Below are 113456 nucleotides of genomic sequence, written 5' to 3' on the forward strand. Positions count from 1 at the left end.
GTGGGTTTCGCCGCTCTGGTGCGGGGGGCATGGTGGTGGGGGGGGGGGCGGGTGGTGTTGTGTTGGCCCTTTCGGGGTGGGGGGGGGCTGACCGGGCGCCCACCACGACCCACACGAGAACTGGGAGAGTTCGATGCGGACGGTAATCATCTCCGGTGCCTCCAGCGGCATCGGCTGGGCCACGGCCCAACGGTTCGCCGCAGGCGGGGACCGGGTGTTCAACCTGGACGTGCAGGCCCCCGCCGATCCGCAGAACCCGGCGGTGCAGTGGATCGAGACCGACGTCGCGGACTGGTCGGCGGTCCGCGACGCGGTCATGCAGGTCGCCGAGACCGCCCCGATCGACGTGGTGATCGCCAACGCCGGCATCAGCGTGCGACACGGGGTGCTGGACCTGGCCGAGGCCGACGCCCGCCGCGTCGTCGACGTCAACCTGCTGGGCGTGCTCGGGCTGTGGCAGGCGGCGGCCCGGGTGATGGTGCGGCAACGGGCCGGCGTGCTGCTGGCCACCGCCTCGGTCAACGGCGCGCGGGGTTACCCGCTCTACGCCGACTACAACGCGACCAAGGCCGGCATCGTGGCGCTGTGCCGCACGTTCGCCCTGGAGCTGAGCCCGTGGATCCGGGTGGCCTGTGTCAGCCCGGGTGCGGTGCTGACGCCGATGCAACTGGCCGAGTACACGCCGGCCATGCTCGACGAGGTGAACGCGAAGATCCCCGCCGGACGGCACGCGTCTCCGGACGAGATCGCGGCGGCCTTCCACTACCTCGCCTCCCCGGAGGCGAGCTTCCTCACCGGGCAGGAACTGGTCATCGACGGCGCGGAGACCGCCGGAGCGACCACCGCCGTGTTCGGTGTCGACACGAGCGAACGGAGTGAGCAGATCATCGAGGCAGACGCGCCCGGGGACGGCACGCAGGGCGGTGCCGGCCGCAGGGAGCAGGGGACGACGCGGAGCGGAGTGCCGGCATGAGGAAGCGGGAGTCGGAGCAGACCAGGAAGACGGTGTTGCTGGTGGTGATCGGTGCGGTCGTGTTGCTGGTGCTCGCCGGGGCGGGTTCGGCCGTCTTCCTGACGGCGCGCAGTGGTGGTGTCGCCAAGGACGTGGTGGACGACTACTACCGCGCGTTGGAGGAGCGGCGTTTCGACGACGCGTACGGGTCGCTCTGCGCCGAGGTACGCGCCGACCAGTCCCGGGAGGCGTTCACCTCGGCGGCCGAGGCGCGGCTGCCCAGTTCCCACGAGATGACCGGTGAGCTGCGGGTCAACGGCCTGCCGTGGAAGACCACCGGCACGGTCGGGGTCAGCGTCAGCTACGCCGACGGCACCACGCAGGCGCGGATGGTGTCGATGCTCCGCGAGGACGGCGACTGGCTCATCTGCGAGCCGTCGGTGTGACCTGCCGCGCCCCCGCCCCGGTGCACCGCGCCGCGAGACTTCCCGGGGCGGGGCGCGGACCGGGTCACAGCCAGCGTTGCCGTACGGCGTTGGCGCCGGCCTGGAAGCGGCTCTCCGCGCCCAGCCGGGTGGTCAGGTCGGACATCATCCGCTGCACGGTGCGGACCGACAGACCGAGTTTGCGGGCGGTGGCCTCGTCGGTGTAGCCGTCGCCGAGCAGTTGGAGCAACTGCCGCTCGGTCGGTTCCAGCCCGTTCTCGTCCGCGCTGGCCGCGGAGCCGAACGGTGTCGCGGTGGACCAGGCGTGGTCGAACAGCGAGCTGAGGGCGGCGGTGATCCCCGGGTTGTGGATCTCGACGGCGCCCTTGCGGGCGTCGGTGGGGTCGACCGGCAACAGCGCGATGCGGCGGTCCACGATGATCATCTGGAACAGCACCACCGGCAGGCAGCGGGTCTCGCCGCCGAGGCTGTTGAACCACCGGGCATAGGCGAGCGTGTCCGGGTCGTTGCGGAAGCTCTCCTGGTAGATCGACTTGATGGTCACGCCCCGCTCCAGGGCCTCCTGGTTGACCGGCTTGCTGGCCGCCATCGCGTCCGGCCGGTGTGCTCCGCCCGGGTTGAACGAGAGGCACTCCACCTGCGTCAGCCGGGCGAGTTCCTGGAGGCGTTGGCGTACCGAGTCGAGCTTCACGATCTGGATCAGTTGGTGCTGCTGGTCCGGCTGGTCGACGTGGTGCGCCTCGGAGAGCGCGTCGATCGCCGCCTGGGTCGCCTCGATCTCGTACTGCTGTTGGGCGATGTCCGCCTTGGCGCGGGCGAGCAGCGCCGCGAGGCCGACCTTGGGGCTGGTCGGCGTGATCTTGCCGGGGCTGACCGGCGACTCGCGGACCAGGGCGAGTTCGATCAGCTCGTCGAGTGCGTCGTGCACCTGCCGCGCGTCGATCCGCAGGGACTCGGCGATTTCGGCGACCCCCCAGGTCGACTGGCGCAACATGGTCATGTAAACGGCCTCTGCGGTGGTCGATATGCCCAGGGTGCTGAACACTCTGCTCCCTCCCACTCGTACTCCGTGCCCGACCGGTGGCCTGCCGGGAAAGAGATTGTCAGATGGCAAAGACGGCTGGCAAGATCCTGCCACCCTGACGTGAACCCGCCTGGCGCGATCCCGTCACTTGGATCTTGTTGACCGTATCCGGGCGTCGCAAGAGACTGGCTTCGCCGACGCGGTAATCGGGGAAACCGTTAGGCAGGTTGCCTGATTCGGGAAGGAAAGTGGCTGTATGTCTCGTCGCCTGAAGTTCGCCCTTGCCGCCCTGGCTCTTGTGGTCAGCGCCTCCGCTCCGCTGCTCGGCGAGCGTGTTCCCCTCAACAAGACCGAAGGGCCGACCGCCGGGTACTCCTGGGGAATGCCGCTGCGCTAGGTCGCGGATGCCGTTCGCTGAACGTGGGGGCGTGTTGGCGGGGGGATGTCTACGACACATTGGATGGAAACGTGCAGCTGTCAGCCGTAACGCTCATTCCGGTGACGACGGCACGGACGCCGCTGACGCCCGAACGGCTAAGGGACCTGATTCTCGGCTGTCGTGTGGATGGCGACCGAGTCGAACACGTCAAGGTAATAGAACGAGCGGGGTTGATGTGGATAGGGGCCTATGTCGCTATCTGTGACATGAGATCCGCCGAACTGAGTCTGGCTGATCTCTGTGTGCGGGCCGCCGCGCGACTGGACGGCTGGGAAGTGATCCGACAGTGGGAGCTGTGATCATCGTCCGGCCGCGCGGCGACCGACACCCGCTCTGAATGGGCACGGAGAGTCTGTCGCTGACTCTCCGTGGCCCGGTGGAAATGCAGTAGGACCGTGCCGGCCTATGGCTGGTCGGTGACGCGCGCCGTTATCGATGGGCATATAAGGTGATATACGATAGCCCAAGCTCAATACCCGTCCGTTCCACCATCACTGACAGAAACCTTGTGCAGCGGGCCGCCTATCAGGACCGGCGTGTACTCAGCGCCGACATCAGCGCCCTGCTGCTCAGCGCCGAACTGACCGATCTGACCCGGACCGAGCTTCTGGTCGTGGCGCCGATACCCGGTCAGATGCCGCTGCCGGCGGAGGTGTTCGCCGAGCTACGGGCCCGCAACCTGACGGTCCGCCTGCTCTTCACGCCCGGCCGGGAGCCGCTGGCCGAGCCGGTGGCCGCCCTCGCCCGGGACGGGATCGCGCTGCCGGCCCCGGTGGACCTGCCCTACTTCCTCGTGGTGCGGGACCGGGCCGTGGTCTATCTGCCCCACCAGGATCCGGTGCATCCGGGCAACGGTCGGCTGACCCGGATCCGCAGCGTGGTGATGGGTGACTCGCTGGCCACGGTGTTCGGCCTGATGTGGGACACCGCAGTGCAGCGCACCCGGGCCGCCCGGACGACGACCGCCCGGGTCGACGAGGGCGAGGAGCTGATCCGCGCGCTCGGCGAGGGGCTGACTGACGACCAGGCCGCGGCGACGCTGCACATGAGTCGGCGGACCTTCGCGCGGCGGGTGTCCGACATGATGCACCGGCTCGACGCCAACACCCGATTCCAGGCCGGTGTCCACGCCGCGCGACGCGGCCTGGTCTGATCAGACCGCCAGGTATGGCACCGGCCAGTGCCGCATCCGGAACGGGAGTACGAGCGTGCGGCCGTCGGCTTCGACGGCCAGACCTGCCTCGACCGCGTCAGCGACCAGCTCCGCGTCGTCGGCCTCCGGGCGGCCGTCCGCCGACTCGGCGAGATGTTCGAACCGGTCGGCACCGTCCTCGATGACCATTCGCGAGGCCGGCTGGCCGGGCCGGACGTCCTTGATCGTGACGATCCCCGGCCCCCGGCGGTAGTAGAACGACCCGTAGCGGTAGTCCCGCGCCCAGGCAACGGTGTGGGTGACGTCGTCCAGCTCCACGCCCAGGCACGGCGGCAGCAGGTGCGAATAGGTGTGCAGCGGGAACGCCGGGCGACCGCGCAGCGTCCACCGCAGCCGTACCGCGTGGCTGGTGACCGCGCGGAGCATCCGCAGCAGGTCGAGGTCCTCCGCCGGGGACTGCCCGAACCGCAGCGGCTCGGGCAGCTCGACCGCGAGCAGGCTGTACGCCGCCGGGTCGGCCCGCAGCGCGTCGAAGTCGATCACCGCGCTCGTCGCCGTCGTCATGGGAATCAGCTCACCTTCAACGGTTCGGTGGGGGTGGCCAGCGTGATCCAGTGGCCCTGCTCGGTGAAGAGCAGCCCGTCACCGGCCAGCTTGTCCAACCAGTCCTGCAACTCCTGGGCGGTCAGGCCGTACTCGGCGACCCGCGCGGCCAGGGCCTTCGCGGTCCGTCCGTTCTCCAACTCGCGGTACGCGGCCACGAATGCGGCTCCGGTGATGCGGTGGTCCTGCTCCGGCCAGCCGACCCGCCGGTCCTCGATCACGATCTCCTCGTCGTCGGCGCTCAGGATCCGCAGCGAGCTGGACGGGTAGGCGTCGATCCAGATCCCGATGAGCTTGTGCAGCCCCTCGGCGTCGGTCTCGGAGAGCCCGGCCGGATCGGTGTCGAACAGATAGACCATGTCGGTCAGCCGTTCCGGCGCGAGCGCGTAGACGTGGTCGTACATCTTGGCGGGCCGGCGGTTGGGGAAGCCCAACAGCGGGTTCTCGAAGTACGGGCTGAAGCGTTCCAGCAGGATCCGGGCCGCACCGGCCGGCGGTTGCAGGTGCACCAGGGCCGGCAGTTGCCGCAGGACCGCCTCGTAGTCGGCGGTGGACTCGGTCGGGAAGCCGTAGAGCCAGCTCCAGGAGACGGTCAGCGAGGCGGCCTCGCAGTCGCGCAGCGTCCGTACGTTGCGTACCCCGGTAACGCCCTTGTCCATCAGCTTGAGCACCGGGCTGACCAGCGACTCGATGCCCGGTTGTACGTGGGTCACACCGGCCTGCCGCAGCACCGTGATCTCGTCCGGGCGCAGGTTGGACTTGACCTCGTAGTGGATGCGCAGGTCCCAGTCGAGGGCGGCCACGCTGGGCAGCAGGTCCCGGTAGTAGCGGTTGTCGATGATGTTGTCGACCATGATGGCGTCCAGCGTCTGGTGACGCCGGACCAGCGAGGTCAGCTCCTCGATGACCGTCTCCGGCGCCTTGGCACGGAACTGCATGCCGGTGCCGTTGAGGCCGCAGAAGGTGCAGTGGTGCTTCTCGCCCCACCAGCAGCCCCGCGCGCTCTCCAGCACCAGCTTCGGCTCCACGTACTCGCCGACCGGCGACTCCGCGATCAGCGCGAACCAGTCGTCGTAGTCCGGCACCGGCATCAGGGCGGGCGGGATCAGCTTGCCCTGCGGGTTGTCGTGCCGCCCGTCCTGGTCACGCCAGCACAGCCCGGGTACGGCGGCCAGCTCGATCCGGCCGTCCAGCGCGTCGAGCAGGGCGGGGAAGGCGATCTCGCCCTCGCCGCGTACCACGTAGTCGATGAACGGGAAGTTCTCGTGGATCGCGGCGCCCATCATCCCGTCGCAGTTGCCGCCACCGAGCACGATGGGCACGTGCGGGGCCAGCTCCTTGATCCGCTTGGCGGTGGCGAGGCTCGGCGCGTTCTGCATGAACGTCGTGGTGAAACCGACGAGGCTGGGCTCGGTGGCGAGGATCTCGCGGGCCGCGGCGTCGACGAAACCGGCGGCGTACTCGCGCATCCGGGTGACCCGGTCGATGTCGAGACCATGCTTCTCGGCGTACCGGCGCAGCTCCGCGACGCCGAACGAGTCGTCGCCGCGCAGGACCCCGGCGAACACCCAGTCGCCGAGCCCGTGGAACAACCCCTCCTCCGCGACCTCGGTGTACTCCGGCGGCCCCAGCTCACCGTCGGTGGCGTCGAGGAGGTACTCGGCCCAGCGGATGCCGCCGTGGTAGCTCAGTGGTTCCGGTCGGCCGGCGGCGACGGTGACGGCCTTGAGTAGTCCGATGGGCAGCGACGGGCAGTCCAGGGACTGCCACGGCATGGCCGCGAGGCAGATGGTCATCGTCTCGTCTTTCGCAGATCCGGCGCGGGTGGCACGAACTGGTGGGGCACCGCAGGCTGCCGGTGGTCCGGGTGGGTCACCCCCACCCGGACCACCGGGATCACTCACCTGCTGGTCACAGGATGACGGCGTACTTGCAGGAGCCGTGCGTGACCTTCTTGATCGCCACCTTCTTGATCTTCATTTCCGTTCACCTCCTTCGAGGTCGAGAAAGGACAGACCGGCGGCCCGCAGTCGGGCCCGGTGCCGCCGGACGAACCAGGACCGCACCTTCTCGGGGTCGCGGCCGGTCAATCTGGCACAGGACGTCGCGATGCTGTTCAGCGCCGTGACGTCGAAGCCGATGTCGTGCCACTCCTGGCCGTGTTCGCGCCAGAGTTCGGCGCCGGCCGGGGTGGCGGAGACCCGGGAGAGATAGTTCAGACCGATGGCGATGTGCTGGATCTCGTCGGTCCGCACCGCCTCGTACAGGCGGGCCAGCGGATCACCGGCGAAGATCTCGCCGAACAGGATGAACTCGTCCGAGGCGAGGCCTTCGAGGATGGTGTGCACGAGTGCCCGGCCCATGTGCGGCAGGCTCAGCAGCATCTCGTCGAGTGGCTCCATCGCCTCCTGCGCGTCCGGTTCGACGTCGCCGCCGATCGCACGGGCGTACTGGTAGAAGGCGTCCGCGTGGCGGGCCTCGTCCGCCGTGGCCAGGGCCAGGCTGAAGCGGAACGGCGCGTCCTCGGTGTTCGCCGCCAGCGTGGCGGCGGCGACCAGGCCGGCCTGCTCGGCGTAGTACCCGCGCGAGGCGGCCCGCCAGGCGATCTCGGTGCGGTCCCAGTCCTTGCGGCGCAGTCCGTCACCGATGATGTCGCTCGCCCGCCACGCCTTCTTGTCCCGGGTCACCCCGAAGACGCGGTACGCGACGGCGTCGTTGTCGAGTTCATCGTGACGAATGAGGACCATGGCCAGCTCCACTACCGACAGGGGAAGGGATCTCGGCGCCACGTCCGGCACGGTGGCCCGGCGGCGAACCCGTGGGTTCGGCTGGGACCGGCCAGGTGCCTCGTGTCCTGCCTGCGGCCGGTGCTACCAGCCACTTCTCCGCCCGGAGCTTGGCGAAACGGTAACGGCGGTGTGCACCATGGTCAAGGTGCACGTCGGGCGGTGGCACGGACGTGCCACTCGGACGGCATACCCTGCGCTGATGTTTGCGGGACTGGGGCGGCTGCGGCGCCGGGTGGAGGGTCTGGGCCCGTTGGTCGCGGCGCACGGGACCGGGGTGATCGGCACCGAGATCACCGCGCTGGCGCTGCCCACGCTGGCGATCCTCCACCTGGGAGCGTCGCCGTTCGTCGCCAGCGCGTTGTTCGCGATCGAGTTCGGTACGCACGCCCTCGCGTCCCCGATGCTCGGAGTGGTGGTCGACCGGACCCGATCGCCGCGCCGCCTGCTCGTCGGCGGGAGTCTCGGCTACGCGGCCGTGGTCGCCACGGTGCCGGTCGCCGGCCTGCTCGGCGTGCTCTCCATCCCGATGCTGGCCGTGGTCGCGGTCGTCGCCGGTGGACTCGGTGCCCTGGTCACGATCGGCCTCCAGGCCGCGATACCGCGCCTGGTGCCGGCCGAGCGGCTGGTGCAGGCGAACTCGGCGATGGCCGGGGCCCGGTCGGTCGGGCAGGTGGCCGGTCCCGCCCTCGCCGGCTGGCTGATCCAGGTGGCCGGTGCCGCCGCCGCGATGGGCGTCGACGCGCTGGCCCGGCTGCTCAGCGTGGTCGCGTACGCCCGGCTGCGGATCGGTGCCCGCACCGGTCCCGCCGCCACCTCCGACGGTACGGCGGGCAGCATGCTCGACCAGCTGCGTGAGGGAGTGGCGGCGATGCGCCAGCGCCCGGTGCTGGTCCGGGTGGCGGTGACGGCGGCGGCTCTCAACTTCGGTGGGTCGGCGCTCGGCGCCCTCTATCTCGTCTACGCCTACCAGCACCTGCACCTGTCACCCGGGCTGATCGGCATCACCTACGTGGTCAGCAGCGTGGTGTCCCTGCTGGCCGTCACGGTGGCGGGCCGGGTGATCCGCCGGCTCGGCATGACCCGGGTGGTGCCGGTCTTCGCCCCGCTGGCCGGTGCCGCGCTGTTCCTCATCCCGGCCGCCACCGTCGCCCCGCCCTTCGTCACCCTCGTGGTCTACGAGGCGATCTTCGCGTTCTGCGCCACCGTCTGGTTCATCGCGACCACCACCCTCCAGCAGTCGCTCGTACCCGCCCACCAACTGGGCCGGGTGATCGCCCTCGGGCGGGCCGCGACGACCTTCGCGATCCCGGTCGGCGCACTGCTCGGCGGAGCCCTGGCGCAGTGGTGGGGGCTGGTGCCCACACTGATCCTGTTCGCCTCCGCCGCGCTGCTCGGCGGCTGCGTGAGCAGCCTGCGCGGCGGCGGTACCGAACTGCCCGGCCCGGAAGATGGCACGATCTCGCCAATCGACGGATCCGACGGTGACGACCAGGTTGGCAGCATCGCGCCATCCTCGGGGCCAGCCGTTGACGCCGCACCTCGCCGACCCGAAAGTTGAACCGGCATCACGTTTGGCACACCGCGTTCTGCGATCTCCGCCCGGGACCGCACTCGCTGAGAAGCCAACGACGGGAAGCACCATGGACCTGTTGTCCGCCTACCGTGACATGCTCACCATCCGACTCTTCGAGGAAAGTCTGCTGCGGTGCGCGGAGCAGGGCCTGGTGCCCGGCGCGATCCACCCGTACACCGGCCAGGAGGCGGTCGCCGTCGGTGTGCTGGGCGCCCGGGACCCCGCCGAGTGGGTGGTCAGCTTCTACCGCTGCCACGGTCACGCCCTCGCCGCCGGTTGCCCGCCCGAACGGGTGATGCGCGAGGTCCTCGGTCGTCGTGGTGGCCTCTGCGGCGGCAAGTCCGGCTCGATGCACCTCGCCGACCGCACCCACCGTCTGCTCGGCTCGACGTCGATCGTCGCCGCCCAGATCCCGATCGCCGCCGGTGCCGCGATGGCCGCCCGGCTCGACGGGGACGGGCGCGCCGTGCTGGTCTTCTGCGGTGACGGCGCGCTCGGTGCCGGTGGTGCCTACGAGACGCTCACCATCGCCGCCGCCCAGCGGCTGCCGCTGCTGGTGGTCTGCGAGGACAACGGCTGGCAGGACCAGACCGCCAGTGCCCTGGTACGCCACCTGAGCCCCGTCGAACTCGTCGCCGGGCTGAAGCTGCCGTACGTCGAGGTCGACGGCAACGACGTCGAGGCGGTGCACGACGCGGCCGACACGGCGTTGGCGGCCTGCCGCGCCGGCACCGGACCCCAGGTCGTCGTGGCGCACACCTACCTGCGGGACTTCCACACCCAGCTCGGGCAGCACCCGCCGGCGCAGTACCGGCCCGAGGAGGAACGGCGACGGTGGGCAGAACGTGATCCGCTGACCATGGCCGCCGGACGGCTCGCGGCCGACCTGAACGCGCTGCACGCCGAGGTGGCCGCCGAGGTCGACGCGGTGTTGCGGGCGGCGCTCGCCGCCGAGGACCCGGATCCGGCCACCGCGACCACCGGCGTGACCGTCACCGCGGACCTGATCGGGGCGGGCCGATGAGCCGCCGCCACCCGATCGGCGAGGCGGTCCGCGAGGCGTTCACCGAGCAGCCGACCCTGAGTCACTTCAGCACCTTCCAGCAGGAGGACCTGGTCGCGCAGTTCGGCCCCGAGCGGATGGTCCGGATGCCGATCGCGGAGAACGCGATGCTCGGCATGGCCCTGGGCATGGCCCTGGTGGGCCGGCGGGTGCTGTTCAGCGTCAACCGGGTGGCGTTCCTGTTCAGCGCGTTCGACCAGCTGGTCAACCAGGTCACCACGTGGCGGTACATGAGCGACGGCCAGTTCTCGGTGCCGCTGGTGATCCGGGGCGTCACCCAGGGCGGCGAGCACCTCGGCGCGCAGCACGAGCACGTGCCGTACGGCATGCTCAGCCAGATCCCCGGCCTGGTCGTCGCCGTACCCGGCTCGCCGAACGCGGTCGGCGGCCTGCTGCGGACCGCGTTGCGTCACCCCGACCCGGTCGTTCTGCTGGAGTCACCGCGCCTGTTCACCCCCACCTGGACCGACCTGCCCGAGCCCGAGCCGTCCGCGGACCCGTTGCCGTTCGGCGTCGCCGGTCTGGCCCGGCCCGGTGACGACCTGACCCTGGTCGGGATCGGCAACACGCTCATCGAGAGCATGGTCGCCGCGCGGCGGCTGGCGGAGCACGGCCTCCAGGCCCGGGTGGTCGACCTGCGGACGGCGGCGCCACTGGACCGGGACGGGGTCGCCGCGATGGTGGTACCCGACCGGCCGGTGATCCTGGTCGACGAACAGCCCCGCGCCGGGTCCGTGCTGACCGACCTGGCCTATCACCTGGTACGCACCGGCGCCGCCCGCCCCGAGCACGTCGAGCTGCTCACCGGCGTCGCGGTTCCCGCGCCGGTGAGCCCGGCGCTGCTCGACGGCCTGCTACCCGACGCGGACCGCATCGTCCGCGCGGCACTCGACACCTCGGCCCCCCTCACCCCGCGGAGATGACCATGACGAACAGCGAGTACGCGGTCTGGCACGGCCTCACGCCGATGGGCCCGCACCTGCGGGAGAACGGCCCTGACCTGTTCCTGGTCAGCGGTGCCGGCAGCCACCTGGAGGACGCCGCCGGGCGGCGCTACCTGGACGCCCGCTCGTCGATGTGGAACGTCACGCTCGGCTACTCGTGCGAGTCGGTGAAGCAGGCGATGACCCGTCAGCTCGACGTGCTGCCCAGCGGCACCGTGATGCGCTACGAGCATCCGCCGCAGGTCACCGTCGACTACGCCGCCGCGCTCGTGGCGCTGCTGCCGCAGCCGCTGCGACACGTACGCTTCGGCAACACCGGCAGCCAGATGACCGAGGCGGCGGCGATGCTGTCCCGGTTCTACCGGCGGATGACCGGCGAGACGGACCGGCACACCGTGATCGCGCTGCACGACGCGTACCACGGGACCGGACCGTTGGCCACGGCGCTGACCGACGAGCCGATCCTGCACGACTACTCCGCCCCGATCGACGGGCACGTGGTGCACGTGACGACGCCGCCGCCGGTGACCTGCGACCCGGACGCGTGCACCGGCGAGTGCGTACGCCCGGTCCTCGACGCCATCGAGTCGGTCGGCGTCGAGCGGGTGACGGCGGTGATGTTCGAGCCGGTCTCCGGCACCTCGTTCCTGCCCGCGCCGGAGCACTACCTGGAGACGCTGATCGTCGAGTGTCGCCGCCGGGGCATCCACACCATCGCCGACGAGGTGACCACCGGCGCCGGCCGGGTCGCCGCGATGACGTACATCGAGCGGCTCGCCGAGGTGCCCGACATGCTGGTGCTCGGCAAGGGCCTGAGCGCCGGCTACTTCCCGCTCGCCGCCCTGGTCGTGGCGACCGACATCTACGACGCCCTCGCCGACCCGCCCGTGCGGCTCGGCTTCCCCAACGGCTCCACCACCGACGGCCACCCGATCGGAGCGGCGGCCGGCCTGGCGGTGCTCGACATCCTCACCGCCGACGGCTTCCTTCCCGCGGTACGCCGACGCGGCGCCGAACTGGTCGAGATGCTGGACGCCGCGTCGCAGGCGGATCCCCGCATCGGTGCGGTCCGCGGCATCGGCATGATGCTCGGCGTCGAGCTGCGCGATGCCGACGGCGAACTCTGGTCGTTGCGCGACGTCCACAACCTGCGCGGTGTGTGCCGCGAGTACGGGCTGCTGACCAGCTACGCGAGCGGCGTGATGCCGTTGCTGCCGCACCTGACCGTCTCCACCGACGACTGCCGTGAACTGGTGGAGAGGTTCGCCAAGGCGGTGGCCGCGTACCGCTCCTGACGCCGGCCGTCCGGCCGACCCGCCAGATCCGGGCCGCAGAGATCGAACTGTCGACGCCTGTGGCCCGTACTGGTGCGTGGGAGGTCCGAGAACATGGCCGTACGTCGAGTTGTCGTCGTCGCGTTGGTCGCCCTCGTCGGGACGACGGCCGGTGCGCTGCCCGCCGCCGCGCAGGGTGCCCCGACGTACCCGGTCAGCCGCTCGGCCGCGTGCGCGCCGGACGGCCCGCACGTGGGCACGGCGGCCTGCCTGGCGGCGGTGCAGGAGGGCGCCGCGCTGCGCGAGTGGGACAACGTCCGGGTGTACGGCGTCGACGGCCGGGACCGGGACGTGATCCCCGACGGTGAGCTGTGCAGCGGCGGCCTGTCCGCCTACCGGGGGCTGGACCTGCCACGCACCGACTGGCCGGCGACGCCGCTGACCGCCGGCGCGGAGTTCGCCTTCCAGTACCGTGCCACCGCCGCGCAGAAGGGCACCTTCCGGCTCTACCTGACCCGCGAGGGCTACACCCCGTCGAGGAAGCTGACCTGGGCGGACCTGGACCGGCTGCCCTTCCTGCGGATCACCGACCCGCCGCTGCGGGACGGGACGTACCTGATGTCCGGCCGGTTGCCGGCGGACCGCAGCGGCCGGCACGTGATCTATACGATCTGGCAGCACTCGGATACCGCCGACACCTACTACTCCTGCTCGGACGTGGACGTCGTGGCGGTCGACGCGTTGCGGCCGGGCGGCATCACGCCGGCAGGCTCCGCCGGTGGCACCCCGGAGGCCGAGAACGGGCTGCCGGGCGTCGGTGCCGACGCGACCACCGAGGTCGCCGAGAACGTACCGGTCGCCGCGGTCACCTACCTGGACGGCCGCCGCTGGCCGCTGGTCGCGGGCGGCCTGCTGGTCGCGTTGCTGCTCGTGTCGATCGCCCTGCGGCTGCGCGGCTCGCGTGGCGGGCCACCGAAGGGACCCGCCTGCACCGTCCGCAACCACCGGGCCAACCCGCGCCCCTGGTGACCGTCCGGCGCGCCCTCGCCCGCCGGACCGGCGGTCGGGGAACGACGCGGCGGGTACGGTCGACGTCATGCGCTACGTGCAGCTCGACACCCCGAAGCCCCTGTCCAAGATCGGTCTCGGCACCTGGCAGTTCGGCTCGCGGGAGTGGGGCTACGGCCCCGACTACGAGCGGTTGGCGGCGGACATCGTCCGGCGTGCCATTGAGCTGGGGGTGACCGTCTTCGACACCGCCGAGATCTACGGGTTCGGTCGCAGCGAACGGATCCTCGGCGCCGCGCTGGCCGGCGACCGGGACAAGGTCACCGTGGCCACCAAGATCTTCCCGGTGCTGCCGGTGGCGGCGGTGGTGCAGCAGCGGGCGGTCGCCTCGGCGGCCCGGCTCGGCGTCAGCAGCATCGACCTCTACCAGGTGCACTCGCCCAACCCGCTCGTCGCCGACGGCACCACCATGCGGGGCATGCGCGCGTTGCAGGACGTCGGCCTGGTCGGCGAGGTCGGGGTGAGCAACTACAGCCTGCGCCGCTGGCAGGTCGCCGAGACCGTGCTGGGTCGGCGGGTGCTGAGCAACCAGGTCCGCTACAGCATGGTGGACCGCAAGCCGGAGCAGGACCTGCTGCCGTACGCGGAGCAGGCGGGTCGGGTCGTCATCGCGTACAGCCCGCTGGCCCAGGGGTTCCTCTCCGGCCGGTACGACGTGCGACACCCACCGGTCGGCGCGATCCGCCGCGCCAACCCGTACTTCCTGCCGGAGAACCTGGCCCGGGGCACCGCCCTGATCGAGACGCTGCGTCAGGTGGCCGCCGCCCACGACGCCACGCCGAGCCAGATCGCCCTGGCGTACGTGCTGCGGCACCCGAACGTGGTGGCCATCCCCGGGGCGTCCAGCGTGGAGCAGATGGAGCGCAACGCCGCCGCCGCCGAGATCGACCTGACCGAGGACGAGTACGCCGCCCTGGTCAACGCGGCCCGGGCGTTCCGCCCACTGACCGGCCTGGCCGCCGTACCACGCATGATCAAGGCCCGCGCCGGCCGCTGACCGACTCGCCCCGGTGCCCGCCGGCGGCGCGGCGGCGGTTCCTCAGGGCAGGTCTCGGGCGTAGCAGACGGAGAGCGGCGCACCCTGGTACGGGCCGAAGTTGTCGATGCGCCGGTAGCCCTCGCGTTCGTAGAAGCGCTGCGCGTCGGGCTGGGCGGTGCCGGTCTCCAGCAGCAGGGTGCGCACTGCGGCCTGGCGGGCCGCGTCCTCCAGGGCGCGCAGGATGGCGACGGCCACGCCGGTGCCCCGGGCCGGCGGGACGACGTACATCCGCTTGATCTCGGCCGATCCGGGGTCGAGCAGGCGCAGGCCGCCGCAGCCCACGGCGGTGCCGGCGGCGTCGCGGGCGACGAGGAAGACGCTGACGGTCTCGGCGGTGGGCGGTGCTCCCGGCTCGTGGTCGTCGCAGCCGTAGCGGGCGTCGAGTTCGGCGCGCTGCGCGGCGCGCAGGCGGGTGGCGTCGATCGAGTCCCACGGCTCGTGGTCGATGGAGACCATGGTCGTCCCCTCTCCGGTGATCCGTAACAAGCGTTACCGTAACGTACGCTACGGTATGGGGCCACGGCCAGGGGAGGGGACGGATGCCCAGACGGCGCGACCTCGCCGACCAGCGGCGTCGCCTCTCGGCGGCCACCTGGTCGGTGCTGGCCGAGCGGGGGCTGCCCGGCCTCACCCTGCGCGCGGTCGCGGAACGGGCCGGCTGCACCACCGGCATGGTGTTGCACACCTTCGCCGACAAACAGGCGCTGCTGGTGCACGCCCGGGAGCTGTTGCATCGGCGTACCGGCCAGCGTGCCGACGCCGCCTCGGCCGACGCCGACTCGCCCCGGGCGGCGCTGCGTGCCGTGCTGTGGCAGGCCGCCTCGCCGACCGAGGAGAAGCGCGAGGAGGCACGGGTGTGGGTCGGCTTCCTCGCCGCCGCGTTGGCCGACCCGGTCCTCGCCGACCTGCACCGCGCCTACAACCGGCGGTTCCTGGACCGCGTCGGCGGTCTGGTCGCCGAGGTCCGCCCGGACTGGCCGCCGGCCGACTGCGCAGACACCGCGATCAGCCTGGTCGCGGTGGTCGAAGGGCTCAACGCGCTGGCGGCGGTCGATCCGCAGACCTACTCGGAGGAGTCGCAGCGGGTCGCCGTCGACGCCGCGCTCACCCGGCTGGGCCGGGGATCCGACGGGGAGAGCTGAAAGCCGTCCGAGCGCGCTAGCGTTGGGCGGGTGACTGCACCGACCTCGATGACCCCGGTCCCGCCGGCCGACCTGCCCGGCACGCTCGGCGCGCTGCGCGCCGCCGGCCACCGGTACCGCAGCGTCAAGCAGGAGCTGCGGGACAACCTGCTGGCCCAGATGCGCAGCGGCGCGCCACGCTTCCCCGGCATCGTCGGGTACGACGACACGGTGCTGCCGGAGGTGGAGCGGGCGCTGCTGGCCGGGCACGACATGGTGCTCCTCGGCGAACGGGGCCAGGGCAAGACCCGGCTCATCCGGTCACTGGTGAGCCTGCTGGACGAGTGGACCCCGGTGATCCCCGGGTCGGTGCTCAACGAGCATCCGCTGCATCCGGTCACCCCGGCGTCGCGGACGCTGGTCGCCGAGTCCGGCGACGACCTGCCGATCGGCTGGCTGCACCGCTCGATGCGGTACGGCGAGAAGCTCGCCACCCCGGACACCAGCGTCGGCGACCTGATCGGCGACGTCGACCCGATCCGGCTCGCCCAGGGCCGTACGCTCGGCGACCCCGAGACGATCCACTTCGGGCTGGTGCCGCGCACCAACCGGGGCATCTTCGCCGTCAACGAGCTGCCGGACCTGGCCGAACGCATCCAGGTGGCGATGCTCAACGTGCTGGAGGAGCGGGACATCCAGGTCCGTGGCTACCAGCTCCGGCTTCCCCTGGACCTGCTGCTGGTAGCCAGCGCCAACCCGGAGGACTACACCAACCGGGGCCGGATCATCACCCCGCTCAAGGACCGGTTCGGCGCCGAGGTCCGTACCCACTACCCGACCGACCTGGAGCGGGAACTGGAGCTGATCCGGCAGGAGGCCGACCTGGTCGCCGAGGTGCCGGAGCACGTGCTGGAGGTCCTCGCCCGGTTCGCCCGCGCGGTCCGCGAGTCGCCCTCGGTCGACCCGCGTTCCGGTGTCTCCGCCCGGTTCGCCGTCGCCGCCGCCGAGACGGTCGCCGCCGCCGCGCTGCGCCGAGCCGGCCTGCTGGCCGCCGCGTCTCCCGCGCCGGGCGCGTCTGCCGCGTCTGCCGTGACGGGCGCGTCTGCCGCGTCTGCCGTGCCGGGCGCTGCTGCCGCATCGGGCGCGTCTGCCGGGCCGGGCGCGTCTGCGGCGCGGGGTGAGGTGTTAGCAGGGGACCCCTCCTCTACCGCAGACGTTAATAGGGGGCCCTTCCTTTCACTCGACGCGGTAGCGCGGGTGGGCGACGCGGTGTCGGTGACCTCCACCCTGCGCGGCAAGGTGGAGTTCGAGAGCGGCGAGGAGGGGCGCGAGATCGAGATTCTCGGCCACCTGCTGCGCACCGCCACCGCCGACACGTTCCGGGCCCGGCTCGCCGGGCTGGACCTGTCCGGGTTCACCACACTTGTCGAGGAGGGCGAGACCGTCGAGACCGGGGAACTGGTGTCGGCGGCCGAACTGCTGCGCCAGGTGGGCACCGTGCCGGGGCTGGCCAAGGTGCTCGACCGGCTCGGTGTCGGTGATGCGCCCAGCCCCGGGCAGGCCGCCGCGGCGGTCGAGTTCGTGCTGGAGGGGCTGCACCTGAGTCGTCGACTGGGCAAGGACGTGACCGACTCGGGGCGGACCCGCTACGGCGGCCGGGACTGACCATGACCGGCAACCGGTTCCGGTACGGGCAGTGGCGGGGCGGCCCCGATCCGCTGGCGCCGCCGTACGACGTGCAGGCCGCGGTGGACCAGGTCGGCCAGGAGGTGCTGGCCGGCGGCAGCCTGCGGGACGCGCTGCGGGAGCTGCTGCGCCGGGGGCCGCAGGAGCGGGGCGGGCTGGACGCGTTGACCGCCCGTGCCCGGCGGCTCCGGCGGGAGGCCCTGCGTCGGGGTGATCTGGACGGCGCGGTGACCCGGGCACAGGCCCTGCTGGACCAGGCGCTCGCCGCCGAGCGCGACGAGTTGTCCGGCCGCTCGGACGAGGCGGCCCGGTTCGCCGAGGCGACGCTGGACAACCTGCCCCGGTCCACCGCACGAGCGGTGCGGGAACTGTCCGACTACCGGTGGGCCAGCGAGGAGGCCCGGCAGACCTACCAGCGGATCCTCGACGGGTTGCGGGACGACGTACTCGGCCAGCGTTTCGCCGGGCTGCGGTCCTCGGCCCAGATGGCCGCGGACCCGGCCGTGCAGGAGCGGCTGGCGGAGATGATGCGGGACCTCAACGCCCTGCTGGCCAAGCACGCCCGCGCCGAGGACACCACCGACGCGTTCGCCGAGTTCATGCGCCGGCACGGCGACTTCTTCCCGGAACGGCCGGCCGACGTCGACGAGCTGATCGACCTGCTGGCCCGGCGGGCGGCGGCCGGGCAACGGCTGATGAACTCGCTCTCCGACCGGCAGCGGGAGGAACTCGCCGGCCTGATGCGCCAGTCGCTCGGCGACCGGCTGGCCGGTGAACTGGCCGACCTGGAGGGCAACCTGCGGGCGCTCCGTCCCGACCTGCGCTGGGGCCGGGGTGAACGGATGCGGGGCGAACAACCGCTCGGCTACGGCGAGGCGACCGGGGCGCTGGACGAGATCGCCGAGCTGGACGACCTGCTGGACCAGTTGGGGCAGGAGTACCCGGGGGCGAGCCTGGACGATATCGACGTCGAGTCGGTGGCCCGTACGCTCGGCCGCGACGCCGCCGACGACGTACGCCGACTGCGGGAGCTGGAGCGGGAGCTGCGCCGGCAGGGCTGGGTGACCCGGGACGCGGAGGGCCTGACCCTGAGCCCGAAGGCGCTCCGCCGCCTCGGTGGCACCGCGCTGCGCCAGGTCTTCGCCGAGTTGACCGCCGGCCCGCGGGGACAGCATGACCTGCGGTCGGCCGGCGCGGCCGGCGAGGTGACCGGCGCGTCCCGCCCCTGGGCGTACGGCGACGAGCAGCCCATCGACGTGGTGCGGACGCTGACCCGGGCGGTACGCCGGGCCGGCCCCGGAGTGCCGGTGCACCTGGCGGTCGAGGACTTCGAGGTGGTGGAGACCGAGCGACGCGCCTCGGCGGCGGTGGCGCTCTGCGTGGACCTGTCGTACTCGATGATCTCGCAGGGCCGGTGGGGTCCGATGAAGCAGACCGGCCTGGCCCTGGCCCACCTGATGGCGACCCGGTTCCCGCAGGACGCGCTCCAGATCATCGGGTTCGGTCGGCGGGCGGCGACACTGACCCAGCAGGAGCTGGCGGCGGTCGAGCCGGACATGACCCAGGGCACCAACCTGCAACACGCCCTGCGGCTCGCCGGCCGGCACCTGCGCCGTCACCCGGACGCCGAACCGGTGGTGCTGGTGGTGACCGACGGCGAGCCGACCGCCCACCTGGACCCGGCCGACGGCGAGGCGGTGTTCCACTGGCCGTCGTTGCCGGAGACCGTCGAGGCGACCATCCGCGAGGTGGACCGGCTCGGCCGGTACGGCGTGACGCTGAACCTGTTCATGCTCGGTGACGACCCGGGGCTGCGCCGCTTCGTCGACGCGGTGGCCCGGCGTAGCGGCGGACGGGTCTTCACCCCGGACACCGAGGACCTCGGCGAGTACGTGGTCAGCGACTACCTGCGGTCACGGCGCGGTCGCCGCTAGGCTCGGCCGGGTGGAGGTCGACGGGTTGCGGCATGCGTACGACGCGCTGCTGACCGAGGTCGACGCGGGCGGGTTCGGGCCGCCGCCGACCGGAGGCTACAGCGCCGAACAGATCGTGGCGCACCTGGTCACCAGCGACGAGCTGATGAGCGAGGCGACCGAGGCGGTGCTCGCCGGCTCCCCGTACGCCTTCTATGAGCTGGACGAGATCCACCGGCCGGAACTGGACGCGTTGGTCGCCGAGGCCGGTGGCCTGGACGGGCTGGCCGTCCGGCTCCGACTCAGCAGCGACCGTCTGGTCGCCCTGGTCGCCCGGCTCGGCGCGGGGGCCGACACGCCGGTGGAGACGCACCTGCGCGAGGGCTTCGACCTCGTCGTCGACGAGCCGCTGCCCTGGGGTCGCGTCATCGACCTGCACACCCGCGTCCACCTGCCCCGGCACCTGACCGAGCTGCAAGCCCTGCGCCCCTGACACCCCCTCGCGCGCCGCCCGGCACTCGCTGTCCCGGGAACTGTTAGCAGGGGACCCCTGCTATACCGCAGGCGTTAACAGGGGGCCCTTCCTTTAAAAGTTCGGCGGTACGCGGACGGGGCGACGCCGATGCGGAGGTGCAGTTGCTGGCGCAGGGCGGCGGTGGTGCCGAAGCCGCTGCGATGGGCGATCTGGTCGACGGTCAGGTCGGTGCTCTCCAGCAGCAGCCGCGCGTGGTCGGTGCGTTCGTGCAGCAGCCACTGGGTCGGGCTGAGTCCGGTCTCGGCGCGGAACCGGCGGGTGAAGGTGCGTACGCTCATCCGCGCCTGCTCGGCCAGCTCGCGCAGGCTCACCGGCTCGTGCAGGCGTTGCCGGGCCCACTCGCGCGCGGCGGCGGTGCTGGTGCCGGCGGCCTGCGGCACCGGACGTTCGATGTACTGGGCCTGCCCGCCGTCGCGCCACGGCGGCATCACGCAGCGCCGCGCGGACCGGTTGGCCACCGCGCTGCCGTGGTCGGTGCGGACCACGTGCAGGCACAGGTCGATCCCGGCGGCGACCCCGGCCGAGGTGAGCAGCCGGTCGTCGGCGACGAAGAGCACCTCGGGGTCGAGGTCGACCCGGGGGTGCAGCCGCCGGAAGCGGTCGGCGTACGCCCAGTGGGTGGTGGCCCGGCGGCCGTCGAGCAGCCCGGCGGCGGCCAGCACGAACGCGCCGGTGCAGATCGACATGATCCGGGTACCCCGCTGGTACGCGGCGCGCAGCGCGTCGATCACCTCGGGCTCGATCACGCCGAGACGCAGCGTCGCCTCGCCGTGCACGCCCGGCACGATCACCGTGTCGGCCCGGTCCAGCAGTTCCAGCCCGTGGTCGGGCAGCACCCGGAACCCGGCGGTGCTGCGGACCGCACGGCCACCGGCGGTGCAGGTGTCGACGGTGTAGTAGTGCCGGTCGTCGGCGTCGCGTGCGGTGCTGAACACCTGGGCGGGAGTGCCGAGGTCGAGGCCGACGACGTCGTCGACGGCGAGTACGGCGATGCGGTGCGCAGGCATGGCCCGATTGTTGCGCATCATGACCTCCGGGCCACTCGTCCCTGCGGTCGGTCGCGCCGCAGACTCGCCTGGTGAGTCGACCCACCCGCCTGCACCCGGCCTGGATCGTCGCCGCCGTCGCCTTCGTGGCGCTGGTCGGCGCCGCCGGTTTCCGGGCCACACCGTCGGTGCTCCTGCACCCGCTGCACGCCGAGTTCGGCTGGTCGCTGGCCACCATCTCGGCTGCCGTCTCGGTGAACCTGCTGCTCTACGGCCTGACCGCGCCGTTCGCGGCGGCGCTGATGGACCGCTTCGGTATCCGCCGGGTGGTGGCCGTCGCGCTGGCCCTGGTCGCCGCCGGCAGCGGACTGACCGTCTTCATGACCGCGAGCTGGCAGCTCGTCCTCTGCTGGGGCGTGCTGGTCGGGCTGGGCACCGGGTCGATGGCGCTGGCGTTCGTGGCGACCGTCACCGGCCGCTGGTTCGTCCGTCGCCGGGGTCTGGTCACCGGTGTGCTCACCGCCGGCGGGGCCGCCGGTCAACTGGTCTTCCTGCCGTTGCTGGCGGTACTCGTCGGGGCGTACGGCTGGCGTGCGGCGGCACTCGTCGTGACCGGGGCGGCCCTGCTCGTCGTACCGCTGGTGCTCTGGCTGCTCCGCGAGCACCCGGCGAACCTCGGGCTGCCCCCGTACGGAGGCAGCGAGGTGGTCGCCCCGGTCACCCCGCCCGGTGGGGCCGCCGCCCACGCGGTCGGCGCGTTGCTCCAGGCCGCCCGGACCAGGCCGTTCTGGTTGCTCGCCGCCGGCTTCGCGATCTGCGGCGCGACCACCAGCGGCCTGGTCGGTACGCACTTCGTGCCGGCCGCGCACGACCACGGCATGCCGCAGACCACCGCCGCCGGGCTGCTGGCGTTGGTCGGTCTCTTCGACATCGTCGGTACGGTCGCGTCCGGCTGGCTCACCGACCGGTACGACCCCCGGCTGCTGCTCGGTGCGTACTACGCGCTGCGGGGCGGATCGCTGCTGGTGCTGCCCGGCCTGTTCGCGGCCACCACCGAGCCGAGCATGCTGGTCTTCGTGATCTTCTACGGGCTGGACTGGGTCGCCACCGTGCCGCCGACGGTGGCGCTGTGCCGGGAGTACTTCGGTGCCTCGGGCGCGGTCGTGTTCGGCTGGGTCTTCGCCTCGCACCAGCTCGGCGCGGCGATCGCGGCCACCGGCGCGGGCCTGGTCCGTGACCAGCTCGGCACGTACACGCTGGCCTGGTACGTGGCCGGGATGCTGTCGGTGGGCGCGGCGGTGCTGTCGCTGATGCTGGTCCGCCGCCGAGGTCCGGCGGTCACCGAGCCGGTGCCGGTCGCCGCCGCGCCCCGCGCCTGGACCTACCGGGACTGAGCGCCGGTCACTGCAGCGCCCAGCGCTGCGCCGGGTTGCCGTCGCACGGTGCCTGGACGACGTCGGTGCCGGCCTCGCCACCGCCGTCGCGGACCTGGGCGCACTTGCCGCTGTGCACGGCCACCACCAGCACGGTGCCGTCGTCGGCCGCCTGGAGACGCCACTGCTGGTTGTCCTCGCCGTGGCAGCCGAACTGCTGCAACCGGGCACCGTCGTCGCCGCTGCGCCCCTCCACGTCGAGGCACTGGTTGTGGGCGCCGTTGGTCAGTGTCACGGTGTCCGGGCCGAACGGGTTGACCACCCACTGCTGCTCCGGCCCGCCGGTGCAGCCGGCCAGCTTCGCCACCGCCCGCTCGCCGTCACCGTCGAGCCCGAGGCAGAGGCCGGAGCCGACGCCCCGGAGCACCTTCGGCCCGGTGTTCGGGTCGGGCTCGGTGGGCGTGGGCGACGGAGTGGGCGTCGGTTCGGGGCTCTCCACGGTCGGTGGCGCGACGCTCTCGCTCGGGCTCGGTGCGGCCGACGTCGGGCTGCCGGCGACCGGTGCCGGCTGCGGGTCGTCGCCGCCACCGAGCAGGCCGGTGGCGAACAGCACCCCGGCCAGTACGCCGACCAGCCCGACCGCACCGGCCACCAGCAGCACCGGGTCCCGGGGCGGTCCGGAACGGCGGGTGCCGTAGACGGTGCCCGATCCATCGGTTTCCGACATGCCGGCATCCTGGCCCACCCCGGGCCGGTACGCCATCGCAGGTGCGGTAACTCTCGCGTGGACGGCCCGCCCGCGGCACCTCCGACGCGTAAAGTGACCCCATGCACGCTTTGCGTGATCATGACGTGGCGGTGGCTCAGCTGCGACGGTCGTACGCGGCGGTGCCACCGGGTCGGCCGGTGCGGCTGGCCAAACGGACCTCCAACCTGTTCCGCCCGCGCGACGCCCCGCGCACGGCGGGCCTGGACGTCAGCGGGCTCGGTGGCGTGCTCGCCGTCGACCCGGCTGCCCGCACCGCCGACGTGCAGGGCATGTGCACCTATGAGCGGCTGGTCGAGGCGACCCTGCCGCACGGCCTGATGCCGCTGGTGGTGCCGCAGCTCCGCACCATCACCCTGGGCGGGGCGGTCACCGGGCTGGGCATCGAGTCGACCTCGTTCCGCAACGGCCTGCCGCACGAGTCGGTGACCGAGATGGACGTGTTCACCGGGGCCGGTGAACTGGTCACCGCCCGGCCGGAGGGCGAACATGCGGACCTCTTCGCCGCCTTCCCCAACTCGTTGGGCAGCCTCGGCTACGCCACCCGGCTGCGCATCGAGCTGCAACCGGTCCGGCGACACGTGGCGCTGCGCAACGTGCGGTTCACCGACCTGACCGCGTTGACCGAGGCGATCGCCGAGATCACCGCCGGCCGCGTCTGGGCGGGGGAGACCGTCGACGCGATGGACGGGGTGATGTTCAGCCCCGGCGAGGCGTACCTGGTGCTGGCCCGTTTCACCGACGAACCGGGACGGGTCTCCGACTACACCGGTCAGGGCATCTACTACCGGTCGCTGCGCCGGCTGCCGCACGACACGCTGACCGTCCACGACTACCTGTGGCGCTGGGACACCGACTGGTTCTGGTGCTCGGCGGCGTTCGGGGCGCAGCATCCGTTGGTCCGGCGGCTGTGGCCGGCACGGTGGCGGCGCAGCGACGTCTACCACCGCATCGTGCGGCTGGAGCACCGGCACCAGGTGGCTGCCCGGATCGACCGCTGGCGCGGCCAGCCGGCCCGGGAACGGGTGGTGCAGGACGTGGAGATCCCGCTGGACCGCACCGCCGAGTTCCTGCACTGGTTCGCCCGCCGAGTGGGGATGGCACCGGTGTGGCTGTGTCCGCTGCGGCTCCGCGAGCCGACGGGCAGTGGCTCCGCCCGGTCCTGGCCGCTGTACCCGCTCCGGCCGGGGCAGGACTACGTCAACATCGGTTTCTGGGGGAGCGTGCCGATCGCGGAGGGCGCCGCCGACGGCGACGTCAACCGGGAGATCGAGCGCGCGGTGTCGGGGGCGGGCGGGCACAAGTCGCTCTACTCCGACGCGTACTACGACCGGGATTCGTTCGACCGGCTCTACGGCGGCGAGACGTGGCGCGCCGTGCGGGACCGGTACGACCCGGAACATCGGCTCACCGGACTGTACGAGAAGGCGGTAGCGCGCGCATGAGCGAGCGTAGCGAGCGAATCATCAAGCTCAGTGCGGATGTGTCTCATGCTGGCACGGAGCGAAGCGGAGTGCCGGCATGAGCGAGCGTAGCGAGCGAATCATCAAGCTCAGTGCGATTGAGTCTCATGTCGGCACGGAGCGAAGCGGAGTGCCGGCATGAGCCTTGTTGATCGAGAGCGGGGAGCGGCCGGCGTTCCCGCCACACCGCCGGCCGGGAGCGGCCGACGTGGTCCGAGCGTCGCGGACGTGGTCCGGGCCCTCACCGCAGGTCCGCTGCCGGTCCGGGTCACCGGGTACGACGGCAGTCGACTCGGTCCGGCCGACGCCGGGATCACCCTGTCGATCCGATCCGAGCGGGGCCTGTCGTACCTGCTCACCGCGCCGGGCGACCTGGGCATGGCACGGGCGTACGTGAGCGGTGACCTGGCGCTGGAGGGGGTGCACCCGGGCGACCCGTACGAGGCGTTGCGGGTGCTCAAGGACGAGCTTCGGGTACGCACGCCGACGGTGGCCGAGGGGCTGGCCCTGGTACGCGGGCTGGGTTGGGAGCGGCTGTTGCCGCCACCGGCGCCGCCGCAGGAGGCGCTGCCCCGCTGGAAGCGGATCGTGGGCGGGCTGCGGCACTCCCGGTTCCGGGACAGCAGTGCGATCAGCCACCACTACGACGTCTCCAACGCCTTCTACGAGAAGGTGCTCGGGCCGTCGATGACGTACACCTGTGCGGTCTTCCGCAGCCCGGACGACACGTTGGAGGAGGCCCAGGCGAGCAAGTACGACCTGGTCGCCGGCAAGCTCGCGCTGCGTCCCGGGATGCGGCTGCTGGACGTGGGCTGCGGCTGGGGCGGCATGGTCCGGCACGCGGCCCGCGAGTACGGCGTCAAGGCCCTCGGGGTGACCCTGTCCCGCGCCCAGGCCCAGTGGGCGCAGGCGGCGATCGCACGCGAGGGGCTGACCGGGCTGGCCGAGGTGCGGCACATGGACTACCGCGACGCGCCCGGGAAGGAGTTCGACGCGGTCTCCTCGATCGGGCTGACCGAGCACATCGGAGTACGCAACTACCCGGCGTACTTCGGTTTCCTGCGGGACCGGCTGCGTCCGGAGGGGCGGCTGCTCAACCACTGCATCACCCGGGCCGACAACCGGGCGCCGCACCGCTCGGGCGCCTTCATCGACCGGTACGTCTTCCCGGACGGTGAGCTGGCCGGTCCGGGGCGGGTGATCAGTGAGCTGCACGACGTGGGGCTGGAGGTGCACCACGAGGAGAACCTACGCCAGCACTACGCGCTGACGCTTGCGGCGTGGTGCCGCAACCTGGTGGAGCACTGGGACTTCTGCGTCGCCGAGGTGGGTACCGGCACGGCCCGGGTGTGGGGGCTCTACATGGCTGGTTCGCGATTGGCGTTCGAGCGCAACGGCATCCAGTTGCACCAGGTACTGGCCACGCGCAACGGCCCGGACGCGGTCAACGGCTATCCGCTGCGGCCGGACTGGCTGCCCTGACCCGCTGACCTCGGCGGCTCGAAGGCCGCGCCGGATCGATCGGCGCGGCCTTCCCCGATTCCTGTGGCAGATAGTGTCGCGAACGCCACGTAGCGCAATGCTTCCGGTAGGTCGTGGCGGGTCGGCCGGGCCGGTGGGTCGGCGCGGCTATCGTGGCCTGTCGTGACGAGCAGCGAGCAGCGACTGGCCGCGATCCGGGGCGGCATCCCCCCGCGTCGGCACAACGCCCGGACGATCGCCGCGCTGACCGGCAACCCGGGCTGCACCCGGCGGGCCGTGCTGGACGGGGCCGGGGTGGACAAGCCGCTGCTGGCCGAGCGGATCGGCTTCCCCGCCCGGTTCGGGCAGTCCCGGTTCGCCATCACCCGGGGCAACGCGTTCGAGGCGCAGGTGAAGGCCGACGACGGTGCCGAGTTGCTGCGGCTGGTCGCCGAGCGGCTGGGCGTACCGGTGCCGACCTCGGCGCGGTGGACGGCGCTCGGCGATGGCGACGACATGGCGGCCCGCCAGCGACGCTCGGCCGCGCTCCTGACCGCCGCGCCGGACGGTCCCGACGACCCGGCCGCGTTGTTCGACCACCCGATGCTCGCCCTGGAGGTCGCCGGGCAGCGGGTCCACCTGGAGCCGGACCTGGTGGCCGCCCGGCTCGGCGGCCGGTTCCACGTGGTCGAGGTCAAGTCCTTCCCGGTGATCGACGGCCAGGCCGACCCGGCCAAGCTGGCCGCCGCCGCGATCCAGTCCGCGGTGTACGTGTTGGCTCTGCGGGACCTGCTCGTCGCCGCCGGCCAACCGCCGGAGTCGGTGTCGCACGAGGTGGTGCTGGTGTGCCCGCGCGACTTCACCAACCAGCCGGTGGCGCACCTGATCGACGTGCGCAAGCAACTGCTGGTGGTACGCCGGCAACTGGACCGGATGGATCGGCTGGACACACTGCTCGACGACGTACCGGACGACTTCACCGCCGATCCGGGTGCCGACCCGTCGGCGCTGCTCGCCTCGCTGGGCGGGGTGCCGGCCCGCTACGCCCCGGACTGCCTGGCGACCTGCGAGCTGGCCTACTTCTGCCGGCACGAGGCGGGCGGGCACACCGGTGCGCTCGGCCGCCCGGTGCGGGAGGCGCTCGGCGGCATCGAGGACGTCGGCCGGGTCCTGGCGCTCGCCGGTGGCGAACCCGCCACCGACCCGGAGCAGGAGGAGGCCGCCGCGCTGCTGCGGACCGCCGCCCGCCTGCGCGCCGACGCCCTGGCCGGGTCGGCGTGAGGCCCCCGACGCGCGGCCGGACCGCACCCGGCGGAGCACCGGCATGAGTACGCTGCGCGCGCTCGCGGCGGCGCAGGCGGTCGCCGCCGGGGTGGCCCAGCCGGTGGCCACCGTCCGGCACGTGCACCTGTCGGCCCGGCCGTTGGTGCTGGTGCCGCTGTCCATGGCGGGAGAGGCGAACGCCCCGCTGGCGGCGATGGTCGGCACCGCACCGGGCCGGGGACACCTGCTCGTCGTGCCGCAGCCCCGCAACCGGGAGCAGCGGTTCGGGTTCGCCGCCGCGCTGGCCGACATCCTGCTGCCCTACGTCGACACGCACCGCCTCGGCTCCGAGACGGTCGCAATCGACCGGGGCAAGGACGTCCGGCAGCGATACCTCGACGCCCCGCAACTGGTGGTGCCGAACCCGGCGGGCGTCACGTTCCTGCGGCTGCTCGGTCGCGCCACCCGGTTCCGCCGCGTCGACGGTGACTACCCGGTCCCCGCGTCGGTGCCGCTGCTCGGCCGCTGGCTGACCTTCCTCGCCGAACGCGCGGAGCATCCCGGCTCGTCGACGCTGCTGGCGTTGACCCAGGCCCTGAGCATGCACTGGGCGACCGGGCAGAGCGCGGTGGAGGACCTGCACCTGCCGGCGCTGCTCGGCTGGATCGCCCCGCCGTCCGGGCTGACCGGTGCCCAGGCGGCGGCCCGGGCCGAGGACCCGACGGTGTGTCCGCCCGCCGGACCGGCCACCGATCCCGACTTCGACAACCGGTTGCTCGCCCCGGCCATCGAGGCGTACGCCGAGGCCGACGCGGACTCCTCGGCTCGCGCCGAGGCGTACGCGGAGCTGGAGCGGCTGCTGCGCGACCAGCTCACGCCCACCTGGGACCTGATGTGGCGCGGCCTGGGGCTGTTGCGCGCGCTGCCGCCCGGCGCCCGGGTGGCGGGCCGGTGGACCGGAGACCGGGACGCCTTCACCGCGCACGCCGACCACGTCGACGAGGACGGCGCGCCGCAGCCCAGCCGCGACGGTGCGGTGGCCGCCGCGACCCGGCTGCACCGCCTGGAGCGGGCCGGCGCGAGCTACGCCGTGCAGCGCGCCTACGACGACCCGCTGGTGATGGCGGAGTACCGGCTGACCGGCGAGGCGTTCGTCGGCGAGGTGGTGCTGGCCGACCCGACGCGGGTGGACGACACCGGACGTCGACCGGTGCTGCGTCCGCGTATCCAACTGGTGACCACCGAACCGGTGCTGGTGGCGGTCGGCGCGAGTCTGTGCAACCCGGCCCGACCGGGGCAGAAGGCCCGGGTGGTCTTCGTGACCCCGACCGCCGACGGCAAGACCGAGGTGGTGCTGGAACTCTCCGGCGGGATGGGTCGGGGGCTGACCGCCAGCCCCGGCAGCGTGCCCGAGGTGGGGCAGCGGCTCTGTTACACCACGCTCAGCGAGGCGTTCGTGCCCAGCGGCACGTTCCCGACCGTGGCGGAGACCCCGTGGACCCACGGCGGTCCGCCCACCCTCGACCCACCCGAGGTGTAAGGAGGGGACCCTTCCTATACACCAGGCGTTAGAAAGGGTCCCTTCCTTTCACGCCGCCCGGCGGGTCGTGGGTGCCGGCTGGTCACCGTACGTGAAGATGTTTGTGGATGAACGCGTGCACGTACGAGAGAGAGCCGGAGCGAGCGCTGTGTCGCGAGAGGACGTCGGGCGGGCTGCCGCGCGGTGGCCCGGGCGGGACCGGGTCGGCTGGGCGGGGCTGTTCGCCGCCGGTCTGGTCGTGGGCGTCGAGACGGTCTGGCTGCTGCTGAAGCTGCCCGCCGGTGCGCTGGTCAGCGACCTCGGCGCGCTCGTCGTCGCGGGTCTGGCCGGGGCGGCCTGCCTGGGTGCCGCCCGCCGGCAGCCGATGGTACGTCGGTTCTGGCTGCTGTTGGCGGCGACCATGGCTCTGGCGATGGCCGGTCGGGCACTGTGGACGGCGCTGCGGCTGGTCGGCGAGGACCTGCCGCACACCTTGCCGGTCGGGCTGCTCTTCGTCGCCGGTCTGGTCACCGGCACCGCGGCCCTGCTCTGCTCGGTCACCGCCCCGCGGACCACCGTGGGTCGGGTCCGGACGCTGCTCGACGGGGTGATCGTCGGGCTGGCGCTGATCCCGGTCGGCTGGATGCTGATCTTCCGCAACGTCGCGATGGCGGATCTCGACGAGCCGCTGCGCACCGCCGGTCTGCTCTATCCGATGTTCGACCTGATGCAGTTGACCATCCTGGTCGCGGTGATCGGCCCGAGCCGACCGGTGTGGCCGGTGCTGACTCTGCTCGGTGCCAGCCTGACCGTCCGTGCGGTGGGCGACGCCGCGTACGTGTCGCTGGTGGCCGCCGGCACCTACCAGCCGGGTCGGCTGGTCGACGTGCTCTGGCCACTGAGTTACCTGCTGATCGCGGCAGCCACCCGGCTCGGGCCACCCCGCTACCGGGCCGACCCCGACGAAGCGGCCGAGTCACCGTTGCCGCCCTGGTGGCGAGTGGCGCTGCCGTACCTGCCGGTGGGCGGGGCGATCGTGGCGGTGGTGTGGGCCAGCCGACCCGACGGCTACATCCCGCAACCGATCTTCATCGCGTTGCTGGCGCTGCTGGCGACGCTGGCGCTGCGGCAGGGGCTGGCCGCCAACGAGAACCTGCGGCTGGTCGGCCGGCTGCGGCAGCTCGCCTACATGGATCAGCTCACCGGGCTGCCCAACCGGTTGGCGTTCACCCGTCGGCTGCGCGCGGCGCTGCTCGGCACGAACCGGGTCGCCGTACTCCTGCTGGACCTGGATGGGTTCAAGCAGGTCAACGACAGGTTCGGGCACACCACCGGTGACACGCTGCTGACCGGGCTGTCCCGGCGGATGCGGCGCGCCGTCGGCGACGACGGGATGATCGCCCGGATCGGCGGCGACGAGTTCGCCGTACTGGTCACCGGCAGCCCGCCCGCCGAGCCGGAACGCCTGGCGGAACGGCTGCTGGCCGCGCTGCAACCCTCGCCCGGCGAGGAACTGGTCGGGGTGCACCCGTCGGCCAGCATCGGCATCGCGGAGTACGGGCCGCAGCACATCTCCTACACCGACCTGCTGCGCGACGCCGACATCGCGATGTACGCGGCGAAGGCGGCGGGCAAGTCGGCGTACCGGCGGAGTACACCGGCGTTACGGGAGTCGGCGGTCAGCCGGGCCGAGTTGATCGCCGACCTGCGGCGGGCCGTCGACGAGGAGCAACTGCACCTGGAGTTCCAGCCGATCGTCGACCTGGCCACCGGGGCGGTCCGCAGCGCCGAGGCGCTGGTGCGCTGGCGGCACCCCCGGCTGGGCATGCTCAGCCCGGCCCGGTTCCTGCCGTTGGCCGAGGAGACCGGGCTGATCCTGCCGATCGACAGGTGGGTCATCAAGGAGGCGTGCCGGGCGGCGGCCACCTGGCAGGACCGGGTACCCAGCGCGACGGTGGCGGTGAACATCGCCGCCGCGCACCTGCGCCGCCCGGACCTGATCGCCACGGTCACCGAGGCCACCGCCGGGGCGGGCCTGGCACCCCGGGCGCTGACCCTGGAGCTGACCGAGTCGGCGCTGATCGAGGGCAGCGACGCCGTGCTCGACCGGCTGGGGCAACTGCGCGAACTCGGCATCCGGATCGCCATCGACGACTTCGGCACCGGGTACTCGTCGCTGAGCTACCTGCACCGCATCCCGGCCACCGAGTTGAAGATCGACCGCTCGTTCGTGTCCCGGATCTCCGACGACGCGCGGGCGTACGCGACCGTGGAGATGGTCACCCGGCTGGCCCACGCCTTCGACCTGGGCGTGGTGGCCGAGGGGGTGGAGACCGAGCGGCAGCACGACGCGGTGGCCGCCATCGGCTGCCTACAGGGGCAGGGCTACCGCTACGGTCGCCCGGCGGCGCTGGCCGAGTTGCGGACCGTCCTGGCCGGTCCGGCCCGTCCCGTCTGACCGGTATCGCAGAATCGACTTGACCCTCACGTAGCGGCAGGCGGGAGCGTGGTTCCCAGGAAGGGAGGGAACCATGGCGTACCGCGTGGGCGAGGTCGCCCGGCTGGCCGGGGTGACGGTCCGGACGCTGCACCACTACGACGAGATCGGGTTGCTGTCGCCGAGCGGGCGCAGCGGCGCGGGCTACCGGAGCTACTCCGAGGCCGACCTGGAGCGGTTGCAGGTGATCCGCTACTACCGCGAGCTGGGGTTCCCGTTGGAAGAGATCGCCGCGATCCTCGACGACCCGGCGAGCGACCCGGAGGCGCACCTGCGCCGTCAGCACGAGCTGCTGACCGTACGGATCAAGCGCCTGCAGGAGATGGTCGCGGCGATCGAGTTCGCGATGGAGGCGAGCAAGTTGGACATCCGATTGACCCCGCAGGAGCGGTTCGAGGTGTTCGGGGACTTCGACCCGGAGGCGCACGCCGAGGAGGCGGAGCAGCGCTGGGGTGGCACCGAGGCGTACCGGGAGTCGAACCGGCGCGTGTCGCGCTACACCAAGGAGGACTGGGCGCGGATCAAGGCCGAAAGCGAGGACTGGGGGCGGCGGATCGTCGCGTCGATGGAGTCCGGCGCACCGGCGGACGGACCGGCCGCGCGGGAGTTGGCCGAGGAGCACCGCCGGCAGATCAGCCAGTCGTTCTACGAGTGCTCGTACGAGATGCACACCTGCTTGGCCGACATGTACCTGGCCGACGAGCGGTTCACCGCCCACTACGAGGCGATCGCACCGGGACTGACCGCGTACCTGGCCGAGGCCATCCACGCGAACGCGATCAGCCGGGCCTGATCCGGGGCGGCGATCGGCGGGCGGGAACCGTCGGACCGGGGGAGTATGACTGACATCGTCGACTCCACGATCTTTCGGAGGTCCCCTTGTTGATCGTCGCCGGCACGCTCTACGTCGATCCGGCCGAGCGGGACGACTACCTGGCCACCTGCGTGGAGATCGTGCGGGCGGCGCGCTCGGCGCCCGGCTGCGTCGACTTCTCGATCAGCCCGGACGTGGTCGAGCCCGGGCGGATCAACGTCTACGAGCGGTGGGAGTCCGACGACCAGTTGCTGGACTTCCGCGGTGCCGGTCCGGAGCCGGACCAGCAGGTCGCCATCGTCGGCGCCGAGGTGCACAAGTTCCGGATCAGCTCGGTCGAGTCCCCCTGAGCGGGGGAGCGGGCGGACGGCGGACGGCGGCGCGGAAGGCCGCCACCGCCGCCTGCTCGCCCGCCAGTTCGTCCCGCCGGGCCGGGGCGCGGGCCGCGCGTAGCGGCGCGGCGAGCCGGCCGGCCCGGCGCAGGGCGACCGGGTCGCCGTCGAGCAGCCGGTCGACGACGTGTCGATCCCTGCGGCGCGGTGGTGCGTGGCTCATCTCGCATTCCCTGGCGTAGTACCGGACCTCGGCGTCGCCGCGTCCGTGGCGGGCGGGCGTCCTGCGCACCCGCTCGATTGATTGGCGTCACCGTCGCCGGTGGCGTCACAGTCACCCGCACGTCGCCATCCGGCCACGCAGCGAAACCACCATCTTGTCCTTATTAGTCCACCGATCGGGTAATTCACCCGCTCTTGGCCGTGTCCATGGTGGTTCCTGGGGTCGTTAACACTGTGACACCCCACCTAGGTGGCCTGCGGTTGGTGGCCTGCGCGGCGAAGGAGTCGGCGTGGCAAGGACTGATTCGACGGGTTCGACATGGCGGTACCGGTGGGCGCGCCGGCAGAACGAGCGCCGGCTGCGGACGTTCCGCAGCGCCGAGGGGGACTGGCGACGACGCGACGACGAACTACGCCGCCTACGGACGCTCGCGGAGCAGTGCCACGGCTCGGCCACGGCGGGCCACGGCCTCCCGCTCGAACTGGACGCCGACGAGGTGGTGCTGCGGGTGGTACCCGCCGCCCAACTGGTGGAGGTGCGGCACAACGCCGTCCTGCCCGCTCCCGATCTGACCGTGACCCCGCAGCTCGGCCGGCTGCGCCAACGCCTCCCTGAGGGGGTACGGGCCACCGACGCCGGGATGGCCGTGGTCACCAGCCGTCGGCTGGTGCTGCTCGGCGGGCGGGGCCGCCGCGACTGGGCGTACGCGCGGATGACCGGGCTGGCGCACGACCCGCACGCGCCGGTCACCCTGATGCAGGTGTTGGACCGCCGACGCGGCTCCGGGGTGCTGCTGCCTCCCGACGCGGCACCCGACTTCCGCTTCGTGCTCACCCTGGCGTTCGCCGACGCGATCGAGCAACGGGCCACGGTGATCGCGCAGCTCGACGAGCTGATCGCCGAGCACGCCCGGCTGCGCCCGTCCCGACCGGGCATCGCCACCCCCGGGCAGGCCCGGTTGTCGGCGCTGATCCCCGGCGGTCGGCGGACCGCCGTGGTCGCCGCCGCGCTGGCCGTGATGGTGCCGGTGGCGCTGGCGAACTCCGGCTCGGACCCGGCCGGCACGGACACCGCGGTCGCCGCCACTGCGGCGCCGGTCGCCGCGACCGGAGTGTCCAAGGCGCCGCGCGCCAGCGGCTCGACCGGGCCAGGGCGGGACGCGCCGACACCGGAGCGGCGGTGCGGCGCCCCGGTCAACCCGATGGGGTACGACTTCTGCGGCGGCGAGCGGGTCCGCGAGCCGGCCCGTGACGTGTGCGAGCACTTCGACTGCGTACCCGGGTTCTGGAACGGTCGGGGTTACCTGGTGCAGTGCGAGGACGGCAAGGTCAGCCTGGCCGGCGGCAGCCCGCGCGCGTGCGGCACGCACGGCGGTGTCCGCCGCACCGTCTGGGGCTGACACCTCCGGCCGGACGTGGGTGCGGGCCCGCCCACGACCCGCCGGTCTCCTCGGCGGTTCAGCGCTCCTCGGCGGTTCAGCCGCTGCTCGGCGGCTCAGCGCTGCGAGGAGGCTCAGCGCTGCTCGGCGGCGAGGTCGGCCAGGCGGGACAGGGCCGGTGCAGCGGCGAGCAGTCGTTCCCGGTCGGCGGCGTCGAGCCCGGCCAACGCGGCGGCGAGCAGGTCACGCCGGTGTTGCTCGTGGGCGGCGATCCGCTCCCGCGCGGTGTCGGTCAACGTCAGCCGGACGGTCCGCCGGTCGACCGGATCCCGGTCGCGGCTCAGTAGACCGGCGGTGGTCAACTCGCCGACCAGGGTGCTCACCGTGTTCGGGGCGGTACCGAGCCGCTGGGCGGCCTCCCGGACGCTGACCCCCGACTGCCGCTGCACCAGCCGCAGCACCTCCACCTGCGCGTCCGGCAGCGCGACCCGGCCGGTCCGTTGGGCGGCCGTCCGGCGCAGCACCCGCTGCAGGTCGCCCACGGCGCCGCTGAGCTGCCCGAGCGTCTCTTCCGTCACAGAACGGCCCTCTCCACGGCAATACCTCTGTAAGCAGAGCTATCGTAGCCCGGCGCAACCGACCGCCGAGGGGGCCACGATGTCGCAGACCACCGCGCCGGCAGTCGGCCAGCCGGAACGGGTCGCCGCACCCACCGGCCGGGCCGCGATCGGTCTGCTGGTGCTGCTCGGCTCGCTCACCGCGATCGGGCCCCTGTCGCTGGACACCTACCTGCCGGCGTTTCCCGAGATGGCCCGCGACCTGTCCGCCAGCCAGGCGCAGATCCAGCTCTCGCTGACCACCTGCCTGGTCGGCATGGCCGTCGGGCAACTCGTCACCGGTCCGCTCAGTGACCGTTGGGGGCGCCGCCTGCCGGTGCTGATCGGCATCGGTGCGTACGTCCTGATGTCGTTGGCCTGCGCGTTCGCGCCGTCGGCGGAGACGCTCGCCGCGCTCCGCTTCGCCCAGGGCTTCGCCGGGGGCATGGGCACCGTCGTCGCCCGCGCCGTCGTCCGCGACCTCTACAGCGGTCGCGCTGCCGCGAAGTACTTCTCCCGACTCGTCCTGATCTTCGGCATCGCCCCGATGGCCGCTCCCGCGCTCGGCAGCCTGGTGCTGGGCTTCGGCGGCTGGCAGACCATCTTCCTCGCCCTGGCCCTGGTCGGCGTGCTGCTCGTCGCCGCCGTTGCGTGGCGGCTGCCGGAGACGCTGCCCGCCGAACGCCGCAACACCGGCGGCCTGTCCGCGACCGCCGCCGCCGGGCGCGCCGTGCTCGCCGACCGCGTCTTCCTCGGGTACGCGTTGACCCAGGGCCTCGCCTTCGCCGGTCTGTTCGCCTATCTCTCCGGCTCCTCGTTCGTCCTCCAGGACGTCTTCGGCCTCTCCGCTGGTGCGTTCAGCCTGCTCTTCGGCCTCAACGCGCTGGCCTTCGTCGCCGTCGGCCAACTCAACGCCCGGCTGCTGGACCGCTACGACCCCCGACCGCTGCTGATCTGCGGGCTGGGTCTCGGCCTGTTCTCCGCGCTCGCCCTGCTCGTCGGGGCCCTGCTCGGGTCCCTGCCGCTGGTCGTCGCCGCCCTCTTCCTCTTCCTCGGGTCGCTTGGCACGGTGATGCCCAACGGCACCGCCCTCGCCCTCGAACGGCACTCCGCGCACGCCGGTACGGCTGCTGCCCTGCTCGGTGGTCTCCAGGCGGTGATCGCGGCCGGCGCCGCACCGCTGGTCGGGCTCGGCGGCGAGGGCAGCACGATGCCGATGGCCGTGGTGGTCAGCGGCGCGGCGGCCGGCTCGCTACTGGTCGTCCTCACCCTGGCCCGCACCCGCCGCCCCTGACCCGCCGCCCCCACCGCCCCGTCGTCCCACCGCGCCCGCAGATCATGGAGTTGTGGTGTCTCCACACGCTCTGGCAGGGACTATCCGCCGACCACAAGTCCATGATCGAAGGGCGGATTCGAAAGGCGAGGCAAAGGCAGGATTGCCGCTATATTCATTTGCTTGACCGGTTGAGGCGCCCCGGTTACAGTGGCGTTGCTGAACGTTGTTTCCGCTCCTCTTTCGTCGGTCGGGAGTCGCACTTCGACTCCCGCTGAAAAGGGGATGACGCGTCCTCGCCGTGTCGACGGCGATCCGGGCGCGAGGTGCCGCTCACCCGTTGTTGCCGCAGGTGAGGATGTGTGTCCAGCCGCCGACTCCGGCTCGGAGGCGGAGCGAACGGTGCGGTGATCCCGCCACTCGCGACGTCAATCAGGAATCGGACAGTGGCGAATTCCGGTACGTCTGCAACGGTTCGGAATCTGCATTTCCCATGAGCCGGTGATCGTGAATTCGCCGGGCAATTCCGCCCCCGTCTGTCCGACCCGGCACTCCTCGACGAGCAGGAAGCGGTGACAGCGGTGCACACTGACCTCGAAGGGCCGACACCGGAATCCGTCGGAGCCTTCTACGACCAGGTGAATTCCATCGTCGCCCGGGTCCAGGGCGGCTCCATGCACCACGGCTACTGGACCGGGCCCGACGACGACAGTGACTTCGCCACGGCCAGCGTCCGGTTGACCGACATGATGATCGAACGGGTCGCCGCGCGGCCGGGCGCACGGGTGCTGGACGCCGGCTGCGGGCTGGGACGTCCCGGCGTACGGCTGGCAAAGATCGCCGGTGCCGAGATCGTCGGGGTCTCGGTCAGCGAACAGGACGTACGCCTGGCCAACGAACTGGCCCGCGCCGAGTCGGTGGCCGACCGGGTGCGCTTCGACCAGGCCGACATGGCCGCGTTGCCCTTCCCCGACGACTCCTTCGACCACGCGATGGCGTTCGAGTCGATCATGCACGTGCCCGACCGGGTGCGGGCGCTACGGGAGATCGCCCGAGTGGTCCGCCCCGGCGGGCGCATCGTGGTGACCGACTTCACGGTCCGGGAGGGCCCGCACGGGCGCGGCGACGACACCCTGGCCAGGGTGTACGACTCCTGGCGGGTCGCCGCGTCCCCGATCGGCGCGGAGGACTACCCGCAGATCGCCGCCCAGGCCGGGATCGTGCTCGACGAGGTCACCGACATCACCGACCACGTGAAGTACAGCAGCATGTGGACCTATCTCGAACTGCGGCGGTACGCCCGGGACAACCCGGTGCCGGCGGAGGTGGATCAGATCCTCGACGTCTTCGGGCCGACCCTCAAGGGTACGGCGGACCGGCCGCCGCTCACCGACACCGAGCTCGAACACGGCTGGCGACAGATGCTGACCGAGCAGCAGACGCAGGGCATGGTCATCGTGGTGGCCCGAAGTCCGGCACCGTGATCGTCCCGTCCTCGGCGATCGGGAAACCCGGGTTCCAGGCGATCTCCCAGAGGTGGCCGTCCGGGTCGGCGAAGTAACCGGCGTACCCGCCGTAGGACGTCTCGCGGGCCGGCTGGGTGATGACCGCGCCCGCCTCGGCGGCGACGGCCAGCACCCGGTCCACCTCGTCGCGTTCGCGCACGTTGTGCGCCAGCCCGATCCCGCCGAACCCACCAGCGGGGAGTGCCTGCACACCGGCGTCCTCGGCCAGCGACTCGCGGGCCCAGAGCACCACGGCGATCCCGCCGGCCTGGATGAACACCGTCCGCTCCACCTCCTGGCCCCGCCAGCCGAGCCGCTCGTAGAAGGCTCGGGACCGGGCCAGGTCGGTGACGCCGAGGGTGATCAGGCTGAGGCGCTGCTCCATCCGGGCAATCTAACTTGTCCCGGGGCGTCTCGCCGCCTGCCGCAGGTCCGACGAAACGCGGAACTCCCGGTGCCGCGACCACGGCACCGGGAGTCCTCAGCGGGGATCGGTCAGCTCAGCGGCGCGCCGCCGGGCTGCACGACCTTGTTCACCGTCAACTGGTACGGCGCGTACTGCGTGACCTGCTCGGTCGGCTCGTCGTAGGCGACGATGGCGACCACCGTGGGGAAGGCGGCCAGCAGCGCCGTCTGCACCACCCCGAGGGTGAAGGTGGTCTTGCCGTCGACCTCGAACTGCACGGCCGTCCGGAGCTTCTCGTCGAAGCCGACGAAGCGGACGTTCCAGTTCGCCACCGGCGTCGGGTAGACCTGCGACGGCGAGTCGAACGCGTCCAGGTTCGACCCGTCGCTGACCAGCGTGCCGCCGACCGTGATGTCGTCGACCAGCAGACCGCCCTCGTTGACTCCACCGTCGCTGACGTAGCGGAAGCTGAGCAGGATGTCCTGCCCCGCGTACGCCGACAGGTCGAACGAGTGCGGCTCGAAGCCGGCCGTGGTGCCGTTCAGCGACGGTCCGAGCGGCCCGGCGACGGTCTTGTCACCCTCGATCGCGGTGTAGCTCTTGCCACCGTCGGTCGAGACGCTGACGTAGCCGTAGTCGTAGCCGGCCTCGGCGCCGTACTTGGCCAGGAAGGTCAACGTCGGGTTGCTGGCCGGCACGCTCACCGGCGTCACCGCGGCGGCGTCGGTGCTGTTGCCGTTGCCGGACCACAGCACCGCGTTGCCCGGACGGTCCGGGTCGTTGGTCACCGTCGTCCAGGCCAGCGGCACCGACGGCAGCGTCTTGGCGCCCTTGAAGCTGATCGAGCGCAGATCGCCCCGGCCCAGCGGCTTGCCGTTCGCCTTGCGCAACTGGACGTAGTCGGCGCCGTTCGGTGCCGCACCCGGCGTGGCGTGCGTGGCCGGGTTGGCCAGGTTCACCGTGGCGTTCAGGCTGGCCGTGGTGACCTTGCGCTTGTCACGGCCGAGCATCACACCCAGCTTCGAGTTGCCGACGATCCGGTCCACCAGGTTCATCGTCTGGTAGTCGTGGATCACACCGTAGAGGTCGTTCACACCCTCGGCCGCGAGCGCCGCCTTGATGCTGGCCAGACCCTGCGACGCGCCGTCGCGGTGCAGCCGGGAGATGAAGTCCAGGCCGTACCGGTCGTAGAGGAACAACATCAACGAGTACGCGTTGCCGTAGTCGGCGAGTACCGCGTTCGGGTTGCCGCCCTCGTCCCAGAGGTTCAGTGAGTTCTCCGGCCCACCGCAGTCCCGGGGATTCGTGTTGTAGTCCGTCTGCACCGTGCCGAAGCCCTGGAAGCAGTAGATGTGGCTGTCCGCGCCCGGCTGGTCGACCCGGGCCGAGGCGTCGGTGTAGCCGCCGAGCGTCTGGGCGAAGTCGGAGAGCCCCTCGTTGATCAGGATGCTCTCGAACGGGTCGGTGTAGTAGTGCGCCAGGTGCTGCCACTCGTGGATGAACGTCGACTCGTACAGGTTGGGCCGCGCCGGCCGGCTGGTGCACAGGTCGTCGGTCGGCTCGTTCGGCGGGCTGACGCCCGTCCGGTGCGCCCAGTCGAACGCGTCGATCGTCATGATGTTGCGGTCGAGCAACTCGTTGAAGAGTGAGAAGAAGAAGCCGGCGATGTACGTCGGCGCGGCCGGGAAGTCGTAGAAGTTGTCGTCCCGGACGTTGTCGACGAGCGTCACCGTGCGGTTGCCGGCACCGGTGTAGTCGCCGTCGATCTGGGCGTTGCTGCCGTCTCGGTCCGGCGGCGTGCTGAACGCGTCCGTCGACTTCGGATACATGTTGTTGTCGAACTCGTCGACCAGGCGCGTCACCTGCGCGTCGGTGACCACCGTCGAGTTCGCGATCTGCCGACGGCAGTCACCCTCCGGGAACTCGGTGTCGTTGGCGACCCACACCTCGATGTTGTCGCCCACACCGCGCAGCGTGTAGTCCTTGAGGTAGATCACGCCCTGGTAGTCGTCGAGCGCGAGCCACTGCCGCACCGTACCCACCGCTGGCGTCTCGGCGGCCTGCGCCGAGCGGCGCTGCGCCTGCGGCTGGTACTGCCGAGGCACCTCGACGGGCTTGCCATTGAAGGTGAAGTCTTTCCTGGTGAGGTCGCGGACATCGCTCGCGATCCCGGTTGCCGGCGCCGGAGCGGGCTGGGCCGCCGGGGTGCTCGGGCTGGCTCCCGTGGTGCTCGGACTGGCCGCCGCCGGTTGGGCGACGACGAAGAACGGTAGGACGATGGCGCAGGCTGCTATCCCCGCAAAGCGGCGTCGAGCCACAGAACCTCCTCATAGCCGACAGATCCACTCAACCCCGGGTGACCAGGGGCTATGGATCTACGCGCGCTGATCGAGCGTCTTCGTATCCTTTGCACAAGTGCATCGATCAATCAAGCCCTGACACGACATACGTCTGTGGATCGCTGCCCGTACCCCTCGAATCCCGGAGGCGGCCGGGTGGCGCGGCGGGATCATGATGTCGCCATGACGAAGATCGCCGGGCGCCGGCAGAAGAAGGGAAGCACCTGCAGCGACCCGGGGTGCGGCGCCCTGTCCTCCTGCGACTGTTCCCTGTTCTCGATGCTGTTGACGGTCGGCGCGGCAGCCGCGCGGGTGGTCCCGGCACCGGTGGCCGACGGCTCCGGACGGGCGGCCATCCTCGGCTACCGCCGCTGGCTGTCTCACCGCTGGCCGGGGAAGTGCCGCTTCACCCCCACCTGTAGCGCGTACGGCCTGACGGCCGTCGAACGGTACGGCCTGGCGGTCGGTGGCCGGATGGCCGCGGACCGGCTGCGACGCTGCACCGCACACACTCCACCCGGCACCCACGACCCGGTGCCCTCCCCAGGCGCTTCCCGGGCTGCCCGCTCCCGCCCGGTCAGTTCCGGCGGTTGATCACCACGAAGGCGACCCCGCCGACGGCGATCTCGGCGAAGAGCAGCAGCGCGAACACCATGCTCGGCTCGGCACCGAGTGCGACGGCGACGGCCGCCACCGACGTGAGCGGGAACGCGGCCAGACCCAGCACGGCCAAAGCACGGGTCAGGACGGCGTCGTCGCGCTCGTCCCCGGTCTGCGACCAGGCCCGCTCGAACGTCGTCGCACGGTCCGGCCGCTTGCTCAGCCGCCACAGCATCAGCAGGAAGGCGAGCAGCCCGACCGCCGCCCCCTGGAGGAACCCGACACCCATGTTGCCGGGAGCGTGCTCCCGCAGCAGCAAGCCCACGGCGACGACCAGCGCCACGACCGCCAGCAGGATGGCGGCGACCGCCAGTTTCCGCAGGGTGCTGCGACCTCCGGTCGTGCGGTGGCCCTCAGATGTGTGGGGACCCTGGGCCGTGAAGTGGCCTTCGGTGGTGCGGTGGTCCTTTGGCGTGCTGCGGTCCTCAGGTGCGCTGCGGTCCTCAGGTGTGTGGTGGTCCTTCGGCGTGTGGTGGTCCTTTGGGGTGCCGCGGCCCTCAGTCGACATGGAAGATCTCCTCTACGGGGCGGTGGAAGTGGCGGGCTATGGCGATGGCCAGGGGTAGCGACGGGTCGTAGCGGCCGGTCTCGATCGAGTTGATCGTCTGCCGGGAGACGTTCAGGGCCTCGGCCAGTTCCCGCTGGGACAGCCCGGCAGCCTGCCGCAGCTCACGGAGATCGTTCCGCAACCAGCACCTCCGATGTCAAGCATCCTTGTCACGTCAAGGATGCTTGACATCGAGGCTCGGTGTCAAGCGTGCTTGTCTACGGGGCAAGCTTTGTGCGGCGTGGGGCGTGAGGCGTGAGGCGTGAGGTGGTCTGGCGTCGGCCCGGATCGTGGCAGTGAAGCTGTTGCGGGCCCGGCGTGTCGAACAGCTACACTGCCACGCTCTTGCCTGATCGGTCAGGCGGCGATGGTGCGGGCCGCAGATGGGACCTCGGCTCCTTTGGTTCGGGGCTGACGCGGCGCTCCCTAGGCCATAGCATCGATGCTATGGCCTAGGGGAGCGTGGAGCTGGAACCGGAAGTCCGAGACTGGCTGGAGGAGTTGCCGGGCGAGTATTTCGCAAGAGCCGCGTTCTACATCGATCTGCTGGCGGAGCAAGGCGTGCTGCTTGGCGAGCCGTATACCAGGCAGATCGACGGCAAGCTCAGGGAGCTGCGGTTCTACCTGGATCGCGACGCGGTGCGCGTGACCTACTGGATAGCCTCCGGTCGGAGGATCATCCTGTTGACCGTGTTTAGGAAGACTCGGATGCGCGAGGATCGGGAGATCGAGCGGGCGCGCCAGGAGCTTGAGCGCTGTATGGCTGAACGGCATATCGTGGTCGAGGGGGCAGAGTGATGGCCGATCGGGTTGACTGGAACGATCTGCGGGAACGCCGGATGGCGGAGCCCGGTGTGGCGGAGGCGTACGAGGCGACGCGCCTGGCTTTCGAGCTTGGTCGGGAGGTGCGGCACCTCCGGGAACGCAGTGGCTGGAGCCAGAGTCAGCTAGCCGGCGCCGCAGGGATGACGCAGTCTGCGGTAGCCCGCTTCGAGGCTGGAGGCACCGTTCCCACCTTGGCCGTTCTCGAGCGGCTCGCTCGCGCCCTGGACCGCAAGCTTGATGTGAAGTTTGCCCCGAAGGCCGATGCGGCCTGACGGAGCGGACTGCGAGTGATCTGTCCTGCGGTGGCGCGCATCAAATCAGGCGGCGATGGTGCGGGCGGCGGCGTACACGTCGGCGGGGAGCGGATGGTCCAGGTGCCACATGATGCGCATCGGCCGGTCACCGGTGTGCTGCTGGTAGGTCATCGGCCCGGCGTACAGGTAGGCCGGTGCGCCCAGGTCGCGGTCCGGCACCCGGGTCTCCCGTACGAACAGGTGCACCGTGGAGCCGCGTGCGGCGTGGTGGAGGTAGCGCTGCCCGGTCGGCGACGCCGACGACGTGGTGCTCTGCGACTCCCATTGGAACAGCGACTCGGTGACGGCCCGGTCGGCGTACATGGTGGTGGGGGAGTAGTGCTGCGCCGACTTGATCAGTGTGACGAAGAAGAGGTCGGCCTGGGCGTCCGGAAGCCACTTCACGCCTTCCCGCAGCGAGCCCGGATTCGGCATGCCGAACGCGGCGCACGCCTCGTTGCGGCTGTATCGCGCGTGTACCCGCAGCGGTAGCCCGTCGACCGGCGCGGTGACCCGGTGGATGCGCTCGCGCAGGACCTCGGCGACCTGGCGTAGCTCGGCACAACGCGTCGGCTCGGCCCAGAGGCGGGCCAGCCGTTCCTCGCGCTCGGTCAGCGGCGCGTTCGGCCCCCAGAGGTCGAAGTGCAGCATGTCCCAGAGCCGTCCGGCCTCGGGCCGCTCACCGGCGGCCACCCGGGCCAATAGGTCGAGTCGGTCCGGGTCGTCCAGGTGCAGCATCCGCCCGATCGCCCGGCCCAGCTCGCGGTCGTCCGGTCCGCCCGGCGAGGTCTCCATCTTGGCGAGCCGCCGCAGCCCGGTCCACCCGCCGACGCTCGCCGAGCGGTAGACGTCCTCGATCTCCACGCCGACCTCGTGCAGGTAGTCGGCCAGGCGCACGTCCCCGAGCTGGTGCAACTCGGCCAGCAGGCCGGGCTTCGACGTGGGCAGTGCCGAGCGCAGGTTGCGCAGCACGATGTCCTTGGCCACCCGGTCGAGCTGGATATGGCAGCCGCTCGGCAGAGACGGGAAGTCGTCGCGTACCGCTTCGGTGATGGCGCGGCGGCTGACCCCGGTCAGGGCCCGCCAGCGCAGGTCGAAGCGGAAGTTGGCGTGTTGCCCACCGATGAAGTCGAGCACGGTCAGGCAGGGCTTGTCGTCGTCCAGGCGCAGCCCACGGCCGAGTTGCTGAAGGAAGATCGTGGCGCTCTCGGTGGGCCGCAGCATCAGGATCGTGTCGACCATCGGCAGGTCGACGCCCTCGTTGAACAGGTCGACGGTGAACAACACCCTGACCGCGCCATCCTTCAAGCGCTTGATCAGAACCTGCCGCTCGGCGGGGCTGGTCTGCGAGGTCACCGCCGCCGACGGCACACCGTGCCGACTGCACCAGTCCGCCATGAACTCGGCGTGCCCGATGCTGACGCAGAACCCCAGCGCCCGCATCCGATCGACGTCCACGGTGTCGCCTACCGCCCGCAGCACCATCCGCGCCCGCGCGTGGTTGCCGGTGTAGACGCCGTCCAGTTCCGTCGGGTCGTACCCCTGCCCGCGCTTCCACCCCAACTGCGACAGGTCCACATCGTCGTGCAGGCCGAAATACTGGAACGGCGCCAGCAGTTGCCGCTCCAGCGCCTCCCACAGGTGCAGCTCCACGGCGGCGCGGCCGTCGAACCACCGCCGCACGTCGCCGCCGTCACTGCGGTCGGGCGTCGCCGTCAATCCCAGGAGTACGCGCGGACGCAGCCGCTCCAACAACCGGGCATACGTCGGCGCTTCCGCGTGATGGAACTCGTCGACGATCACCATGTCGTACGCCTCGGGGTCGATCTCCCGCCGGTGCAGCGACTGGACGGAGGCGAAGACGTACCGCCAGTTCTGCGGCTCCCGGCCCCCGACGAGCGTCTCGCCGAAGCTGCCGTCCCCCATGACCTGCCGGAACGTCGCCACACTCTGTCGCAGGATCTGCTCCTGATGCGCGACGAAGAGCAGCGAGTCGACGGCCTTCTCCCGGTGCAGCCGGCGGTAGTCGAGCGCCGCGACCACCGTCTTGCCCGTGCCGGTGGCCATCACCACCAGGTTCCGCCACCGACCATGGACCTTGCGCTCGGCGTCGAGGTCGGCCAGGACCTCCGATTGGTACGGGTACGGCCGCACGTCCAGGTTGGCGATCTCGGTCGGCGCCTCGTCGCGACGCTCCCCACGCAACGCCGTGCGCAACCGGTCCGCATCCTGGCCCGGGTCGTAGTCTTCGAACGCGGGATCGTGCCAGTAGTCCTCGAATGTCGCGGTGAACGTGTCGATGACGTACGGCTGCTCAACGTTCGAGATCCGGACGTTCCACTCCGCGCCGTCCATCAGCGCGGTCTTCGACAGGTTCGAGGAGCCGACGTACGCGGTGGTCATGCGGTTGTGACGACGGAACAGCCACGCTTTGGCGTGCAGGCGGGTCGTCCGGGTCTCGTAGGACACCTTGATTTCGGCACCCAGTTCGGCGAGCCGGTCCAGGGCGCGCTGATCGGTCGCGCCGAGATACGTCGTGGTGATCACCCGCAGTCGACCGCCACGGCCGATCAGCTCACGGATCGCCCCCTGCACCTGGAGTAGACCGTGCCACTTGATGAACGCGCAGAGCAGGTCCACCTGCACCGCTGAGGCCATCTCGTGGGTGACCTCGTGACCGATACGCGGCTGGTGTCGGCCGTTGACCAGCAACGCTCCGGTGGAGAGCGGAGTGGTGGGCCGCTGCGGGAAGGCGGGCGCAGCCGGCGGGGTCGGCGGTGCGGCGATGGCATGCAGCAGGTGCCTGGCGTCGGTGACCTGGTCATCGACGGTGGCTGCCTGCGGGCTGAGGGTGGCGATGGCGTCCGCGATGCGGTTCGCCAACTCGACCTGCCGGTGAAGCTTGTCGTCGCCACCGCCGACGGCGTGCAGAGCACGGTGCGCCAGGGTGGCGATGTGGCGGGCCAGGGCATCCGGGGCGTCAGCCGGATCGAGCTTCCCGTGCTGAATCAGCGCGGGGTCGACGCGCTGAAGCCGATCGGCGAGTTCACGGGTGACGACGTGCTCGTAGACACCCCGCTCAAGGTCAGTCACCCGGTGATCCTGCCAATTCTCGGGGCTGTTGTCTCTCGCTCTCCATCCGGGACGAAGAGCACCACTCGCACGTCGGGAAGTTCGGCACAGGCTCGCTCGATGGCCGGGTGGACCTCAGCCCAGGCAAGCCCGCCGTGGCCACAGCCCAGGGCGGGCACCGCGATCGAGGTGATCTGCCGTTCGCGCACCACGCGAACGAGGTCAGCGAGGCCCGCGAGGAGGTCGGACAGCTTCGAGGCGGCGCGCCAGTGGCCCTTGGTGGGGAAGTTGATCACATATCTGCGGGGGCCGGGACGGGCCGAGTCGTCAACGAACATCCGGCCCAGGTGGACCTCGTTCTTCGCGCATGCCGCTCGGTAGGCGGCGTAGTTGGCCGGGTAGGCGCGCTTGAACTGGAGAGCGATGCCCTTGCCCATCACTCCGACCGTGTTCACGGCGTTGACCAGCGCGTCGACGTCGGCGTTCAGCAGGTCCCCACGACTCAAGGTGATCATCAACCCCACCTCCTCCCGCCTCGAACCCGTTGTACCAGGAGGGCCCGACACGAAACGGCCCATGCGCTCGCCTCCACCGGAAGGTCACGCTCGATCCGGGATCGAGTGGCTATCGTCGCGCTTGGATGCCACTCGATCCCGGATCGAGCGTGACCTTTCCTCTGAAGTGGCCTGCACGCTGATCGGCTACACCTGTGCGCCGGGAAAGTGAATGAACGAGCTTCGCCGTACGCATCGTCACCGACTCGAATCGCTGCTGAATCAGGCGACGAACCGCCAAACGTAGACATCGCACTCAGCTGCGGGGTGCGGGATCACCTTTGTCTTGCGCGTTCGCGCTGGGCAGCGTCTTGGTGAGCACGATGAACTCCGGCGCGTTCTCCCAACCGGGTCGCAACCGGTACTGCTGCGTCCAGCCCCACGAGTCGTACGCACGTCGGGCGATCGCATTGTCGGGACGGACGAGTAGGGTGGCACGCTTCTCGGTACGGCCACCAAGCAGCCGGTCGTGAAGTGTTCGCGCCACACCTTGGCGTCGCGAGTCGGCGCGCACCAGTAACTCGCTGATCGCGAAGGTCCGTCGCCCGTCCTCGTCGGTGAAGCCAGGTGGAACGTCGCCTCGGATCCCCTCCCACCAGCGAGTCCTTATTGACAGCGGGAAGCCGTAGATGTAGCCCACGAGGCGTCCGCCGACCTGAGCGGTGACCAACGTCCAGCCGGGAACTTTTATGTGCCCAGAAAGCTGCTGTCGGTAGCGCTCCTCGTTGTAGAACGCTCCATCTTCGGTGTGGGCGTCGAGGTATACCTCGACCAGTTCATCGGTCAGGGCTTGTGCCTCGGCGGCATCGTGGTGCCGAAGTTCCAGTTTGTTGCTCATTTCTGAAACGCCGTCCTGTATGCATCGATGAACTCACGGGCCGGGACCGACTGCGCGCGACTGAGGTGCGATCTGACCTGAGCGAAGTGCCGCATGGTCCGCCCTGAGTTGAGGGCCTTGACCTCCGGCAGCGTTCGCAGCCCTGTGTGTGCAGCCGAATGGATGTCACCACACCGGAGTTCAGCTTCGGCAAGACGCACCGTGTAGTAGATGTGGTTACGGCGGTGACCGGCGGGCGGCCCGCTGCTGATGGCCCGGAATGACTCCGCAGCGCGGGCCAGCTTGCCGAGAGCCAGGTGCGACAACCCCTGGATGCCGGTGAGTTCCTGGGCGGTGACGAACTGAAGAAACGGCAGATCGTCCTCGTGCGGTCCGTGATCGAATTCGTTCCGCGCTTTCGCCATCTCCCGGTTGAAGCCGCCTACGTCGTTCAGATGTGCGTAGGCATGGGCTGTGCGCAGCCGCAACAAGGTTCTCAGGCGTGCGGTAGCCCAGCCTCTGGAAGCGCGTAGGGCAGCCTCAGCGCAGTGCAGTGACTCAGCAGGGTGGTCTTCGCGACTCAACAAGGACAGACAGGCCAGCGCACGAACCTCCTCGTGCGGGTCGTCGGCGATCCTGGCCCGGGTTATGGCGTCATTCAGGTACGGCCGTGCGTGCTGGCGGCGGTTTGCGTCGACTGCAAGCCAGGCCACTTGGTTGGCTAGGTCGGCCAGCGCGGATTGGAGAGCATCCCCGACTTCGCGACCGTAGCGGGAACTGGCTGCCCAAGCCGAGAGGCGGGTATGGGCTCCTATCGCCACGTCGCACAACTCATCTGCGCCCAGCGCGGCGTCTGCTTGCCTGAACCGCTCGACCAAGGAGCCAGCGAGACGGATGTGCTCCATGCCTACGGAGTCGATCTCCCGGTCAGCCTTCGTCAATGTGCCGAGCAGGCCGTTTCCCGCGAGGCCAGCAAGGGCAGCCAGGGTGGTAAACCGGCGGCGATCCGTGGTGCCACCTCCTTCGTCGGGGGGGCGCCTCCAGCGTAGTTGGCATAACGGCGGGATCCGTGGTCCCCGGACGCTCGTCGGACGTGAAATCGGCTGCGAACTGCCGTGTCTGCATCCCATGCCTGCTCAGTGGGAGGCGGAACCACAGTTGAGCCTCAGGAATCCTCAGCAGGGTCGCCCAATGTGAGAGTCGGTCGAGGTGCACCAACTGCGGGCCGTTCTCTACGCGGCTGAGCTGTGCTTGCGTGATACCCAACCAGCCCGCCACCACGGCCTGAGGTAACGCTCCCCTCCCGTGGTAAGGGTGGTGTCGATAGGCCCGGATCACCCGCCCGAGATGTCGGTCGGCCAGAGCCGCTCGTAACGGCGGATGCGACCAGAAGGACGCTGGCACCTCCGGCGGCGCACTGAGCCGGTCGCGTTCGGCGGCGTGGCAGGGCGCGCAGCGGCCGCTGTCGTTGTCGCGGGCCAGGCGTCCCCCGCAGCGGGGGCAGTTCGCAGGTGTCACCGGCAACCTCGCCGTTCGCGGGTGGCTGTGTCCGTTGCGCTCCATCGAGCCTAACCATTCAAACCGTTTCGTGGGCGCGCGGTATACGCGCCACGTATATCGACCAATCTAACGGTGTCATGTCACCGGAGCGTGGTCGGACTCAGCCTGCGTGGAGACCATCCGACGGAAGGAGCAGGATGCTCACCATCGACCGAGTCAGCACCGGCCGGACGCTCGTCTCCGAGAAGCTGTTCACCCGGCTGACCGCCCGTATCGTCCGCGACCATCCCGAGCTGGCCGCCGACCTGCCGGCCCGGATCCTGGATCAGGCCCTCGCCTTTCTCGTTGCCTGCGCCGTCAACGACGAACCGCTCGGTCCGAGTGACCTGGTGGATATCGGCTGGCACACGTTCATCCTGCACACACGCGAGTACGCCGAGTTCTGTCAGCGCGTCGCCGGTCGGTTCATCCATCACCAGCCTGAACCTGACCCGGATGACTCACGCCGCTCCGGACCCGAACCGATCGGCGCTCCGATCTCCCGGACGGTCGCCGCCATCGTCGCCGCCGGCTTCGCAGTCGACCATGAGCTGTGGGGTGGCGCATCTGCGGAGTGCAGTCAGTGCCACGCCGGCTGCCACGACAGCCCGACCCGCTGATCCGTCCGGGCGGCGGTCCTGGGCTTACGCTGGCTGGGACCGCCGCCCGGAAGGCCACCGATGCCGCACCACCGCCACCACTGGCACGACCTCCCCGGCTCGCTGCGTCGGGAGGTCGAGCGGCATACCGGCGGAATCATTCGGGCTGAGATCGTGCCGGACGGGGCCTCCTGTGAACTCGCCGTCACGCTCGACACTGCCGCAGGTCAGGTGTTCTGCAAGGGTGGGCAGGCCGACGGCCGGACTGCGTGGCTCTATCGCAAGGAAGCCCGGATCAACCGATGGCTTCCCAACGTCGTACCCCGCCTCCGCTGGACCGTCGAGCGCCACGGCTGGATTCTGCTCGGCTTCGAGCACGTGCCCGGCCGCTACCCCAGGCTGGATCCCGGCTCCCCGGATCTGGATGCCGTCGCCGAACTGTTGGCCACCCTCGCTCGCGAGCTGACGCCATGCCCGCCGGTCGAGGTGCAGCCGTTCACCACACGGTGGCGCGGGCTCATCGCCCCGGAGTTGGTCGACGGGGAAACTCTGCTGCACACCGACATGACACCTCGGAACTTTCTGTTCGGCGACCGGCTCCGGCTGGTCGACTGGTCCGCCCCCTGTCGAGGCGCGGCCTGGATCGACACCGCCTTCATGCTGGTCCGCCTCATCCGTGCCGGGCACAGCCCTGCCGATGCCGAACGCTGGGCCGCGCATGTCCCCGCCTTCGTCGAAGCCGACGCGAAGGCGGTCACTGCGTTCGCCGCAGCCCTGGCCGACCTCTGGGCGTGCCTGCAACGCACCGCTCCGGTCCCACATCGTGGGCCGCTTCTCGATGCCGCCCGCCAGTGGCACACCCATCGCATGAGCCGGCAACCAGCCAGCAACTGATCCGCATCACCGTGCGTATGCGGATCGTGCATGCGCGTCACGATCATCGCTGCATACCAGCACGACTGAGCTGAGTCGACAGTGGGCGCAGGGCCCGGGGCGGGTGCTGGGCTCCGGTAGGCGTCGACCCGAACAACGCTTACCTACCCCGCCCGCCTCGGTGCCGCACCACATGAGCGAAACGAGCGTGCCGAGGCCGCCGTACGTGACCGCCGAGCAGGAGGTAGCGCAGCGATGATCTACGTGACCGGGGAACGCCTCCAGTCGCACCACGTCCGGGCCGCCGAATTCGGCCGACGTTGGCGAGGGCTGGATCCGGCCCAGGTGTACGACTACCTCGACCGGGTCGCCGACGAACTGGATCGCCTGCAACGGCACCTCGTCACGGCGAACACCGAGGCCGAGCGGGTCCGGCAGGCGTTGCGACAGTGGCAGTCCCGGCAGACCGAGAACCGGCAAGGCGTGAGTCGGCAGACCGAGAGCTGGCAAGGCGAGAGCCGGCAAAGCGAGAACCGGTGGACCGAGAACCGGCCGGCATGGCGCGCACACTCGGTGGGGGAGCGCCGGTGACCGAGGCGGCGGCACGGGCGGCGGTCACCCGGTGGCTGCGGCTCGTGCAGGCGGATGCGGCTCGTGCAGGCGGATGCGGAGCTGTCCGCGTACCTCATCGGGGTCGATCTGGACCGGCTCGCCGCGCACCTGATCCGGCAGCTCGTGGGCGGCGGCAGGCCGGTGTTAAAGGGGTGGCCGGGGCTGCCGGAGGCGCCGCGGCGGCGGGCCGGTGACTACCTGGCGGGAGCGCTCGCGACCGGCGGTCCTGCGGTGATCGACGAGGTCGCCGCCGAGTTCCAGGCCGCGCTGGCGGGGCAGTGCCCGCTACCGGCATCGGAGCTGGCGCTCGTCGTCGCCGCCCTGGCCCGGCTGGTCGGCGGCGGCGGTGACCGGCCCGAGCGGTGGGCGCTGCTGGCGGTACTCGGCCGCGTCCACCACCGGCATCGGCTTCGCCCCGAGCACGGTCCGCTGATCGGCGCCGCCCTGGCGACGGTGGCACCGCGCCTCTGCCCGCCGCCGGTCGACGTCGGCTGGGAGCACCGGTGGCGGCGGGCCTGGGCGCTCGTCGTGCGCGCCGCCGGGCGGATGGGCGACGGGCCGGCGTGCTGGTCGGCCGAGGTGACCGGCCGTGACCTGTCCGCCGAGGGCATCGCCATTCTGACGGTACGCCCGTGGCACCTGCTGCCGTTCCGGCCCGGCCAGGCGGTGCCGCTCTGCCTGCCGCAACACCCGGGCCGATGGCGCTGGTACTGCCCGGCCAACGTCCCACGCCCCGACGGCACCGTCGAGCTGCACGTCCGCGCGGTGGCCGCCGGCACCGTCTCCCGCAGTCTCGTCCACGAGGTACGCCCCGGCGACCCGCTCCACCTCGGCCCACCCGTCGATGTCGGCCTCAGCCTGCCCACTGTCTCGCCGTCGGTCCCTCGCCGGGATCTGCTGCTGGTGGCCGGTGGCACCGGGCTGGCCCCGCTGCGCGCCCTGGTCGAGCAGGTCGCCGCCGCACCCGACGGCCGGCGGGTGACCCTGATCGTCGGCGTACGCACCGTCGCCGACCTCTACGACGCGATCACCTTGGACAAGCTCGACCAGGCGCACCCCTGGCTGACCGTCGTGCCGGTCTTCTCCCACGACCCGCTCGCGGTGCCGGGGGAGAACGGTGACGCCCTCACCGTGGCCTTGGGTCACCTCCGTTCCGATCAGGAGGTGTACGTCTGCGGGCCGCCCGCGATGCTGGCCGGCTCCCGATCCTACCTGGACTGATGTCGTTGTCTTGATCGTCAACTGCAGCCATAACGCGATCATGTCGGACCGATGAAATCACTTCCACAGGACTGGGCCATCCAAGCTGACTGATTGTCGCAGTTGCGGGTCTGTCCGGCGGATGGCGGTCCCGTTGACGGGAGTCAAAAGTGTCCTGGTGCATCCTGAGCAACCGATGATTCCGGGCAACGGCGGTCCGAACGCACCTGATCCGGCCTATCCGTCGACCGCACCCTTGCCGTACCAGGGCGCGCCAGTCGTCTATCCGCCACAGTCGGCCGTTCCCTATTCACGTCCGCCGGTGGCCCACCCTCCGCAATCCGGTGTGCCCTACTCCGCCACACCCGCCGCCTATCCGCCCGGACCGTACGCTCCCCAGCCGCCACACCCGCACCAACAGGCCTATTCGTATCCGGCACAGGCGATGGCGTACCCGCCGCCGCAGTACGCTGCGCCGCCTCTACCCGCTTATACCAGGGAGTACATCGGTGCGGGTTTCCATGTCGTCCACATCATCCTATGTTTCATGACCGCCGGCTGCTGGCTGCCCGTTTACGGACTTGCCTACTACATGAAGTCCCGGCCGAAGACCGTGACGACCTACGGCCGGTGACTCTCGGGTGCCCTTCCCCAGCCGGACCGCAGTCTCCCGCTACCGGCTCTGTCACCGCCTGGCCGACAGTTGTGGTCCGTCGGTGCTGTGCCCGAGCAGCACCGCACGCCGTCCCACGATCAGTCGCCGAGGCAATATCACACCGCCTTGACCGAATGGAAGGCGGCGGGTGCCCTGGCAGCCCCTCCCAACCGTCCGGTGACATCCTCGGTCGCCTATCCGACAACCTGTGGGTGTGCAGCGTCCGCGCTGAGCAGCATCGACGGGCCAAACAATGTGGAGAACCAGAGAATGACCTTTCCGTACCCGAGTCAGCCGCCGCACCAGGTGGCGGAGCCGGCGAATCCGGGCCAGCAGCACCGGCTGACTGGTCTCGAAGCTCCCGAGCCGGCTCCCAGCGGCTGGGGACATGCTTCGGTGCCGCTTCCGAATGGGGCTATTCCACCGATCGCTCCGGTGAGCGTCAGGCGCAGTAAGCTGCCCGTGATTCTCGCTGTCGCCAGCCTCACTGTCGCTCTGATTGCCGTCGCCGTCGCCGCCGTCGTAGTTACCAGCAAGGACAGTCTGACCTTGCAGGCGGCTCAACGAGAATGTCGGACTGCGCTGGAGCGTGAAGCTAACAGGCGGGCAGGTCGGGCTGGACCGGACGGAATTCTTGTCTCCTTGACCGAAGTTGAGCTGCAAGAGGCGTGGCAGACAGATTCGGGCTTCGCGGTCAACGGCACCGCTCGCTATACGCTGACAAGCGCCTTACTGCCTCAAGTGAACCAGTCGGTGGGGTTGACGTGTGAAGCGACATCGGTTGATGGGCAGGTCCTGACGACGGTGAAGAACCGTCTCTGATCGGGGAACGGCGGCGGAGTTCGATCGCATCTTGGTCCGCCGTCCGCCGTCCGCCGTCCGCCGTCCGCCCGTGCTCGTTCCTGCGATCCGTTGACGCCATCAGCTCGACAGGCCCCGAACCCGAGATGGCCACCCACGGCCCCAGCCGCACTGTGCTCATCGGACGGTCGGGGTACGACGGGTGAACTGATCTACCAGAATGGTCCGTACTGATGGTCATGCGGACGACGGAGTTGGTGGCCTGCACGCGCAATGCGATCGACTGGCTCGGGCCGGCGGGGGTACGTGGGGTGGTGCACCGCTGGATGCGTCTGGTGGCGGCCGACGCGGAGTTGGCGCCGTACCTGCTGGGGATCGACCGGCGGCGGCTCGCCACCCATCTCGCGGCTCAGCTCACTCCGGCCCTGGGTGGTCCGGGTCGGACGATCGGGTCGGTCGGCGGGGTGTGGCGGCGGCTGGGGTTGACCACGGAGCAGCACTGGCGGGTGCTCGACTACCTGGCGGCGGTGCTGTGGCGACTCGACCTGCCGACGGACGCGATCATCGGGGTGCAGCGCGTCGTGCGCGCGGAGCGCGGGTAGGGCGACGCCCTCTCGCCGCAGGTGACGAGAGGGCGTCGGGCCGGTCAGCCGCGCCTGAACAGTCGCAGGGCCAGGCGGATCGCGATACCGAGGGCGACCACGGCGCAGGGCAGGGCGACGCCGTACGCGGCCCAGAGGTGACCCTCGTCGGTCCAGGCGAAGAAGGCGGCGATGCCGAGCTGGACGGCGACCAGGGCGGCGACCAGCTCCGCGCCGGTGGTGCGCCAGAAGGGTACGCGTCGCTGCGGCTCGTGCTCGGCGAGGTCGCGGGCGTACTCCTCGACCGGGCCGAACTCGGCGGTGGGGGTGCCGCCGGCGGCGGCCAGGTGGTCGTGGGCCTCGCGGGCCAGGTCGGCGGCGCGCTCGGCCGGGAGGTCGTAGCGGCCGACCAGCAGGCCGGACAGGCGGCGGTACCAGGCGGCCGGGTCGTCGTCGGGTGCGGTGCGCGGGGTGGGCGGGACGTAGTCGACCGGCTGATTCGGGGCGGCCGGTTGCCGGGTCATCAGCCAGAGCAGGAGCAGTGCGGCCACGACGATGCCGAGCACCGGGATGCGGGCGGCCGGCTCCTTGGGCAGGAGCACGAAGCTCAACGCGCCCAGCACGACGAAGAGGCCGACCAGCGCGAACGACCAGATGGCCAGTCGTGGGCGCCCGGCGGCGCGCAGCGCGTTGGGGACGGCGCAGGCGGTGAAGGCCAGGCAGACCATGATCAGACCGGCCAGGCCGGCGGGTGTGGTGGTGAAGGTGAGGGTCCGTTCCAGGATCGCGTAGAAGATCGTGGCGCTCAGGCCCAGCAGGATCAGGGCGAAGACCGAGCCGGTCAGGTAGTCGGTCGGCAGCATGCCGTTGCGGTCCACGTTCTGCCGCAGGTGTGCCGGCTGCTCGGCCGCCGCGGTCAGGGCGAACTCCTCCGGGTCGCCGAAGGCGTCGTACGGGCTCTGGCCGCTGAGCTCGCAGTGGGTACGCACGTCCGCGATGATCGGGTTTGCCAGGTGGTAGCCGACGCCCTGGTCGCTGAGGGCGAGCCGGGTCGGCAACTCCCAACGCTCGAACGGCTCCGTCATCTCGTGCCCTCTCCCGTTGCGGTCAGGAGCCGGTCGAACGCCGACGTGAACTCGCCCCAGCGGGCGCGCTCCTCCGCCAGCCGTTGCCGGCCCGCCGTGGTGATCGAGTAAGCCTTGCGTCCGGGGCCGCGTTCGCCGGGCAGCCAGTCGGAGCGCACCGCCCCGTCGGCCTCCAGCCGGCCCAGCACGGGATAGAGCGCACCACCGCGTACGGCGCCGAGGCCGTGATCGGCGAGTCGCTGCGCGAGGGCGTAGCCGTGCCGTTCGCCCTCGGTGAGAACGGCCAGGACGGCCAGCCCCAGGCTCGCGCGGAGCCAGCCTGTCGCCGGGTCGACTGTGGCACCCATCGTTCGTTGCACCGCCTTCCGACTAGTCGCTTCGGGAGGGTATTCCGTCAGCCCGACTAGTTCTATCTGAGACTAGTTGGGTTCGGCAAGTAGTCGCGAAACTAGGCGGTGACGAGGAACACCGGTCTGCCGGCCGCTAAACGGGCGGCGGAGTGTCGGCGGTGGGGGCTAATCTGCGCTGCGGGCATCGCCCCTTCCGCACGTCGGGCCGGTCTTCCATCGGCACCGCGTCGGCCACCACCGCTCGTCCTTCGGTCAGATCCGACAACAGGAGACTTCGTGGCACAGCAATCTGTCGCGGCACCGCAACCTGTCCCGACATCGGACAAACTCGACGCCGCGGTGCTCAAGGTGGCTGGCGTCGTCGTGCTCGGTGCGATCATGTCGATCCTCGACGTGACGGTGGTCAGCGTCGCGCTGCCGACCTTCCAGAGTGAGTTCGACGCCTCGTACGCCCGCGTCGCGTGGACGATGACCGGTTACACGCTGGCATTGGCCACGGTCATCCCGCTCAGCGGATGGGCCGCCGACCGGTTCGGCACCAAACGCCTCTACATGATCGCGTTGGCGTTGTTCACCATCGGGTCCGGCCTCTGCGCCACGGCCGACACCATCGGGCAGCTCATCGGGTACCGGGTGCTCCAGGGCCTCGGCGGCGGCATGCTCATGCCGATCGGCATGGCGATCATGACCCGGGCGGCCGGCCCGAACCGGATCGGCCGGTTGATGGCCGTGCTCGGCATCCCGATGCTGCTCGGCCCGATCAGCGGCCCGATCCTCGGCGGCTGGCTGATCGACGTGGCGAGCTGGCACTGGATCTTCCTGATCAACCTGCCGATCGGCGTGGTCGCGCTGGTCTACGCACAGCTTGCGCTGCCGAAGGACGCCGCACAGCCCTCCCAGTCGTTCGACTTCGTCGGCATGCTGATGCTCTCGCCCGGTCTGGCCCTCTTCCTCTACGGCGTCTCCACGTTGCCCGAGACCGGCACCTTCGCCGAGCCGGAGGTCTGGGGCCCGATGCTGGTCGGCGCCGTGCTGGTGGTGGCGTTCGTGTTCTACTCCTTCAAGCCCAAGCACCCGCTGCTCGACCTGCGGCTGTTCAGCAACCGCCGGCTGACCGTCGCGGCGGTGACCATGTTCGTCTTCATCATCGCGTTCATGGGCGCCGGGCTGCTCTTCCCCAGCTATTTCCTCCAGGTGCGCGGTGAGTCGACGCTGCACGCCGGTCTGCTGATGGCACCGCAGGGCCTCGGCGCGATGGTCACCATGCCGATCGCCGGCATGCTCGCCGACAAGGTGCCGGTCGGCCGGACGGTGCCGTTCGCGTTGGCGCTGATCCTCGCCGGGTTCTTCACCTTCACCCAGCTCGACGCGGACACCTCGTACGTGCTGCTCTGCGGCTCGCTGTTCGTGATGGGCCTGGGCATGGGCGGCACGATGATGCCGATCATGACCTCGGCGCTGAAGACGCTGACCGGGCACGAGGTCGCGCGAGGCTCCACGCTGGTGAACATCCTCCAGCAGATCGGCGGCTCGGTCGGCGCGGCGGTGATGTCGGTGATCCTCACCAACGAGTTCAACAAGTCCCAGCCGATCCCGGGCCTGACCGGCCCGAACGGCGAGCCGATCACCGAGGCCGGGCTGGCGATCGCCGCCCAGCAGCGGCCGGAACTGGCCCAGCAGGTGCCCGACCCGTCGATCATCGAGCGCGGTCTCGACTTCGCCGCCAACTCCTTCGCGACCACCTTCTGGGTGGCGTTCGCCCTGGTGGCGGCGACATTCATCCCGGCCGCGTTCCTGCCCAGGCGGCGGGAGCGGTCGCACCTGCTGGACGACCAGCCCGGGGAGCAGCCCGGCGAGGCGCCCCGGGCCCCGGTCATCGTGCACTGAGCGCACCGGGTCACCGCTGACCATCCGAGACCGCTGGCACGGGTGCGGCCACCCTGAACCGGGGTGGCCGCACCCGACCCGTCCGGCGAACTGCTCGTTCCGAATAGCCCGGCCACACCGTCGCACGCCGCGACGCGGCCCGTGTCGCCGCAGCCCGTGTCGCCGCAGCCCTCATCCTCCGAGGCCGCACCCCCGCCTCGCGCACCGGGCGTCGCGCCTGCACCGCGCGTCGCGCGCCCGCATCCCGCGCGCCCGCATCCCGCGCGCCCGCATCCCGCGCGCCCGCATCCCGCGCGCCGCATCCCGCGCAAGATCGCGCTCGATCCAGGATCGAGTGGTCTCGTCGCGTTCGTGAAGCCACTCGATCCTGGATCGAGCACGGTCTTGGGCGGTCAACCCATCGGTTGCGGCAGGTCGGGCCGCCCTTGCGACGCGCCCGACCTGCCCGGCCTCGCCCATGGGCGGCGGATCGGCACGACGAGGACCGGTGCACACGGCAGCCGGGTTCGGCCTGCCAGGCGGCGGTCGGGTGCGGCGCGACGAGTGTGGGTGCGTGTGGCAGTCGGGTGCAACGGTCGGGTGCGGCACGGTGAGGCTGGTGCATGCGGCGGTCGGGTGCGGCGTGTCAGGCGATGGTGCGTACGGCGGTAGGGTCGCGAGACGCCGAATGGGGGTGGGGACGATGCTGCCGCAGTTGATGGTGCCGCCGGGGATCGAGGCGGAACGGGTGATCACGACCGTGCTGGCCGACCTGCGGTCCGGCGAGCACCGGGGTGTGGTGGTCGACTCGCCACCCGGGGCGGGCAAGTCCACGCTCGTGGTGCGGGCTGCCGTCGAGCTGGCCGGCACCGGTGAGCCGTTGATGATCATCGCGCAGACCAACGAGCAGGTCGACGACCTGATCGACCGGCTTGCCCGGAAGGCGCCCGAGCTGCGGATCGGGCGGCTCTCCGCGAGGGACTACCGGCCGTCGGAGCGGGTGAGCGCACACGACCAGGTCCGGATCGCCGCGAAGGTCACCGACCTCGCCGCCTCGGCCGTGGTCATCGGTACGGCCGCAAAGTGGGCCACGGTCGCCGAGGGCTCGTGGCCGTGGGCGATCGTGGACGAGGCGTACCAGATGCGCTCGGACGCGTTGCTGCGCGTGGCCGGCAGGTTCGAACGGGCGCTGTTCGTGGGTGACCCCGGGCAGCTCGATCCGTTCTCCACCGTCGAGACCGGCCGGTGGGCGGGACTGACCTGGGACCCGATGCAGTCGGCGGTGGCCGTGCTGCTGCGGCACAACCCGCAGTTGCCGGTGCACCGGCTGCCCGTGTCGTGGCGGCTGCCGTCCTCGGCCGCCCCGGTCGTGTCGCGGGCGTTCTACCCTTTCACCGAGTTCCGTGCCGGCACGGTCGCCACCCAGCGGGCGCTGCACTTCACCGAGACGGGGGCGGGCGATGCCCTCGACCGGGCGGTGGAGTTGGCCGCCGCCGACGGCTGGGCGCTCTATGAGCTGCCGGCCCGGCACACCCTGCGTACCGACGCCGAGGCCGCCGCCGCGTGTGCCGCGCTCGCCCTGCGGGTGCTGCGGCGCGGTGCGGTCGCGATCTGCGAGCAGTCGCCCGGCGGCGCGCCGGTGACGGCGGACCGGATCGCCGTCGGTGCCGCGCACCGCGACCAGGTCGCGGTGATCCGGTCGCTGCTGGGCGAGGCGGGAGCGGGCATCACCGTGGACACCGCCAACCGGCTCCAGGGCCGCGAGTACGACATGACGATCGTGCTGCACCCGCTCTCCGGCCGCCGCGACGCGACCGCCTTCCACCTGGAGTCGGGGCGACTCTGCGTGCTCGCCTCCCGGCACCGGCAGGCCTGTGTGGTGGTGGCCCGCGCGGGCATCGGCGAGCTGCTTGACGCTCACCCGTCGACCGAGGCGCCGCAGCTGGACGTGCCGGTGAAGTTCCCCGACGGCTGGGAGGCCAACCAGGCCGTCCTCGCCCACCTGGCGGCGCTCGGCCCGGTCGGCCCCGACGCGTGACCTCGGGCGTCCCAACCCGGCAGCCGGTCCCGCCCGGCACCACCGCCGGTCAGGCCGCCGCCGGTCAGCCCGCCGTGGGCCAGCCCGCCGTGGGCCAGCGGGCCGAGGCTGACCAGCGCGGTGCCGTCGCCGATCGGTACGGGTCTGTCGGTCGTGTCGGCTACCGTCGGGTGCCATGAGGGCGCGGCCCAGCGGCGTGATGATCGGACGGGACCATCCCGCCGGTCTGCTGCGCGCCGAGGTCGACCGGGCCGCTGCCAGTCACGGTGGGCTGGTCCTGGTCACCGGTGAGCCGGGGATCGGCAAGACGACCCTGGTCACGTCGGCCGCCGACGAGGCCCGCCGGCAGGGTGCGCTGGTGCTCGGGGCGGCCTGCTGGGACTCGGCCAGCGCGCCCGGCTACTGGCCCTGGGTGCAGGTGCTGCGCGGTCTGCGCCGGTCGCCGGAGGACTGGGCGGTGGCCCGCGAGTCGGCCGAGCCGGCGTTGCGTCTGCTGCTCGGCGAGGTGGATCCCACGTCGAGGTCGCACGGCTCGGCGCTGATGACGCCGGTCACCACGAGCGGGGACGGGCTGCTGCCACCGGCGGTGGGGCACGGAGACGGTGATACGGCGGAGCGGGAGGCCTTCGCGCTCTACGACTCGGTCACCGCCGCCCTGGTCGCGGTCTCCCAGCGCCGGCCGGTGCTGGTGGTCCTGGACGACCTGCACTGGTCCGACGCGGCGTCGGTGCGACTGCTGCGGTTCGCCGCCCAGCACACCTGGTTCGAGCGGTTGCTGCTGGTCGGCACGTACCGGGACGCGGAGGTGGAGGCGGAGGAGCATCCGCTGCGGCCGCTGCTGATGTCGCTGGTGGCCAAGGCCACCCCGATCACCCTCACCGGCCTGTCCCGGGACGAGGTCGGCGCGTTGATGACCCGCACCGCCGGCCGGGAGCCGGATCCGCACTGCGTCGACGACGTGTACCGGCGCACCGGCGGCAACCCCTTCTTCGTGGAGCAGACCGCCCGGCTGTGGCACTCGGACGGGCAACTGGCCGGCATCCCGCCCGGTGTACGCGAGGTGGTGCGGCGGCGGCTCGACCGGTTGCCCGCCGAGGTGGTCGACGTGCTGACCGTCGCCGCGGTCCTCGGGCGGGAGTTCCACGCGGCCGTCCTGGCGGCGAGTGCCGGTCGGCCATCGGCCCGGCTCGACGCCCTGCTGGACGTGGCGGTGGCCGCACGGCTGGTGCTCTCCGGCGGCGACGGCCGGTACACCTTCGCGCACGACCTGGTCCGCGAGACGTTGTACGACGGTCTCGCCGACGGTGAGCGCCGGGTGCGGCACGCCGCCGTCGTCCGCGCCGTCGACGAGGACCCCGCGCTCGCCGAGTGGCTGATCCCGGCCGACCTTGCCCGGCACGCCTGGCTCGCCGACGCGCACCTGGAGGCGTACCGTCGCGCGGAACTGCTGCTCGCCGCCGCGCGGGACGCCGCCTGCCGGTTGGCGTTGGAGGAGTCGGCCGTGCACCTGCGGCGAGCGGCGACGGTGGCGACGGACCCGTCCCAACGGATCAAGATCATGATCGAGTTGGCCGACCGCCTCTTCCACACCGGCGGCCGGGACGAGGCCGACCAGATTCTCGCCGACACCGCCGCCCTGGCGCTGACCACCGACGAGCCGGCCCTGCTGGCCCGGTTCGCCCTCAACGTGCACCGGCACTGCCAGACCAATCCCCGGATCACCGTCGACGCCGAGGGTCTGGTCCGTGAGGCGTACCGCCGGCTCGTCGGCGAGCCCGCCGACGTGGCCCTCCGCCGGTTGGAAGCCGACCTGATCACCGCCACCGAAGCCCTCGCCCGGCGGGTGCACGACGACGACGCGCTCGCCTTCAGCCTCTGGGCCCGCCACGACGCCACCTGGGGGCCGGGCACCGCGGCCGACCGGGTCGCGCTGACCGCCGAGATCCGGGAGGTGGCCCGGCGGGGTGGCGACCAGGAGACCGCGTTGTGGGCCACTTCGCTGCGCTGGGTGGCGTTGCTCGAACTCGGCGATCCCCGCTACCAGGACGAGCTGACCGCTTTCGTGACGACCGCCCGACAGACCGGCAGACCGCGCCACCAGATGGCGGCGGCCATCGACGGTGGCATCACCAGCGCCTTCCGGGGCGACTTCGCCGAGGCCGACACCTGCTTCTTCGAGCTGGGTGACCTCGATGAGTGGGAGCACGCCGACCACAGCTTCCTCGGCCACCACCTGCGCTGGTCATACCTGATGCTGCGGGGCGAGTTCGACGCGGCGGACGAGATGGTCGACGGGCTGAACGACGGCGAGCATCCGCACCGGGCGCTGCTGCGGGGCATCACCGCCGCCGAACGCGGTGACCACCGCACCGCCACCCGGATCACCGCCGAGCTGGACGTCAAAGGGACCACGTTCACCGGCCCGGTCGCCCCGCTCTGGCTGCGACTGCGCGCCCAGGCCACGGTCGCCGACCCCGGGCGGTGTGCCGAGGCGCGACAGGCGCTGCTGCCGTATCAGGGGCAGTGGCTGGTCTCGTTGTTCGGCTGCGACCTCAGTGGCCCGGTGGACCACTGGCTGGGCGTGGTCGACGCCGCCGACCGGCGGTGGGACGACGCGGTCACCCGGTTCACCGCAGCTCGCGACGCCGCCGACCGGATGGACGCCCGGCCGTGGGCCCTGTTCGCCCGGGTGGCGCTCGCCGACGCCCTCGTCGCCCGGGGCCGTCCGGGGGACGCCGACACCGTCGCCGCGATCCGGGCGACCGCCCGGGAGGAGGCCCGCGACCTCGATCTGCCGCAGGTGCTCGCCCGGCTCGCCGACGACACTCCGCGCGGTCGCTCGACCCCGGCCCCGACGGGTACGCCGACCGGCCCGGCCCCGACGCCACCGGCCCCGGCGTACGAGTTCCGCCGCGACGGGGCGGTCTGGCGGCTCACCTACCAGGGCGTCACCGTGCACCTGCCGGACGCCAAGGGGCTGCACGACCTGCGGCTGCTGCTCGGTCGGCCCGGTGTCGACGTGCCCGCCGTCGAGCTGCTCGACCCGGCCGCCGGTCCGGAGCTGGTGGCGGCCCGGCGGATGGGTGGCGACGAGGTGCTCGACGAGGAGGCGAGGAACCGCTACCGACGTCACCTGACCCGTCTCGACGACGAGATCGACCGGGCGGCGAGCCGTGGCGACGAGTCGAAGGTGGCCGTGCTGGACGCCGAACGCGGTGCGTTGATCGCGCAGTTGCGGTCGGCTGCCGGGCTGGCCGGGCGGACCCGCCGACTGGGTGACGAGTCGGAGCGGGCCCGCAAGACGGTCACGGCCCGGATCAGGGACACTCTGCGCCGCCTCGACGAACGACATCCGCCGCTGGCCGGACACCTGCGCGAGACCGTCTCCACCGGTGCCGCCTGCCGTTATCTTCCCGGCGTGCCGGTGCCCTGGCGGCTGTGACCGGCCGGCTCCGGGAGCACCCTCCTGGGCGGGGGCGCTGCCCGGAGCCGGTCCGGCGGTCGAGGGTCAGCGGCGGTTGTAGCGATACATCGTGAGGCTGCCGAAGACCACCACGAACAGCACGCTCCAGCCGAAGGTCCACATCATGCTCGACGTGTCCGACGTGCCGCCCATCGCGGCGCGGACCGAGGACACCAGGTGCGTGATCGGGTTCGCCTTGACGAACGCCTGGAGCCAGCCGGGCATGGTGGACGGGTCGACGAAGACGTTGCTCAGGAAGGTCAGCGGGAACAGCACCATCATGCTGACGCCCATCACCGACTTCTCGTTGCGCATGATCAGCCCGAACAGCGTCCAGACCCAGGAGAACGCGAACGAGAAGACCACCAGCAGGCCGATCCCGGCCAGCACCCCGAGCAGCCCGCCCTCGGGACGGAAGCCGAGCACCAGCCCCAGGGTGAGGATCACCGTGGCGGCGAGGACGTAGCGCAGCACGTCCCCGAAGATCATGCCGACCAGGGCGGCGGGCCGCCACACCGGCAGCGTCCGGAACCGGTCGAAGATGCCCTTCTCGATGTCGGTGTTCAGCCCGACGGCGGTGTACATGGTGATCATCACGACGCTGGTCACCATGATGCCCGGCAGGAAGAACTGCAGGTAGTCACGCGGATCGCCGGCGAGCGCGCCGCCGAACAGGTACGTGAACATCAGCACCATGATGATCGGGAACATGGTGACGTCGAAGAGCTGCTCCGGCACGTGCTTGATCTTCAGCATGGCGCGCCAGCTGAAGGTCAGCGACGCCGCGAGCGGGCTCGGGCGGGGCGGGCGCGCCGCCGGTGCGAGCACCGTCGCCAACGCCTCCGAGGAGGGTACGTAGACCGACGGCGCCGGGCCGGTGGAGGTGGCGGTGTCGCTGCTCATCGGGCTGCCTCCAGCTCGTCGTCGCGCTCGGCGGTCGGCTCGGCGGGACGGTCGGTCAGGGCCAGGAAGACCTCGTCCAGGCTCGGCTGGCCGAGCGAGAAGTCGTCCACCACGATCCCGGCGCGGGTCAGCTCGCCCAGTGCCTTGGCGGCCTGCGCGCTGGCGTCGAGGTCGCTGCCGGCCTCGCCGACCCGCGCGGTGATCGCCACCGGGTCGGCGTCCAGTTGCACCGCCACGCCGAGCACGGCCTCCAGCAGTCGCTGCGCCTCGGGCCGCTGGTCCGCGTCCCGCAGCCGCAGGTGCACGGTGCCGGATCCGACCGAGGACTTGAGTTCGCCCGGGGTGCCCTCCGCGATCACCCGGCCGTGGTCGACCACCGCGATCCGCCCGGCCAGCTGGTCGGCCTCGTCCAGGTACTGCGTGGTCAGCAGCACGGTCGTGCCGTGTGCCACCACCGCCCGGACGATCTCCCACACCTGGTTGCGGCTGCGCGGGTCCAGCCCGGTCGTGGGCTCGTCGAGGAAGAGCAGGTCCGGGGTGCTGAGGATGCTGGCCGCGATGTCGATGCGTCGGCGCATGCCGCCGGAGTACTTCTTGACCTGTCGCCCGGCCGCCTCGGTCAGACCGAAGGCGGCCAGCAACTGCGCGGCCCGCTCCCGTGCGGCCGGCTTGCGCAGTCCGAGCAGCCGGCCCAGCAGGACCAGGTTCTCGGTGCCGGTCAGGTCCTCGTCCACCGAGGCGTACTGGCCGGTCAGGCTGACCCGGGCGCGGACCGCGTCGGCCTCGGTGACCACGTCGTGCCCGAAGACCCGGGCCCGCCCGCCGTCCGGACGCAGCAACGTCGCCAGGACCCGTACCGCGGTGGTCTTCCCGGCCCCGTTCGGCCCGAGTACCCCGTACACGGCACCTGCGGGCACCTGGAGGTCGAGTCCGGCGAGCGCCCGCGTCTCACCGAACGACCGGGTCAGGCCCTCGGCCTCGATGGCGAGGCCGGTGGTGCGTCTATTCATGATCTCGGTGTTTCCTTCCGTTCGTCCCGTCGCCGTCCGCCTGCTACAACGACGTCGTCGTGCTACAGGCGCGAGACCACGGACAGCCGCCGCTAGATCCGATCTAGCGGCGGCTGCGGTGCGCCGGTTCGCCCGGGGTGGCGGAGCCACCCGACGGTCAGGCCGGAATGTAGTCGAAGGTGTCCGGGTGGGCACCCTGCCGACCGGCCTCGCCCCGGCCGAGCAGCGTGATCCGTTCCATGGTGGCGTCGTCCAGCGCGAAGTCGAAGATGCCGGCGTTCTCCTCGATCCGCGTCGGCGTGGTCGACTTGGGGAAGATCACGTCGCCCCGCTGGACGTGCCAGCGCAGCACCACCTGGGCCGGCGTCCGACCGACCTGCTCGGCGATGTCGGCGATGGTTGGGTCATCGAGCACCGCGCCCTGGGCGATCGGCGACCAGGCCTGGGTGACGATGCCGTTCTTCGCGCCGTACTCGCGTACCTCGTCGTTCGGGAAGTACGGGTGCGCCTCGATCTGGTTGACCGCCGGCACCACCTCGGTCTCGGCGGCCAGCCGTTCCAGGTGCGGCACCTGGAAGTTGGACACCCCGATCGACTTCGCCCGACCGTCGGCGCGAAACTCCTCCAGCACCTTCCAGGTGGAGACGAAGTCGCCGTCGTAGCGGGTCGGCAGCGGCCAGTGGATGAGGAAGAGGTCGATGTAGTCGGTCCGCAGCGCGTCCAGCGTCGCTCGGAACGCGCTGCGCGCGTCGTCGGGCCGGTGGCAGGCGTTGCTCAGCTTGCTGGTGACGAAGACGTCCTCCCGGGCCACCCCGGCGGTGCGTACGCCCTGGCCGACCTCGGCCTCGTTGCCGTACATCTCGGCGGTGTCGATGTGCCGGTAGCCGACGTCCAACGCGGTGCGTACCGCGTCGGCGGTGTCCTTCGGGTCGATCTGGAACACCCCGAACCCGAGCTGCGGGATCGAGTTGCCGTCGTTGAGGGAAATGTCCGGAATCGCGCTTGTCATGGGGGCGACATACCCGCTGACCGGCCTCTTCTCACGCGCCACGTCCGGCCTCAGAGGCGGCGCAGGGCGGTGGAGTCGAGGCGGTAGCCGATGGTGGCGTTCACGATCCGTTCGACCAGTTCCGCCTTGCGCAGCCCACCGAGACCGCGCAGCCCGACCTGCGCGGCCAGCTCCCGCAGCTCGCGTGTCGACCGCTCCGACAGGTACGCCGTGCCGTCGGCCCGGCTGGTCATGGCCGCCAGCCGGGCGGCCACCCGCGCCGGGTCGGGGGCCTCAGTCGCCCTCACGCGGGTTGCAGGTGGTCGAGGAACTCGGTGGCGAGCTGGCGCAGCTCCGCGCGGACGGCGGGCACGGTGACCCGGTCGCGCAGCACCACCGGCACCCCGCGCGGGGTGTTCGTGGCGTAGAGGGTGACGTTCTCCCGCAGCGCCGTCGGGAAGACCGGCAGCCCCAGGTTGCGGACCTGGTCCATGTAGCCCTGGTGGGTGGCGATCGGCCGCTGCGCGAGCAACTGGATCATCGTGAAGACCACGCCGGCCACGCCGGGGGCGACCTTCTGGTGCCGACGTACGGTGGCGAACCGTCGGGCGTCGGCGTTGTACTGCTCGACCAGCTCCCGCACGTTGCCGTGCAGATAGTCGATGCCGAGGGTGGACAGGTAGTCGGCCTTGGCCGGGATCACCAGATGGTCGCTGGCGATGATGGCGGACTGCGTGACCACGTTGAAGTTCGGCGGACAGTCGATCAACACCATGTCGTACGGCTCCAGCCCGTCAGCGAGCAGCCCCTCGGCGAGCGAGCCGCGGACCCGGAACAGCTCGGCGTCGTACTCCTCGCCACCGGCGACGCTACGGGCCAGTGCCAGGTCGATGTCGACCAGTTGCAGATGCGAGGCGATCAGGTCGAGCCGCCCGGCTCCCGAGAGCCGACTGTTCGCCGGTCCGGGGGAGACCACCAGGTCACCGAGAGTGATCGTGGTGTCGCCCTCGCGCAGGCCGTCGTACCACCGCTTGATGGTCCGGGAGTCGCGTAGCCGCTCCCGCCAGTCGTCCGGGTCGTAGAAGCCGAAGGTCAGGCTGGCTTGCGGGTCGAGGTCGATGAGCAGCACCTTCAGCCCTCGGTTGGCCAGTTCGGCCCCGAGGTTGGCGGTCACCGTGGTCTTGCCGACCCCACCCTTGTAGTTGATTACGGACACCACGTACATCGACGTACCTCCCCAGACCTGGGAACGGTAGTCGGCCACCCTGGGTGAATTCGATCATCCGCGCGACTTTTCCGTGTAGCACGTAACTACGTATGTTCGTATTATCGAGTCGTGGCGGATGTGGAGGAGCGACTGGCGGCGTTGGAGGCGCAGGTCGCGGCGCTTGTCGAGCGGACCGGTGTGCCGACCGAGCCGGCCACCCCGGCGGCGGGCGCCTTCTGGGCTCTCGACGGACTCAAGCAGCGGCTGCCCGCCGGCAGCGCGGGCGCCGTGCTCTACACCGGCACCGTCCGGGTCGCCGGGCGATCCTACGACTGGCAGTACGGCCGGGAGGTGGACGACTTGCTCGCCGGTGACTGGGCCGACCTGCCCGGCACCCTCGCCGCCCTGGGCCACCCGGTGCGGCTGCGCCTGCTGCGGGAGATCCTCACCGGCCGGCAGAGCACCGCCGAGCTGGCCGAAATCGAGGATCTCGGCACCACCGGCCAACTGCACCACCACCTGCGTCAGCTCACTGCGGCGGGCTGGCTGCGCAGCACCGCGCGCGGCCGGTACGCCGTCCCCGCCGAACGGGTGGTGCCGCTGCTGGCCGTCCTCAGCGCCGCCCACCGCTGACCACCCCGACCGATGCCGACCCCGACCGCTGACCACCCCGCACGGAAGGACCACCCCCATGCGTAAGCCGACCGCCGTCGCGCTGGTCGCCGGGATCCTCGCGGGTCTCGCCGGCCTCGCCGCGCAACCCCGGGAACCCCGGCTGACCGCGTCGACCACCGGTGACGCCGACCTCGCCGCCTCGGCCAGCGCCGCAGTGGCCGACCGGGACGGATACCGCGGTCTCGCCGTCGCGTCGATCGACGACGGGCAGATCCGTACCGCCGGCCTCGGCGACCGTGACCGGGACGGCGCGCCGGTCGAACCCGGTACCCCGTTCGAGATCGGCTCGGTGTCGAAGGTGTTCACCGGGATGCTGCTGTCCCGGCAGGCCGAGGCCGGCGCGGTGCGGCCCGAGGACACCCTCGGCACCATCTGGCCGGCGGTCGAGGGTCCGGCCCGCGAGGTCACCCTCGCCGAGCTGGCCAGCCACCGGTCCGGCCTGCCCCGGCTCGACCTCGGCTCGGTGGGCGGATGGGTCCGGGTGCTCCGGGCCAACGTCGCCGCTGGCAACCCGTACGCCGGACTGGACACCGACCGGGTGCGGGCCGCCGCCGACGCGCACGCGCCCGGCGACGGCCGGGGGAGCGTCGGCTACTCCAATCTCGGTTCCGCGGTGCTCGGGCAGGCCCTCGCCGCCGAGGCCGGACTCGACTTCCCCGAGCTGGTCGACCGGGACCTGCTCACCCCGCTGGGCCTGACGGCGACCGTCCACGCCGCCGATACCGATGCCCTGCCGGCCGGGCGCGCGCACGGTGCCCGCGGCAACGGACGGGTCGCGGACCCGTGGACCGGCACCGGGTACGCCCCCGCCGGCATCGGCTACTGGTCCACCGCCGAGGACCTGGCCCGGCTGCTCGCCGCCACCGCCGCCGGCACCGCGCCCGGGGCCGACGCGCGCGACCCGCGCTTCGACGACGACGAGCGCACCCGCATCGGGTACGGGTGGTTCACCACCCGCTACGGCGACCAGGAGATCACCTGGCACAACGGCGCCACCGGCGGCTTCTCCTCGTACGTCGGGTTCGACCGGGCCACCGGGCGAGGGGTGGTGGTGCTGGGCAACACCGACAAGCGGGTGGAGCCGATCGGGTTGCGGCTGCTCGGCGTACCGCCGGACCAGGCCGGCAGTCCCACCCCGGCGCTGCCGGTCTGGGCCGGTGCCGGTGTCGCCCTGCTGTTCACCGTCATCGGCGGGCTGTCGCTGCTCGGTGTCGCGTACCGCCCGGCGCTGGACCGGCTGACCGTGCTCTCCGCCGGGGCCTGGGCGGTGGCCTACCCCGCGCTGGGGCGTGCGCTCGGTGACTGGTCGGCGGTGCCCGGTTGGCTCTGGGCGGTCGGTCCGGCACTGAGTGCCGCCGGGGCGGCGTTGGCCGCGTACCGCTGGCGTGGGCTGCCGACGAACCGGGCCGCCGTGCCGTGGCGGCGGGTCGTGGTGACGGTCGCCTCGCTGGTCGGGGCGGTGGTGGCAGTGGTCGTCGTGCTCGGCTGAGCATGGCCGGCGGTCGATGCGCAGCTCTGCGGCGTTCGGTCGCGCCGCTTCGAGCTTGATCAAAGCTGTTAAAGTCCGCCCAGTCCAGGCCGGCTGGGGAGGCGAGGATGGCACTGTCGTTCCGGGATGCGTTGTCGCAGATGCTCAAGGCGCGGTTCCCGATCCTGTACATCGAGTCCGCCGAGGAACAGCGTGCCGTCGCCGAGGTCGCGGCCGTGGCCCACGACGCCGCGCTGGTGCGTACCCCGCGTGCGGTGTGGACCTGGTCGCTGACCACCGGTCTGGTGCAGCCGGACGGCGTCTGGCGGACCGGCACCACCGAGCCGGCCGACGCCCTGGACGCCGTACTGCGGATCGACCAGCCGAGTGTGGTGATCTTCAAGGATCTGCACACCTCGCACGGCGACGGCGAGCGGCCCGGTAACGCCGGGGTGGTCCGCCGGCTGCGGGACGTGGCGGCGGCGTTCAAGTCCGGCGCGGTGCCGCGCACCCTGATCCTGGTCTCGCCGGTGCTGCGCATTCCGGTCGAGCTGGAGAAGGACGTCACGATCGTCGATTTCCCGCTGCCCAGCGAGCCGGAAATCCGGCAGGTGCTGGAGGCGATCATCCACGCCAACTCCGCCGACGGCCGGATCCAGATAGCTCTGGACGAGTTGGGGCGCGAGCGGTTCGCCAAGGCCGCCCTCGGGCTGACCCTGCACGAGGCGGAGAACGCCTTCGCCCGGGCGATGGTCAACGACGGCGTGCTGGACGGTCGCGACCTGGACGTGGTGCACGAGGAGAAGCGACAGACCGTCCGCAAGTCCGGGCTGCTGGAGTTCGTCGAGGCGGACGTGAACCTCGCCGACGTCGGCGGGCTGGAGAACCTCAAGCGGTGGCTGGCCAAGCGGGACGGCTCCTGGCTGGCCGAGGCGGCGGCGTACGGGCTGCCAGCGCCCCGGGGCGTCCTGATCACCGGGGTGCCCGGGTGCGGCAAGTCGTTGACCGCGAAGGCGATCGCGGCGGCCTGGGAACTGCCGCTGCTGCGGCTGGACGTGGGTCGGGTCTTCGCCGGGCTGGTCGGCAGCAGCGAGCAGAACATGCGCACCGCCATCCGTACGGCCGAGGCGACCGCACCCTGCGTGCTCTGGGTGGACGAGATCGAGAAGGGCTTCGCCGGGGGTGGCGGCGACTCCGGCACCTCCACCCGGGTCTTCGGTTCCTTCCTCACCTGGATGCAGGAGAAGAGCCGACCCGTCTTCGTCATCGCCACCGCCAACGATATCGAGAAGCTGCCGCCGGAGTTGCTCCGCAAGGGACGCTTCGACGAGATCTTCTTCGTCGACCTGCCGACCCGGGCCGAACGGGCCGCCATCTGGCGAGTCCACCTCGCCCGGCGGCTGCGTAACCCGGCCGTGGCCGGTGGGCTCGCCCTCGACGAGACGCTGCTCGCCGAGCTCGCCGACCTCAGCGAGGGCTACTCCGGCGCCGAGATCGAGCAGGCCGTCATCGCCGGGCTCTTCGACGCGTTCGGCGAACGCCGTCCGCTGCGCCGCGACGACCTGGCCCAGGCGGTGGTCGGCATGGTCCCGCTCAGCGTCACCCAGGCCGAACGGATCGACGCCATCCGCGCCTGGGCCGACGCCCGCGCGGTGGCCGCTACCGCCGCCGAGGACTGGGACAGCGGGGCGTCCGTCGACCGGAGTGCTCGGCACGCCACACCGACCCAACGTGGTGGACGGGCGGTCGAGTTCTGATGACCGAGTTGACCGGAAGGAGTCCGCGGTGAGTATCTCGCTCGTGCTGCTACCCCTCGCCGTCGCCGCGGTGGCCGCCGCCCACGGCGTCACCTCCCGTTCCGAACAGGAGGGCCGGATCGTCTGCGAGGTGCAGACCCGGATGCGGGACGAGAACCTGCTCGCCGCCGCGTTGCACGACACCGCCGCCGTGGTCGCCGTCGCGCCGGACTCGATCACCGCGGACTGGGCCGGTGTCCGGGCGAGATTCCAGCGCGACGAGGCCGGCATCTGGTCGGCCCACTTCACCGGCGACATCGACGAGCCGAGGGCCGTGGAGGTGGTCCGCGCGGTCGACGTCGCGTACGGCCGGCAGGTCCAACGGGCGGTGTTGGAACGGCTGCGGCAGCAGGCGCCGGCCGCCGGGCTCCGGCTGGAGTCCGAACAGGTCACCGAGGACGACGCGGTCCGCCTCGTCTTCGCCGTGCAGGGAGCCCGCTCGTGACCGCCGAACAGCCACGACTCGTGGTCACCGTGAGCAGCGAGGGTGTGGTCAGCGCCGAGACCAGGGGCATCCTGGGCGACCGGTGCCTGGACTACGTCGCGGTGCTGGAGGACCTGCTGGCCGCCCGTACGGTCAGCAGCGCCTACACCGCCGACCACGCACGCACCGAGGACGTCGTACGACAGGAGGACCGCGATGTCGACCGCGCCTGATCCGGGCTGGTACCACCAGGGAGTCCCGGCGACGAAGGCGAACCCGGCCGCGAGTTGGAAGTGGCGACTGGGGCAGAGCTGGTGGCTGATCCTGCCGATTGTCGGGCTGAGCTGCCTCGGTGGCTTCGGCTTCCTCTATGTGGGGTTGCGGGCCCGGCGGGCGGCGTGGTGGATCCCGGGCATCGTCTACACCCTGCTCGGCTGGACGTCCTTCATCCTGGTCGGCGAAGTCGGTGAGACGGTCACCGACTGGGCTATCGGAGTGCTCCTGGCGTCCTGGGTGGCCAGCGTCTTCCACGCTGCCATGATCAACCCGGCCTGGCTGCGCTGGCGGGCGGGCTACCGACCCTGGTACGCCGAGCAGCAGGGTGCGTACCCGCCCGGCGCGCTGGCACCACCGCCCGGGGCACCCGCCCCGAGCTCCTACCCGTCGCAGGGCGGCTGGAGCGCACCGCCCGGACAGGTGTTCCCGCCCACTGCGGCATACCAGCCGGTCTCGCCGCCGTACTCGCCGTCCACCACCGCACAGCCGCCGGTGTCCCCGGCCTACCCGCCGACGACCGCGGCCCCCCTGCCGGACTACCCGCCGCCGTTGCCGGACTATCCGCCGCCGTTGCCGGACTACCCGTCACCGCTGGCCGAGTACCCGCCGCCGTTGCCGCGGCAGCAGTCGGGCGGACTCACCGCCGACCACGGCGGCGGGTTTGGAACGCTCGACGTCAACACCGCCCGGTGGGAGGAGTTCGCGGCGCTGCCCGGCTTCGACCCGGGACGGGCGCGGCAGGTCGTCGACGCGCGGGACCGCCGGGGCGGCTTCGGCGGCCTCGCCGAGTTCACCGCCGCCGCGAATCTGGCCCCGCACGAGTACGCCCGGCTGCGCGACCGCCTCACCTGCACGCCGCCGGGCGGCCATCGGCCGGGGCACCCGCCGTCCGGCCGCGTCCTGGATGTCTGAGCGCGGTCCGGCCCCGCGACGCGCGGCGGCGACCGTCGCGCTGGCCCGGTTCCTGGCCACCACCCGCGCCGAAGGGCCGGGCCTGCGCACCGCCGTCTGGGTCCAGGGCTGCGCCGTGCGCTGCGTCGGCTGCTTCAACCCGCACCTGTGGAGCTTCCGGGGCGGCGACGAGGTGGCCCCGGCGGACCTGGTGCGACGGGTGCTCGACGCCCCCACCGAGGGGCTGACCCTGCTCGGTGGCGAGCCCTTCGACCAGGCGGCTCCGCTTGCCGAGGTGGCCGCCGGGGTACGCGACGCGGGTCGCTCGGTGATGACCTTCAGCGGCTACACGTACGCGCGACTGCGGGCGGCGGTGGACGCCGGCCGGGACGACGTCGCCGCCCTGCTGGCCGCGACCGATCTGCTGGTCGCCGGGCCCTTCGAGGCCGACCGGATCGACCGGCAGCGGCCCTGGGTGGGCTCCACCAACCAGGAGTTCGTGCTGCTCGACGACCGTTTCCCGGACCTGCTCGACGAGGTGTCGGGCAGCCCGGACCGGGTCGAGATCACTGTGGACGCCACCGGGCGGATCGCGGTGAACGGGTGGGCCGAGGCGGACGCCCTCGACGAGTTGCTGGCCTCGGTGAGCCGGCCGCAGCCGGCGCGGCACGGCGTGATCGGCTGGCCCGACCGGGCCTGACGGCGGCCTGAGGTGGCCGAACAGTCCCGTTGCCCTCATCATCGATGTGTATCAGGATGGCCGCAACATCCGGCACACGGGGGTCGGGGAGCCGGATACCCGAAGAGGAAGGACGTGGCACATCGTGGTGCCTTTCTCCGGCAGGAGGGTGATCGCCGCCATCGCGGCGGGCACCCTGGTGGGCACGGTGGCACTGGTAGGACCGGTGTCGGCGAGCCCGAACAACAACTCGGTGAAGAAGCTGACCAAGGCGGTGACGGTCAAGGGCGTCATCAAACACCTCGACCGGTTCCAGGCCATCGCCGACGCCAACGACGGCACCCGCGCCTCCGGTACGCCGGGCTACGACGCGAGCGCCGACTACGTGGCGAAGCTGCTCAAGAAGGCCGGCTACCAGGTCACCCGCCAGCAGTTCGACTTCTTCTTCTATGAGGAGTTCGGCTCCTCGTTCGCGCAGGTGGCGCCGAACGCGACCGACTACGCCGAGGGCGTCGACTACGAGCTCATGGACTACTCCGGCGACGGAGTGGGCCAGGCACAGGTCGTCCCGGTGGACCTCAGCCTGACGCCGCCGCGCGCCTCCACGTCCGGCTGTGAGGCCAGTGACTTCGCCGCCGTCGACGTGGTGGGCAAGATCGCCCTGATGCAGCGCGGCACCTGCGGGTTCGGCGACAAGGTGGCCAACGCCGAGGCCGCCGGAGCGGTCGGCGCGATCGTGATGAACCAGGGCAACGGTACGCCGGAGGCCAACCCGGACCGCTGGGACCTGTTCGCCGGCACCCTCGGCGTACCGGTCGGCATTCCGGCCGTCTCCGTCTCGTACGACACCGGGGCGCAGTTCGCGGCGACGGCGGGTCTGGTCCTGCGCATCGAGGCCGACACCACCTCGGAGGTCCGCACCACCGAGAACGTCTTCGCGCAGACCCGGCACGGCCGCACCGACAACGTCGTCATGGCCGGCGCGCACCTCGACTCGGACCCGGCCGGGCCGGGCTACAACGACAACGGCACCGGCAGCGCCGCGCTGCTGGAGGTGGCCCTCCAGATGGCGAAGGTCAAGCCGGCCAACGCGGTGCGGTTCGCCTGGTGGGGCGCGGAGGAGGCGGGCCTGGTCGGCTCGCAGTACTACGTGGACAGCCTGACCGAGCAGCAGGTCGGCGACATCGCCCTCTACCTCAACTTCGACATGATCGGCTCGCCGAACTACGTCTTCGGGGTCTACGACGGTGACGACTCGGCGCAGCAGGGCGCCGGACCGGGACCGGAGGGGTCGGCGCAGATCGAGCAGGTGTTCGAGAGGTTCTTCGCCTCCCGCAAGCTGCCGACCGTGCCGTCGGACTTCACCGGTCGCTCGGACTACGGGGCGTTCATCGCCGTCGACATCCCGGCCGGTGGCCTGTTCACCGGTGCGGAGGGCATCAAGACTGCCGAGGAGGCCGCCCTCTTCGGCGGGCTGGCAGGGGAGGCGTACGACCCCTGCTACCACCAGGCGTGTGACAGCCTGACGCCGGTCGCCGACGGTGCCGACCCGGCGTTGTACCGGGCCCTGAACAAGAAGTACAAGCTCCGGGGCAACGTCAACGTGCACGCGCTGGACGTCAACTCCGACGCGATCGCCGCCGCGGTGATCACGTTCGCGTACGACACCTCGGCCGTGAACGGCGTACCGGGCAAGGCGCCCGGCAAGGGGAAGGGCAAGGGCAAGGGGCACGGCCCCAAGCACGGTCACCCGCACGGGCACTCCTGGCGGTGACGCCGACCGGGCCGGGCTCCCCCGTGGGGCCCGGCCCGCACCGGTTCACTGCGGCGGCGACGCCGACCGGGACAGCCGCCAGTGCTGCCGTTTGCCCTCGTCCCGGACCACCACGCCGTAACGCGCCAACTCGGTCCGCAACTCACCGGCCTCGTCGCCCCGGTCGTCGTCCAACGCCCGCTGCCGGGCTTTCAGCAGCGCGTCGGCGCCCGGCGGCAACCCGGGCAGCTCGGGCACCCAGAGCCGGTACGCGGTCCGATGCGGGTCCTCGTCCGCCCAGGGCCAGCCGTGTGCCCGGAACGCCCCGGCCAGGTCGGTGCCGGGAAGGTCGGAGCGCCGCCGGAGGAGTTCCTCGTCGTCCGGGCCGAGCAACACCAGTTCCTTGCCGTCCAGGTGGGCCACCCGGACGTCCCGCCGCGCGAACTCCCGCTCCTTGCTGCCGTGCCGCACGCGCACCCGGTCCACGGCCACCTCGACGGCGACCCGATCGGCGGCCGCGACGGCACCGAACACCAGGCCGGTCAGGACGCCGACCGCCGCACCGGCCGCCAGCGCCTGCTGGTCGGGCATGCCGTCGAGCAGGCGGAACAGCCCTTGCGCGGGAGCCCAGGACAGGCCGGCGATCCAGCCCGCCCCGGCCGCCAGCCCCGCCCCTACGGCACCGCCGGCCAGCGGGAACCCGACCCAGATCAGCAGTGTCTCCAGCCGACCCCCGCTGACCACGGTCGGCGTGCCGTACGCCGTCACGCCACCTCCCGACGCGTCGTCCGCACCAACCCGACGACCAGGGGTAGGACCAGCCACACCAGCAGGGAGACCGCGAGCCGTGCCCACTGCCCGGCGGTCACCTCCGGGGTGAACAGCGGCCCCATGGTCCGCCCGGTGTCCAACCACTCGGCGCTGCGGTTCAGCGGCCGGATCAGCTCGCCGAGGATCATCCAGACGTTCGGCAGCACCAGATAGGAGACGATGGCCAGCGGCGTGTGCAGGAACAGCAGGCCGAACGCGGCGCCCATCAGCACACAGGACACCTGGAACACGACGGCGTGCAGGACCAACGCCCCCTCGATCCGCCAGGTCCCGGCACCGCCGGTGGCGTCGGCGATCAGGTTCGCCACGGCCGCCACGGCGAGACTGACCACCACCGACGCCAGGGCGGCCAGCACCACCGCGACGAGTTTGGCGGCGATCACCCGACCTCGGCGGGGCACCAGGGCGAAGGTGGTCAACGCGGTCCGCTGCGACCACTCGCTGGTGATCGACAGGATGCCCAGCACCGGCAGCAGCAGCCCGATCGGCAGCAGCGACGGGATGAAGAAGTCGACGAAGGTCTGCTCGGCGTCCTCGGCGTACACCAGTTGGATGGTGGCGATCAGGGCGGCGATCAGCGCGATGGTGATCAACAGCCAGCGTCCGGCCCGGGTGTCGACGAGCTTGCGCAGCTCCACCAGGGTCAGCCGGGTCAGCGACGGCGCCTGCTCGGCCGCCGGACTGACCGGCCGGGTGAGCTCGGGGGCGACGGTGGTGGTCATCGGGCTGGCTCCCTGGTCGGCTCGGTGGTGCTGGTCTCGGCGGACTGCGGTGCGCCGGTCGCGGTGAGGGTGAGGAAGAGCTGCTCCAGGCCGCCGCTCCCGGCCGGCCGCAGCTCGGTCAGGGCGACACCGGCCGCCAGCGCGGCCTCGCCGACCGCGTCGGTGTCGGCGCGGACCACCAGCCCGTCGGTGCCCTCGCTGATCGGCAGGCCGGCGCGTTCCAGCGCGGTCCGCAGCGCGCCCCGGTCGCGGGCGCGCACCAGCGTGCCGCCGTCGGCCAGCAACTCCTCCTTGTCGCCCTGCGCCACGACCCGGCCGCCCCCGATCACCACCAGCCGGTCCGCGACGGCCTCGACCTCGCGCAACAGGTGGGAGGAGAGCAGCACGGTGCCGCCCCGGTCGGCGAAGTCGCGCAGCAGGCCGCGCATCCAGAAGATCCCCTCCGGGTCGAGGCCGTTTGCCGGTTCGTCAAGCACCAGGACCCGGGGGTCGCCCAGCAGCGCGTGCGCCAGGCCGAGCCGCTGGCGCATCCCCAGCGAGTACGCGCCCACCCGCCGCCGGGCCGCGACCGCGTTCAGGCCCACCCGGTCGAGCACCTCTCCCACCGCGCGCCGGTCCACGCCCATCGTGGCCGCCGCCACCGCCAGCGCCTCCCGGCCGCTGCGTCCGACGTGCTGGGCGGAGGCGTCCAGCAGGACACCGACGACGCGACCCGGGTTGGGCAGTCGGCGGTAGGGGTGTCCGGCGACGGTGGCGGTGCCGGAGGTCGGTGTGCTCAGCCCGCAGAGCATCCGCATCGTGGTCGACTTGCCGGCCCCGTTGGGCCCGAGGAAGCCGGTGACCGTGCCCGGTTCGCAGCGGAACGACACGTCCTCGACGGCGGTGTGCCGCCCGTACCGTTTGGTGAGCTGGTCTACGACAATCATGCCGATCAGGCTGCCGGGGCCACCCGGCTGTCCGCAGCGGCCACCGGTCGAGATCAGCTAGACCAAGGTCGACCCCGAAGGACCGACTTTGGTAGCTGGCCGGAGCCGTCGACGACTGCCTACCATTACGCCTGTGACCAGCCCCGTCGTCCCCGAGTACCCGTGGCTGCTGCCCGGGGCGCTCGGCGCGACCGACCGTCGCCCCCGGCGCACCATGCGGGACTGGCTGATCGACAGCACCTGCTTCCTGCTCTCGCTCGGCTGGGTGGTGCTGACCACGTTCGACGCCCTCACACCGGCCCCGATCGTCGCCGAGCGGCTGCCGTACGGCTGGATGATCGTCGCGGACGCGGTCGTCGGGCTGGCCTGCACGGTGGCGCTCTGGTGGCGCCGTCGCTGGCCGCTCGGGCTTCTGCTGGTGACGTTGCCGCTGACCATGCTCTCGGTCACCTCGGTCGCCGCGCTGCTGATCATCTACTTCACCGTGGTGGTGCATCTGCGGACCGCGGTGGCGCTGGCGGTCACCGCGGCCGGGTTGGTCTGCAACATGTTCTTCGCCCTGTTCCGCCCCGACCCGCACAGCAGCTACTGGGCCGCCACCATCTGGGGAATGGTGATCACCCTGCTGGTGATGGCCTGGGCGATGTTCGTCCGGGCCCGTCGGCAACTGGTGCTGTCACTACGCGAACGCGCCGAGCGCGCGGAGGCCGAGCAGCAGCTCCGGGTGGCCCAGGCGCAGCAACTGGAGCGCACCCGGATCGCCCGCGAGATGCACGACGTGCTGGCCCACCGGATCTCCCTGCTCAGCCTGCACGCCGGTGCGCTGGAGTTCCGGCCCGACGCCACCGGAGAGGAGGTCTCCCGGGCCGCCGGGGTGATCCGGGGCAACGCGCACGCCGCCCTCCAGGACCTGCGTGAGGTGATCGGCGTGCTGCGGGCCGACACCTCCCTGACCGCCGAGCCGGAGCGCCCGCAACCCACGCTCGACGACCTGCCCGCGCTGGTCGCCGAGTCCCGGGCCGCCGGGACCCGGGTGGACCTGCGGGACCGGGTCAGCGACCCGGAGCAGCTCCCCGCCGGGCTGGGGCGCAGCGTCTACCGGATCGTGCAGGAGGGGCTGACCAACGCCCGCAAGCACGCCGCCGGCGCGGCCGTCACGGTCGGGCTCAGCGGTGGCCCCGGCGACGGGCTGACCGTGGAGATTCGCAACCGGTGGCCGGTGGGCGAGGCCGTGCCGTCGATCCCGGGTACCGGCACCGGGCTGGTCGGTGTCGCCGAGCGGGTCACCCTGGCGGGCGGACGGCTGGAACACGGCCGCGACGACGTCGGCGACTTCCGGCTCGCCGCCTGGCTGCCCTGGCCGGCGTCGTGACCGCCCCGGAGCAGGTGCCGCCGGTGGCGGGTCCACGTCCGATCCGGGTCCTCATCGTGGACGACGACGCGCTGGTGCGCGCCGGCCTGTCGATGATCCTCGGCGGTCCGCCCGACCTGGAGGTGGTCGGGGAGGCGGCCGACGGCGGCGAGGTGGTCCAGGCGGTCGCCACCTGCCGGCCGGACGTGGTGCTGATGGACATCCGGATGCCGAGGGTGGACGGGCTGGCCGCCACCGAGGCGCTGCGGGCGCTGCCCCGACCTCCGGAGGTGCTCGTGCTGACCACCTTCGACGCCGACGAGCACGTCCTGCGGGCGCTGCGGGCCGGTGCCGGCGGATTCCTGCTGAAGGACACCCCGCCCGCCGAGATTGTGCAGGCGGTGCGCCGGGTGGCGGCCGGGGAGGCGACCCTGTCACCGACGGTCACCCGGACCCTCATCACGCACGTCACGGTGGGTACCGCCAGCGATCCGCGCCAGGAGCGGGCCAGCCGGCTGCTCGACGGTCTCACCGAGCGGGAACGCGCGGTGGCGATAGCCATCGGCCAGGGGCGTACCAACGCCGAGATCGCCACCGAGCTGTTCATGAGCGTCGCCACCGTCAAGGCGTACGTCTCGCGGCTGTTGACCCGGCTCGGTCTCAACAACCGGGTGCAGGTCGCGCTCCTCGTGCACGACGCCGGGCTGGTCTGACGGCGTCGGCCGCCACTCTCGGTTAACCGCGAGCCGATCTGGTTTGAACTTTCCCGCTCGCCAGGCCGTATCAATGGGCGAGGTGCGGTGCTCAGGCGCATCGCCACCGAACTGCGGGAGGCCTGCCGTGCGAGTTGATGGTCAGTCGACGGATCCCATCGATCAGATCCTGGGCGAGTTGCCGGTCCCGACGCCGTTGACCCCCGAGGATGTCCGCCTGGCGGTACGGGCGGTAGTAGTGCACGCGGCGGAGGAATGGCCCACCGGGGCCCTCTGCCGCAACGACGGCGCGAGATTCCCCTGCCGGCTGCATCGCTGGGGTCGGAAGGTACTGCTCGACCACGGGCTCAACGAACGACAGCTCGATGCCCTCATCCGGCACGGCAACCCGTTCGTCCACGTCCCTTTCCCGTTCCTGGTGAACGGGCCGCAACAGGGCCGTACCCCGGTGGCCCGTCCGGCGGGTGCCGAGCGGTCCGGCGGTCACCCGATGCGTGCGGGCGCGGCCGGTTATCCGCCACGGACGAACCCCGCCGGTTACCCGGCGCGGGGCCCGGTGCCGAGGGTGGCCGCTCCGGCCGCTCGGGCCGGTGTCCGGACCCCCGGCCGGCCGGTGGCACCCCCCGCCACCGCGCCGCGCTGGCCGCGGGCGAGCTGAGCGGGCTCGTCCGCCGGTACGACGCCGGCCCGGGGCGTACGGGCATCCCCCCGCCCACGCCCGGGCCGGCGTCGCGAACTCAGCGGTAGCCGGGTGCGATCCCGCACTCGGGTGCTGCCCAGTACGTGTTGTTCTCGCTGTCGTCCTGGTTGTTCTCGCGGCGCGAGTCCACGTGCACGTGCGTGTTGTGGCCACTCACCCCGGGGCCGATGATGCCGCTGAAACCGTGGTTGCGGGCCGCGCGCGCGATCTGGCACAGCGACCGGCTGTCGGAGACGAGGTCGGCCGCGTTGCCGTAGAGGTGCTGGCTGTTCGAGGCACCACCCACCTGGCTGTTGCAGGTGCGGCTGCGGAATCCGCTGGTCACCTCCAGCGGCTGGTCGCCGAGGCCCTTGCGCAGTGCCTCCAGCTTCCACATCGTGCGCAGGGCGTTCTGCCGGGTCTGCGCGGTGGTCAGCGGACCACCGGTCCAGCCGCCCCGGCCACAGCCGTCGTCCATCTCGTTCCAGGTGAAGTGCCGCGGGGTGCAGTCGTTGTCCTGGATCTGGTACAGCTTCCGGAATGTCTGCGGCCCGGCGACCCCGTCGGACCGCAGGCCGTACGCGGACTGGAAACGGCGTACGGCGGCGGCGGTCTTCGGGCCGTACTGGCCGTCGAGTTCCACCACGTTGTTGTTGCCCGCCCACCCGGCGATCCGCAGTTGCAGTTCGCGGACGTCGCTGCCCGAGTTGCCCCGGGACAGGGTGCGGTTCCAGGTGTAGCAGCCGTCGGCGTGGGCCGGCGGTGCGGCGACCACCGAGGCGATCGCGGCACCTGGCACGGCCAGGGCGAGGGCGAGGACAGCCCGCTTCATCAGATGTGCGCGCACAGAGAGTCCTCCTGCTAGGAGAGCGAATGGGGTGGCATTCCGGGACGTGGACCGCCGTCCCGTGAATCCACACTCGCACCTCAACTGCCGGTTGGTGACGCTTAACGCGAATTCCTTTCGGGATGATGGTTACTGGCCGGTTGAACCGGAATTAATCCGATTCTTGGGAATCGGGCATTCACTCCGGCTGGGTCGCAAAGCCGCCGTCGTGGGACCGAAAGTCGCAGGTGACCGCAGGACGGGTGATGTCGCCGGGCCGAGCCGGCCCGGTAACCTCAGCGCCGGGCGACGACGGGGAGGCGGGCGTGGCACGCGGAGGCATCTTCTGCGTCGAGGGCCAGTGGCACCGGGACCTCAACGAGCGGGGCTCGGTGCTGCCCACCCTCGAACTGCTCGAACGGCTGGGCCGGGTCCGTTTCATCCATAAGGACGCGGCCACCCGCGACGAGCTGTTCTACTTCGTCGACCGCTGGCTGCTCAAGCAGTACGCCGACCACCGGCTCGGCTTCTTCGCCATGCACGGCGAGCCGAACCGGCTGTGTCTGACCGACTGGCAGTCGGTCGAGCTGACCGAGGTGGCGGAGTTGATGGCCGGGCGCTGCGAGGGGCGCCGGCTCTACTTCGGCAGTTGTTCCGTCCTGCGCGCCCCCGAGTCGGTGCTGCGGGAGTTCCTCGAGGTGACCGGCGCGGCGTTGATCTGCGGCTTCACCCGCGAGGTGGACTGGGTCGAGTCGGCGGCGTTCGAGACCGTGCTGCTCGACGTGCTGGCCAACGGTCGGCGGCACAACGCCGCCGAGCTGCGGATGGGCTCGGCGCACTGGGCGCCGCTCGCGTCGTACCTGGGCTTTCGGGTGATCTACGCCAACGGCCGCGCCTGGCGTCCCTCGGCGCGTTCCCGGGTGCCTCGCCAGCCGTCCGCAGGCCGGATCGTCTGACGGCTGGTAGAAACGAACGATGCCTCGCACGATCGCTCACAACACCCGCGTCGACCGCGACGACCTGCTCGCCTTCGTCCGCCCCCGGCACCGGGTGGTGCTGATGACCACCCGCCCGGACGGTCGCCCGCAGTCCTCGCCGGTCAGCGCCGGGGTGGACACCGACGGCCGACTGGTGATCTCCACCTACCCGGAACGCGCCAAGGTCGCCAACATCCGCCGGGACCCCCGGGTGTCGGCGTGCGTGCTCTCCGACGACTGGAACGGGCCCTGGGTGCAGCTCGACGGCACCGCCGAGGTCCTCGACCTGCCGGACGCCCTGGAGCCGCTGGTGGAGTACTTCCGCAGCATCTCCGGCGAACACCCGGACTGGGACGAGTACCGGGAGGCGATGGTGCGGCAGGGCAAGTCGCTGATCCGGGTGACCATCACCTCGTGGGGGCCGATCGCCACCGGTGGCTTCCCGGCCCGACTGGCCGACTGACGACGGGCGGGACCCGGCTCTCGCCGTGACCCGCCCGCCCCGGTGCTGGTGTCAGTGTCCGGCCGTCGCGTACGTCGCGCAGCCGATCAGCTCCATTGACACCTGCAACCGCTCCAGGCTGATGTTCTTGGCGATGGTGTCCTCCGGGCTGTGGTACGGCGGCTCCAACAGCGCCGGAGACTCCTCACCCCGCCAGGAGAAGTTCGCGCTGGCGATGCCGACCTCCTGGAACGACTGGTGGTCGCTGGCGCCGCGCTGGGTCACCGGGGAGATCTGCGGCTGGTAGCCGAGTCGCAGCGCCGCGGCGGAGACCTCGTCGGTGGCCCGGTTGGCCTGGCCGGTGAAGGAGAGCAGCCAGTACCGCGTCGCCGGGTCCCAGCTCGTGGCGACCATGTCGTTCTGGTAGACGGCGAGGATCCGGTCCCGCTCCTCCTGCGGCAACTGCCGCACGTAGTAGCGCGACCCGATCAGGCCCTGCTCCTCCGAGCCCCAGAGGCCGAACCGGACGGTGGCGTTGATCGGGATCGCCTTGAGTACCCGGGCGAGCTCCAGGCAGAGCACGGTGCCGGACCCGTCGTCGTTGGCGCCCGGCGCGCCGATCACCGAGTCGTAGTGCGCGCTCACCATGACCACCGGACCGTTCGCGCCGGACCGCCCACGCCGCTCGGCCAGCACGTTGTACGAGGTCAGGCCACGGTGCGCGGTGGTGGCGATGGTCAGGGTGAGCGGTCCCGACGCGAGCAGCGCCCGCAGCCGGTGCTTCTGCGCCTGGGCTACGCCGACCACCGGGATGCCCAGCGGCGCGGAGGCCGAGCCGGGCAGGGTGGGCGAGAACGCCGACGCGCGGCGCGGCTCGACCAGGTCGGCCGGGAGAAAGACCACACCGGCCGCACCGGCGGCCACCGCCCGGGCCGCCAGCGTTTCCCGCTGCGCGGCGACGTAGTCCACCAGCACGATCTTGCCGGCGACGTCGGCGGTGAAGTCGGCCGCCGTACCAGCCCGCACGTCGACGACCGCGGCGGTGACCGAGGTGTCCAACGCGGCGTGGGCGCTGGCCCCGACCTGCCAGTTCAGGTCGGTGGGCAGACCGGCGGGGGAGCTGAGCTGGGCGAGGAACTTGTCGGCCACCGGGAACGGCTGCAACGTGGTGTCGTAGCGCAGCTTGTCGAACTGGCCCGCCAGGTAGTTCGCGGCCCGCCGCTCGGATTCGGTGCCGCCGATGCGCGGGCCGATGTCCTCGGAGAGCACCTTCAGGTGCTCCAGCGCCCGGCGGGGGGAGAGCTGGGCGATGACCTTGCGGTCCTGCGGGGTGAGCTTGGGCGGGTGGTGCGCGCCCGGTCGCTTGTCGTCGGCGGCCCAGGCCGGCGCCGGCAGCGCCACGGTGGCCGCGCCGCCGAGCGCGACGGTCAGCATGCGCCGACGGTTGAACACAGTGGAGCGGGACGATTCGTGTGAGGGTGTCACGGTGTCGTCGAGGGATGACAAGAGCAAGCCTCCTGATTCGAGGTACGGACCCGGGAGTCAGGGGTGAACATCCCGAGTCACTGCGGCTCGAATCTAACCCGCTAGCTGCTCGTTCTCAAGATCGAGGAATCAGTACGCGGCAGTGAAACGCATATTCCGGAAACGTGGGCTTTCGATTTCGTCGACCACCGCGACCGCCAGATCCTCGTAGCTGAGCGCACTGCGCCCATCGTCGTCGGTCACTGGCTGGTCGGTGCCGGTGCGGTACCGTCCGGTGCGCTCGCCGGGATGGAACTCCAGCGGCGGCGGGGACAGGTAGGTCCAGGTGACCCCGTCGGCAGCGGACCGGTAGACGTCCAGCGCGTCGGCCTGGCCCAGCGCGGCCTCCCGGTACTCGGCGGGGAAGTCCGGCTCGTCGAGCAACCGGCTCCCGGCCGGGCTGAGCAGGGTGGACCCGCCGCCGACGTGGATCACGCGGGGCGCGGCCGGCATTCCGCTCAGCACGTGCAGCAGCGTCCGGGCAGCGTCGGGCCAGAGCGTACGGTCACCGCCGCCGATCGCCACCACCAGCGCGTCGGCGTCCGGCGCCAACTCCCGTACGCTGCGCTCGCTGGTGGCGTCCCCGGTGACCACCCGTACGCCCGGCGGCAGGTACGAGACGGCCTCCGGTCGGCGTACCGCCGCCACCACCCGGTGTCCCCGGTCGAACGCCTCGACGACGATGCGGGAACCTGCGGTGCCGCCCGCCCCGAACACGACGATGTTGCTCACCAGCCCAGGCTATGGACCGGGCCCGGCGCACGTCGGCGGAACGGCGATCCTTCAGTCGACCAGCGCCGAATAGACGAGTTGCCGAAGCTGCGAGCGCAGCGGCCAGGTGCTCGACGGCATGAGCTGGGTGAACAGCAGCGCGGTGAGCTGCTCGGACGGGTCGACCCAGAACGCGGTGCTGGCCACCCCGCCCCAGTAGTACTCGCCGACGCTGCTCGGCAGTCGGCTCGGCACCGGGTCGTCGACCACCGCGAAGCCGAGGCCGAACCCGATGCCGTCCAGCGTCGTCTCGGCGAACCCGCCCGTGGACAGCGTGCCCAGGTCCCCGCCGCCGGGCAGGTGGTTGCGGGTCATCAGGCGCACCGTACGCGGGCCGAGCAGGCGCACCCCGTCGAGTTCGCCGCCGCGCAGCAGCATCTGGGTGAACCGGTGGTAGTCGCCGGCCGACGAGATCAGGCCACCGCCGCCGGAGAGCAGCGTCGGCTTCGTGTACGCTAGGTCGCCGAGCCGGTCGTGGCGGACCGCCCGACCGGTGGTCGGGTCCGGCACGTACAGCGCGGCCAGCCGCTCGGCGTCGGCCCCCGCCACGTGCCAGCGGGTGTCGGTCATGCCCAGCGGATCCAGGATCCGGTCCCGCAGGAACGTGTCCAGGCTCTGCCCGGAGACCACCTCGACCAGCCGACCGAGCACGTCGGTGGCGACCGAGTAACCCCACGCGGTGCCCGGCTGGAACAGCAGCGGCAGCTCACCGAAGACCTGGCAGGCCCCGGCCAGATCCACGTCCGACGGCGGGTACAGGTCGTACCCGGCGGCCCGGTACAGGCCGTCGACCACCGAGGTCTGCATGAAGCCGTACGTCAGCCCGGAGGTGTGGCTGAGCAGGTGCCAGACCCGGATCGGCTCGATCGCCGGCACGGTGTACGGCTTGAGCGTCGAGCCCTTCGAGTAGACCCGCATGTCGGCGAACTCGGGCAGCCAGCGGCCGATCTCGTCGGTCAGCTCGAAACGGCCCTCCTCCCAGAGCAGCATCGCCGCGACCGAGGTGATCGGCTTGCTCATGGAGTAGATCCGCCAGAGCGTGTCCGTCTCGACCGGCGTACCCGCCTCACGGTCCCGCAGCCCGTACGTCGCGCTGTGCGCGATCTCGCCGTGCCGGGTGACCAGGACCTGGAATCCGGCGAGCCGACCATCGTCGACGTACCGGCCGAAGTGCGCGTCGATCCGGGCCAGCCGCGTCGGGTCGAGACCGACCTCGGCCGGCGCGATGCTGCGTACCATGCTCATCCGACCGAACCTACCGGCCGGTACGCGGGCCGGGGAACGAAAGGTCGTCGGTGTCACTGGCTAGTCTCCCCCTCATGCCGGAGCCGATCGAGGGCGTCACCTTCCACGACGAGGACTGGTACGCGGAGGAGTTGACCGACCGGCGCTTCGTCGGGTGCACCTTCCATCGGGTCGACCTGACCGAGGCCACCAGCCGGGGTGCCGTCTTCGACGGCTGCACCTTCGGTGACGTGCTGTTCAACGTCTCCCGGCACGTCGACTCGGCCTTCACCCGGTGCGTGTTCACCCGCTGCAACCTGTTCGAGGCGGAGTTCACCGGCTGCAAGCTGGTCGGCAGCAGCTTCGACCGGTGCGACCTGCGTCCGCTGACCGTCGACGGCGGCGACTGGTCGTTCGTCACGCTCGCCGGTGCCGACCTGCGGGGCACGCGCCTCACCGGCGTACGCATGCGGGAGGTCGACCTGTCCGGGGCCGACCTGACCGGCGCGACCGTGAGTGGCGGCGACCTCTCCGACGTGCAGTGGCGCGGAGCCCGGCTCTCCGGTGCGGACCTGCGCGGCAGCGACCTCTCCGGCCTGGATCCGACCGCCGTGCACCGCTCCGGCGCGATCGTCGACGCGGTGCAGGCCGTCACGATGGCGCGAGCCCTCGGCTTCCAGGTCCTCGGCTGAGCCGTCCGGCGGCGACCGACACGAGGCTCTGTCCTCACCAGTACGGTGTCCAGAAACGTTCACCGGGCCGCGCCGGGTCCAGACGACGACCGGCGGCGTTGGAGTCGGGCCTGGATACCGGTGTTGTATCCAGGCCCGACTCCGCCTTGCCGGACCGCCGCCTGGACCTCGCCGCGACACCGCCAACGTTCCTGGACACCGCACTAGCGCGTCGGGGGTCGGTGATGCGAATGTGAGACGGCCCCGCGTCCGGGTCGAGCGTGCCGGCGCGAGTCCGGTCCGGCAGAAGTGGAGAGTCGGTGGCGGAGGAGAAGCCCGCGCGGCCGGTCGATCCGGCGTCACACCGCACCCGGTCGGGCCGCCGCCGTGCGGAATCGGCCCGCTCGTCGGCACCGGCACCGACATCGCCGCCGTCGGCCCAGGGGGCGACCCGGGCCGCCGCCCGTCGACTCGCCCGCGCCCGGCGACGTCGACGTACCACGGTGGAGGCCGTCGCCGCCCTCGCCGGCCTGCTTGCCCTCGTCGGTTACGTCAACTGGTGGTCGGAGCCGACGCCGGACGACCAGCCGGACCCGGACGGCCTGCCCGCGGTGGTCGGGCGTCCGGCGCTGCCCAGCGGCAGCGCCACCGCCGACGCCGTGCCGGGCCTGCGCCCTCGGGAACGCAGCCCGAGTCCCTCGCCGAGCGCCACCGTGGTGTCCACCCCCGCCCCGCCGGCCGCGCCACCGACGCTCGTGGTCAGCCGGTCCGACATCCCGGCGACGGTGGACCTGACCGAGGCGGGCAGCCGCGACTGGCTGCACTGGGGCCTCGGCGGCGCCACCAGCCCGGTACGCAAGCGCGACGGCTCCGCCGACCTGCGGGACCTGGGCGGCCGGGGTGACCGGGACACCTGGGACGGCAACCAGGAGCTGTTCCGGTGGCGCGACGGCGCGCCGGTGGACTCGGCCGGGGACGTCGCGGCCGGGGTCTACACCTGCGGTGCCGGCAACGGCTTCCGGCTCGCCGTCGTCTCCGACGGCCAGCCGCGCACCGCCACCGTCTACCTCGGCGTCTGGATGGCCCGGGGTCGGCTCGACGTACGGGTGGGCGACGACGGGCCACGCCAGACGCTGCGGCTGGAGGAGCGGCACACCAGCCTCTCCTCGGGTGTGACGGTCCGCTTCCAGGCGCCGCAGGGCACCCGCGTCCTGCTCACTTGGACGGTGGAGGAGGCGTTCACGCCGCACTGCGGCAACGTCGGTCTGCAGGCCGTCGCACTGCGCTGACCTGCCGGCGGCCCGGCTCTCCAGTAGCGTGGTCGGTGACCGATCATGATCGAGGAGGACCGATGACCTCGGGCGAGAAGGTAATGGACAGCCCCACCGACTGGGTGGCCGAACACATCGACCGGTACGTCGAGACCGACGGTGCTGAGGGGCACGAGTGGCAGCCGGGCGTGTTCACGCTGCTGCTGACCACCCGGGGCCGACGCAGCGGCGCACTCCGCCGGACCGCGTTGATCTACGGTCGGCACGGCGACGCGTACGTGGTGGTCGCCTCCCAGGGCGGCGCTCCCCAGCACCCGGCCTGGTATCTGAACCTGCTCGCGGACCCGGAGGCCCAGGTCCAGGTCGCGGCCGAGCGGTTCACCGCCCGGGCCCGCACCGCCACGCCCGAGGAGAAGGCCCGGCTGTGGCCGGACATGGTCGCCATCTGGCCGGCGTACGACGACTACCAGACCAAGACCGACCGGGACATCCCGGTGGTGGTGCTGGAACGCGTCTGACGGCAGCCGTACCCGTCGTCGGGCAGTTTGTCCGTCGGGCCGCCTCCACCGGACCGTACCGTCCTGCTGTCCGGGTTCGACTGTCCTGTGTGGAGGCCAGGCCGATGAGCAGTAGCAGTACCCTCCGTCCGTCCCCGCCCACCGGCGAGCCGGCCGGAACGGCGTTGCGGGAGATCCCGCTGCCGCCGTACGTGACCGCCGAGGATGCCCAGTTCGCCGTCCGTGCCGTCGTGGTGCACGCGCCCCGAAGATGGTCCGGGGGCACGGTCTGCCGCAACGACGCCAGTCCGCACCCGTGCCGGCTGCACCGCTGGGGCACCCGCGTCCTGGCGCTGCGCGGCCTGCGCGACTCCGAGATCGCCGCACTGATCGAACGTGGCGACCCCGCCGCGCCCGTCCCCGCGCCCAAGATGCAAGGAAGGGCCCCCTGCTAACGCCTGGTGTATAGGAAGGGTCCCTTCCTTACACCAGGGAAACCTCGTGGGGTACCCGTTTCCGGAGCTGTCACACCTGACGGGCCGATCGATCTTCGTCTACTTGACGGATCCCTCGGCAGCGGGCACCGTGGGCAGTGGAGGGGCCTTGAGCTGCCCCGATGCGGTGGTGGGCGACCGCTGCCCGGCGAGCCGCGCCGGGGCGTGGTCGACCTCGAAGGCCGCCACATCCGTACCCGGTGTGCGGGCCGATTTGCCGGTCCGCCCACGGACTGGCCGGCAGTGTGCCTCCGGCACCGGGAGTCGAGAACCCACGAGGAGTCCCACCATGCTCACGATGACCGACAACGCCGTCCTGGTGATCCGTGACCTCGCCAACCAGCAGGACGTGGCCGAGGGCGGTGGGGTACGCATCGCCGCGGACACCACCGCCGGTTCGCTCACCGTCGAGCTGGTCGCCGCACCGGTCGAGGGTGATCAGGTGGTGGACAACCAGGGTGCCCGGATCTTCCTCGACTCCGACGCCGCCGACCTGCTCGGTGACGCCGCGGTCGACGCGACCGTCGACGACGAGGGCGTGATCCAGTTCGGCTTCACCGACCAGCAGTAGCCCTCAGCCCGCGCGACGGTTCTCCCCGCCCCGGGGCCGTTGGGGCGGGACGCTGCCCGGGGGCCGGGCCCCACCACCGCTGGTACGCCCCAGCGTGGCCAGCACGTGTGCCAGGTGGTGCGAGGTGCTCCAGGCCACCCAATTGGTCGCCGATCCGGCTCCGGCGACCCGACGCGCCCGACGCACGATCTCGTGGTCGCCCCAGGAGAAGCCGGCACCCGTCGACGGCCAGTGTGGTGCCGACACCAGTTCGCGGCACAGGTCGGCGACCCGCTCTTCGCCGCGCCGACCCCGACGCGACCACCGGTAGAGCCACCACACGTCGGCGTCGGTGTACCGGACCGTCGGCAACCGGTCGGTCGGCTCCGCGCCGGGCGCGGCGGAGGCGACACCGTAGTCGCCGAATCCCACCCCGAGGTCGGCCAGCCGCCGCCAGAGCAGCCAGTCCCAGCGGTCCAGCCGGACCGGTTCGTCGGTGGGCAGCCGGGCCAGCGCCGGTGGCATCCCGCCGGCCACCACGCTGACCGAGCGCCAGGCGTGCCGCCGGGCCCAGTCCCGTGCCCGGCGTACCCGGGGCTCGGTCGTGCGGACGTCCGCCGGACAGCACACGTCGCCGCAGTCGAGCACCAGGTCACACTGCTCGGGGGCCAGTCGCGCGTACCGCCAGATCCGTTCCACGGCCGTGGTGGCGGCGTCGGGTCCGGCCCGGTCCAGGCGGATCCGCAGTCGCACCACCGCCCGGCCGAAGTACGCCCGCGCGGTGACGCCGTGCGCCGCGAGCCGCTCCGCGCCGTCGGAGAGACCGATCACCGGCACCAGGGGTACGCCCCACCGCAGCGGCTCGGCGCCGGCCGGATCGGGCAGGGCGCCCACGTCGACGGCCGGGACCAACCCCGGCGGCAGCCGGTTCACGGCTTCCGCGACGGATCTGTCGAGTTCGGACACGTGCAGGATCGGGGCGATCAGCGGGGCGAGGGCGTCGTCGAGGTGGCCGAGCGCGTCCAGCTCTCCCCGCCGCGCGGGGAGGACGGGACGGTAGACCGGTTCCGTCGCCCAGCCTGAGTGGGCGGGCACCATAATTAAATGTAGCCAGGTGATTACCCAGCTCACAGGGCATGCAGCCGGAAATTCGGCGGAACGCTGTCAGCTCTGCGACTGTCATCGCAGGGCACCGACAGCGCGACACCCCGGGCGGCAGGTGCCGCTCCGGGGTGTCGATGGCCGTCACCGGCCCACTGTCGACCGGTCAGTCGTCGTCGCGGTCGTCATCGTCATCGTCATCGTCGTCGTCGCGGTCGTCGTCACCGTCGTACCGCTCCTGCTCGGCCTTGAGCACCTGGCCGGTCTCCCGGTCGACGTCGATCTCGTGCTCGACGTCGCCCTTGACGATCTCGACCTCCCAGACCGGGCGCTTGTTCTCCCGGTCGCGGTCGATCTCGGTGATCCGGCCGCCGCCCGCGTGCGCCAGGGCGATCTCGCCGGCCCGCTCGCGGCTGATCTCGTCGGTGGCGTCCGGCGAGCCGGTGCCGGCCGGCGGGGTGGCCGTGGTCGGGTCGGTCGGTGGGGCCACGCTGCCGGGGTCGGTCGGCGGGGCGACCGTGCCAGGGTCGGTCGGCGGCGTGACCGTGTCGGGAGCGGCCGGGGTGGTCGCCTCCGGCGCGCTGGTCGCCGCGGTCAGCGTGGTCTGCCGCGCGCGGTCGTTGTCGGCCGCCGTGACGCCCAGGAAGATCCCGGCCGCCGCGAGGACCGCCGCGGCGCCGCCGACCGACGCCAGGATCAGGGGGTTGCGCTTCATTGGTGCCACCTCTCCTCGGTTGATGCACACAGCATCGGTCGGGGCGGGATAGCGCCGCGCTGTCCGAACACTAAGGCCGGGTTAAGGTCGGCTGCTGGAGATCCTCGGCGTGCCCAGGTGGAGCATGACCTCGGCCCCGCCGCCGGGACGTTCGCCCAGTTCCAGCCGGCCGCCGCTGGCCTGGGCGGCCCGGCGGGCGATGTCCAGCCCCAGGCCGGTCGACCCGGCCTGGCTGGCCCCGCGACGGACCGACTCGGCGGTGATGCCGGGGCCCTCGTCGGCCACCGTCAGCACCACCTGGTCGCCGTCGGACGCCAGCCGGACGGCGAAGGCGGTGCCGTCCGGGGTGTGCGCGAAGACGTTGCCGAGCAGCGCGTCCACCGCAGCCGCCAGCTCGTCGGCGGGGACGCCGACCGGCAGCGGGCCGGGTGCCAGGTCGAGGTCGACCGCCCGCCCGGTCTCCTCGGCCAGCACCGACCAGAAGGCCACCCGGTCGGTCACCGTGGCCACCGCGTCGGTGACCACCGCGCCGTCGGCGGGGGTACGCCAGCGGGCCTGCCGGATCAGGCCGGTCACCGCCCGTTCCAGCCCGTCCACCGCACCGGCGATCCGGGCGGCGTCCTGCGGGTCGGCCAGCGACTCGGCCTCCAACCGCAGCGCGGTCAGCGGGGTCCGCAACCGGTGGGACAGGTCCGCCACCTGCTCGCGTTCCTGCACCAGCAGCTCCTGGATCCGCCCGGCCAGGTGGTTGAGGGCGCCGCCCACCTCGCGCAGCTCCGCTGGCCCGGACGGCTCGACGCGCGCGTCGAGTTCGGCGTTGGCCAGCCGGTGCGACACCGCCGACAGCTCGCCGATCGGGCGGACCAGGGTGCGGGCCAGCCGGTCGGCCACCGCGAGACCGATCAGCACCAGCAGCAGTCCGAGCAGGGAGAGCACCAGCCAGGCCCGGTCCACCCCGTGGGTCAGCTCGGCGTCGGACACGAAGGTGCGGATGACCGCGGTGCCGTCCGTGCGGCCCTGGACCGCGATCACCACCTCGCGGCCCTCCGGCGTGTCGGCGGTCAGGCTCTGCCCCCGGGCGGCCAGCTCGACGGCGGGCGTACGGGGAGCCGGTGCGCCGAGTTGGTCGCCGTCGGGGAGGAAGACGCTGACCGGTCGGCCGGACTGGACGAGTTGGTCGACGGTCAGCCGGACGGTCTCGGAGTCGGCGGTGCCGACCACCGGGGCGAGACCCTGCACGTCGGCGGTGGCCCGTGCGGTCGCCCGGTCCTCGGCGGAGGTCCGCAGCAGCAGCGCCAGCGGCACCAGGAAGGCGATCACGATGAGCACGCTGACGGCGGCCACCAGCAGTGCCAGTCGCGCCCTCATCGCTGTGCCTCGGGCGAGACCAGCCGGACCCCCACCCCGCGTACGGTGTGCAGGTAACGCGGCTGCTGGGCGCTCTCGCCGAGCTTGCGGCGCAGCCAGGACAGGTGCACGTCGACGGTCTTGTCCGCCCCGCCGTACGGGATCTGCCACACCTCGGTGAGCAGCTCCCGCTTGGTCACCACCTCGCCGACCCGGGTGGCCAGGTGTCGCAGCAGGTCGAACTCGCGCGGCGTCAGCTCGACCGGCACGCCGTCCAGGCTGACCTGCCGCGCCCGGGGGTCGATCCGCAGCCCGCCGACGACCACGGTCGGGTCCTCCTCGGCCGGTCCACCCGGCCCGCGTCGCAGCACCGCGCGGACCCGCGCGTCGAGTTGGGCGGCGGTGAACGGCTTGACCACGTAGTCGTCGGCCCCGGCGTCGAGGACCCGGACGATCTCCGTCTCGTCGTCGCGGGCGGTGGCGACGATGACCGGCACCGCGCTGACCGCGCGCAGCATCCGGAGCAACTCGCGGCCGTCCAGGTCGGGCAGCCCGAGGTCGAGCACGACGAGGTCGGGGCGGTCGTCGAGCGCGTCGCGGAGCCCGGCCATCGCGGTCGACGCCGCCGCCACCGCGTGTCCCCGTTCGCGCAGCGCCCGCACCAGCGGGGTGCGGATGGTCAGGTCGTCCTCGATGAGCAGCAGGCGGGCCACAGCAGGCAGGGTATATCCGCCCGGGCGCGACGGCGGCGTCCGTTAACCCTCCCTTAGCCTTCCCCGAAGGTCGCCCCAACCCGCGATCAGGGATAGTCGGGTGATGGGACGTCGCACGCTCCTCGCCGTCGCCGGGTGGCTGGCCACCGCGGTGGTCGCCACGCTGATCGGAGTCGCCGCCATCCGGCTGGTGGGGGAGAGCCTCACCAGTACGCCGGGCGGCGTCCGCAGCCAGGAGGAGATCGCCCGCGAGTTGGCCGCTCCGCCCCGGACGACCGGACCGACGACCGGTACGCCGGGCTCGACCGGCTCGCCGGACCCGGCGGCCACGGCTCCGGTGAGCCCGACCGCCTCCGCGAGTCCCACTCCGGACGCGTCCCACCGGCGCAGCTTCTCCAACCAGGGCGGCAGCGTGGTGGCCGAGTGCGTGCCGGGCGGGGTGTGGCTGGCGTCCTGGTCGCCGAAGCAGGGTTACTCGGTCGAGGACGTGGACCGGGGTCCGGACGACGACGCCGAGGTGAAGTTCGTCGGCCCGAGCGGCGAGCACGAGCTGTCGGTGCGGTGCCAGGCCGGCGTGCCGGTGCTGGACCTGGACGACGACTGACGACACCCTTCACTGTCGGAGCTCCGCCGCAGGTCAGAGGCATGATCAACATACCTACTGTCCGTGATCGGACAGCCTGTCGTGTGGCTACCGACGGGGAACGCGACATACGTTCGATGCACAAAGGGTGCTGATCGGTGCTGATCCTTCTTAGCCGCCCTAATCAACTCAACATGCCTCGGCCCCCCGGCCGGCTGGAGAGGAGCACAATGTCCAGCGCGAGAGCCAGGAGCAGTCGGGCGGCCCAGCCGGCGCCGGGAGAGGAGACCACGGCCCGCGCCGACGCCGCGCACACCACCTGCGGCGGCGCCGGCATGCCGTCCACGTCGAGGGTGCTGTTCGCCGTGGTCAGCGCGAACGGCGTCCTGGTCCGGGGGATGGGCGCCGCCACGGCCGACCGGCTGAGCACCGGGATGTACCAGGTGGTCTTCGACCAGGACGTGACCGCCGCCGGGTGTGTCGGCACGGTGGGTCTGTCGGGCAGCGCGGGGCTGGCGCCGTCCGGCCAGATCGCGGTCGCCGGGCGTACCGGCATCCCGAATGCGGTCTTCGTGACCACCTTCGACAGCGCCGGGGCCTCGGCCGACCGGCCGTTCCACCTGGCCGTCCTGGCCTAGCCGCCCGGGCGGGCGCGGTCCGGACACGAGCGCACGGCGCCGTTCGATCCCCGAGGACCCGAACGTCGCCGCGCTCAGCCGTCTCCCGCCACCGCAGCCCGTACGGCGGTACGTCGGCGGGGACCTGGCATGGCCGACCAGTGCCGGCCGGTCCTGTCGATCCCCGTTCGGCGTGCCGCCAAACCCTCATATCGTGCGCAATTCCACTATCTGCAAGTCCCGGCGTGGGGCGGGTCGTAACGGGGTATGTGCCGGGCATGGAGCACTTCACTATCGCCACGGTCGCCGAGAAGAGCCCGGACTTCCGGCGCGTGCTGTGGACCGGGAAGCACACCCAACTGGTGATCATGACGATCCCGGCGGGCGGTGAGATCGGCGAGGAGGTCCACGAGGACATCGACCAGATCCTCACCTTCGTCAGCGGCACCGGCGAGGCCCGGGTGGCCGGCGAGAAGCGCGAGGTCGTGCAGGGCGACCTCGTGGTGGTGCCGGCCGGGACGAAGCACAACTTCGTCAACACCGGACCGAACCCGTTGGTGCTCTACACCGTCTACGGGCCGCCGGAGCACGCCGACCAGGCGGTGCACAAGACCAAGGAGGAGGCCGACGAGGCCGAGGCCGCGGGCGAGGACGAGCCGCCGACCTCCTGACCCGTCCCGCCGGCCCGGGCGTCCGGGCCGGCGTGATGTGGTCGAGGATCCGGGTACGCGCAGCGGATGGTGCAGCCGCCGATCTCCGACTACGCGTTCCTCTCCGACTGTCGATCGGGGGCGCTGGTCGGGCGGGACGGCTCCGTCGACTGGTGGTGCCCGAACAGGTTCGACTCACCCGCCGTCTTCGCGCGGCTGCTCGACTCCGACGGCGGTCACTGGCGGCTCGCGCCGGTCGCCGCCGGCCGCGCCGGGCACCGGGTGCAGCGGGCGTACCGACCGGACACGCTGGTGCTGCGGACCGTGCACCAGACCCCGGAGGGCAGCGTCGCGGTCACCGACGCGCTCGCCGCCGAGGCCGGTGCCCGGGGCCACGAACTCGGCCTGCGGTCGCCGGCCGTGCTGCTGCGCGTCGTGGAAGGGCTCTCCGGCCGGGTACGGATGGCGCTCGACTTCCGACCCCGACCGGAGTACAGCCTGCTCACGCCCTACCTGCACGAGTTGGACGACGGCGGGGTGCGGGCCGTCGCCGGGCCGGCCGAGCTGACGCTGCGGTGTGCCGGGATGCGGCTCACGGCCGACCACGACCGGGTGCACCACGTCTTCGAGGTCGACGAGGGGCAGGTGCTCGGCTTCGAGGTCGCGTACGCCCCCGCCTACGGCGACCGGCCGCCCGCGTCGGACCCGGTCCGACGGCTGACGGACACCGTGCAGACCTGGCGCTCCTTCCGCGACACGCACCACTACGACGGTCGGTACCCGGACCTGGTCCGACAGAGTTCGACCGTGCTCATCGGCCTCACGTACGCCCGCAGTGGCGCGGTCGTCGCGGCACCGACCACGTCGCTGCCGGAACGCGTCGGCGGTGACCGCAACTACGACTACCGCTTCTCCTGGCTGCGCGACTTCGCGATGACGATGCGCGCGCTGTGGGTGGCGGCCTGCCCCACCGAGGCGTCCCGCCTGTTCGACTGGGCGGCCCGCTCGATCGGCCGGATCGGTGCCGATCCGGTGCCGGTGCTGTTCGGTCTCGAAGGGGAGCGGGACGTCTCCGAGCACCACTGCCCCGGCCTGGCCGGCTACGCGGGCAGCGCCCCGGTACGCATCGGCAACGACGCCTGGCGGCAGCGCCAACTCGACGTGCCCGGCGAGATGGTGTCGGCGGTGTGGCGTCTGCGCGACTACCTCGGCGAGCCGTTCGGCACCGAGGTACGGGAGATGGTGCTCGGCCTGACCGAACAGGTGGCCGCCACCTGGCACCTGCCGGACCGGGGCATGTGGGAGACCCGGGACAGCGACCGGCACTACGTGGCCTCGAAGGCGCTCTGCTGGGTGGCGATGGACAAGGCGGTACGGCTGGCACCGCACCTCGGCGAGCGGGCCGACCCCCGGCGCTGGGCGGGCGTCCGGGACGAGATCCGCGCCACCGTGCTCCGCGAGGGCTTCAGCCGGGAGCGGGGCGTCTTCACCGGCGCGTTCGGCTCACCCGACCTCGACGCCGCGGTGCTGTACCTGCCGGTGGTGGGCTTCCTACCGGCCACCGACCCCCGGATGCGCGCGACCATCGCCGCCGTCGAGCGGGAACTCGGTGGCGAGGGTGGCCTGATCCGCCGCTGGGACACCGACCCGGCCGGCTTCCTGCTCTGCTCGTTCTGGCTGGTGGAGTGCCTGGCGATGGCCGGCGAGCAGGAGCGGGCCGCCCGGCTGTTCGAACAGGTGGCCGGGCACGCCAACGACGTCGGCCTGCTCAGCGAACAGATCGACCTGACCACCGGCGCGCAGCTCGGCAACACCCCGCAGGCGTTGTCGCACATCGGCCTGGTCAACGCCGCCTGGCGATTGACCGACCCGGCCGCCGAGTGACCGCACGGGTCGTCAGGCGGGCAGCAGCGGTACGCCGCTCACGTCCACCGTCTCCGGGTACTTCAGGCCCGCCCCGGTGTTGAGCACCACCACCCGCTCACCCGCGCGGATCCAGCCACCGGCACGCAACCTGCGGACGGCGGTCAGGCAGGCCGCGCCCTCCGGGCAGAGCAGCAGCCCCTCACGCGCCGCGAAGTCCCGCAGGTCGGCGAGGATCTCGGCGTCGTCCACCGCGATCGCGGTCCCGGCGGTGGCCCGCAACGCGGCCAGGATCAACTCGTCGCCGAGCGGTGCCGGCACGGTGATGCCGAACGCCACCGTGTGCGCGTCCACCCACGGCTGCGCCCGGTCCTCGCCGGCCGCGAACGCGCGCACGATCGGCGCGCAGCCGGTGGACTGCACCGCCACCAGCCGGGGCAGCTTGTCCTCGACCCAGCCCAACTCGCGCAGCTCACCGAGCGCCTTGTGGATTCCGATCAGCCCCACCCCGCCGCCGGTCGGATAGACGATCACGTCGGGCACCTGCCAGCCCAACTGCTCGACGATCTCGTACCCCATCGTCTTCTTGCCTTCGAGGCGGTACGGCTCGCGCAGCGTACCGGCGTCGAAGATCGAACCGCCCGAGGCCGCGACGAGCGCGGCGACCTGCCGCCCGGCGTCGCCGATCAGCCCGTCGACCAGGCGCAGGTCCGCCCCGGCGGCCACGCACTCGCGTCGGCAGATGGTCGGCGCGGACAGCGGCATGGCGATCGTTGCGCCCATCCCGGCGCGGGCCGCGTAGGTGGCCCAGGCGGCGCCCGCGTTGCCGTTGGTCGGCATGGCGATCCGCCGCACCCCCAGCTCCCGGGCCCGACTCACCCCCACCGCCGCGCCACGTGCCTTGAACGAGCCGGTCGGGGTCAACCCCTCGTCCTTGACCAGCAACTCGTCCACACCGATCTCCGCGCCGTACGCCGGGGCACGCAGCATCGGCGTCCAGCCCTCACCGAGCGTGGTGACGAACGCCGGGTCCGCCACCGGCAGCAGTTCCCGGTAACGCCACAGGTCGGCCGGGCGCAGCCCGAACCGTTCCGGCTCGACCGTCCGCCGCACCGCCGCCAGGTCGTAGCGGGCCAGCAGCGGCGAGCCGCACGCGCAGAGGTTCTGCGGTACGCCGGCGTCGTGCTCGGTGCCGCAGCGCGGGCACTCCAGGTGGGTCAGGTGCACGAGAGGTCCCCTCAGCTCGCGTCGACGCTGCGCCACGCCGGGCTGCGTCGTCCGGGCTCGTAGCCGGAGTCCAGCCGCTTCGCCACGACCCCGGGCAACCCCTGCTCACGGGCGGTGCGCAGGGCCTCGGCGCCGGTGCCGGGGAACCACGGCGGAGTCTGCCAGTGCGGCCCGGCAAGCGCCAGACCGTCGAGCAACTCCCGGCGTTGCGGATAGGGCAGGTCGAGGCTGCTCACGCCCTCCAGCCAGAGCAGGTCGACCAGCAGGTACTGGGCGTCGGTGGTGCTCCGGCCACCCCGGGCCGGTCGGACCCGACCGGCCCTGTCGATGCGGACCAGGACGCCGTCGAGCACCGCCTCGGTCGGCGCCAGCGCCTCGGCCATCGGGCGCAGCCAGGGGTACCCGCCGGTGATCTCCGTACCGTCCTCGGCGAGCAGCCGCAACCGCCCGCCCGAGACGTACGCCGTCGCGCGTATCCCGTCCCAGCGCAACTCGTACCCCCAGTCGGCCTGGTCGGCGGGAAGCCGGCGGGCCGGTGTGGGGCGCATCGGCGCGACCTGCTCGGGCATGCTGGTCCAGCCGGGCGGCGGCGGGTCGGTGCGCCGCACCATCCAGTCCCGTCCGTCGCGGCCACCGGCGGCGAACAGCACGTACCGTCCGGTGGTGCGCCGCCCGCGCAGCCGCACCACCACCTCGCGCTCCTGCCACTTCTCGCAGCGGTAGGTGCCCCGGTCATGGATGATCATGCGTCCGCCGCCGTACTCGCCGGCCGGGATCTCACCGTCGAAGTCCAGGTACTCCATCGGGTGGTCCTCGGTGTGCACGGCGAGATGGTTGCGGCCCGGCTCGCGGGGCAGCCCGCGCGGCACCGCCCAGGAGGCGAGCACCCCGTCGTGCTCCAGCCGCAGGTCCCAGTGCAGGCTGCGGGCGTGATGCTGCTGGATGACGAAGCGGCCCCGGTCCGCACCGACCCGGCCGGTCCCGGTCGCCGGCACCGGTTCCGGGGTACGCGTCGCGTCGCGCTTGCGCCGGTACTCCTCCAGCCGGTCAGCCACGATGACATTCTCCGGCAAACCGGGCCGGCGTGCCCGGGTCCGGGAATGGCGGCGACGATCAGGGGTAGAACGGTCGGTATGGACCACGTCGACCAGCCCACCGCCGTCCTACCCGGTGACGTCCGAATCCCCCTGCTCGGCTTCGGCACCTGGCAGGCCACCGGCGAGACCGGCTACCAGGCCGTGCTCGCCGCGCTGGACGCGGGCTACCGGCACATCGACACCGCCACCATGTACGGCAACGAGGAGGAGGTCGGCCGCGCCGTCCGGGAGAGCGGGCTGCGTCGCGAGGACGTTTTCATCACCACCAAACTGCCGCCGGAGCAGGTCGGCCGGGAACGCGAGACGATCGAGGCGAGCCTGCGCGCGCTCGGCCTCGACTACGTCGACCTGTGGCTGCTGCACTGGCCGCCGAGCGATCCCGGCGACCTGATCCCCGCCTGGCGGGAGATGCTCGCCGCGCGGGACGAGAACCTGGCCCGCGCGGTCGGCGTGAGCAACTTCAGCACCCCGCAGATCGACGAGCTGATCCAGGCCACCGAGGAGAACCCGGCGGTCAACCAGATCAAGTGGAGCCCCCGGCTGTACGACCGGCAGCGGCACACCGAGCACCGCGACCGGGGCGTGGTGCTGGAGGGTTACAGCCCGTTCAAGGCCAGCGACCTGTCGGACCCGGTGCTGACCCGGATCGCCGGCGCGCACAACGTCTCGCCAGCCCAGGTGGTGCTGCGCTGGCACCTCGACCACGAGATCGTCGCGATCCCCAAGTCGGTGACTCCGGACCGGATCCGGGCCAACGCCGACGTCTTCGGCTTCTCCCTGAACGCCGAGGAGATGCGTGACATCGACGCCCTCGGCACCCCCTAGCTCCGCACCCGTATGTAAGGAAGGGTCCCCTGCTAACGCCTCGTGCATAGCAGGGGACCCCTTTTAACATCAGGATCAGTGCGTGCCCGGGTCGCCGCGTTCCCAGCGGTGCAGCACGAGGCGGCGTCGGCCCTCGTCGACGACGACCGGCTCACCCCCGGTCGGCCGATAACCCACCGCTCTGGCGGTGGCCATACTCGCCGCGTTGTCCGCCTCGATCTCCAGGTACGTCGTGGGCACGCCCGGGAGCGAGTCGGCGTACGCGGTCACCAGCCGCAACGCCCGGGCGGCCAGTCGCTCGCCCCGATAGGGCGGCCCGACCGCGTACCCGATGCCACCGGTGACCAGGTTGAGCGTCACCTCACCCCGGGCCAGGTCGTCGGCGCCGGTGACGGCCAGGTACAGCCGCTCCTGCGAAGCGCGCGTCCTCGCCAGGTACGCCTCGGCCGCGGCCCGGTCGAACGGCGCGGCCACCGGCAGCCGGTGGGCCATCTCCGGATGGTCGAAGATCACGACGAGCTGGGGCAGGTCGCGTTCCGCCCACGGGCGCAGCACGAGCCCGTCACCGTCGAGGCGTATCTGCACAGTCGTCCTCCCGCCGGCCTGATCATGTTAGGAAGGGTCCCCTCCTATGCACGAGGCGTTAGGAGGGGACCCTTCCTTTCACAAAGTCAGGAGCGGGTGCAGGTGGCGCCGTTGAGGGTGAAGTTGGTGGGGGAGGAGTACGACCCGCTCAGTGAGCCCTGGTAGCCGAAGCTGGCCGTGGCGCCGGGCGCGAGCGTGCCGTTCCAGTTGATGTTCCGCGCGGTCACCGAGGACCCGCTCTGGCTCACCGTGGCGTTCCACGAGCTGGTGATCTGCTGTCCGGAGGGCAGCGAGTACGCCAGCGTCCAGCCGTTGACGGTGCTCGACCCGGTGTTGGTGATCTGCACGTCGGCGGTGAAGCCGTTGTTCCACGAGTTGGCGGTGTACTTGACCGCGCACGCGCCGCTGCCCGAGGGCGGCGGGGTGGTGGTGGGCGGCGGGTTGGTGCCGCCGCCGTTGACCGAGGCCGAGAAGTTGGTCACGGCCAGGCCGGCGCCGCCCTGCCAGGGTTCGAAGCCGGCCTGGATGCTGGTCAGGTACCAGGAATTGGTGATCGCGCCCCGGTTGCGGGTGTCGTTGATGAAGGCCAGCAGGTTGAGGTTCGCGCTGCTGATCGCCGACGGCGACAGGTACGAGATGACGTTGTTGGAGCCGTTGCTGCCCCGCCAGACCTCCCAGTTCCGACCGTCGATGTTCGCGTTGCCGACGGGGGAGCCGATGGGCTGGATGGAGCCCTGCCGGTTGAGCCAGATCATGATCTCCATCTGGTTCACGCCGTCGCGCTTGGGCGACGGGTCGAGCCAGATGTCGTACGAGGCGTTGTAGGTGGCCCCGCTGACGTACCGGTAGTTGATGCTGCTGCTCGCGCTGCTGATCTGGCTGACCTGGATGGGCAGGTTGGTGCCGGGGGAGCAGTTGGTGTAATGGCAACCGACGAAGACCGACGGGTACGCGGTGGGAGCGCCGTTGGTCGGGCTGCTGCCGTTCTGGGTTCTGATCTCGAAGCCGCTGCTGGTCACGTTGATGCACTGCTCGGCAGTGGTGCCCCAACGGTTGTTCTGCACCACGTAGCGGTTCTGGATCACCGTGCTGCCGTACTGCTCGCAGATCAGGGTGTCGGCGGAGGCGGTGCCGCCGAGGGCCACGGCGATGGTGGAGCCGGCGGCGAGCAGGCCGACGGCCGTGATGGCCCGCAGGATACGTCTCATGATGCTCCTTGCGCTGCGGCGTCGGGGACGCCGGGACGGTGTGCGAGTGGAGCGGTGGGAAGGTGCTCGCCGCCGGGGGTGGGGCTTCGGGAGCGCTCCCATGTGCTCATCGTCACATTTACATACATGAAACAACGGGCGCAACTGGCCGGGGTTATTGAGAGGAATTATGACGTGTGTCACGTACGCGCCGATCGGTCACTCGGAGACCCCCGGCCGGGCGGTGGGCAGCGCCGACGGGAGGTGGGTCGACGCCGTGGGATGTCCGTCGTGGGCTAATTGCCTCTGGCGTGCACCGATTGCGCCGAGTAGTGTCTTGCCTCCAACGCGTGCCGACCCTCCGGAGGCGTACAACCCCATGCGTAGCTCCCCCCTGCGCATTCTCGTCGTCGGCGCGGGCATCGCCGGTCTGGCCGTGGCCCGGGCGCTGCGCCTGGCGGGCTTCCGGCCCGACGTGACCGACAAGGCACCCCCGGGCGAACTCGCCGACGCCGGTCTCTACCTGCCGGGCAACGCCGCCCGCGCGCTGCGCCGCCTCGACCTGGACGACCCGGTACGCCCCTACGGGCAGGTCATCCACCGTCAGCGCTTCCTGGACGCAGGCGGCGTACCGCTGTGCGAGGTCGACCTCGACACGCTCTGGGCCGGCGTCGGCGAGTGCCGTGCCATGCCCCGCGCCGACCTGCACCGGGTCCTGCTCAGCGGAGCCGGTGGCGCGGTCCGGCACGGTGCCGAGGTCCGCACCATCGACCTGCTGACCAACACCGTCGGCGTCACCTTCGTCGACGGCACCCAAACCGAGTACGACCTGGTCATCGGCGCCGACGGTCCGCGTTCCTCGATCCGGGCGCTGGCCGCGCTCGGCGGCCCGCCCCGCCCCGCCGGTCAGGTGGTCTATCGGGGCGTGGTGCGCGACGGGCCGACGGTGCGGGACTGGACCGCGCTGCTCGGTCAACGCAGCGGGATCCTGGTGGTGCCGATCGGCGCCGGACGGCTGCACTGCTACGCGGACGAGACCGGCTCCGCGCCGCCGGCCGACCCGAGGGCCCGGTTGCGTGAGCTGTTCGGCGACTACGGTGGCCCGGTCCCCGAGGTGCTCGACGCGCTCGGCACGGTGCACGCCAGCGTCACCGACGAGGTCGAACTCGGACGCTGGCACCGGGGTCGGGTGCTGCTGGTCGGTGACGCCGCCCACGCCACCGCGCCGACGCTGTCCCAGGGTGCCGCGATGGCGCTGGAGGATGCGGTGGTGCTCGCCGAGTCGCTGCGCGCCGCCGGGAGCGTCGAGGCGGCGCTGACCGCGTACGAGAGCCGCCGCCGGCCGCGTACCCGGTGGGTGCGGGACCGGACCCGGGACCGCAACCGCACCCGCGACGTGCCGCCGGCGCTCCGCGACCCGCTGCTACGCGGACGCGGCGACCGCATCTTCGGCGAGCATTACCGGTTGCTCCTCGGCCCGTTGTGATCCACGCCCGGTGACCCCACGCGGCGCTCTCACCTGCCGGGGACTATCCTCCTTGCGGATGACGGCCCGCAGAGACACGCGTGCCGAGCGGGACAACCCAGGAACCGGAGGCCCCTCGTGACCACCGTCGCACCGAAGCCGGTCGTGACCCGGCCCTGGCCGGTCCGGGAGCCGGTCAAGGGGTCGGCCATCGCGCGGCTGTTGCGGTCCACGGACGCGAAGCAAATCGGGATCATGTACATGGTCACCGCGTTCGTGTTCTTCATGATCGGTGGTCTGATGGCCCTGATCATGCGGGCCGAACTGGCCCGGCCCGGGCTGCAGTTCCTCTCGCCCGAGCAGTACAACCAGCTGTTCACCATGCACGGCACGATCATGTTGCTGTTCTTCGCGACGCCGATCGTGTTCGCCTTCGGCAACTACATCGTGCCGATCCAGATCGGCGCGCCGGACGTCTCGTTTCCGCGGCTGAACAGCTTCGCGTACTGGCTGTACCTGTTCGGTGGCACCATGGCCACCGCCGGCTTCCTGACCCCGGGCGGCGCGGCGGACTTCGGCTGGACGGCGTACACCCCGCTGAGCACCGTGGAGCACTCTCCCGGCGTCGGCGCCAACATGTGGGTGGTCGGTCTGGCCATCTCCGGTCTGGGCACCATCCTCGGCGCGGTCAACCTGATCACCACGATCCTGACCCTGCGCGCGCCCGGCATGACCATGTTCCGGATGCCGATCTTCACCTGGAACATGCTGGTCACCAGCCTCCTGGTGATCCTGGTCTTCCCGCTGCTGGCCGCCGCGCTGTTCGCGCTCGCTGCCGACCGGCTCCTCGGTGCCCACGTCTACAGCCCGGACACCGGCGGCCCGATGCTGTGGCAGCACCTGTTCTGGTTCTTCGGGCACCCCGAGGTGTACATCATCGCGTTGCCGTTCTTCGGCATCATCAGCGAGATCATCCCGGTCTTCTCCCGCAAGCCGATCTTCGGCTACAAGGGTCTGGTCGCCGCCACCATCGCCATCGCCGGCCTGTCGATGAGCGTCTGGGCGCACCACATGTTCGCCACCGGCCAGGTGCTGCTGCCCTTCTTCAGCTTCCTGAGCTACCTGATCGCCGTGCCGACCGGTATGAAGTTCTTCAACTGGATCGGCACCATGTGGCGCGGCCAGATCAGCTTCGAGACGCCGATGCTCTGGTCCGTCGGCTTCCTGGTCACCTTCCTCTTCGGTGGCCTGACCGGCGTGCTGCTGGCCGCCCCGCCGCTCGACTTCCACATGCACGACTCGTACTTCGTGGTGGCGCACTTCCACTACGTGCTCTTCGGCACGATCGTGTTCGCGGTGTTCGCCGGCATCTACTTCTGGTTCCCGAAGATGTTCGGCCGGATGCTGGACGAGCGGCTCGGCAAGATTCACTTCTGGCTGACCATGATCGGTTTCCACACCACGTTCCTGGTGCAGCACTGGCTCGGCAACGAGGGCATGCCCCGGCGGTACGCCGACTACCAGGCCATCGACGGTTTCACCACGCTGAACATGATCTCCACGATCGGCGCGTTCATCACCGGTATCTCCACGCTGCCGTTCATCTACAACTGCTGGAAGGCGTACAAGGCCGGTCCGGTGGTCGAGGTCGACGACCCGTGGGGCCACGGCAACTCGTTGGAGTGGGCGACCACCTCCCCGCCGCCGCTGCGCAACTTCGACCGGATGCCCCGGATCCGCTCCGAGCGTCCCGCCTTCGACGCCAAGTTCCCCGAGCTGGCCGCCGGGCAGAGCCTGGCCGGCCCGCCCGAGGGTGGCTCCAAGCCGCTCACCAGCGAGTCCGACGGCGGTGCCAGCTACCAGGAGGACACCTCCAGCGACATCGACCGCCGCTGACACCACCGCACGCACCACGACGGGCGTCACCCCACACCCGGGGTCGGCGCCCGTCGCCCTTTCTCCCCACCGGTCGCACGTCGTGTTGATCCCTGCCGTGGCCCGAGGGGGGTGATCGATGCGGGCGAGCCGGTGGCCGCGCAGATGCCTCGCTCGGCCCCGGCACCCGTCCAGGCGAGCCGACAGCGCCTGCAAGTTCCGCGTTGGCCCGCAAGTTCCGCGTTGGTCCGCAAGCTCGGTGCTGGCCCGCAATCCGCGCTCGGCGCTGGCCCCAAGCTCCGCGCTCGGCGCTGGCCCCAAGCTCCGGGCTGGCTAGCAGGCTCCGCGCGCTCGGCTCCAGGCTCCGCGCTCGGCGCTGGCTCGCCTTGCGCTGGTCTACTCCGCCGGAAACCTGATCGGCGCTGCCGGGCCCCGCTGCTGTGAGGCAGCAACTTCATGGATATTGCTGTCTCGGAGCGAGATGAGGCAGCAACATCCATGAAGTTGCTGCCTCGGTCAGGTGCCCTCGGTCAGGTGCCCTCGGTCAGGTGCCCTCGGTCAGGTGCCCTCGACCGTGGGCGCTCGACCGTGGGCCAGAGGCGTCGGCCGTCGGCTCGGTCAGGGCCAGTGCGAGGGGCCAGGAGTGACGGGCCAGGGGTGACGGGCCGGGCGGGTCGTGAGCAGTGGGGCCGGGGCGAGGGGGGAGGAGCCAAGGACGCGGCGGGTGCGGCGGTGATGCGGCGGCGGTGTCAGGAGGTGGTCGTGGAGAGGGCTGCTGCGGGTTCGTGGTCCGGGCCTGATCGGACCACGGCGATGGACCTCGGTGCAGACCCGGCGACGGTGACCTGTGTACCGGTCACAGGCGCGACGGAGAACCTTGCTGACGTCGTGTCGGCTGCGGCCGTGACGGCGACGGGCGTGGTCGTGGCGTCGGCGGGCAGGGAGGCAGGCGTCGCGGGCACGGGCAGGGGAGCGGTCCTGGCGTCGGCGGGCACGGAGGCAGGCGTCGCGAGCATGGAGGCGGGCGTCGCGGGCATGGAGGCGGGCGTCGCGGGCACGGAGGCGGGCGTCGCGGGCACGGAGGCGGGCGTCGCGGGCACGGGGAGGGGAGTCGCCGTGGTTCCGGCGGGGACGGCGGGCGGTGGGGTGTCGAGGGCAGCGCGGTCGGCGCGGCGGTGGCGTAGCTCGATCGGGAGGACCGCGAGGGCCACCAGGGTGCCGATCGCGCCGGTGACGGCGAATCCCCACAGCGGGGTGGAGGCGTCGATGACCGCTCCGGCCAGTGGGGCGCCGACGGCGATGCCGACGGTGACGGCCGAGCCGTGCAGACCCATGGCCTCGCCGCGTACCCCGGCGGGGGCGAGGCGGCTCACCGCGTCGGACGTGGCGGCGATGGTGGGCGCGCAGAGGGCTCCGGCCGGGATCAGGGCCAGGCAGAGCAGCCACCAGTGTGAGCCGCCCAGCCCGACGGGGATGGTGCACAGGCTCAGCGTGCCCAGCAACGCCACGGTGGAGAAGGAGCGGCGGGCGGCGCCGTACGCGAAACCGCCGGCCAGCGACGCCACCGCCCAGACGGCGAGGACCACGCCGGTGAACCCGGCGTCGCCGTTCTCGCGCAGGACCGCGATGACCGCCACGTCGGTGCCACCGAGTACGAGGGTCGCCGCGGTGCTGACGGCGAAGACGGCGATCAGTCGAGAGGTGAGCCACTGGCGTCGGGCGATCCTCGGCTGCGGGCCGGCGGCTGCCTCACCGGCGCTGCGGACCGGCGGGTTGAGCAGCCACAGCGCGATTCCGGCGGTGACGATTCCGGCGCCGACCAGGTAGAGCGTGAGGCGCGCGGAGATGGTGGTGACCCCGACCGTGGCGAGCGCCGGGCCGATCATGAACGACAGCTCGACGGACATCGAGTCGAGCGCGTACGCGGGGCGGCGCTTCTCCGGCGGCACCAGTGCGGCGACGGACTGCCGGATCACCGAGAAGATGGGCAGCGCGAGCAGGCCGGCCAGGAAGGCGGCCGGCAGCAGGAGCGGGTACGACAACTGTGGCGCGGTGGACCAGAAGACGGCTTCGGCGACGGTGGTGAGGACCAGGACGGGACGCAGCCCGTGGCGGTCCACCAGCCGGCCGAGCAGTGGGGCGCCGATCGCGGCACCGACGGTGATCGCGGCACCGGCCAGTCCGGCGGCGCCGTAGCCGCGCCCGAGATCCTGCACGACATAGAAGGTCAAGGTGACCCCGGTCGCCGTCAGTGGGATACGGGCCAGCACCGCGACCAGCAGCAACGACCGGAGACCGGGTAGGGCGAGCGCCTCCCGGTAAGGCTTCATGTTCACGTCGGTCCGTACCTCCGCCGGACATCCTCGACGGAGGGTGGTGCCGACGCCAGCGAATTAGCGGGTCATGCGTCCCTGATCACAGGGGCACCGTGCACGGTGATCCCGGCACCGTCGAAGGCACGCAACGCGACGTCGGTGGTGTCCGGCGCGACGGCTGCGGTCAGGTCCAGCAGCACGGTGGTGGCGAAGCCCTCGCGGGCGGCGTCCAGGGCGGTCGCGCGGACGCAGTGGTCGGTGGCGATGCCGACCACGTCGACCCGGTCCACCCCACGTCGACGAAGCCAGTCGGCCAGTCCCTCGCCGTCGGGGCCCTGCCCTTCGAAGCCGGAGTACGCGGCGGCGTACTCGCCCTTGTGGAAGACGGCCTCGATCCGGTCGGTGGCCAGCTCGGGGTGGAACTCGGAGCCCGGGGTGCCGACCACGCAGTGCCGGGGCCAGGTGCTGACGAAGTCGGGTGCGTCGGCGAAGTGGCTGCCCGGGTCGACGTGGTAGTCCTTCGTCGCCACCACGTGGTCCCAGCGGTCCGGCTCACCGGCCAGCAGCCGGGAGATCCCGGCGGCGACGCCGGCACCGCCCGCGACGGCCAGCGAACCGCCCTCGCAGAAGTCCTTCTGCACGTCGACGATGATCAGCGCGTTGCTCACCGACGCGCTCCTTTCACTCGGCGGGTACGACGGTGACCGGGATGGCCGGGTCGCCCGCGGAGAGCTTGAGGCCCTCCCACGGGATGGAGATCAGGCACTGGCGCAGGTGTTCACGCGACTCGTCCAGCGTCGGCAGCTCCACCGGCTCGCCGTCGGCCACGTACGACCGTTGCAGCAGCCGGTCGTTGGGGCGGCGGTCCGGCACGCCCTGCGGGACGACGATCTCCTCGGTGGCAGTGCCGGTGGGCTTGTGTCGGCGGACCGCGACCTTGCGTCCGCCGATGGTGGCCTTGTGCTCGGAGCGCTTGACGACCGGCCGCCCCTCGACCTCGACCAGCTTGTAGACCAGGCCGGCGGTGGGCGCGCCGGAGCCGGTGACCACGGCGGTGCCGGCACCGTACATGTCCACCGGCTCGGCGGCGAGCGAGGCGATGGCGTACTCGTCGAGGTCGCCGGAAACTATGATCTTCGTCTCGGTGGCACCGAGCGAGTCCAGCAGCTCGCGGGACTGCTGGGCGATCACCGCCAGATCGCCGGAGTCGATCCGGACCGCCCGCAGCTCCGGCCCGGCCACCTCGATCGCGTTCCGGATGCCCTGACTGATGTCGTACGTGTCGACCAGCAGCGTGGTGTCCTTGCCCAGCGTGGCGACCTGCGAGGCGAAGGCGGCCCGCTCGTCGTCGTGCAGCAGGGTGAACGCGTGCGCGGCGGTGCCCGCGGTGGGGATGCCGTAGCGCTGTCCGGCGGCGAGGTTGGAGGTGAACCGGAACCCGGCCAGGTACGCGGCGCGGGCCGCGGCGACGGCGGCCTCCTCGTGCGCCCGCCGGGAGCCCATCTCGATCAGGGCCCGGCCCCGGGCGGCGGTCACCATCCGGGCCGCGGCGGCGGCCACCGCGCAGTCGTGGTTGAGCACCGACAGCACCAGGGTCTCCAGCACCACGCACTCGGCGAAGCCGCCGGAGACGGTGAGGATGGGGGAGCCGGGGAAGAAGAGGTCGCCCTCGGGGTATCCGTCGATGTCGCCGGTGAACCGGTAGTCGGCGAGCCAGGCGGCACCCTGCTCGTCGACCACGCCGGTGCGGCGCAGGAAGTCCAGGTCGGCCGGGTCGAAGCGGAACTCGCGGAGCATCTCCACCAGCCGGGCGGTGCCGGCGACCACGCCGTACCGGCGGCCGATCGGCAGCCGCCGGCTGAACACCTCGAAGACGCAGCGGCGGTCCGCCGTGCCGTCGCGCAGGGCGGCACTGACCATGGTCAGCTCGTAGTGGTCCGTCAGCAGAGCGGGACGAAGGCTGTGCACAGCCCCAGCCTAGGGTTCAGGTGGTAGCCGTGCCGTCGTGGCCCGGGATCGTCCGCAACGCCGCCCTCAGTTCGACCCGCCCGGTCACCCCGAGCTTGGTGTAGATCCGCTGGAGGTGGTTCTCCACCGTCCGTGCGGAGAGAAACAGCTGCTCAGCGATGGAGCGGCTGGTCTCACCGTGGGCCGCCAGCCGGGCCACCTGCCACTCCCGGTCGCTCAGTGTCGGCGTGGCCGCGCGCAGCGCCGGAGTGTGCACCATGTCACAGCAGCCGAGCATCACCGCGAGTCGCTCGCCGGCACGGGCGAGCTGCGGCGAGCGACGTTGGCGCAGCAGGTGCACCGCCTCGGCGGCGGCCTCCGCGGCCGGCAGCGCCAACCCCAGGTCCAGGAAACCGTCGGCGGCGGCGAGCAACTGCTCGGGGGAACTCTCCGCCGCGGCGCGGGCGTGCCGGGCCAGAAGCGGAGGCAGGTTGCCGTCGACCTGCTCGGAGAGTTCCGTCAGCCGCTGGGCGACCGTGCGACGGCTGCCGTCGGAGCAGGTCGGGCCGGTCGGCGCGGTGGCCTCGCCGAGGCGTACCAGATCGTGCAGCACCAGGGTCTCGTGTCCGGCGAAGCCGTCCACCCGCAGCCGGTCGACCAGCCCGTGCAGGTGCGCCGTCGCGCCGGCCAGGTCACCGCCGGCCGCGAACGTCGCCGCCCGGGCCTGTTCCAGCCACGGGTACAGCACCGCCATGCTCGGCGCGTGGATGCGGTCCGCCTCGGCCATCGCCTCGGCGGCCTGCCGGGCGTCGCCGCGCAACGCGGCGGCCTGCGCGCGTTCGGACTGGGCGAGACCGGCGTAGACCCGGCTGGTCGCCAGCACCGCGCAGGCGCCGAGCGCGGCCTGCAACGCCGCGTCGCTGCGCCCGCGCAGCCGGGCCGCGTACGCGCGCAGGATCGCCAGGTACCCGCTGCCCAGCCGGAAGTCGCCCGCGTCGGCCAGGTCGGCGAACTCGTCGGCGACCAGGGCGTCGATGCCGGACAGGTCGCCGGAGAGCGCCAACCGGGTGCCCCGGGCCAGCTCGACGGCGAGCTGGAGGTACGGCATGTCCGCCCGCCAACTGGCCACCTTCGCCTGCACGAGGTCGACGGCGGTGGCGCTGCGGCACAGTTGGCCCTGCACCGCCTGGAGGTGGGCGATGGCGCACCGGGCCAGTTCCCGTGCGGCGATGCTGGCGGCCGGCCGGTCCAGCACGTTCTGGGCGAGCCGCAGCGCGGTCGGCGCGTCCAGCCGGTGCAGACGCATGATCGCCTCGAAGGAGCGCACCCGGGCCTGGGCGGCGTGGTCCTTCAGGTCGCCGCCGCGCTTGGCGATCTCCTCCACCGTCGAGTGCTGACTGAGTCCCCAGTAGCTGACCATGCCGCGGACCGTCAGCCACCGGCTGAGCCGTTCCTCGTCACCGGTGTCGGTGGCGACGGCGTCGAGCACGCCGAGCGCCTCGGCCGGGCGGTCGGCGAACATCAGGATGGTGGCCAGCAGCTCGGCCGCGTCGAACCCGCCGTCGGCGTCGAGCGCGGCCCGCGCCAACCGGGTCGCCAGCGGTACGTCGTAGCGCGCGAACGCCTGACCGGCCGCGTCGACGAGCATCGCCGGATCCTGCGCGGTGCCGGAGTCCAGTCGCCACACGGCGACCCGCAGCAGGTCCTCCCGGCGTCGCTTGCCGACACCCTCCAACAGCTCGGCGAGGTGTGCCTGCAATCGGCGGGTCCGGCTGACCGGGCACTGCCGGCGCACCACCTCGCCGTAGAGCGGGTGGGCCAGGCGTACGTCGACCCGCCGGTCGGAGGGGGCCACGGTGATCAGACCGCGTTCCTCGGCGGTCTCCACATCGGCCTGTTCCGCCGCTCGATAGAGCAGCCGCAGGCCGAGCGGCTCGCCGAACGCGACCAGCTCGACGACGGTGCGTACGCCGGGGGTGAGCTGGTTGATCCGGATGTCGATCAGCTCGGTCAGGTTGGGTGCCAGCTCCAGCCGGCCGGTCCAGGTCCAGACGCCGTACTTCGTGCTGGACTCGCCGCTGTTGGTGACGGCGTGCACCAGTTCGCGCAGCAGCAGCGGGTTACCGGAGCTGAGTCGGCCGAGCCGTTCGGACGAGGCGTGGTCGACCTGACAGCCCAGGATCTCCCGGAGCAGTCGGGCGGTCTCCGCCGGTGGCAGCGGGCTCACCTCGGCGTGGTCGACCAGCCCGTCCGTCCACAGTGCCCGGATCGGCAGTGGGATCTGTTCGCCGTCGCGCAGGGTGCCCACCACGGAGGCGTTCTCGGAGCGGGCGACCAGGTGCACGAGCGCGGCCGACGGCGGGTCGAGCAGGTGCGCGTCGTCGACGGCGAGCACGATCCGTCGGCCCGCGGCCTGCTGCTGCAACACGTCCACGGCCCAGCGCAGGATGCCGGCCGGGGAGAGCCCCTGTGGTTGTTCGACGGGAAGCACCTGCACCAGGCCGCCGAACTGCACCGCCTGGGTGGTGGCGCTGGCCGCGATCCACCAGACCGCGTACTCCTCGACGGGAAGCGCGTCGACGCCCTCCCGGAGCAGACGGCTCTTGCCGATACCCGGGCTTCCGGCGAAGAATATGCCTCGCCGGCCCTGGGCGCCGGTCACCGCCGCCTGCAGACGGTCGAGTTCCGCCGTGCGGCCCACGAACTTCCACCGACTCATTCGCGCAGCATATCGATGGAACTGTGCCCCGGCCGGTAGCCCGAGCGGATGAAGTTGAGTAGTCGCGGAGTTACCCCAGAGTACTTTCGTTTGTCCCATTGCCGACGCCCACGCCCGTACTCTTCCGAAATCCGGGTTCGTCGCCGGATGTTCACCGCGACCGGCTCTGCCGGCCGCCCAGCCTCGGAGGCTGCCGCCTGATGAAGCCGGGCCCTCTCCACGACCTCGGTACGCCCGACGATGCGACCGGGCCGCCGGGTCACCGCCCGTTCCCCGATCGGCTCGGCGTGACCGTCGATCCGCGTGAGCCCCTCGGCGTGGTCGCCGTGGGCCCGGCCGGTGCCGGCCGGGCGAACGTACTGGCCGCCCTGCTGGACCTCGATGCCGGGATGCTCACCGTGCCGGCCGGAAGTTGGTTGGTGGTACGCCACGCGACCGGGGCGAGCCGGTCCGCCTACGTGCCCGGCTTCCGGGCACCGTTCTCATACCGCACGGACCTGCCGGAGGTCGGGCCGGCGCTGGCCCGGCCGCCCCGCCGGGTCGAGCTGAGTCTGCCCGAGCCGCTGCTCAAGCACTACCGCCTCGTCGACACGCCGGACCTCTCGTCGCTCGGTCGGGCCGGCACCGGGGTCGTACTCGACGCCGCCGGCCGGGCCGGCGCGCTGCTGTTCGTGATCGCCGCGAACCAGTCCTTCAGCGCCGCCGAGCTGCACCTGCTCGCCGAGGTCGTGGACAGCCCGGTCCAGGTCTTCTTCGCGGTCACGCCGGGCGCGAGCGGCTGGACGTCGCCGGAGCCGGCCGAGGCGCCCGACGGTACGGTGGTGGATCCGATCACGGTCATCGTCGAGGCGCACCGGGCCGCGTTGCTCGCCGCCGTGCCCGGGCTGGCCGAGGCTCGCTGGTTCCCGATCGTCGAGGGCGACGCGCTGGCCCTGCGGCGGGCGCTGGTCGGGTGGGCCTCCGACGAGGGACTGGAACGCTCCAGCCTCGATCCGCCGGATGTGCCCGGCCTGCACGGCCGGGTGCCGGTGCTGCCGGAGCCGGGCGAGTGGTCCGAACGACTCGACCGCCAGGTGGGGTCCGCAGGCCGGCGCATCCGTCAACATCTGGCGCTGGAACTGGCGAACCTGCACCTGCGGGTGGTGCAGGAGATCGTCTTCGGCACCGGTTGCGCCGGTCTGCCGCAGTTGCTCGACCGGGAGATGGAGGCGCTGTCCCTGCTCGCCACCGTGCAGTGCGACCACGCCGTGCGGGAACTGGTCGAGGACATCGGCGGTCGACTCTTCGGCGCGCCGCTGCCGGAAGGGGTTCGTCGCCGCATCACCAAGGCGGTCCGGTGGGGGGTGCCCGACCACGTCACCGGCCCGGAGCTGGAGCGGGTGTTGTTGGTCACCAGCACCGCGGGCGTGGCGTCGCTGACCGACCCCGCCGCGATCGACGCGCTGGCGGCGTACCCCACCGTGCCGCGGACCGAGGTCCTGCCGCCGGTCGCGGTGTCGCTGGCGGGTGGCTGCTGGCAACACTGGCGTACGCCCGCAAACGCCGACCAGAGCGCCGCACGGGCCTGGTCCCAGCGGGCGCTGCGGGAGATCGAGCTGGAGTTGTCCCGGGAGATCTCGCGCCGGTTCGAGGCGGTCCGTCTCTCGCTCGGCATGGTGCTGTCCGATGCAGCCGAACACGGCATCCTGCTCGCCTGACCGTCACGCGGCGTACCCCGGCGGTCCGGCCACCGGGGTGCCTGCGTGCGCGCTCAGGACGACCAGCCGTGGTCATCGGGCGGCGGTCGGTGGCGATCCCACCCGGTCCGGCGTTCCGGTTCCTCGGTTCCGCCGATCCGGTG

The 113456-nt window shown here is 71.8% G+C and carries 105 protein-coding genes and 2 pseudogenes; 63 read left to right on the forward strand and 44 right to left on the reverse strand.

Annotation, left to right across the window (positions count from 1 at the left end):
* The first annotated feature begins 133 nt into the window (after positions 1–133).
* Positions 134–973, forward strand: a complete 840-nt coding sequence (locus ACZ31C_RS23495) for an SDR family NAD(P)-dependent oxidoreductase (protein WP_465797087.1) — start codon at positions 134–136, stop codon at positions 971–973.
* On the forward strand, positions 970–1398 hold the full coding sequence (locus ACZ31C_RS23500) for an Rv0361 family membrane protein (RefSeq protein WP_465797088.1): 429 nt from the start codon (positions 970–972) through the stop codon (positions 1396–1398). The genes ACZ31C_RS23495 and ACZ31C_RS23500 overlap by 4 nt, the downstream gene beginning before the upstream one ends.
* Before the next feature lie 64 nt (positions 1399–1462).
* Here ACZ31C_RS23500 and ACZ31C_RS23505 read toward each other — a convergent pair whose 3' ends face one another.
* Positions 1463–2443: a LuxR C-terminal-related transcriptional regulator gene (locus ACZ31C_RS23505; protein ID WP_465797089.1), complete on the reverse strand. Its 981-nt coding sequence runs from the start codon at positions 2441–2443 to the stop codon at positions 1463–1465.
* Between the two features lie 235 nt (positions 2444–2678).
* Here ACZ31C_RS23505 and ACZ31C_RS23510 point away from each other — a divergent pair, with 235 nt between their 5' ends.
* Together ACZ31C_RS23510 and ACZ31C_RS23515 are read left to right on the forward strand one after the other, a co-directional pair.
* A complete protein-coding gene (locus ACZ31C_RS23510; protein WP_350693204.1) occupies positions 2679–2819 on the forward strand; it encodes a hypothetical protein in 141 nt (46 codons plus the stop codon).
* Positions 2820–3369: 550 nt separating this feature from the next.
* Positions 3370–4014 carry a hypothetical protein gene (locus ACZ31C_RS23515; RefSeq protein WP_465797090.1) on the forward strand — a complete coding sequence of 215 codons (645 nt, stop codon included), beginning with the start codon at positions 3370–3372 and terminating at the stop codon, positions 4012–4014.
* Here ACZ31C_RS23515 and ACZ31C_RS23520 read toward each other — a convergent pair whose 3' ends face one another.
* The 3 genes from ACZ31C_RS23520 to ACZ31C_RS23530 form a co-directional block, all read right to left on the reverse strand.
* Entirely contained in the window at positions 4015–4578 is a 564-nt protein-coding gene (locus ACZ31C_RS23520; protein WP_350693210.1) for a DUF5825 family protein, read from the reverse strand. It lies immediately after the preceding gene.
* 5 nt (positions 4579–4583) lie between these two features.
* Entirely contained in the window at positions 4584–6413 is a 1830-nt protein-coding gene (locus ACZ31C_RS23525) for a RiPP maturation radical SAM C-methyltransferase (RefSeq protein ID WP_465797091.1), read from the reverse strand.
* Positions 6414–6593: 180 nt separating this feature from the next.
* The gene (locus ACZ31C_RS23530) at positions 6594–7364 is read right to left on the reverse strand and encodes a ferritin-like domain-containing protein (RefSeq protein ID WP_350693213.1); all 771 of its coding nucleotides are present in this window, start codon (positions 7362–7364) and stop codon (positions 6594–6596) included.
* Between the two features lie 241 nt (positions 7365–7605).
* Here ACZ31C_RS23530 and ACZ31C_RS23535 point away from each other — a divergent pair, with 241 nt between their 5' ends.
* From ACZ31C_RS23535 to ACZ31C_RS23560, 6 genes are all read left to right on the forward strand, one after another.
* Positions 7606–8964: an MFS transporter gene (locus ACZ31C_RS23535; protein WP_396740347.1), complete on the forward strand. Its 1359-nt coding sequence runs from the start codon at positions 7606–7608 to the stop codon at positions 8962–8964.
* Positions 8965–9055: 91 nt separating this feature from the next.
* Positions 9056–10003 (forward strand): thiamine pyrophosphate-dependent enzyme, encoded by a 948-nt coding sequence (locus tag ACZ31C_RS23540; protein WP_465797092.1) that lies wholly within the window; start codon positions 9056–9058, stop codon positions 10001–10003.
* The gene (locus tag ACZ31C_RS23545) at positions 10000–10965 is read left to right on the forward strand and encodes an alpha-ketoacid dehydrogenase subunit beta (RefSeq protein WP_465797093.1); all 966 of its coding nucleotides are present in this window, start codon (positions 10000–10002) and stop codon (positions 10963–10965) included. Before ACZ31C_RS23540 ends, ACZ31C_RS23545 begins: the two co-directional genes overlap by 4 nt.
* Before the next feature lie 2 nt (positions 10966–10967).
* Positions 10968–12281 (forward strand): aspartate aminotransferase family protein, encoded by a 1314-nt coding sequence (locus ACZ31C_RS23550; RefSeq protein ID WP_396740342.1) that lies wholly within the window; start codon positions 10968–10970, stop codon positions 12279–12281.
* Positions 12282–12374: 93 nt separating this feature from the next.
* Positions 12375–13289, forward strand: a complete 915-nt coding sequence (locus tag ACZ31C_RS23555) for a lytic polysaccharide monooxygenase auxiliary activity family 9 protein (protein WP_465797094.1) — start codon at positions 12375–12377, stop codon at positions 13287–13289.
* Positions 13290–13356: 67 nt separating this feature from the next.
* Positions 13357–14325 carry an aldo/keto reductase gene (locus ACZ31C_RS23560; RefSeq protein ID WP_465797095.1) on the forward strand — a complete coding sequence of 323 codons (969 nt, stop codon included), beginning with the start codon at positions 13357–13359 and terminating at the stop codon, positions 14323–14325.
* Positions 14326–14367: 42 nt separating this feature from the next.
* On the opposite strand, the gene ACZ31C_RS23565 is transcribed toward ACZ31C_RS23560, so the two are convergent.
* Positions 14368–14823, reverse strand: a complete 456-nt coding sequence (locus tag ACZ31C_RS23565) for a GNAT family N-acetyltransferase (RefSeq protein ID WP_465797096.1) — start codon at positions 14821–14823, stop codon at positions 14368–14370.
* Positions 14824–14906: 83 nt separating this feature from the next.
* Here ACZ31C_RS23565 and ACZ31C_RS23570 point away from each other — a divergent pair, with 83 nt between their 5' ends.
* The 4 genes from ACZ31C_RS23570 to ACZ31C_RS23585 are packed head-to-tail and all read left to right on the forward strand — an operon-like array spanning position 14907 to position 19580.
* Complete coding sequence (locus ACZ31C_RS23570; RefSeq protein WP_465797097.1) at positions 14907–15509, forward strand: TetR/AcrR family transcriptional regulator; 603 nt, start codon at positions 14907–14909, stop codon at positions 15507–15509.
* 48 nt (positions 15510–15557) lie between these two features.
* Complete coding sequence (locus ACZ31C_RS23575) at positions 15558–17153, forward strand: magnesium chelatase (protein WP_465797215.1); 1596 nt, start codon at positions 15558–15560, stop codon at positions 17151–17153.
* A gap of 2 nt (positions 17154–17155) precedes the next feature.
* Positions 17156–19108, forward strand: coding sequence for a vWA domain-containing protein (locus ACZ31C_RS23580; RefSeq protein WP_465797098.1), 1953 nt, complete (start codon positions 17156–17158; stop codon positions 19106–19108).
* A 10-nt stretch (positions 19109–19118) separates the two neighbouring features.
* Positions 19119–19580 carry a hypothetical protein gene (locus ACZ31C_RS23585; protein WP_465797099.1) on the forward strand — a complete coding sequence of 154 codons (462 nt, stop codon included), beginning with the start codon at positions 19119–19121 and terminating at the stop codon, positions 19578–19580.
* A gap of 74 nt (positions 19581–19654) precedes the next feature.
* Here ACZ31C_RS23585 and ACZ31C_RS23590 read toward each other — a convergent pair whose 3' ends face one another.
* The gene (locus ACZ31C_RS23590; RefSeq protein WP_465797100.1) at positions 19655–20647 is read right to left on the reverse strand and encodes a GlxA family transcriptional regulator; all 993 of its coding nucleotides are present in this window, start codon (positions 20645–20647) and stop codon (positions 19655–19657) included.
* 53 nt (positions 20648–20700) lie between these two features.
* On the opposite strand from ACZ31C_RS23590, the gene ACZ31C_RS23595 reads away from it, so the two are divergent.
* The gene (locus ACZ31C_RS23595; RefSeq protein WP_465797101.1) at positions 20701–22002 is read left to right on the forward strand and encodes an MFS transporter; all 1302 of its coding nucleotides are present in this window, start codon (positions 20701–20703) and stop codon (positions 22000–22002) included.
* Positions 22003–22009: 7 nt separating this feature from the next.
* Here the strand turns inward: ACZ31C_RS23595 and ACZ31C_RS23600 are convergent, their stop codons facing one another.
* Positions 22010–22708 (reverse strand): RICIN domain-containing protein, encoded by a 699-nt coding sequence (locus ACZ31C_RS23600; protein ID WP_465797102.1) that lies wholly within the window; start codon positions 22706–22708, stop codon positions 22010–22012.
* Between the two features lie 101 nt (positions 22709–22809).
* Between ACZ31C_RS23600 and ACZ31C_RS23605 the strand changes: the two genes are divergently transcribed.
* From ACZ31C_RS23605 to ACZ31C_RS23635, 7 genes are all read left to right on the forward strand, one after another.
* A complete protein-coding gene (locus ACZ31C_RS23605; protein ID WP_465797103.1) occupies positions 22810–24192 on the forward strand; it encodes an FAD-binding oxidoreductase in 1383 nt (460 codons plus the stop codon).
* 156 nt (positions 24193–24348) lie between these two features.
* Positions 24349–25692, forward strand: a complete 1344-nt coding sequence (locus tag ACZ31C_RS23610; protein ID WP_465797104.1) for a class I SAM-dependent methyltransferase — start codon at positions 24349–24351, stop codon at positions 25690–25692.
* Positions 25693–25854: 162 nt separating this feature from the next.
* Positions 25855–26952, forward strand: coding sequence for a hypothetical protein (locus ACZ31C_RS23615; RefSeq protein WP_465797105.1), 1098 nt, complete (start codon positions 25855–25857; stop codon positions 26950–26952).
* A 43-nt stretch (positions 26953–26995) separates the two neighbouring features.
* The gene (locus tag ACZ31C_RS23620) at positions 26996–28474 is read left to right on the forward strand and encodes a hypothetical protein (RefSeq protein WP_465797106.1); all 1479 of its coding nucleotides are present in this window, start codon (positions 26996–26998) and stop codon (positions 28472–28474) included.
* Between the two features lie 148 nt (positions 28475–28622).
* Complete coding sequence (locus tag ACZ31C_RS23625; RefSeq protein ID WP_465797107.1) at positions 28623–30911, forward strand: putative bifunctional diguanylate cyclase/phosphodiesterase; 2289 nt, start codon at positions 28623–28625, stop codon at positions 30909–30911.
* Positions 30912–30984: 73 nt separating this feature from the next.
* A complete protein-coding gene (locus ACZ31C_RS23630; protein WP_396740319.1) occupies positions 30985–31743 on the forward strand; it encodes a MerR family transcriptional regulator in 759 nt (252 codons plus the stop codon).
* A gap of 86 nt (positions 31744–31829) precedes the next feature.
* Entirely contained in the window at positions 31830–32114 is a 285-nt protein-coding gene (locus ACZ31C_RS23635) for a putative quinol monooxygenase (RefSeq protein WP_396740317.1), read from the forward strand.
* Here the strand turns inward: ACZ31C_RS23635 and ACZ31C_RS23640 are convergent.
* Complete coding sequence (locus tag ACZ31C_RS23640; protein WP_350693244.1) at positions 32092–32319, reverse strand: hypothetical protein; 228 nt, start codon at positions 32317–32319, stop codon at positions 32092–32094. The genes ACZ31C_RS23635 and ACZ31C_RS23640 overlap by 23 nt on opposite strands.
* 289 nt (positions 32320–32608) lie before the next feature.
* Between ACZ31C_RS23640 and ACZ31C_RS23645 the strand changes: the two genes are divergently transcribed.
* Entirely contained in the window at positions 32609–33718 is a 1110-nt protein-coding gene (locus ACZ31C_RS23645; RefSeq protein ID WP_465797108.1) for a hypothetical protein, read from the forward strand.
* Positions 33719–33831: 113 nt separating this feature from the next.
* Here the strand turns inward: ACZ31C_RS23645 and ACZ31C_RS23650 are convergent, their stop codons facing one another.
* Positions 33832–34275 (reverse strand): MarR family winged helix-turn-helix transcriptional regulator, encoded by a 444-nt coding sequence (locus ACZ31C_RS23650; protein WP_465797109.1) that lies wholly within the window; start codon positions 34273–34275, stop codon positions 33832–33834.
* Positions 34276–34354: 79 nt separating this feature from the next.
* Here ACZ31C_RS23650 and ACZ31C_RS23655 point away from each other — a divergent pair, with 79 nt between their 5' ends.
* Complete coding sequence (locus ACZ31C_RS23655; protein WP_465797110.1) at positions 34355–35587, forward strand: multidrug effflux MFS transporter; 1233 nt, start codon at positions 34355–34357, stop codon at positions 35585–35587.
* A gap of 560 nt (positions 35588–36147) precedes the next feature.
* Positions 36148–37050, forward strand: coding sequence for an SAM-dependent methyltransferase (locus ACZ31C_RS23660; protein WP_465797111.1), 903 nt, complete (start codon positions 36148–36150; stop codon positions 37048–37050).
* Here the strand turns inward: ACZ31C_RS23660 and ACZ31C_RS23665 are convergent.
* Together ACZ31C_RS23665 and ACZ31C_RS23670 are read right to left on the reverse strand one after the other, a co-directional pair.
* Positions 37019–37456, reverse strand: coding sequence for a VOC family protein (locus ACZ31C_RS23665; protein ID WP_465797112.1), 438 nt, complete (start codon positions 37454–37456; stop codon positions 37019–37021). The two genes, ACZ31C_RS23660 and ACZ31C_RS23665, sit on opposite strands and share 32 nt — an antisense overlap.
* 110 nt (positions 37457–37566) lie before the next feature.
* On the reverse strand, positions 37567–39795 hold the full coding sequence (locus ACZ31C_RS23670) for a choice-of-anchor J domain-containing protein (protein ID WP_465797113.1): 2229 nt from the start codon (positions 39793–39795) through the stop codon (positions 37567–37569).
* Between the two features lie 204 nt (positions 39796–39999).
* Between ACZ31C_RS23670 and yidD the strand changes: the two genes are divergently transcribed.
* Positions 40000–40410 (forward strand): membrane protein insertion efficiency factor YidD, encoded by a 411-nt coding sequence (yidD, locus tag ACZ31C_RS23675; protein WP_465797114.1) that lies wholly within the window; start codon positions 40000–40002, stop codon positions 40408–40410.
* On the opposite strand, the gene ACZ31C_RS23680 is transcribed toward yidD, so the two are convergent.
* The gene (locus ACZ31C_RS23680) at positions 40394–40984 is read right to left on the reverse strand and encodes a hypothetical protein (RefSeq protein ID WP_465797115.1); all 591 of its coding nucleotides are present in this window, start codon (positions 40982–40984) and stop codon (positions 40394–40396) included. The two genes, yidD and ACZ31C_RS23680, sit on opposite strands and share 17 nt — an antisense overlap.
* Complete coding sequence (locus ACZ31C_RS23685; protein WP_350693259.1) at positions 40974–41165, reverse strand: helix-turn-helix transcriptional regulator; 192 nt, start codon at positions 41163–41165, stop codon at positions 40974–40976. The genes ACZ31C_RS23680 and ACZ31C_RS23685 overlap by 11 nt, the downstream gene beginning before the upstream one ends.
* A 320-nt stretch (positions 41166–41485) precedes the next feature.
* On the opposite strand from ACZ31C_RS23685, the gene ACZ31C_RS23690 reads away from it, so the two are divergent.
* Both ACZ31C_RS23690 and ACZ31C_RS23695 read left to right on the forward strand, forming a co-directional pair.
* A complete protein-coding gene (locus ACZ31C_RS23690; RefSeq protein WP_465797116.1) occupies positions 41486–41821 on the forward strand; it encodes a type II toxin-antitoxin system RelE/ParE family toxin in 336 nt (111 codons plus the stop codon).
* Positions 41821–42120 carry a helix-turn-helix domain-containing protein gene (locus tag ACZ31C_RS23695; RefSeq protein WP_465797117.1) on the forward strand — a complete coding sequence of 100 codons (300 nt, stop codon included), beginning with the start codon at positions 41821–41823 and terminating at the stop codon, positions 42118–42120. Before ACZ31C_RS23690 ends, ACZ31C_RS23695 begins: the two co-directional genes overlap by 1 nt.
* A 45-nt stretch (positions 42121–42165) precedes the next feature.
* Here ACZ31C_RS23695 and ACZ31C_RS23700 read toward each other — a convergent pair whose 3' ends face one another.
* The 5 genes from ACZ31C_RS23700 to ACZ31C_RS23720 form a co-directional block, all read right to left on the reverse strand.
* On the reverse strand, positions 42166–45234 hold the full coding sequence (locus ACZ31C_RS23700) for a DEAD/DEAH box helicase (RefSeq protein WP_465797118.1): 3069 nt from the start codon (positions 45232–45234) through the stop codon (positions 42166–42168).
* Positions 45231–45728 carry a macro domain-containing protein gene (locus ACZ31C_RS23705; protein WP_465797119.1) on the reverse strand — a complete coding sequence of 166 codons (498 nt, stop codon included), beginning with the start codon at positions 45726–45728 and terminating at the stop codon, positions 45231–45233. The genes ACZ31C_RS23700 and ACZ31C_RS23705 overlap by 4 nt, the downstream gene beginning before the upstream one ends.
* A 295-nt stretch (positions 45729–46023) precedes the next feature.
* Entirely contained in the window at positions 46024–46605 is a 582-nt protein-coding gene (locus tag ACZ31C_RS23710; protein ID WP_465797120.1) for a GNAT family N-acetyltransferase, read from the reverse strand.
* Positions 46602–47489: a hypothetical protein gene (locus ACZ31C_RS23715; RefSeq protein WP_465797121.1), complete on the reverse strand. Its 888-nt coding sequence runs from the start codon at positions 47487–47489 to the stop codon at positions 46602–46604. The genes ACZ31C_RS23710 and ACZ31C_RS23715 overlap by 4 nt, the downstream gene beginning before the upstream one ends.
* A 22-nt stretch (positions 47490–47511) precedes the next feature.
* On the reverse strand, positions 47512–48147 hold the full coding sequence (locus ACZ31C_RS23720; protein WP_465797122.1) for a helix-turn-helix domain-containing protein: 636 nt from the start codon (positions 48145–48147) through the stop codon (positions 47512–47514).
* Between the two features lie 134 nt (positions 48148–48281).
* On the opposite strand from ACZ31C_RS23720, the gene ACZ31C_RS23725 reads away from it, so the two are divergent.
* The 7 genes and pseudogenes from ACZ31C_RS23725 (at position 48282) to ACZ31C_RS23755 (ending at position 53465) form a co-directional block, all read left to right on the forward strand.
* Positions 48282–48743, forward strand: coding sequence for a glycine-rich domain-containing protein (locus ACZ31C_RS23725; protein ID WP_465797123.1), 462 nt, complete (start codon positions 48282–48284; stop codon positions 48741–48743).
* Between the two features lie 60 nt (positions 48744–48803).
* Positions 48804–49616 carry a protein kinase family protein gene (locus ACZ31C_RS23730; protein WP_465797124.1) on the forward strand — a complete coding sequence of 271 codons (813 nt, stop codon included), beginning with the start codon at positions 48804–48806 and terminating at the stop codon, positions 49614–49616.
* A 234-nt stretch (positions 49617–49850) separates the two neighbouring features.
* Positions 49851–50066: pseudogene (locus ACZ31C_RS23735) on the forward strand (DivIVA domain-containing protein); the annotation flags it as partial.
* 174 nt (positions 50067–50240) lie between these two features.
* On the forward strand, positions 50241–51428 hold the full coding sequence (locus ACZ31C_RS23740) for an FAD-binding oxidoreductase (protein WP_465797125.1): 1188 nt from the start codon (positions 50241–50243) through the stop codon (positions 51426–51428).
* Between the two features lie 157 nt (positions 51429–51585).
* On the forward strand, positions 51586–52041 hold the full coding sequence (locus tag ACZ31C_RS23745) for a hypothetical protein (protein ID WP_465797126.1): 456 nt from the start codon (positions 51586–51588) through the stop codon (positions 52039–52041).
* A 147-nt stretch (positions 52042–52188) separates the two neighbouring features.
* On the forward strand, positions 52189–52884 hold the full coding sequence (locus ACZ31C_RS23750; protein WP_465797127.1) for a hypothetical protein: 696 nt from the start codon (positions 52189–52191) through the stop codon (positions 52882–52884).
* A 212-nt stretch (positions 52885–53096) separates the two neighbouring features.
* Positions 53097–53465, forward strand: coding sequence for a globin family protein (locus tag ACZ31C_RS23755; RefSeq protein WP_465797128.1), 369 nt, complete (start codon positions 53097–53099; stop codon positions 53463–53465).
* A 44-nt stretch (positions 53466–53509) separates the two neighbouring features.
* On the opposite strand, the gene ACZ31C_RS23760 is transcribed toward ACZ31C_RS23755, so the two are convergent.
* Positions 53510–54529 (reverse strand): hypothetical protein, encoded by a 1020-nt coding sequence (locus tag ACZ31C_RS23760; protein ID WP_465797129.1) that lies wholly within the window; start codon positions 54527–54529, stop codon positions 53510–53512.
* Positions 54526–54876, reverse strand: a complete 351-nt coding sequence (locus tag ACZ31C_RS23765) for a PadR family transcriptional regulator (protein ID WP_465797130.1) — start codon at positions 54874–54876, stop codon at positions 54526–54528. The genes ACZ31C_RS23760 and ACZ31C_RS23765 overlap by 4 nt, the downstream gene beginning before the upstream one ends.
* Before the next feature lie 279 nt (positions 54877–55155).
* Between ACZ31C_RS23765 and ACZ31C_RS23770 the strand changes: the two genes are divergently transcribed.
* From ACZ31C_RS23770 to ACZ31C_RS23780, 3 genes are all read left to right on the forward strand, one after another.
* Positions 55156–56766: a DHA2 family efflux MFS transporter permease subunit gene (locus ACZ31C_RS23770; protein WP_465797131.1), complete on the forward strand. Its 1611-nt coding sequence runs from the start codon at positions 55156–55158 to the stop codon at positions 56764–56766.
* A gap of 682 nt (positions 56767–57448) precedes the next feature.
* Complete coding sequence (locus ACZ31C_RS23775) at positions 57449–58783, forward strand: AAA domain-containing protein (protein WP_465797132.1); 1335 nt, start codon at positions 57449–57451, stop codon at positions 58781–58783.
* 175 nt (positions 58784–58958) lie between these two features.
* Positions 58959–62225 (forward strand): ATP-binding protein, encoded by a 3267-nt coding sequence (locus tag ACZ31C_RS23780; RefSeq protein ID WP_465797133.1) that lies wholly within the window; start codon positions 58959–58961, stop codon positions 62223–62225.
* Positions 62226–62291: 66 nt separating this feature from the next.
* On the opposite strand, the gene ACZ31C_RS23785 is transcribed toward ACZ31C_RS23780, so the two are convergent.
* The 5 genes from ACZ31C_RS23785 to ACZ31C_RS23805 all read right to left on the reverse strand — a co-directional run bounded on the left by ACZ31C_RS23785 (position 62292) and on the right by ACZ31C_RS23805 (position 66372).
* The gene (locus tag ACZ31C_RS23785; RefSeq protein ID WP_396740267.1) at positions 62292–63149 is read right to left on the reverse strand and encodes an ABC transporter permease; all 858 of its coding nucleotides are present in this window, start codon (positions 63147–63149) and stop codon (positions 62292–62294) included.
* The gene (locus tag ACZ31C_RS23790) at positions 63146–64159 is read right to left on the reverse strand and encodes an ATP-binding cassette domain-containing protein (RefSeq protein WP_465797134.1); all 1014 of its coding nucleotides are present in this window, start codon (positions 64157–64159) and stop codon (positions 63146–63148) included. The genes ACZ31C_RS23785 and ACZ31C_RS23790 overlap by 4 nt, the downstream gene beginning before the upstream one ends.
* A gap of 157 nt (positions 64160–64316) precedes the next feature.
* Positions 64317–65168 (reverse strand): aldo/keto reductase, encoded by an 852-nt coding sequence (locus ACZ31C_RS23795; RefSeq protein WP_465797135.1) that lies wholly within the window; start codon positions 65166–65168, stop codon positions 64317–64319.
* Between the two features lie 50 nt (positions 65169–65218).
* Positions 65219–65455: a Rho termination factor N-terminal domain-containing protein gene (locus ACZ31C_RS23800; protein WP_465797136.1), complete on the reverse strand. Its 237-nt coding sequence runs from the start codon at positions 65453–65455 to the stop codon at positions 65219–65221.
* Positions 65452–66372, reverse strand: coding sequence for a ParA family protein (locus tag ACZ31C_RS23805; protein WP_350693304.1), 921 nt, complete (start codon positions 66370–66372; stop codon positions 65452–65454). Before ACZ31C_RS23805 ends, ACZ31C_RS23800 begins: the two co-directional genes overlap by 4 nt.
* A 111-nt stretch (positions 66373–66483) precedes the next feature.
* On the opposite strand from ACZ31C_RS23805, the gene ACZ31C_RS23810 reads away from it, so the two are divergent.
* The 8 genes from ACZ31C_RS23810 (at position 66484) to ACZ31C_RS23845 (ending at position 74337) form a co-directional block, all read left to right on the forward strand.
* On the forward strand, positions 66484–66987 hold the full coding sequence (locus ACZ31C_RS23810) for an ArsR/SmtB family transcription factor (RefSeq protein WP_465797137.1): 504 nt from the start codon (positions 66484–66486) through the stop codon (positions 66985–66987).
* A gap of 58 nt (positions 66988–67045) precedes the next feature.
* A complete protein-coding gene (locus tag ACZ31C_RS23815; RefSeq protein WP_465797138.1) occupies positions 67046–68518 on the forward strand; it encodes a serine hydrolase domain-containing protein in 1473 nt (490 codons plus the stop codon).
* Positions 68519–68625: 107 nt separating this feature from the next.
* Positions 68626–70254 (forward strand): AAA family ATPase, encoded by a 1629-nt coding sequence (locus ACZ31C_RS23820; protein WP_465797139.1) that lies wholly within the window; start codon positions 68626–68628, stop codon positions 70252–70254.
* Between the two features lie 28 nt (positions 70255–70282).
* Positions 70283–70738: a hypothetical protein gene (locus ACZ31C_RS23825; protein ID WP_465797140.1), complete on the forward strand. Its 456-nt coding sequence runs from the start codon at positions 70283–70285 to the stop codon at positions 70736–70738.
* Positions 70735–70950 carry a DUF2997 domain-containing protein gene (locus ACZ31C_RS23830; protein ID WP_465797141.1) on the forward strand — a complete coding sequence of 72 codons (216 nt, stop codon included), beginning with the start codon at positions 70735–70737 and terminating at the stop codon, positions 70948–70950. Before ACZ31C_RS23825 ends, ACZ31C_RS23830 begins: the two co-directional genes overlap by 4 nt.
* A complete protein-coding gene (locus tag ACZ31C_RS23835) occupies positions 70934–71905 on the forward strand; it encodes a ComEA family DNA-binding protein (RefSeq protein WP_465797142.1) in 972 nt (323 codons plus the stop codon). The genes ACZ31C_RS23830 and ACZ31C_RS23835 overlap by 17 nt, the downstream gene beginning before the upstream one ends.
* Positions 71898–72584, forward strand: a complete 687-nt coding sequence (locus tag ACZ31C_RS23840; protein ID WP_465797143.1) for a 4Fe-4S single cluster domain-containing protein — start codon at positions 71898–71900, stop codon at positions 72582–72584. The genes ACZ31C_RS23835 and ACZ31C_RS23840 overlap by 8 nt, the downstream gene beginning before the upstream one ends.
* Positions 72585–72708: 124 nt before the next feature.
* On the forward strand, positions 72709–74337 hold the full coding sequence (locus tag ACZ31C_RS23845) for a M28 family metallopeptidase (RefSeq protein WP_465797144.1): 1629 nt from the start codon (positions 72709–72711) through the stop codon (positions 74335–74337).
* A gap of 45 nt (positions 74338–74382) precedes the next feature.
* Here the strand turns inward: ACZ31C_RS23845 and ACZ31C_RS23850 are convergent, their stop codons facing one another.
* Genes ACZ31C_RS23850 through ACZ31C_RS23860 form a run of 3 tightly spaced genes read right to left on the reverse strand, consistent with a single transcriptional unit; the run spans position 74383 to position 76795 of the window.
* Positions 74383–75084: a YqeB family protein gene (locus tag ACZ31C_RS23850; RefSeq protein ID WP_465797145.1), complete on the reverse strand. Its 702-nt coding sequence runs from the start codon at positions 75082–75084 to the stop codon at positions 74383–74385.
* Positions 75081–75869, reverse strand: coding sequence for an ABC transporter permease (locus ACZ31C_RS23855; RefSeq protein WP_465797146.1), 789 nt, complete (start codon positions 75867–75869; stop codon positions 75081–75083). Before ACZ31C_RS23855 ends, ACZ31C_RS23850 begins: the two co-directional genes overlap by 4 nt.
* Positions 75866–76795, reverse strand: a complete 930-nt coding sequence (locus ACZ31C_RS23860; RefSeq protein WP_465797147.1) for an ABC transporter ATP-binding protein — start codon at positions 76793–76795, stop codon at positions 75866–75868. The genes ACZ31C_RS23855 and ACZ31C_RS23860 overlap by 4 nt, the downstream gene beginning before the upstream one ends.
* Before the next feature lie 133 nt (positions 76796–76928).
* Here ACZ31C_RS23860 and ACZ31C_RS23865 point away from each other — a divergent pair, with 133 nt between their 5' ends.
* Together ACZ31C_RS23865 and ACZ31C_RS23870 are read left to right on the forward strand one after the other, a co-directional pair.
* A complete protein-coding gene (locus tag ACZ31C_RS23865; protein ID WP_465797148.1) occupies positions 76929–78167 on the forward strand; it encodes a sensor histidine kinase in 1239 nt (412 codons plus the stop codon).
* Positions 78143–78859 (forward strand): response regulator, encoded by a 717-nt coding sequence (locus ACZ31C_RS23870; protein WP_465797216.1) that lies wholly within the window; start codon positions 78143–78145, stop codon positions 78857–78859. The genes ACZ31C_RS23865 and ACZ31C_RS23870 overlap by 25 nt, the downstream gene beginning before the upstream one ends.
* 737 nt (positions 78860–79596) lie before the next feature.
* Here ACZ31C_RS23870 and ACZ31C_RS23875 read toward each other — a convergent pair.
* Positions 79597–80385 carry a D-Ala-D-Ala carboxypeptidase family metallohydrolase gene (locus ACZ31C_RS23875; RefSeq protein ID WP_465797149.1) on the reverse strand — a complete coding sequence of 263 codons (789 nt, stop codon included), beginning with the start codon at positions 80383–80385 and terminating at the stop codon, positions 79597–79599.
* 305 nt (positions 80386–80690) lie between these two features.
* Here ACZ31C_RS23875 and ACZ31C_RS23880 point away from each other — a divergent pair, with 305 nt between their 5' ends.
* Both ACZ31C_RS23880 and ACZ31C_RS23885 read left to right on the forward strand, forming a co-directional pair.
* Positions 80691–81320: a DUF6642 family protein gene (locus ACZ31C_RS23880; RefSeq protein WP_396740235.1), complete on the forward strand. Its 630-nt coding sequence runs from the start codon at positions 80691–80693 to the stop codon at positions 81318–81320.
* Between the two features lie 19 nt (positions 81321–81339).
* A complete protein-coding gene (locus tag ACZ31C_RS23885; RefSeq protein WP_465797150.1) occupies positions 81340–81804 on the forward strand; it encodes a PPOX class F420-dependent oxidoreductase in 465 nt (154 codons plus the stop codon).
* Positions 81805–81855: 51 nt separating this feature from the next.
* On the opposite strand, the gene ACZ31C_RS23890 is transcribed toward ACZ31C_RS23885, so the two are convergent.
* From ACZ31C_RS23890 to ACZ31C_RS23900, 3 genes are all read right to left on the reverse strand, one after another.
* Positions 81856–83217, reverse strand: a complete 1362-nt coding sequence (locus ACZ31C_RS23890; protein WP_465797151.1) for a M28 family peptidase — start codon at positions 83215–83217, stop codon at positions 81856–81858.
* 180 nt (positions 83218–83397) lie between these two features.
* Positions 83398–84039 carry an NAD(P)-dependent oxidoreductase gene (locus ACZ31C_RS23895; protein WP_465797152.1) on the reverse strand — a complete coding sequence of 214 codons (642 nt, stop codon included), beginning with the start codon at positions 84037–84039 and terminating at the stop codon, positions 83398–83400.
* Between the two features lie 51 nt (positions 84040–84090).
* Positions 84091–85323 (reverse strand): serine hydrolase domain-containing protein, encoded by a 1233-nt coding sequence (locus ACZ31C_RS23900; RefSeq protein WP_465797153.1) that lies wholly within the window; start codon positions 85321–85323, stop codon positions 84091–84093.
* Positions 85324–85397: 74 nt separating this feature from the next.
* Here ACZ31C_RS23900 and ACZ31C_RS23905 point away from each other — a divergent pair, with 74 nt between their 5' ends.
* The 5 genes from ACZ31C_RS23905 to ACZ31C_RS23925 all read left to right on the forward strand — a co-directional run bounded on the left by ACZ31C_RS23905 (position 85398) and on the right by ACZ31C_RS23925 (position 88806).
* A complete protein-coding gene (locus tag ACZ31C_RS23905) occupies positions 85398–85994 on the forward strand; it encodes a pentapeptide repeat-containing protein (RefSeq protein WP_465797154.1) in 597 nt (198 codons plus the stop codon).
* A 299-nt stretch (positions 85995–86293) separates the two neighbouring features.
* On the forward strand, positions 86294–87262 hold the full coding sequence (locus ACZ31C_RS23910) for a hypothetical protein (RefSeq protein WP_465797155.1): 969 nt from the start codon (positions 86294–86296) through the stop codon (positions 87260–87262).
* Between the two features lie 62 nt (positions 87263–87324).
* Positions 87325–87762 (forward strand): nitroreductase family deazaflavin-dependent oxidoreductase, encoded by a 438-nt coding sequence (locus ACZ31C_RS23915; RefSeq protein WP_465797156.1) that lies wholly within the window; start codon positions 87325–87327, stop codon positions 87760–87762.
* Between the two features lie 104 nt (positions 87763–87866).
* Positions 87867–88196 (forward strand): hypothetical protein, encoded by a 330-nt coding sequence (locus tag ACZ31C_RS23920; RefSeq protein WP_350693337.1) that lies wholly within the window; start codon positions 87867–87869, stop codon positions 88194–88196.
* Between the two features lie 328 nt (positions 88197–88524).
* The gene (locus tag ACZ31C_RS23925) at positions 88525–88806 is read left to right on the forward strand and encodes an adhesin (RefSeq protein WP_396740220.1); all 282 of its coding nucleotides are present in this window, start codon (positions 88525–88527) and stop codon (positions 88804–88806) included.
* Between the two features lie 3 nt (positions 88807–88809).
* On the opposite strand, the gene ACZ31C_RS23930 is transcribed toward ACZ31C_RS23925, so the two are convergent.
* From ACZ31C_RS23930 to ACZ31C_RS23945, 4 genes are all read right to left on the reverse strand, one after another.
* On the reverse strand, positions 88810–89883 hold the full coding sequence (locus ACZ31C_RS23930; protein ID WP_465797157.1) for a beta family protein: 1074 nt from the start codon (positions 89881–89883) through the stop codon (positions 88810–88812).
* 169 nt (positions 89884–90052) lie between these two features.
* Positions 90053–90601 carry a PepSY domain-containing protein gene (locus tag ACZ31C_RS23935; protein WP_465797158.1) on the reverse strand — a complete coding sequence of 183 codons (549 nt, stop codon included), beginning with the start codon at positions 90599–90601 and terminating at the stop codon, positions 90053–90055.
* An 81-nt stretch (positions 90602–90682) separates the two neighbouring features.
* Entirely contained in the window at positions 90683–91969 is a 1287-nt protein-coding gene (locus tag ACZ31C_RS23940; RefSeq protein ID WP_465797159.1) for a sensor histidine kinase, read from the reverse strand.
* Positions 91966–92661 carry a response regulator transcription factor gene (locus ACZ31C_RS23945; protein WP_465797160.1) on the reverse strand — a complete coding sequence of 232 codons (696 nt, stop codon included), beginning with the start codon at positions 92659–92661 and terminating at the stop codon, positions 91966–91968. The genes ACZ31C_RS23940 and ACZ31C_RS23945 overlap by 4 nt, the downstream gene beginning before the upstream one ends.
* Before the next feature lie 103 nt (positions 92662–92764).
* On the opposite strand from ACZ31C_RS23945, the gene ACZ31C_RS23950 reads away from it, so the two are divergent.
* The 4 genes from ACZ31C_RS23950 to ACZ31C_RS23965 all read left to right on the forward strand — a co-directional run bounded on the left by ACZ31C_RS23950 (position 92765) and on the right by ACZ31C_RS23965 (position 96395).
* The gene (locus ACZ31C_RS23950) at positions 92765–93265 is read left to right on the forward strand and encodes a septum formation initiator (protein WP_465797161.1); all 501 of its coding nucleotides are present in this window, start codon (positions 92765–92767) and stop codon (positions 93263–93265) included.
* A gap of 209 nt (positions 93266–93474) precedes the next feature.
* Complete coding sequence (locus ACZ31C_RS23955; RefSeq protein ID WP_465797162.1) at positions 93475–93882, forward strand: hypothetical protein; 408 nt, start codon at positions 93475–93477, stop codon at positions 93880–93882.
* Between the two features lie 257 nt (positions 93883–94139).
* A complete protein-coding gene (locus tag ACZ31C_RS23960; protein WP_396740207.1) occupies positions 94140–94532 on the forward strand; it encodes a cupin domain-containing protein in 393 nt (130 codons plus the stop codon).
* A gap of 66 nt (positions 94533–94598) precedes the next feature.
* Entirely contained in the window at positions 94599–96395 is a 1797-nt protein-coding gene (locus ACZ31C_RS23965; RefSeq protein WP_465797163.1) for a glycoside hydrolase family 15 protein, read from the forward strand.
* 12 nt (positions 96396–96407) lie between these two features.
* Here ACZ31C_RS23965 and ACZ31C_RS23970 read toward each other — a convergent pair whose 3' ends face one another.
* Positions 96408–97601, reverse strand: a complete 1194-nt coding sequence (locus ACZ31C_RS23970) for a threonine synthase (protein WP_465797164.1) — start codon at positions 97599–97601, stop codon at positions 96408–96410.
* 11 nt (positions 97602–97612) lie between these two features.
* Positions 97613–98656, reverse strand: a complete 1044-nt coding sequence (locus ACZ31C_RS23975; RefSeq protein ID WP_465797165.1) for a DNA polymerase ligase N-terminal domain-containing protein — start codon at positions 98654–98656, stop codon at positions 97613–97615.
* Positions 98657–98734: 78 nt separating this feature from the next.
* On the opposite strand from ACZ31C_RS23975, the gene ACZ31C_RS23980 reads away from it, so the two are divergent.
* A complete protein-coding gene (locus ACZ31C_RS23980) occupies positions 98735–99523 on the forward strand; it encodes an aldo/keto reductase (RefSeq protein ID WP_465797166.1) in 789 nt (262 codons plus the stop codon).
* Positions 99524–99598: 75 nt separating this feature from the next.
* On the opposite strand, the gene ACZ31C_RS23985 is transcribed toward ACZ31C_RS23980, so the two are convergent.
* Positions 99599–100108 (reverse strand): GNAT family N-acetyltransferase, encoded by a 510-nt coding sequence (locus tag ACZ31C_RS23985; protein WP_465797167.1) that lies wholly within the window; start codon positions 100106–100108, stop codon positions 99599–99601.
* Positions 100109–100194: 86 nt separating this feature from the next.
* Positions 100195–101316, reverse strand: a complete 1122-nt coding sequence (locus ACZ31C_RS23990) for a glycoside hydrolase family 12 protein (RefSeq protein WP_465797168.1) — start codon at positions 101314–101316, stop codon at positions 100195–100197.
* 358 nt (positions 101317–101674) lie between these two features.
* On the opposite strand from ACZ31C_RS23990, the gene ACZ31C_RS23995 reads away from it, so the two are divergent.
* Both ACZ31C_RS23995 and ctaD read left to right on the forward strand, forming a co-directional pair.
* Positions 101675–102781, forward strand: coding sequence for an FAD-dependent monooxygenase (locus tag ACZ31C_RS23995; protein ID WP_465797169.1), 1107 nt, complete (start codon positions 101675–101677; stop codon positions 102779–102781).
* Positions 102782–102898: 117 nt separating this feature from the next.
* Positions 102899–104656, forward strand: a complete 1758-nt coding sequence (gene ctaD / locus ACZ31C_RS24000; protein ID WP_131052077.1) for an aa3-type cytochrome oxidase subunit I — start codon at positions 102899–102901, stop codon at positions 104654–104656.
* A gap of 1115 nt (positions 104657–105771) precedes the next feature.
* Here ctaD and ACZ31C_RS24005 read toward each other — a convergent pair.
* The 4 genes and pseudogenes from ACZ31C_RS24005 to ACZ31C_RS24020 form a co-directional block, all read right to left on the reverse strand.
* A pseudogene (locus tag ACZ31C_RS24005) lies at positions 105772–106965 on the reverse strand (MFS transporter); the annotation flags it as partial.
* A 71-nt stretch (positions 106966–107036) separates the two neighbouring features.
* Entirely contained in the window at positions 107037–107618 is a 582-nt protein-coding gene (locus tag ACZ31C_RS24010) for an isochorismatase family protein (RefSeq protein WP_465797170.1), read from the reverse strand.
* Between the two features lie 13 nt (positions 107619–107631).
* Positions 107632–108918, reverse strand: a complete 1287-nt coding sequence (locus ACZ31C_RS24015) for a nicotinate phosphoribosyltransferase (protein WP_465797171.1) — start codon at positions 108916–108918, stop codon at positions 107632–107634.
* A gap of 16 nt (positions 108919–108934) precedes the next feature.
* The gene (locus ACZ31C_RS24020) at positions 108935–111616 is read right to left on the reverse strand and encodes a LuxR C-terminal-related transcriptional regulator (protein WP_465797172.1); all 2682 of its coding nucleotides are present in this window, start codon (positions 111614–111616) and stop codon (positions 108935–108937) included.
* A 200-nt stretch (positions 111617–111816) separates the two neighbouring features.
* Between ACZ31C_RS24020 and ACZ31C_RS24025 the strand changes: the two genes are divergently transcribed.
* On the forward strand, positions 111817–113313 hold the full coding sequence (locus tag ACZ31C_RS24025; RefSeq protein WP_465797173.1) for a P-loop NTPase family protein: 1497 nt from the start codon (positions 111817–111819) through the stop codon (positions 113311–113313).
* Positions 113314–113456 lie beyond the last annotated feature (143 nt).

Source organism: Micromonospora sp. NPDC023869, from assembly GCF_055559695.1.

Excerpts from the sequence above, each read along its gene's own strand:
- ACZ31C_RS23495 (WP_465797087.1), top strand. The coding sequence starts at position 134 with ATGCGGACGGTAATCATCTCCGGTGCCTCCAGCGGCATCGGCTGGGCC.
- ACZ31C_RS23500 (WP_465797088.1), top strand. The coding sequence starts at position 970 with ATGAGGAAGCGGGAGTCGGAGCAGACCAGGAAGACGGTGTTGCTGGTG.
- ACZ31C_RS23510 (WP_350693204.1), top strand. The coding sequence starts at position 2,679 with ATGTCTCGTCGCCTGAAGTTCGCCCTTGCCGCCCTGGCTCTTGTGGTC.
- ACZ31C_RS23520 (WP_350693210.1), bottom strand. The coding sequence starts at position 4,578 with ATGACGACGGCGACGAGCGCGGTGATCGACTTCGACGCGCTGCGGGCC.
- ACZ31C_RS23525 (WP_465797091.1), bottom strand. The coding sequence starts at position 6,413 with ATGACCATCTGCCTCGCGGCCATGCCGTGGCAGTCCCTGGACTGCCCG.
- ACZ31C_RS23530 (WP_350693213.1), bottom strand. The coding sequence starts at position 7,364 with ATGGTCCTCATTCGTCACGATGAACTCGACAACGACGCCGTCGCGTAC.
- ACZ31C_RS23535 (WP_396740347.1), top strand. The coding sequence starts at position 7,606 with ATGTTTGCGGGACTGGGGCGGCTGCGGCGCCGGGTGGAGGGTCTGGGC.
- ACZ31C_RS23545 (WP_465797093.1), top strand. The coding sequence starts at position 10,000 with ATGAGCCGCCGCCACCCGATCGGCGAGGCGGTCCGCGAGGCGTTCACC.
- ACZ31C_RS23550 (WP_396740342.1), top strand. The coding sequence starts at position 10,968 with ATGACGAACAGCGAGTACGCGGTCTGGCACGGCCTCACGCCGATGGGC.
- ACZ31C_RS23555 (WP_465797094.1), top strand. The coding sequence starts at position 12,375 with ATGGCCGTACGTCGAGTTGTCGTCGTCGCGTTGGTCGCCCTCGTCGGG.
- ACZ31C_RS23560 (WP_465797095.1), top strand. The coding sequence starts at position 13,357 with ATGCGCTACGTGCAGCTCGACACCCCGAAGCCCCTGTCCAAGATCGGT.
- ACZ31C_RS23565 (WP_465797096.1), bottom strand. The coding sequence starts at position 14,823 with ATGGTCTCCATCGACCACGAGCCGTGGGACTCGATCGACGCCACCCGC.
- ACZ31C_RS23570 (WP_465797097.1), top strand. The coding sequence starts at position 14,907 with ATGCCCAGACGGCGCGACCTCGCCGACCAGCGGCGTCGCCTCTCGGCG.
- ACZ31C_RS23575 (WP_465797215.1), top strand. The coding sequence starts at position 15,558 with ATGACCCCGGTCCCGCCGGCCGACCTGCCCGGCACGCTCGGCGCGCTG.
- ACZ31C_RS23580 (WP_465797098.1), top strand. The coding sequence starts at position 17,156 with ATGACCGGCAACCGGTTCCGGTACGGGCAGTGGCGGGGCGGCCCCGAT.
- ACZ31C_RS23590 (WP_465797100.1), bottom strand. The coding sequence starts at position 20,647 with ATGCGCAACAATCGGGCCATGCCTGCGCACCGCATCGCCGTACTCGCC.
- ACZ31C_RS23600 (WP_465797102.1), bottom strand. The coding sequence starts at position 22,708 with ATGTCGGAAACCGATGGATCGGGCACCGTCTACGGCACCCGCCGTTCC.
- ACZ31C_RS23605 (WP_465797103.1), top strand. The coding sequence starts at position 22,810 with ATGCACGCTTTGCGTGATCATGACGTGGCGGTGGCTCAGCTGCGACGG.
- ACZ31C_RS23610 (WP_465797104.1), top strand. The coding sequence starts at position 24,349 with ATGAGCCTTGTTGATCGAGAGCGGGGAGCGGCCGGCGTTCCCGCCACA.
- ACZ31C_RS23620 (WP_465797106.1), top strand. The coding sequence starts at position 26,996 with ATGAGTACGCTGCGCGCGCTCGCGGCGGCGCAGGCGGTCGCCGCCGGG.
- ACZ31C_RS23630 (WP_396740319.1), top strand. The coding sequence starts at position 30,985 with ATGGCGTACCGCGTGGGCGAGGTCGCCCGGCTGGCCGGGGTGACGGTC.
- ACZ31C_RS23640 (WP_350693244.1), bottom strand. The coding sequence starts at position 32,319 with ATGAGCCACGCACCACCGCGCCGCAGGGATCGACACGTCGTCGACCGG.
- ACZ31C_RS23655 (WP_465797110.1), top strand. The coding sequence starts at position 34,355 with ATGTCGCAGACCACCGCGCCGGCAGTCGGCCAGCCGGAACGGGTCGCC.
- ACZ31C_RS23665 (WP_465797112.1), bottom strand. The coding sequence starts at position 37,456 with ATGGAGCAGCGCCTCAGCCTGATCACCCTCGGCGTCACCGACCTGGCC.
- yidD (WP_465797114.1), top strand. The coding sequence starts at position 40,000 with ATGACGAAGATCGCCGGGCGCCGGCAGAAGAAGGGAAGCACCTGCAGC.
- ACZ31C_RS23680 (WP_465797115.1), bottom strand. The coding sequence starts at position 40,984 with ATGTCGACTGAGGGCCGCGGCACCCCAAAGGACCACCACACGCCGAAG.
- ACZ31C_RS23695 (WP_465797117.1), top strand. The coding sequence starts at position 41,821 with ATGGCCGATCGGGTTGACTGGAACGATCTGCGGGAACGCCGGATGGCG.
- ACZ31C_RS23705 (WP_465797119.1), bottom strand. The coding sequence starts at position 45,728 with ATGATCACCTTGAGTCGTGGGGACCTGCTGAACGCCGACGTCGACGCG.
- ACZ31C_RS23710 (WP_465797120.1), bottom strand. The coding sequence starts at position 46,605 with ATGAGCAACAAACTGGAACTTCGGCACCACGATGCCGCCGAGGCACAA.
- ACZ31C_RS23715 (WP_465797121.1), bottom strand. The coding sequence starts at position 47,489 with ATGGAGCACATCCGTCTCGCTGGCTCCTTGGTCGAGCGGTTCAGGCAA.
- ACZ31C_RS23720 (WP_465797122.1), bottom strand. The coding sequence starts at position 48,147 with ATGGAGCGCAACGGACACAGCCACCCGCGAACGGCGAGGTTGCCGGTG.
- ACZ31C_RS23725 (WP_465797123.1), top strand. The coding sequence starts at position 48,282 with ATGCTCACCATCGACCGAGTCAGCACCGGCCGGACGCTCGTCTCCGAG.
- ACZ31C_RS23730 (WP_465797124.1), top strand. The coding sequence starts at position 48,804 with ATGCCGCACCACCGCCACCACTGGCACGACCTCCCCGGCTCGCTGCGT.
- ACZ31C_RS23740 (WP_465797125.1), top strand. The coding sequence starts at position 50,241 with ATGCGGCTCGTGCAGGCGGATGCGGAGCTGTCCGCGTACCTCATCGGG.
- ACZ31C_RS23755 (WP_465797128.1), top strand. The coding sequence starts at position 53,097 with ATGGTCATGCGGACGACGGAGTTGGTGGCCTGCACGCGCAATGCGATC.
- ACZ31C_RS23760 (WP_465797129.1), bottom strand. The coding sequence starts at position 54,529 with ATGACGGAGCCGTTCGAGCGTTGGGAGTTGCCGACCCGGCTCGCCCTC.
- ACZ31C_RS23765 (WP_465797130.1), bottom strand. The coding sequence starts at position 54,876 with ATGGGTGCCACAGTCGACCCGGCGACAGGCTGGCTCCGCGCGAGCCTG.
- ACZ31C_RS23775 (WP_465797132.1), top strand. The coding sequence starts at position 57,449 with ATGCTGCCGCAGTTGATGGTGCCGCCGGGGATCGAGGCGGAACGGGTG.
- ACZ31C_RS23780 (WP_465797133.1), top strand. The coding sequence starts at position 58,959 with ATGAGGGCGCGGCCCAGCGGCGTGATGATCGGACGGGACCATCCCGCC.
- ACZ31C_RS23785 (WP_396740267.1), bottom strand. The coding sequence starts at position 63,149 with ATGAGCAGCGACACCGCCACCTCCACCGGCCCGGCGCCGTCGGTCTAC.
- ACZ31C_RS23790 (WP_465797134.1), bottom strand. The coding sequence starts at position 64,159 with ATGAATAGACGCACCACCGGCCTCGCCATCGAGGCCGAGGGCCTGACC.
- ACZ31C_RS23795 (WP_465797135.1), bottom strand. The coding sequence starts at position 65,168 with ATGACAAGCGCGATTCCGGACATTTCCCTCAACGACGGCAACTCGATC.
- ACZ31C_RS23805 (WP_350693304.1), bottom strand. The coding sequence starts at position 66,372 with ATGTACGTGGTGTCCGTAATCAACTACAAGGGTGGGGTCGGCAAGACC.
- ACZ31C_RS23815 (WP_465797138.1), top strand. The coding sequence starts at position 67,046 with ATGCGTAAGCCGACCGCCGTCGCGCTGGTCGCCGGGATCCTCGCGGGT.
- ACZ31C_RS23820 (WP_465797139.1), top strand. The coding sequence starts at position 68,626 with ATGGCACTGTCGTTCCGGGATGCGTTGTCGCAGATGCTCAAGGCGCGG.
- ACZ31C_RS23835 (WP_465797142.1), top strand. The coding sequence starts at position 70,934 with ATGTCGACCGCGCCTGATCCGGGCTGGTACCACCAGGGAGTCCCGGCG.
- ACZ31C_RS23840 (WP_465797143.1), top strand. The coding sequence starts at position 71,898 with ATGTCTGAGCGCGGTCCGGCCCCGCGACGCGCGGCGGCGACCGTCGCG.
- ACZ31C_RS23855 (WP_465797146.1), bottom strand. The coding sequence starts at position 75,869 with ATGACCACCACCGTCGCCCCCGAGCTCACCCGGCCGGTCAGTCCGGCG.
- ACZ31C_RS23860 (WP_465797147.1), bottom strand. The coding sequence starts at position 76,795 with ATGATTGTCGTAGACCAGCTCACCAAACGGTACGGGCGGCACACCGCC.
- ACZ31C_RS23885 (WP_465797150.1), top strand. The coding sequence starts at position 81,340 with ATGCCTCGCACGATCGCTCACAACACCCGCGTCGACCGCGACGACCTG.
- ACZ31C_RS23890 (WP_465797151.1), bottom strand. The coding sequence starts at position 83,217 with ATGCTGACCGTCGCGCTCGGCGGCGCGGCCACCGTGGCGCTGCCGGCG.
- ACZ31C_RS23900 (WP_465797153.1), bottom strand. The coding sequence starts at position 85,323 with ATGAGCATGGTACGCAGCATCGCGCCGGCCGAGGTCGGTCTCGACCCG.
- ACZ31C_RS23905 (WP_465797154.1), top strand. The coding sequence starts at position 85,398 with ATGCCGGAGCCGATCGAGGGCGTCACCTTCCACGACGAGGACTGGTAC.
- ACZ31C_RS23915 (WP_465797156.1), top strand. The coding sequence starts at position 87,325 with ATGACCTCGGGCGAGAAGGTAATGGACAGCCCCACCGACTGGGTGGCC.
- ACZ31C_RS23920 (WP_350693337.1), top strand. The coding sequence starts at position 87,867 with ATGAGCAGTAGCAGTACCCTCCGTCCGTCCCCGCCCACCGGCGAGCCG.
- ACZ31C_RS23925 (WP_396740220.1), top strand. The coding sequence starts at position 88,525 with ATGCTCACGATGACCGACAACGCCGTCCTGGTGATCCGTGACCTCGCC.
- ACZ31C_RS23930 (WP_465797157.1), bottom strand. The coding sequence starts at position 89,883 with ATGGTGCCCGCCCACTCAGGCTGGGCGACGGAACCGGTCTACCGTCCC.
- ACZ31C_RS23935 (WP_465797158.1), bottom strand. The coding sequence starts at position 90,601 with ATGAAGCGCAACCCCCTGATCCTGGCGTCGGTCGGCGGCGCCGCGGCG.
- ACZ31C_RS23940 (WP_465797159.1), bottom strand. The coding sequence starts at position 91,969 with ATGAGGGCGCGACTGGCACTGCTGGTGGCCGCCGTCAGCGTGCTCATC.
- ACZ31C_RS23950 (WP_465797161.1), top strand. The coding sequence starts at position 92,765 with ATGGGACGTCGCACGCTCCTCGCCGTCGCCGGGTGGCTGGCCACCGCG.
- ACZ31C_RS23955 (WP_465797162.1), top strand. The coding sequence starts at position 93,475 with ATGTCCAGCGCGAGAGCCAGGAGCAGTCGGGCGGCCCAGCCGGCGCCG.
- ACZ31C_RS23960 (WP_396740207.1), top strand. The coding sequence starts at position 94,140 with ATGGAGCACTTCACTATCGCCACGGTCGCCGAGAAGAGCCCGGACTTC.
- ACZ31C_RS23965 (WP_465797163.1), top strand. The coding sequence starts at position 94,599 with ATGGTGCAGCCGCCGATCTCCGACTACGCGTTCCTCTCCGACTGTCGA.
- ACZ31C_RS23980 (WP_465797166.1), top strand. The coding sequence starts at position 98,735 with ATGGACCACGTCGACCAGCCCACCGCCGTCCTACCCGGTGACGTCCGA.
- ACZ31C_RS23990 (WP_465797168.1), bottom strand. The coding sequence starts at position 101,316 with ATGAGACGTATCCTGCGGGCCATCACGGCCGTCGGCCTGCTCGCCGCC.
- ACZ31C_RS23995 (WP_465797169.1), top strand. The coding sequence starts at position 101,675 with ATGCGTAGCTCCCCCCTGCGCATTCTCGTCGTCGGCGCGGGCATCGCC.
- ACZ31C_RS24020 (WP_465797172.1), bottom strand. The coding sequence starts at position 111,616 with ATGAGTCGGTGGAAGTTCGTGGGCCGCACGGCGGAACTCGACCGTCTG.
- ACZ31C_RS24025 (WP_465797173.1), top strand. The coding sequence starts at position 111,817 with ATGAAGCCGGGCCCTCTCCACGACCTCGGTACGCCCGACGATGCGACC.